This window comes from Mycetocola sp. Y171 (assembly GCF_056713165.1).
Window position 1 is genome coordinate 908,936 of sequence record NZ_JBWYGX010000001.1, and the last position, 111,099, is coordinate 1,020,034.

Below are 111,099 nucleotides of genomic sequence, written 5' to 3' on the forward strand. Positions count from 1 at the left end.
ATCCGAACCCCGCCTTCCTGTTCCAGGAGGGCGCCGGCCCGCTGTTCGACATCGGCCCGTACTATCTCACGGCACTCGTCCAGGCATTCGGATCGATCGCGCGCGTGGCGGCGTCGGGGTCGACGGCGCACCCGCGCCGCACGATCGGCTCAGGCCCGAAGGCGGGTGAAGAGTTCGACGTGACCGTGCCGTCCCACGTCGGCGCCTTGCTCCAGTTCGAGGCCGGTGGGTCCGGGCAGAGCATCTGGAGCTTCGACTCCGCGCTCCGGCGCCACGGCTTCGTCGAGATCTCCGGAACAGAAGGCACTCTCGTGCTCCCCGACCCGAACAACTTCGACGGAGACCTCGTCATCCATCGCCGCGGAGCCGAGAGCCCCGAGGTGCTCGCCTCCACCGTCGCCAGCTCCACCCGGGGCACCGGCGTGCTCGAACTCGCGCGGGCGATCCGTGAGGACCGACCCCACCGGGCGTCCGGCGAGCTCGCATTCCACGTCGTCGACACGATGGTCTCGATCGCCGAATCCGTCGAGTCGGGGGAGTTCGTCGAGGTCGGCAGCACTGCGCCAAGCGTGCCGCCGCTCCCGGCGGATTGGGATCCCCGCGCAACGACCCTGTAACCCTCGAACGACGCTCTCGATCACGCCAGGGGGCTGACAGCCTCGGATTCGTGAGAATTCCAGACAATGCACCGCTCGCGACGATAGACTGTGGCCGGTTCCTCAAGGAACCGGCCACTTTCTTCATGCACTTTATAAAGCAAAGTTAGTTAGTATGGTCGTCGTGACCGAAAAACCTCGACGCCGCGCCTCCTCCAAGGGGAAGACGCTCGACCTCATCCGCTCTGCCGGCCCGATCAGCCGGGTGGAACTCGCCGAGCTCACCGGCCTCACGCAGGCGACGATCTCGACGGTCGTCCGCGAACTCCTCGCAGACGGTGTCATCAGTGAGACCGGCCGCGGGGAGTCCACAGGCGGCAAGCCGAGGATGCGGCTCGAAATCAACCCTGCGTCGCGCCTGGCCATCGGCGTCCACGTCGGGCAGGACTACATCACCTACATCGTCGCCGACCTGGGCGGCACCGTCGTCGGCCGGAAGCGCGTCGGTGGGCCCGGTGACGCCTCACCTGTCGCGGTCGTCGCACGCATGGCGGAGGACATCGAGTCCCTCATCGCCGGCCTCGACCTCGACCGTTCGTCGATCGTCGGGATGGGCCTCGCCATCCCCGGCCCCGTCGACCGGGAGGACGGCACGGTCCGCGGAGTTCCGTCGCTCACCGGCTGGAGCGATTTCCCCATCCGCAAGGCCCTCGCCACCACGACCGGCCTGCAGTGCGAGTTCGACAACGACGCGACGGCGGCTGCGATCGGCGAGTACTGGCTCGGTGCGACCGCGGGCTACGAGAGCTACGCGTCCGTGTACATGGGTTCGGGCATCGGGTCCGGAATCGTCATCGACGGCACGATCTACCACGGAGTCTCGTCGAACGTCGGCGAGATCGGACATCTCAGTGTCGACGCCAGGGGGCTGACCTGCCCCTGCGGCAACATCGGCTGTCTCGAGCTGTACGCCGGACCCCGCGCGATCGTGGAGAAGGCGGCGGATGCCGTCGCTAAAGGCACCCTCGACCTGCAACTGACCGGCAACATCTCGGTCGACTTCGCCACCATCAGCAGTGCGGCAGCCAGGGGCGAGGCCGGGCCGCGCGCTCTCATCGAGGAGTCGGCCGACTACCTGGCGAGCGCCGTCGTCTCGATGGTCAACCTCCTCGACCTCCAGCTCATCGTCCTGGCCGGGAGCGCGTTCTCCACGGCCGGATCGATCTATGTGCAGACCATCGCGCGTGCGCTTGATGAACGTGCGCTGGCCCGGGGCATCCACGGTGTCGAAGTGCGGATGTCGGTGAACGGCAACGACGCAGCGGCATTGGGCGCGGCCACTCTCGTCCTGCAGGACCGCCTCTCCCCCCGCTCACTGCGTTCTGTCACGTTCGCCTGATCCACGGAACTCTCATGACTCTCCCCCTTCTCCGCCTGTCCATCGACGGCGGGCAGACCGGCGCGCGGCTGCGTCTCACCGACAACGGCCGTGTTGTGAGCGAGACGGACGGGCACGGCATCCTCACCGACCGCCCGGTCGTCGACCAGATCGCGGATCTGGCCATCGGCCTGTCCGCGAGCACCGGCCAGCGGATCGACGAACTCGCCGTCGGCACGTCAGGGCTCACGCCAGCAGCGGCCAACCCGGACGCGCTCCTCGCGGCCACCCGGCAGATCGGCGTGCAGCGGGTCGCCCTTGCCCACGACTCGATCACCGGTTACCTCGCGGCGAACGGGACCGCCCCCGGGGTGATGCTCGCCGTCGGCACCGGGGTCGTCGTGCTCGCACTGTCGGAATCGCGAGTGGCCAAGGTCGACGGCTGGGGCTTCCTTCTCGGTGACGCAGGCAGCGGCTACTGGATCGGACGGGCCGGACTCGACGCCGCGCTGCGCGCATTCGACGGCCGCGCGCCGCACACGAGCCTCGAGGCAACGGCGATCGAGCTCTTCGGGCCGCTCGATGAGGTGTACATGGTGGTGCAGGCCGACCCCAAGCGGGTGTCCCGTATCGCATCCTTCTGCCGACCGGTTGTCGACGCCGCAACCGCCGGCGACGCCGCCGCTCACGCCATCGTCACCGCAGCTGCCGGCGAGCTGGCCCACTCGGCGGCCAGCGCGCTGGCTCGAGTCGGCTGGCAGAGGGGGCAGCCCGCCAGGGTCGGTGCCGTCGGGGCGCTTCCCACCCACGCGGCCATCCTCAGGGAGGCCCTCTCGGTCGCTCTCGCCTCGCACGCGCCTGGTGCAACACTCGAGCAACCTCTCGGCAGGCCGCTCGACGGAGTGCAGGCCCTTCTCGACGTCACGCCGGGGCATCCCCTCAGCGAATTCATCCACACCGCCGGGTTGCTGCCCGCTGTCGCGGAGTAACTACACTTCCTACAGACACAAGGAGAACCATGAGCGCATCGGGCGGAACGAAGGCAATTCTCGCAGCGTTCCTCGCCAACACGGGAATCGCGATCACCAAGTTCATCGCGTTCGTGTTCTCGGGATCGTCGTCGATGCTGGCGGAGAGCGTCCACTCGCTCGCCGACGCCGGCAACCAGCTCCTGCTGATCTTCGGCGGCCGCCAGGCCAAGCGTGCGGCTGACAAGGAGCACCCGTTCGGTTACGGCCGTGAACGCTACGTGTATGCCTTCGTGGTCGCCATCATCCTGTTCTCGGTCGGTGGTGTGTTCTCGATCTACGAGGGCATCGAAAAGCTCAGGGAGCCGCATCCCATCGAGGTGCCGTGGCTGCCGCTCCTGGTGCTCGCCATCGCCATCGTTCTCGAGTCCCTCTCGCTGCGCACCGCCGTCCGCGAATCGAACCACGTCCGCGGAACGCAGACCTGGGTGCAGTTCGTCCGCAGGGCTAAGGCGCCCGAACTCCCCGTCGTCCTGCTGGAAGACGTCGCCGCCCTCCTCGGCCTCACCTTCGCCTTCATCGGCGTCTCGGTCAGCGTGCTCACCGGCGACGGGACCTGGGATGCCATCGGCACGCTCTTCATCGGCGCGCTGCTCATCGTCGTTGCCGTGCTACTCGGCATCGAGACGAAGAGTCTCCTGGTCGGAGAGGGCGCCACAGACGCCGACGCGGATGCCATCACGGCCGCGATCGAGAGCGGCGACGAGGTCGAGAAGCTCATCCACATGAAGACGCTCTACCTCGGCCCTGACGAACTGCTCGTGGCCGCCAAGCTCGGGTTTCCCACCGACCTTCCTCTCGCCCAGGTGGCGAAGCAGATCGACGTCGTCGAGGAGCGCATCCGGGCTGCGGTCCCGGCGGCGCGCGTCATCTACCTCGAACCGGATGTCTACCGCCGCCCAGCCGCCGAAACCCCGGCCACCGAGACCATCGTGCTCAAGAGCGAGGATTGAGCGGACGGCGCTCGCGTCGGCGCCCGGTCACGGGATCGCGCCGCGTGCTGCCGAGTGGTAAGCATGAGGCATGACGCCGCACCTGACGATCACCGGAGACCGCACAGCCGACGATCTGCTCGGGGCCGACCCGCTGGCGCTGTTGATCGGGATGCTCCTCGACCAGCAGGTCCCGATGGAGACGGCGTTCGCAGGCCCGGCGAAGATCCGGGACCGACTCGGCTCGTTGGACGCCGCGACGATCGCCGGCGTCGAACCGGAGGCATTCGTCGAACTCTGCCGCACTCCACCCGCCGTCCATCGCTATCCAGGCAACATGGCCGGACGGATCCAGGCACTCTGCCAGAGCCTCGTCGAGAACTGGGACGGGGACGCGTCGGCCCTGTGGACGCGCGGCGACCCGGACGGCGCTGAGGTGTACCGCAGGCTCGCCGCCCTCCCCGGTTTCGGCGACCAGAAAGCCAGGATCTTCGTTGCTCTCCTCGGCAAGCAGTACGGCTTCGACGGGGACGGCTGGCGTGATGCAGCCGGATCATACGGCGACGACGGCAGCCACCGCTCCGTCGCCGACATCGTCGACGCCGAGTCGCTCGCGAAAGTCCGCGAGACCAAGCGAGCAGCCAAAGCCGCCGCGAAGAAGGCCCCCTGAGAACCAAGCGAGAGTGAGGACCCCGTGTCGAATCGGATGCTTGTCGGTGTGAGGACCCTGGACACCAGCGCGGCGGCTGTGCGCTGGGCGGCCAGGCGCGCGGCCTCTCGTGGGCTCGGGCTGCACCTCGTCCATGTCGTCGACGAAGGGATCCGCCGGGCAGGAAACGCCGGTCTCCTCTCGGCAGCACGTTCGGAAGTGGACGCCATGCTTGCGTCCGCTTCCGATCTCGCCCGGGCCGGCTCACCCGGGCTCGACGTGACAACGAGCACGGGCGAAGGTGACCCGCTCGGGGAACTGGTCCGGCTGTCGCAGGACTCGGACATGGTCGTCGTCGGCAGCGATTCGACCGGCGACACGGCGTCGAGCGGGCACGGGAACCGGGGCTTCCGGATCGCGGCCGCCAGCACGACACCGGTCGCCGTCATCCCCACCCTCGACCTGAGCGGGCGTGACGGCGTCGTCGTCGGCGTCGACGGATCGCCGATCTCGGAACATGCGCTGGCCTTCGCCGTCGAGGAGGCCGACCGGCTGGGCGAACCGCTCATCGCTGTGAACGCCTGGCCGAACCCCGTCGTCTACGGCTATGACCTCGCGTTCCCGGTCGAATACGTGGAAGACCTCACGGAGATCGGCAAGGAGACGCTCACGCGCTCGCTCGACCGGGTGATGGGAGCGCATCCGAGCGTCAGCGTTCGCCGCGTCGTCGCCGAAGGGGACCCGACGACGGTGCTCCTCGAGGAGGCGTCGAACGCGTCACTCGTCGTCGTCGGAAGCCACGGCCGTGGGGCCGTCGCCCGGTTCCTTCTCGGGTCCGTCAGCCACGGTGTCCTCGCCAGGCTCGCGGCGCCGACGGTGATCGTGCGCTGAGCCGCCGCGCTCGGATCGGGTGGATGCCGCGTCAGCGGCCAGACCGGAAGAAGTCCGTGAGAAGCTCGCCGCAGGCATCCGCGTCGACGCCGGACACGACCTCCACGCGGTGGTTGAGCCGTCGGTCGCGCAGCACGTCGTAGACGCTGCCGGCTGCGCCGGCCTTCTCATCCCACGCCCCGAAGACGACCCGGGGAATGCGGGCGGCGAGGATGGCCCCTGCGCACATCACGCAGGGTTCGAGCGTGACGTACAGCGTGGCATCCGTGAGGTGCCAGTCGCCTGATGCTTCGGCAGCGGCGCGAATCGCCTCGACCTCGGCGTGCGCCGTCGGATCCTGCCTGGCCTCGCGGGCGTTGCGGCCGGTTCCGAGGAGACGACCTCCGGCCGTGACGACGACGGCACCGACCGGGACGTCATCCGTCGCGAGTGCGGCCCTGGCTTCGTCGAGGGCACGCCGCATCCACTCGTGGTCTGCTGGGTCGACGGGCAGTGGCATGATCCTCCATCATTGCTGCGTCGTCAGCCTATTCGAGCGAGGCCGCTCCTGATCGCTGCCTGTTACCTTCATCGATCTCCCTGCCGTCCGCCAGGGTTGCCCGCCTGATCGCCCGTCGAAGGAAGCCGTCGTTGTCTGCGAGCACCCGCAGCGCGTCAGCTGCATCGACCCCACCGAGGTGAACGAGAATGGCTGCCTTCACGGAGCCGCCCACGTCGGCCAGGGTCGCCACGGCTGTCGCCTCGTCGACGCCTGTCGCCAGCATGACCGTGCGCTCAGATCTGGCGCGAAGCTTCTCGTTGCTGGCTTGCAGGTCCACCATCAGGTTGCCGAAGGTTTTGCCGAGTCGGACCATCGTGATCGTCGAGATCATGTTGAGGACAAGCTTCTGGGCCGTCCCTGCTTTCAACCGCGTCGACCCGGCCAGGATCTCGGGCCCGACGACGACGTCGATCGCAACGTCGACCGCTTTGGCGAGGTCGGATGCCGCGTTGCAAGCGATGCTCGCCGTGAACGCACCTCGCCTCCTCGCCTCTCGCGCGGCAGCCACCACGTACGGGGACCGCCCAGAAGCAGAGATACAGATGACAGCGTCCAGCGCGGTGACGTTCAGCGCTGCGAGGCCGGCACGGCCGGCTGATTCGTCGTCCTCAGCGCCTTCGACCGCAGTGAGGAGGGCATCCCGTCCCCCGGCGATGACTCCCACGATGACGCCGGGATCGATTCCGAACGTCGGAGGAGCCTCACTTGCATCGAGCACGCCCAGTCGGCCGGGCGTTCCAGCGCCGACATAGATGATTCGTCCCCCCTGATGCATCCGGGCAACGACCTGGTCGACGGTTGCTGCGATCGCGTCGCCGGCAGCGGCGACGGCTATCGGAACCGTCGCATCCTCGGCGCCCATCGCACTGACCAGGTCCCTGGTCGACAGCAGGTCGAGCTCGCCGTAACGAACATCGACCTGTTCAGTGGCGAGCGACTCGAGGACCTCGTGTAAGGGGTTTCCCGGCCGTGCAGCAGTCGTGTCATCCACGAGTCATCCTCATTTCGTTGCGAAGCCCGGTCCGGGAAGCCACGGGCAACCGGGATGCTTCTGAGTGCACGTCTGTCACGCCTTGCTCCCTGTGCGAAGCATACGCGCGACGACGGTGGCACTTGCCAAGGAGTTGCCGAGCGTCTCGATGATCGGGCCGAGCACGCGCGCGCCTTCTGCGGTTGGCATGCCGACGTTGATGACGACGGCGTCCGGCCGGAGGCTGCGGATCATGGGGACCGCCTCCGCCTGCGGATCGGAAACGCCGATCCGATCGACGATCACGACGAGCCCATCGGGTGCAGATGAGACGGCGGAGCGGATGGTGTCGGGTGCCGCATCGTTCGACACCGGCCCCAGGCGGAGGCTCTCAGCTGAGGCGCCGTTGGCGGCGAGCGCCGTCGTGAAAACGTCGGTTTCGGTGGCAACGGCGATCGTCGCCCGATGGCGAAGATCGAGAACTCGAACAGCTCCGACGAGCCGGGGAATCCTGCCGCCGGTTCGTATCGCTGCGGCGACGATACTGTCGGTGCTGACCAGGGGAGATCGGGCGTCGCCTGCGGCACGGCGGAGACCACTGCAGTCGTCGGTCCACCGGCCCAGGTCGGCCACGTTCGCGGCGGCACGCTCGAGAACAGCAAGGGGCAGCGTGCCGTCGTCGATGGCGTCGCTGATCGCGCGTCTCACGTCGAAGTAGGCATCGGCGTCGGCGGCCGGTCCGCTGTTCCCGGGGTTCGCAGGGTTGCCGATGCAGAGAAGGTCCGAGCCGGCGATGAGCGCCTGTACAGCCCCCGGGCCAGAACCCACCGTGCCCCGAATCGCTGCCATGTCGAGGGCATCCGTCACGATGGTGCCGGTGAATCCGCGCTCGCGCAGCGAGCCCAGGATCGCCGGGTTCAGGGTCGCAGGGCGCGCGCCCTGTCCTGGCACGAGGATGTGTGCCGTCATGATGGCACGCACACCGGCGGCGATCGCGGCGTCGAACGGGGGCAGGTGCTCACGGAGCATCAGGTCCCAGTCGCTGTTCGAACGCGGCAGGTCCGTGTGCGAATCTGCACTCGTGTCTCCGTGCCCGGGGTAGTGCTTCGCGCAGGCGACGACTCCGCCGGCCTGGATACCCTCGACCATCGCGGCCACGTGTCGTGCGACGAGGATCGGGTCAGTCCCGAACGAGCGCACGCCGATCACCGGGTTGCGCGGTTCCGTGTTCACGTCGGCGTCAGGCGCAAGCGCAACGTTCACACCGGCTGCCCCGACTCGGCGGGCAAGCTCGCCACCGGTCGCCCGGGTCAACTCCTCGTCGTCGACGGCGCCGAGCTGGGCGTGGCCGGGCAGGGTCGACCCTCGAGCGGCTTCGAGCCTGGTGACGTTTCCGCCCTCCTCGTCTATACCGATGAGAGGGTGGTTCGCCACCGAACGCATGGCACTCGTGAGGCCTGGCAGCTGTTCGGGGTCGTGTTCGTCGATGTTCTGCGCGAAAAGTACCGCACCCGCGAGTCCCCCGGCGAGCTCATGACGGAGCCAGTCTGGGATGGCTCGGCCGAGGAAACCGGGCCAGAGGACGCCGCGGATGAGCGCGAGAACGGCGGGGTCGTTTTGCGCACTCATCGCGACGCGACCGCGCCTCGTTCGGCAGTCCACGCATCCCGCACGAGCACGATCGACACGGGCATGGCGATCATCGTCGATGCCGCCTTTCCGGGGACCCGTCGCCGGAACACCGTCGAGAGAGGTCGTCGGAACAGCTGCTGCGGCGTCGGCATGAAAATAGTATTCACTGGGGCGCGCTCGTTTGCAAAGGATTTTCATGCGCCTACGACACCAGGTGATGGTCCGGCCGGGGCGGTGGATCCGCCCTGCACCCGGTAGGTTTGACCCATGCGAGTGCACGTAGCGGACCACCCCCTGATCACCCACAAACTCACGGTGTTGCGTGACCGGACGACTCCGTCTCCGGTGTTCCGCGCGCTGACCGAAGAGCTGGTGACACTCCTGGCCTACGAGGCCACCCGCAACGTGCGCACCGAGAGCGTCGAGATCGAGACCCCGGTGACCACGACGACCGGTCTCGCGATCAGCCAGCCGCGCCCCCTCGTCGTCCCGATCCTGCGTGCAGGACTCGGCATGCTCGAGGGCATGGTCAAGCTGCTGCCGACCGCCGAGGTCGGCTTTCTCGGCATGGTGCGCAACGAGGAGACCCTCGAACCGACGACATACGCCGAACGTCTGCCGGATGATCTGTCCGACCGCCAGTGCTTCGTGCTCGACCCGATGCTCGCGACGGGCGGCTCGCTCGGCGCCGCCATCGAATTCCTCTTCAAGCGCGGTGCGGTCGATGTGACCGCGATCTGTCTCCTCGCCGCCCCCGAGGGGATCGCGGCCCTGGAGAAGGCGACAGAGGGACGCGATGTCACCATCGTCCTCGGCGCACTCGACGAACGTCTCAACGAGCAGGGCTACATCGTGCCGGGCCTCGGGGATGCGGGCGACCGCCTCTACGGCCTGGTCTAGACCCCTCCACTTCCACGCGGGCGGCGGCACCGTGCACCGGCGCCCATGGGCGCCCGACCACACCCTCGGCACACGATGCCGACGCCCGCTGCGCCAAAATTCACGACGCAGGTCCTTGCGACAGGTCGCGAACGGCTGGGTGCGCTTCGAAGGTTCTTTTTGCAAAGTCAAGTCTTTACGCAGAACCTTTCGATTTTCGAGTTTTTTCGTCATGCGGTGCAAAGATTTGACACACCGCGACACCGTGCTGTTAACTCAACGACATGACTGATAACGCGTATCCCCTGAGCTCCCTTGAGCCTCGTGGAACTGCGGGCATGATGATGGCCCGTAGCGCAGTCGTGTGTTGTCGAATGTGTCGCTAACCGCGTAAACCGTCGCCACGCTCTCGCCCGACCGATCTCGTCGCCGCATTGCGTCCCGGATGCCACACCTCGCATCCGTTCCGGCCGCCGCACAGGCCACATTCCGAACCGCCGTCAGCTGACGGCATCCGTCGCACCCGCTTCTTGCGGTGACCGCGGTTCGACGCATCACATCATCCAAAAGGATTCCCCCCTCATGTCTCTCGTTCACGCAACCTCTTTCGCACCGTCCACCACCGTCGCCGCCAACACGCCGGCAGCCGCTCCCCGCCTCCGCGCCGTCCCGGCCGGGACCGAAGCCCGCGGCTTCGTGCTCTACGTCGGGATCGATGACGCCAAGGCAGCGGCCGCCGGGACGAACCTCGGCGCGATCGTCCAGGCCCTCAAAGCCCTGGCGGCCGAGCTCGCTCCGACATCCGAAACGTACGCGGCTGTGGCACTCGCTCCCGAGGGAGCAGGCGGCCGTGACGTCGACGTCGTCCGGCTCGCGCTTCAGGACCCGTCTGCCCTCGCCCACCACCGCCAGGCCGAGGACGAAGAAGAACTCGACCGTGCTCACGCCGGCGTCGTGATCGACATCTCCCGCAAGCGTCTCGTCCTCGACAACGACTCGGTCGGCCTCACCTACAAAGAGTTCGAACTCCTGCAGTACCTGGTGCTCCGGGAGGGTCGTACGATCGACCGCGCGGAACTCATCTCGTCGCTCTGGAAGGCCGGCGACGAGGACGAGGTCCCCAACGAGCGCACCATCGACGTGCACGTGCGTCGCCTGCGCGCCAAACTCGGTCGCTACGAAGACATCGTGCGCACCGTCCGTGGCGTCGGCTACCGCTTCGACCGCCACGCCGACGTGTCGATCCGCCACTCCTCGACCCCGTCACCCGACCTTTTCTGACGGGCCCGTCGCGAGCGGATGCCCGTGACGGGCTGGGTTCGAGGGATGTTCCATCCCCTCGGCGATCTGGTACCGATCCCCGGGGGAACGATCACTCTGCGCGACGCGCGCACAGGGTCGGCCCGTGATGTCTCGCTGGTGCCGTTCGAGATCGCCACGACCCCGGTGACGGACGAGGACGGGACACCGAAGCATCCGGTGACCTGGTGGCAGGCCGTCGAGTGGTGCAACCGTGCGTCCCTCACAGCCGGGCTCGACCCGGCGTACGTCCTCACCGCGGGCTCGGTCGAGTGGAACGTGCACGCGGACGGGTATCGCCTGCCCACTGAAGCGGAATGGGAATGGGCGTGCCGCGCTGGGACGACCGCGCCGACGTACGGACCGATCGACGTCATCGCCTGGACGGCGGAAGATGCGGTGACCGGACCGCAGCCGGTGGCCCGAAAGCGCCCGAACGCCTTCGGCCTCTTCGACACCATCGGGAACGTGTGGGAGTGGTGCTGGGACCATGCGGATCCGGCTCGCTACGGCGATTACCGTACCCTTCGCGGCGGCGGCTGGGCCGACCGCGCGTGGAGCGCCAGGGCATCCATCCGCCGGGGCAGCGCACCGGACGCGGTGCTCGAGGACGTCGGCTTCCGGATGGCGCGTGGCTCGGTCGGGACACCTGGGGCGCGGGAGGCGCAGGGCTGGTCCGCCGACGCCGACGACCGCAGGGGGACCGTCTCCGGGCCGCTGCCGATCGGCTGGACACCTCTCGGGCGACGCAAGCAGGCGAGGCCGTGAATCAGCCCTCGGTCCCGCCTGAGCCGCCTGAGCCGCCTGAGCCGCCTGAGCCGCCTGCCGATCACACCTGAGGCGACGCTGAATACTCCGCGATCCGGTCGGCAAGGTACGGGGCAGTTCGACTCGAGGGATGCTCCGCAACGGTCTCGGGCACCCCGGCAACGACGACGCGGCCGCCTTCGTTGCCTCCCGCAGGGCCCATGTCGATGACCCAGTCCGAGCCCGCGACCACGTCCATGTCGTGTTCGACGAGAACGACGGTGTTGCCGGTGTCGACGAGACGGTTGAGCTGCGTCATCAGCAGCTGGACGTCGGCGGGGTGGAGGCCGGTGGTCGGCTCGTCCAGGAGGTAGAGCGTGTGACCGCGGCGGGCGCGCTGCAGCTCCGTGGCGAGCTTGATGCGCTGCGCTTCACCGCCGGAGAGCTCCGTGGCCGGCTGACCGAGTCGGAGGTAGCCCAGGCCCACCTCGCGCAGCGTCTCGAGACTGCGGGACGCCGGAGCGACGTCGACGAGAAAGCCGGCAGCGTCGTCGACGGTCATCCGGAGCACGTCTGCGACGTTCGTGCCGCGGTACTCGATCTCGAGGGTCTCCGCGTTGTAGCGTGACCCGCCGCAGCTGGGGCACGGTGCGTAACTTCCAGGCAGGAACAGCAGCTCGACTTCGACGAAACCCTCTCCGAGGCAGGTCTCGCAGCGACCGCCGGCCACGTTGAAGGAGAACCGGCCGGCGTCGTACCCGCGAGCGACGGCATCCGGAGTCGCCGCGAACGTCGCCCGGACGGCGTCGAACAGGCCGGTGTACGTGGCCAGGTTCGATCGGGGCGTCCGTCCGATAGGCCGCTGGTCGACGCGGACCATCCGATCGACCGTCTCGAGGCCGGTCACCTCGTCGAGCGCAGTCGCCCCGGTCGTGTCGTCTTCGCCGTCGGGATCGGCGGGCTCACCGGCGGGGTCAGCGGGCACGGCGCCGCGGCCGTGGGACCGGTGGAGCCCCTCCCGAGCGGCGTCAGCCAGGACGCGGCTGACGAGTGTCGACTTGCCCGATCCAGACACACCGGTCACGGCGGTCAGCACACCGAGAGGCACGTCGACGTCGAGGTCCAGCAGGTTGTGGCGGGTGATGCCGCGGAGCCCGAGCCAGCCCGACGGCGTCCGCACCGCAGGTCGGTCGGTCCCAACCTCGCCGTCGCGGTGGAGGAAACGCCTCGTCAGGGAGGCGTCGATCTCGGCGAGCCCGGCAACCGGGCCGCTGTACAGCACCGAACCGCCGCCGGAACCGGCGCCTGGGCCGACATCGACGAGCCAGTCGGCCCGACGGACGACGTCCATGTTGTGCTCGACCACGAACACGGAATTGCCTGCGGCGACGAGTTGCTCGAGGACGACGATCAGCGGCTCGGCGTCGGCGGGATGCAACCCCGCCGACGGCTCGTCGAGGACGTAGATCACGCCGAACAGTCCTGAGCGCAACTGGGTCGCGATGCGGAGGCGCTGCATCTCCCCCGGTGACAGTGTCGGCGTGCGCCGGCCGAGGCTGAGGTACCCGAGCCCGAGGCCGCTGAGCAGTTCGATCCGGCTGAGGAGATCCGACGCGATCGTGACGGCGACCTCGGTGACTTCGCCCGACGATGCGGATGACACGGCAGCGGTCGCCTCATCCAGTTCGGCCGTCGGACGGATGACCTCGGCGAGTTCAGACAGCGGCAGGGCGTTGAGGTCGGCGATCGTGAGACCGGCGAACGTCACCGCGAGCGCTGCCCGGGTGAGTCCGCTTCCGCCGCACAACTCACAGGGTCCCGATTCGACGAAGCGCGATGCCCGCGCACGCGACGTCTCGCTCTTCGAGTCGGCGAGCGTGTGCATGATGTGGCTTCGGGCGCTCCAGAAGCGCCCCTTGTACGGCTTCGCCACGCGGTCGCGCTGCGGCGTGATCTCGACGACCGGCTGCTCGTCGGTGAACAGCAACCAGTCGCGGTCGGCTCGCGGCAGGTCTCGCCACGGGAGCTCGATGTCGTAGCCGAGCTGGACGACGATGTCGCGAAGATTCTTGCCCTGCCACGCGCCCGGCCAGGCGGTGATTGCCCCTTCGCGGATGCTCAGCGAGGGGTCGTGGACCGCGGAAGATTCGGTGACCGAGTGCGCGATGCCCAACCCGTGGCAGCGCGGGCAGGCGCCCGTCGCGGTGTTGGGTGAGAAGGAATCCGACTCCAGCCGAGGGGCACCCGGCGGGTACGTTCCCGCACGCGAGAACAGCATCCGCGTCGAGTTCGACAGTGTCGTGAGTGTGCCGACGGTCGATCGGGAACTCGCGGCTCCGCGACGCTGCTGGAGTGCGACGGCCGGCGGAAGCCCGGTGATCTCGTCGACGTGGGGCGTGTGTCCCTGGGCGATCAGCCGCCTGGCATACGGGGCGACAGACTCGAGAAACCGGCGCTGGGCCTCGGCGAAGATGGTGCCGAATGCCAGTGAGGACTTTCCGGAACCCGACACCCCGGTGAACGCGACGATCGTTCCGCGTGGCACGTCGACGTCGACATCGCGGAGGTTGTTCTCGCGGGCGCCTCGGACGCGGACGAATCCCTCATCGTGGGCATCCTGCGCGGCGGGGTTGGGGTGTTGCTGAAGTATCGACACCGTCTCCACCATATGCGGGCACCGTGGCAGGCACCGGGGCATTGACATCTCACGGCCGACGGCGTGACTCGTCTCTCATCGCCCGGTGCAGCCCGCGTCAGCAGGGTCGGTCTCGAGTGGCTACGGCCAGAGCGTGTCGTAGATCGGCTGAGTCACGGCGTCGATCGAGCTCGCGGTCCCGGCGTACCAGGTCGTGACGACGAGACCGTCACGGAGGTACACGTCTTCGGCACTCGTCCAGATCGTCGTGTTGTTCGGGTCCGCCTCATCCTCCGGGAACGTCTCGCTGTGTCGGCAGAGGGTGATGTCGTCGCCGGCCCCTTCGCACGTGAATCCGCTCTCGGTGGCAGCGGCGATGAGTTCGATCTCCACGTCGGGCGTGATTGCGTTGACGGCACTGTAGATGCCGCCCTCGGTCGGTCCGCCCCACTGGCATTCGATGCCGGGGAGCGTCTCACGGATGGCTTCGATCGGCGCGAAGCGGGAAACCGGTGTCCCGACGACGCCTTCGTGGTTCAGATCCGCGTTCTTGTGCGCGTCAAGGAACTCCTCCGTGTAGATCTTCCGGCAGTCGGTCGGCAGCGCGACTGGCTCGGCCGTCGGCTCGGAGACCGGCGCCGGCTTGTCCGGCACGGCTGGCTGCTCGGTGGATGGCACCGGCGGTGCCTCAGGGTCGGGCTGAATCGCGAGTGCGTACGCCACCCCACCCCCCAGGATGAGCACCGCGATCACGGCGATGGAGACGCCCAGGATGACGCCCCTTTTGTCGGTCCTTTCGGGCGCGCTCGATTCGGTCATGCGGTATCCCCCCGGATAGCTGTTGGCGTGCGTGCGACGGTGTGACAGCAAGCCTGATTCGAACAGCGGCTCGCAGTCTTCGCTCATCCGCGAGGCTACTGGGCACCTGAGACATGCCGCGTCCTCCTGAAGGATGAGATCCACGAAAGTGGCCCGGACGGGGGATTTCATGGCAACCGACTGCGGGCTGCGCACGCGTCGGTTCTTGCCTCGCGGACAACTCCCAGAAAAATAACGTTTCGATAACTAGACGCTGTTACCTTTCCGTTATATATTCAGAGAGCGTTAGTTGTTTTGCTGTGGCAGCTACCGCGGAATGTGATTGCAGGACACTCTTGGTGCAAGGGGAGGGTCGGTCGTAAGCCTCTACGACCGGCCCTCAATCCTGTTAACGGGCACTCGTGATCCGGACGCTACCCTGAGAAGATGAGCCCCGAAAACGCGGATGCCGACACCCCACCGGTGGAGCATCCCCGCCTGCTGACATCCTCCGTCGCCATTGGCATCGTGTGCTTCGGCATCGGTCTGCTCATCCTCGCCGGCGGCGTGCTGCTGTGCCTGCTCTGGTTCCTCACCATGAACCCCATGTCGCTGTTCATCGGCATCCCGCTCGCCCTGATCGGCTTCGGCGTCAACGTTCTCGGACTCGTGCTGCTCTACCGCGGGGTCACCGGCCCCAGGCAAGGGGCTGGGAATGGCGCCCCAAACCCCTAGGCTAGGTCGTCAGGAGGGCGAGAATGACGGATCGAGAGCTGGCGGTATCCGCATGGGAGTCGCTGTTCCGCGCCCAGGTCGGGGTCATCCGGGTGCTCGCGTCTGAGTTTCCGACACGCACCATGTCGCTCAACGAGTACGACGTCCTGTTCAACCTTTCCCTGCAGCCGGAGCGGCGTGCCCGCCTGCGCGACATCAACCAGCTGGTCCTGCTGAGCCAGCCGAGCGTCAGCCGCCTCATCGACCGGCTGGTCTCTCGCGGATTCGTGTCGAAGCATCCGGATCCGACCGACAAGCGAGGAACGATCGTCGCCATCACGGATGCCGGCTTCGATAAGTACCGCGAGGTGGCCAGGCTGCACATGCAGACCATCACCGAACTGATGGGTTCCGCGCTCGACGACGACGAACTCACTCAGCTCGCGCGCCTCACCGGCAAGTTGCGCTGCCCGGAACCCGAGTCCGAGCCGACCCCCGAGTAGTCCGGGCGCTGCGGCCTCGGCGCTCGGCCGGCGTCGGGTTTGCAGGAGATCGCACGGTTATCAGGATGCTTCGGCCGATTCGCTCCTGCAAACCCTCCCATCTCCTGAAAACCGTGCGTGTGTTGCTGCCTGCTCGACTCAGGCGGGCGACGGCGATGTCCGATTTCCGCTAGCGACGTGACATCCGCTGTGACAGGCTGAAGCCATGGACTTCACCGAGCGGTACCGCGTCATCCAGGCGAAGGATTCCCGTTTCGACGGGCAATTCATCACCGCGGTGCGCTCGACCGGCATCTACTGCCGACCGTCCTGCCCGGCCCGCACACCGAAAGCCGAGAACGTCACCTTCTACGCCACCAGCGCCGCCGCGCACGAGGCGGGATTCCGTGCGTGCAAGCGCTGCCTCCCGGAGGCCGTGCCTGGCACCCCGGACTGGAATCTCCGCAACGACCTCGCCTCACGGGCCATGCGCCTGATCGGCGACGGCATCGTCGAGCGCGAGGGAGTCCCCGGGCTGGCCGGACGCCTCGGGTACTCGTCCAGGCACCTCACCCGGGTCCTCCACCAGGAGCTCGGCGCAGGACCGCTCGCCCTCTCTCGCGCCCACCGGGCCCAGACCGCCCGCACCCTGCTGACGTCCACGGACCTCCCCGTCGCCGACATCGCTTTCGCCGCCGGTTTCGCCAGCATCCGCCAGTTCAACGACACCATCACCGAGGTCTTCGAGCTGACGCCAGGGCAGATCCGGGCGAAACGCGGGCCGCACTCGTCGACGCCGGGCACGCTGTCGCTGTCGTTGCCGTTCCGTGCCCCGTTCGACGCGGCAGGGGTGTTCGGCTGGCTCATCCCGCGCGCCGTCACCGGCGTCGAGATCGCCACGGCGACGACGTACACGCGCACAATCCTGCTGCCGGGTGGACCGGCGCGGTTCGAGGTCCGCTTCGACGGCAAGGCACTCCGGCTCGACGCTCGACTCACCCAGCTCGGCGACCTGCCCGTGCTCGTGTCACGGGTGCGGCGACTCTTCGACCTCGACGCTGACCCGATCGCGGTCGACACGGCACTCAGCGCCGACCCGAACCTTGCTCCGCGCGTCGCGGCGATCCCCGGCATCCGCCTGCCGGGTGCCGTGGATGCCGATGAGATGCTGTTCCGCGCGATCATCGGCCAGCAGATCACCGTCGCCGCGGCGCGCACCCAACTGAACCGGCTGACGGCTGCCTGCGGCACCGTGCTCGAACCCGCCGAGAACGCCGACGGCCTCACCCATCTCTTCCCGTCCGCCGCGCAGATCGCCGCCAACGGACGGGATGCCCTCGTCGGGCCACGCGCGAAGATCGATACGGTGATGCGCATCGCGGATGCCCTTGCTTCCGGAGACCTCACGCTCAGCCTGGGCGACGACGCCACCGAACAGCACGCCAGGCTCACCGCGTTCGCCGGCATCGGCGACTGGACGGCCGGCTATGTCGGGATGCGCGTGCTCGGCAATCCGGACGTGTTCCTGTCTGGCGACGTCGCCGTCCGCTCCGGCGCCCGAAATCTCGGCCTGCCTGGCGACCCACGACCCCTCACCGCATACGCCGCCGGGCTCTCGCCCTGGCGATCCTACCTCTGCCTGCACCTCTGGCGCGCTGCCGGGCTGCCTTCCCCGATCCCCCAGGAGATCCCATGACCACCACCGGCACCGGCACCGCCATCTTCGAGACGGTCGCCACCCCTGACGGACCGTTCAGCATCGTCGCCCGCGCCGACGGCGCCGTCCTCGCCTCGGGCTGGACCGCATCGGTCGACGCACTCGTGGCGCGCATCGCCCCTGAGCTCCGGCCGTCAGCGGTCGAGCCCGGGAACACTTCTGCGGCCGACGCGGTTCTCGCGTACTACGCCGGAGACGTGTCCGCGATCGACGACGTCGTGGTCGCCCAGCGCGGCGGGGAGTTCCGGATGCGTGGTTGGGCGCAATTGCGTCGCATCCGGCCAGGACACCCGCAGAGCTACACCGAGTTCGCCGCGGCCATCGGCAACCCGCGCGCGGTCCGGGCTGCGGCGAGCGCCTGCGCGACGAACGCCCCTGCCCTCTTCGTGCCGTGCCATCGCGTCCTGCGCACCGATGGGTCGCTCGGCGGGTTCGCCTGGGGTCTCGACGTGAAGCGATCGCTGCTCGCGCGCGAGGCTGCTACAGCACGCTGACACCGGCCTCAGGAAAGCGGCTACATCAGCGAACGACGCACGATTTGCAGGAGATCGCACGAATTTCAGGACCCAATTCCGAGATCCATCCTGATAATCGGGTGATCTCCTGAAACACCGACGCCGCGAGGCGACGGCGCCGGCGTCAGCCCTCCTGGCGGAGTTTCTTCGCCTCGAGCACGGCTCGCGCCTCGGCCTCGATCGCCGCGTCGATGCGAGCCGTGCCCCTCAGCGGCAGCTGGACGGCGTACTCGGCCTTGATTCCCGCCCGCAGCTCACGCACACGTTCGGCTTCGGAGTCGACCTCGGCGCCGTACAGGATCGCCATGTTGCTGATGTAGAGCCACAACAGGAACACGATGATGCCACCGAGTGCTCCGTACACCTTGCCGTAGTTGCCGAAGTTCGAGACGTAGAAGAAGAAACCGAAGGTCGCAGCCGCCCACGCGAGCAGAGCTGTCACCGAACCGATCGTCAGCCAGCGGAACTTGTGCTGTTTCACGTTCGGGGTCGCGTAGTACAGCATGGCGAGGATCAGCACGGCCAGGAACGCGAGTACCGGCCACTTCGCGATGTCCCAGACCAGCACGACTTCGTCACCGATCCCGATGACGCTCCCGACTGCCTGGGCGATGTCACCGCTCACGACGATGATCAGCGCCATCGCGGCCAGGGTTACCAGCGAGATGATCGTGACCAGCAGGATCACCGGCTGGAACTTGAGGTACGTGCGGCCTTCCTGCACCGCGTAGATGCGGTTCATTCCACGCGAGAACGCGCCGACGAAACCGGATGCCGACCAGATCGCGCCCACGAGTCCGACGACGAAACCGAGACCCGCCGCCGGCGTCGCCGTGAGGTCGGTGATCGGACCTTCGAGGCTGTCGACAGTATCCTGCGGTGCGATCGATCGGAAGATCGCGAGCAGCTGCTCCGTGACGTTCGAGTCCTGGTTGACGAGGGAGAGCAACGAGACGATCGCCAGGATGGCCGGGAAGAGCGCGAGTACGGCGAAGTACGTCAGCCCGGCAGCGATGTCGGTGACCTGGTCCTTGCCGAACTGCTGGAAAGCCCGCTTGTAAACGACCGAGAAATCCCTGGGGCGCAGCTTGGGCGGCCTGACCCGGGCCTCAGACGGTGCTTCCTGGGCGAGCTCGGCGTCCGATGGCGCGCCGGCGATCGCCGTTTCGGGCTCCTCGCGCTCGCGCTCGTCGCGGTCGGCGTCCGCTTTACTCTGAGTCACGGTCACCGCTCACGATGGCGACGACCGCCGCAACGATGATGCCGACGAACGCCGCAGAGACCGCGATCACCATCCCGAGTGAGACCTTGCGCCGGATTTCGGCCATCGTCGAGGCCAGGTCTTCACGGATCTCCTCGAGATTGAGAATCCGTACCTGCTCGCCTACCGAACCGTCGCGCTCGCGACGATCGGTGGGGAGCGTCATCGTGACGCCATTCTGATCAGCCATGGTCTTCACCATAATCCTCGCCCGTAAATTCGGCATAGGGCTTGCCTCAGCTGCACCGAACTGGCAGCGCTGCGCAACCCCATGACGGTATCCATCAGTGGTCCGTATCGTGAGAGCCGTGACCCGCATCTCCGTGATCATCCCCGTCTACAACGACGCCGAGCTCCTCAGCGTCTGCCTCGACGCCCTCGCCAGGCAGACCCGCATCGCCGATGAGCTGATCGTCGTCGACAACGGCAGCACGGATGCCTCCGCGCGCGTCGCGCGCTCGTTCGGCGCGCGCGTCGTGGTCGAACCGCGTCGGGGAATCCCCGCGGCGACGAGCGCCGGGTTCGACGCCGCAGACGGTGAGATCCTGGCGCGCCTCGACGCTGACTGCGTTCCTGCGCCGGACTGGCTCGAACGCCTGGAGAGCTCACTCGAGTCACATCCGGACGTATCCGCCGTCACCGGCTCGGCAGAGTTCTACGGCGGGTCGGCATTCACCCGGTGGTTCGGGCGCTCCTGCTATCTGGCGAGCTATTTCTGGTCGATGGAGCTGCTTCTCGGGCATCCGCCGCTCTTCGGCTCCAATTTCGCCATCCGGGCCGACGCCTGGCGGATGGTGCGTGAGCGAACCCACCGAGGCAGGGCCGACCTGCACGACGACCTCGACCTGAGCTTCCAGTTCCGGCCAGGGATGACCGTGCATTTCGACCCGGACCTCACCATCGCCGTGTCTGCACGCCCGTTCGACAACTGGGCGGGGTTCGCTCGCCGGGTCTCATGGGGCTTCGGTACGGTCACCGTGAACGTTCTCGATGAGTCGCCCCGCAAACGACGGGCGGCCAGACGAAAGGTGGTCACCGCCGTTCGGCGGCGGTCAGCGCGAACAGCCTGAGCATGTCGCGGCTCAGCTGGTGGGGTGCCGTCTCGCACGGGCTGTGGCCTGTGCGATAGACGCAGAGCGTCGCCCCGATCCGTTCCGCGAATTCGCTGTGCAGCCGCAGCGGCCACAGGTCGTGCGAGCCGACGGCGATGAGCTTCGGAACGGATGCTTCGGCGAGCGCCTCAGACACATCCGGGACGTTCTTCAGCAGCCCCATCACCTGCACGCGGGAGGACGTCCGCGTGAGGGCGAACCGAGACCTGACGAACGCGAGCCGGCCAGGACCCACCCTCTGCACGTTCCAGACGATGCCCCACTTCATCAGCGCCGCATCGACCAGCGGGCTCGTCACCGCATCGAGCCAGCCGATCTTCCGGATGCCGCGATTCGGGCGACCCGCGAGCGGAGGAGTGCTGAGGAGGGTGAGGCTGGAGACCAGGTCGGGTCTCCGCTCGACGACGAGCTCGGCCACGACGCCAGCGAAGGAGTAGCCGAGCAGATGCACGGGTGTCTGCCCTCGCTCGATGAACGCGATGAGGTCGTCGACGAACAGGTCGTAGTCGTAGCGGTCCCTGGGCGGTGCGAGCTGCTCAGGTCCCGCGCCGGCGGACTCGTACTGGCCGGCCAGGTCGAAACTCTCCACGTGGTATCCGGATGCCGCGAGCTGGTCGAGGAGGAACCAGAAGTCCTCCTTCGACCCGGTGACGCCCGGCACGAGCACCACCCGCGCCGCGGAACGGTCCCCGATCTCGATCGCGGCGAGTGGCCCGCTCGGCGCAACGAACTGAAACCGGGTGACGCCGTGCGGCAGCGTCACCCAGTCGATGTCAGGGAGACTTTCATCGAGTGCGGTGGGCACATCAGCCGGCGACATGGCGCCCAATGTACTCCGCGCCCCAATGCGCGGATAGCCGCCTAGGCCGGTTGTGGGTAGCTGCCCGACTTGAGCAACCGCGCGAGGTGGACGGCGTTCGCGACGGCGGCGGATGTTGCGGATGCCGTTTCGTCCGGGGTACTGCCGAGTTCCATGTAGTCGGTGGTGTGCATCGCTTCACCGTTCCAGTAGGAAACCCCCTGGGCCGGGATCGTGTAGCCGTAGTCGTTGAGTGCCTGGAACAGGTCGGCGCTGATCTTGTGGGCGCCATCCTCGTTGCCGACGACGGCGACGAGGGCAACCTTGTCGTAGAGGATGGGCCGGCCGTCGGCATCCGTCTCCGAGAGTTCGGCATCCAGGCGCTCGACCACGCGTGATGCGACGCTCGACATGTGACCCGCCCAGGTCGGCGTGCTGACGAGGAGGATGTCTGCGGCGAGGACCTTCTCGCGGATGGCGGGCCAAGCGTCACCATCGCCCATGTCTGTCTTCACCCCGGGTTTGACGTCGTGATCGACGACACGGACCTTGTCCACGGCGACGCCGTGTCCGGCAAGTGCCTCAAGGAATTGGTCGGCGAGCAGGTCGCTGCTCGATGGTTCAGGCGAGGGGGTGAGGGTGCAGACGAGGGCGAAGGCGGAGAGAGTTGTTCGGGTCATCGGACCAGTGAAACGATGCGGGAATTTCCGGTCAAGGCCTTGCGCTCCCGGCGTGGATGCGCGACTTGACCCGGTCGACACCGCCGTGCAGAATGGGCCTCCGACCAGAGGAGATCCAATGAGCAACCCACTCGACGACAACGAGAACGCCCCGGATGACGCCCTGATCGGACCGGGCAGCACTGCGACCGGTGGCGGCACGGCTCAGGATGCCTCGGCTGGTCCGGAGACGGACGGTGACGACCGCATCCCGCCACTCGACCCCTCGAGCGATTCGACTCAACTCGCCGACGACCGGTTCCGTCACCCTGATCTCTAGCGACGGCGAGTGAGCTCGGCCGCGCGGGTTGTCAAGGCCTTGAGCGTGCTGCGACCCGCTCCGTAGCCTGAGTGAGTTCGGCCGCGGATTTCCGCGGGTCGCCACCACAGAAAGCGAGGGACCACATGGGACTCGGAGATAAAATCGGCAACGCCGCTGAAGAAGCTGCTGGGAAGGCGAAAGAAGGCGCCGGCAAAGCGACCGATAACGATCGACTTGAAGCCGAGGGTCAGTCCGACCAGGCCAAAGCCAACCTCAAGCAGGCCGGCGAGCATGTGAAGGATGCGTTCAAGTAACGCCCTCACCCCTGTGGCTCGGCTCCGCTGCCTTTGCGGAGACCGGGCCACTTCTCGTTAAGCGGACGATTTCGGGCTTCGGGCCTTCACGGCGTGTCAAGCCGCCGGGGACTCGTCAGCGTTCGTTCACCGACGTGACCACCATCGGCCCCTTGCGCAGGAACCTGGCGCGGGCGAACAGGTAGAGGCCGTACGCGATGAACCCGCTCGCGACCAGGACGAGCAGCAGAGGGCCACCGATGGGGAGGGTCCCCACCCATTTGAGAGCGCCATCGAGACCGCGGGCGGGTCCCGGGTCGGTGAAGGCTGCGGATGCCAAGAACAGGATGCCGGCGACGGCGAGTGCGAGGCCCTTCGCGACGTGACCGACGACCCCCAGTACGTCGATCCCGACGGAGAGGATGCCGTCGAGCGGTTTCAGCTCCTCCCGGAAGTTCCTCGTCACGCCGCGGAAAACGAGCGTGCCGCCGACCGTTCCCACGAGCACTCCGACCGCGGCAAGGACGAACACGCCCCCCGGGGTGCCGAGCAGGGTCGTGCTGAACCCCTGCCACGTCTCCGAGGCATCCGATCGTCCGCCGAGCGCGTAGAAGCCGACCACGACGCCGATGGCCGCATAGCCCACAGCCTTTGCGACGTTCGTTATCCGGCGCATGACGACGAGACGGCGCTTCTTCGACTCGACCTGCGCCGCCTCCGTCCATTGCAGCACGGCGAGGCCGAACAGGGCGATCGTTGCGGCCCACAGCAGGAAGACACCGCCGGGGGTGTCCGACACAGTGCGCAGTGCGCCTGATTGGTCGACGTCTCCCCTGCTTCCCCAGGCGACGCTGATTCCGATGCAGCCGATGAGCACGTGGATGACACCGTTGGCGATGAGGCCGGCACGGCCGAATCCGCGGACCTTGGGGTGGCGGTTCGCGCGCCGCGCCGCGTCCTTCACCTCATCGCGTTTGCGCCAGGACCGGTGCGCCTCGGTCTCAGTCGACTGCGCCACGGGTCACCGCCTGCGGAATGTCGCGGCGACGCGGTTCGGATGCTGGTGTCACGCCTTCATCCTAGAAAGGTTCCCGTGCCACCGCTTACCGCTCGGCCGCATCCGCCTCTCACTGGTACGTGCGGACGATCACCCATTCGGTCTCGGTGTGCACGGCGTCTACGACGACGGACTCTCCCGACTCGTCTGTGGCCTGGAACCGCCAGCCGATACGCACAAGCGGGGAGTGGGTCATCAGCGGATGCAGGTACTCGGGTTCTCCGAAGAGCCCGGTCGGGGTGTCTGAGACGCGCCAGCGCCGGTCACGCCAGTACATCCGCAACGGGCGGGTCCCGTCCGTCCAGATCGTTGCGGTTCGATCCGTCGATGTGTCCATGATGCCTCATTCGTAGGTATGTTCGAATGTTAAGGAAGCTTAGACGCATTATCACGACACGCCAAGAACGGAATTTCCGGATGCCTGCGGCGTTACTTCTCGTGAGCACGCGCGATTTCCTTGCGCCACCGGCACCGACCGTCAAGACTGTTTCCCGACACCCTGGAGGATCAATGGATCCCATTGCCGGCATCGCGTGGATCGTCTCGTTCGTCATCGTCACCGTGGCCGTCACCGGTCTGTCGCGCAAGATCGGGTGGTCTGCGCCTGTCGCCCTCGTCGGCGTCGGCGCGCTCGTCTCGTTCATCCCTGGCATCCCGGCGATCGAAATCGAACCCGACCTCGTGCTGTACGGGCTGCTGCCACCCCTGCTGTTCGCTGCGGCCATCCGCACGTCGCTGATCGACGTGCGAGCCCGTGGCGACAGCATCCTGCTGCTGTCCGTCGGCCTCGTCGCATTCACCGTCGTCGTGGTCGGACTGACCACCTGGTGGGTCGTGCCCGCAATCACCCTCGCGGCGGCCTTCGCGTTCGGCGCCGTCGTCGCGCCGACGGATGCCGTCGCCGTCACCGCCATCGCCGGACGGGTCGGCCTCCCGCGCCGGGCCGTCACCGTGCTCGAGGGGGAGAGCCTGCTCAACGACGCCACGGCCCTTGTCGCCCTCAACGCCTCGATCGCCGCGGTCGTGAGCGTCGTCACCCCGCTGGAGATCGCCACCGACTTCGTCGTCGCCGTGATCGGAGGCGTGGCCGTCGGGCTCGCCGTCGGCTTCGCCCTCGCGGCCGTCAGAAAGTACGTGCACGCGCCGGTTCTCGACACGAGCCTCTCGCTCATCACACCGTTCGTCGCCTTCCTCCTCGCGGAAAAGATCCACGGCTCCGGCGTCCTCGCCGTCGTCGTCGCCGGCCTCTACCTCGGCTACCGGTCGCCGGCGATCCAGTCGGCCGAAGCCCGGATCGCGGAGTCCGTCAACTGGAAGACGATCCAGTTCCTGCTCGAGAACGCCGTCTTCCTCTTCATCGGGCTGAACCTCGCAGGCATCCTCGACGGTGCGGTGAAGAGTGGCCCTGGCCTGTGGCAGACCGTCTTCATCAGCGTTGCCATCTTCCTCGCCCTCGGTTTCGCCCGGTTCGCCTGGATCGCGGTGGCCACGATCGTCTACCGAAACGGCCCGGCCCGGTTGAGGGAGCGCGGCTGGACCTGGTCGACGAGCATCGTCGTCGCCTTCGCCGGCATCCGCGGCGTCGTCACGCTCGCCGCCGTCTTCCTGCTGCCCGAGGAGATCCCGAACCGCGAGTTCCTCCAGTTCCTCGCCTTCGTGATCGTGGTCGGGTCGCTCGTCGCCGGACTCGCCCTCCCCTGGATCATCCGCAGGCTCGCGCTGCCCTCTCCCGACTTCGACCAGGAAGGGATTGAGACGCAACGGCTGATGGCCGAGGCGCAGACCGCAGGGGTGCTTCGACTGGACGAAGAGTTGGTGGAAACCGATGAGGAACGCGTGGTCGAGCGGCTCCGCACCAACGCCCGCTTCCTCGCGGACGCCCTCGACCGGCCGGCCGCTGACGGGTCGGAGCCGCTCCCTGCGACCTACCGGCGCCTGCGGAGGCTGATGCTCGCGGCCGAGCGGGATGCCGTGCTGACGGCACGCTCCGAGCGCAGGTACCAGGAGCACGCGGTCCGTGCCGCACTCGCCTCGATCGATGCCGAGGAGACCGCGCTCAAGGCCAGCGCCCCGAAGAAACCGGGTTCTGAACTGACCTGATCCGCCGAGACGGATGCCGCGTCACCGGCCGGCGTGCGTAGGCTTGGTGGTCTATGAGAATCCTGTTCATCCGTCACGGCCAGACGCCCGCCAATGTGCTCGGCCAGCTGGACACGGCTCACCCCGGCCCAGGCCTCACCGCCCTGGGCCAACGGCAGGCCGAGGCGGTTCCCGACGCCCTGCGCTCGGAGGCGATCGACGCCATCTTCGTTTCGACGCTGCTGCGCACGCAACTCACCGCTGCGCCCCTGGCGCGAGACCGTGCGCTGGAAAGCCGGGTGATCGACGGCATCCACGAGATCGAGGCCAGCGACCTCGAAGGCCTCAGCAGCCATAAGGCCGCCCTGCGGTACCTCGACACGGTGTTCTCGTGGGCAGCGGGCGACCTCGGTCTGGCGATGCCAGGCGGACCGAACGGACATGACTTCTTCGGTCGGTTCGACGCTGCAGTCGACGCGATCGGCACAGAGCACGACGGCACGGTCGCCGTTGTCAGCCACGGTGCGGCCATCCGCACCTGGGCCGGGGCTCGCGGCCGGAACGTCGATGTCGACTACGCCGCCTCGCGCGCTCTCTCGAACACCGGTGTCGTGATCATGCGTGGCAGTGTCGCCGACGGCTGGGTCGTCGAGGAATGGGACGGCGAACCGATCGGCGGCGTGGAGTTGCGCGACGCCACGGCAGACGACCCGACCGGTGAAGCCCTCGGCTGAGCCGCACCGGCCTCACACAGCCCGGAGAGACCTGCCTCCTGTGTCGATCTGACCATCAGCGATGAGCCACTCGAGGCCATCGGCGATCGCAGCGGCTGAGGTGTAGCGCGGCGCATAGCCGAGGTCGGAGACCGCGGCAGCGATGCTCATCGACGGGCTCCTGCTGATGTGCTCGTACGAGGCCTCTGCGTGCTCGGCCGGAAGACCGGCGAGGAACTGGTCGAGTGGCAGGTAGTCGAGGTCGGCCTCCTGACCGAACCAGGCGGCGGCCGTCTCAGCGATCCCGCGCAGGGTCATCGCACGTTCGGAGACGACGTGATAGCTCTTCCCGGCGGCGACGTCTGGTCGCTCGACCGCCAGCTGGAAACACTGGGCGACGTCGTCGGCGTGCACGTGGTGTACGGTCTCCAGTCCGAGGTTGGGCAGCGTCAGTGGCGAACCCGCGGCCAGCGTCTCCCAGACGCCGAGGTCGAAATTGCCTGCGGCGTTGACCATCGGCCAGCCCGGTCCGCTGATGTGGCCGGGGTGCAGGACGGTGGAACGGATTCCGCCCGGCCGCTCTGACTCGGCGGCGAGGAGCCTCTCGATCGCGGCTTTGCCGACGCCGTACTCCCCGAACGGTCGTCGCTCATCCGCTTCGGTCACCGGCACAGCGACCGCCGGGCCGTGAACCCAGATCGTCCCGGCACTCACGAGCTGGTCCACCCGGCCGCGGAGTGCGTCGACGAGCTGCCGTGCCGAGTCCTCGGTGAAGCACATCATGTCGATGACGACGTCTGCTCCGAGGTCGGCGATCGCGCCGGCGAACGACCCGTCGGCGTCGCCGGCTTCACGGTCGAGTTCCACCCGCGTCACCCGTGCCCACGCGGAATCCTCGCGGTACGGCGCACGCCGACCTCGACTCACAGCGACCACGTCGTGGCCTGCCCGGACGAGCCGGGGAACGAGGTATCCCCCGACGTGACCTGTCGCTCCGATGACGATGATCCGTGACATCCTGGGGTTCCTTCCGTTGGCGGGTGAGTTGGGCACGAGCCTACGTCAGCAGCGTTGTCTCCATCTGCCCGTCACCGCGAATCCGGCACGCTCAGGTGCTGCGCAGATCGCCGCGTACGATCGAGTCACCGGAGTGGGCGGGATCGCCGTCGTCAGGTTCCTCGGAGACGTCGATCACCGAATAACGCACAAGGTCGATGTCGGCCGGGATGAGGAACGTGCCGGTTTCGCCGCTGAGCAAGCCGAGGCTGATCAGTCCAGACGTCTCCGGATCCAGCAACCACACCTCCCGCAAACCGCCGCTCGGGGCGGACATGTCGACGACGATGCGCCGCTCCCCTGACGCGTCTTCTTCGACCCGGGCCGAACCGGAGGCCGGCCAATCGGGGAAGGGTTCGAGCTCGGCCTCGGCAAGGAGACGCGGTTCGTCTGGGCGCAAGAGCAGCAATGTTCCCGCAGTCCCAGCGAGAAGCCCGATCACGAGCGCCGCTGCGGCGATGAGCCCCGTAAGCGCCCGCCGCCTCACCGGGCGGCGCGCGCGTCCGACACGCTTCATCGATCTGCCGGAATGCTCAGGACGAGTCTGCCCGTCCACGGGCGGCCGCTCACGGTCCTGAGGCACGTCGCCGAGTTCAGGTGATAGTCCGAGTTCGGAGTGGATGCCCTCCCACACGGAAGAAGGCGCGGTGTCCAGCTCCACGTCGCGAAGCGTGCGACCGATCCCCGCCACCCTGGTCAAAGCGACCAGCTCAGCCTCGCATCGGGAACAGGTGAGGAGATGCTCGCGCGCAGCGGCATCAGGAGTTGCCTCGCCGAGGGAGAAAAGGACGAGATCCTCGTCATCGAGATGCATCATCGACCTCCTCCAATCGTCGTCGCAGCCTCACGAGGCTTCGCCGGATGTGACTCTTGACCGTTCCCAGCGGGATGCCCGTCGAGTCGGCGATCTCCGCCTGGGTCAGATCGCCGTAGAACTTGAGCGCCATGACCCTCCGGGCCTCGGGGTCCAGACGGTCCAGCTCATCGACCATCATCAACCGTTCGGCCACGACTGCGACGTCGGGCTGGACATCATCGGCGAATGCCTCGGCCCAACTCTCCTCTATCCGACGCACCCGGGTGCGCGCCTCGAGCGTGTCTGCTATCCGGCGTCGTGTGATCCCGACCAGCCAGGCACCGAATGGTCCCTTCGCTGCGTCGAACGTTCCACGCCCTCGCCAGGCAGAGATGAACACCTGCTGCGTGACGTCCTCGGCGTCCGCTTCGACCCCGAGCGTTCGTCGGGCAAGGGAAAACACGACACCTGACCAGCGCGCGTAGGCGTCCGCGATCGCCTTTTCATCACCCGCGCTGAATCGCGCGGCGATGTCCGCATCGTCGTGATCCGTCACGTCACTGTGCGACCTCTCGATCAGGGGCAGCGGGGCAGACCTCCGGGGCGACGGGCGTCGCATCGGCGTCATCTGCGGAGCAGCGCCGTCAAGCATACTCTCGACCATTCATCGGATCGTCGCCTTACTCCGACCCCTGGCGGATCTCGCACTGGCGTCATTCGAGGGCGGGATGCGCCGACGGGGCCCAGGACGGAGGCACCCAACCAGGACCCGGCGGACGCATCCGCGCTCTCACAGTCACTTCCGCCGTCAGGTCCTGTTTGGATGCACTTTCCCGAAAAAAAGTCGGGGATGGTGCCCGTGAGAACTTTCGTCGTAGACTCCCTCGCGGGAGGCACCCATTCGAAGGCATGCATATGCCATGACAAAGGAGTGCCGAACATGAAAAAGAAGAACACGTTCCTCGCCATCACCGCTGCGGCCGCAGCGTTGATCCTCGTGGGGCCGGTCACACCAGCGACCGCCCACGGCTCGACACCGGCGCCCGTCGGTTCGATCGTCGATGTCGCGGTCGCCGCGTCAGGCGGCGGAACACCCGACAGCAACCCGTACGACTACGACCTCCTCGTGCAGGCAGTCGTTGCCACCGGGTTGGCTCCGGTCCTCGCCGACACGTCCCGCCGGTTCACCGTGTTCGCCCCGAACGACCGTGCGTTCATGAGGCTCGTCACGGACCTCACGGGCGCGGCGCCGGCCAGCGAAGCGGCCGCGCTGACGACGATCACCTCGGCGCTCACGCTGGATCAGATCAGCAACGTGCTGCTCTACCACGTGGTGCCCGACCGGTCTCTCGGTGCGGTCAAGGTTCTCTTCTCACGATCGCTGACCATGGCGAACGGAGGAATCGTGAAGGTTCGGCTCACCACGCTTCGCGACGAGAACACACAGCTCCGTGACCCGCGGCTGGTGCTGCGTGGGCTCAACATCAGGGCGAGCAACGGCATCATTCACACAATCGATCGAGTGCTGGTTCCCGCCACCCTCTGACCGCAGACAGCGGGTGCCGGGTCGCCACTGCGGTCGACCGGCACCCGCTTCCGGTCACACCGGCGTCGGGTACTCCGGCGTGTAGCCGGCGAGCGCCGCCCTGAACTGCCGGTTTCCCACCCAGAAGTTCAGGCCGAAGAAGGCGGCGCCGACCGCGAGTCCGACGATGACGGCGATCGGCGTCGACGCGGTGAACACCATGGCGATCGCTGCGGCCAGGAGTCCGAGCAACGCCGCGTTGATGACGAGGATGAACATCATCGTGCTGCCGAAGAACTGGCTGAGGTTCCGCTTCGGGCTGAAGAAGTAGTAGGTCTGCTGCACCCCGGCCATGTCGTCATGCGGCGAGGCCAGGAGGATCCGTTCGACGGCCGGGTCGAGTTCGACGTACGCGCCCCTGAGACGGTTCATGGCGACGACGTACATGAGGTCCTCCATGCCGATGTTGGTCACGCGGATCTGGGTGAGCACGCCGACGATGGCGATGAAGGCCAGCACGCCGATCGCGAACGCGATGAAGGCATCCGAGAAGTCGGTCGCCTGGCCGACGAGGGCCAGACTGACCAGACCGGCGGAGACGAGGGTGAGGAGGATGGCGATCCGCGAAAGCACCTCACTCTGCGCCGTGCCGCGTGCAGCGAGCAGGCCCCAGTGCTCTGTCGCCAGCAGCTGCGCGCGAACAGAGAGGGATGGATCGGGGGGATCGGGTGCGCCCGACGATGCGCCCGCGCTGTGGCTGCCCATGCGGACATTCTCCGCCAGCGAGACGCCGGTGCAACAGGGGGTACTGCTGTGGGCTACTTCGAGAGGGATGCGTCGTGCTCCGCGTGCGCCCGCTGCAGCAGGGCCATGAGCTCCTCCTCGTCCCTGACCCACTGCCGGTACTTGGGCTGAAGCTTGCGGATCGCGTCTTCCTCAGCCTCGAGCCTGGCGAAGATCCGGTTGCGCTCGGCCTGGTCGGCCGTGTACTCGAGATCGACGTATTCCGTCGCGTGGCGGCGGGCACCGGAGATCGCAGAATGCGCCTTCCCCTTCGGGCTCACCATCGAGGCGATCACGGTGACGATGAGCACACCGAGGATGACCGTGAGCGACAGGCCGGTGCTGATCTCGACGACGGGGACGGGCTCGCCGCCGTTGATGAACGGGAGGTTGTTCTCGTGGAGCGCATGGAGTATGAGCTTGACCCCGATGAAGGCGAGGATGGCCGCGAGTCCGTAGGAGAGATAGACGAGGCGGTCGAGCAGTCCGTCGATGAGGAAGAAGAGCTGGCGCAGGCCGAGCAACGAGAAGGCTGTGGCCGTGAACACGATGAAGACATCCTGCGTGAGCCCGAAAATCGCCGGGATGGAGTCGAGGGCGAAGAGGATGTCGGTGCCGCCGATGGCGACCATGACGAGGAGCATCGGGGTGAGAACCCGCTTGCCGTTCTCAATGGTGAACAGCTTGTCGCCGTCATAGTGCTGGGACGTCGGCAGGAACTTCCTGGCCAGCCGGATGATGACGTTGTCCGCCTCATCCGCCTCGTCCTTCTTCGGCCTGAGCATGTTCCCGGCCGTGAGCAACAGGATGAGGCCGAAGAAGTAGAACACCCACGCGAACATGTTGATCAGCGCTGCGCCGAGGAAGATGAAACCGGTGCGGGCGATCAGCGAGAAGACGATGCCGAAGAGCAGCACCTTCTGCTGATCTTCGCGGGGCACGCGGAAGCTCGACATGATGATGAGGAAGACGAAGAGGTTGTCGACCGAGAGTGCCTTCTCGGTGATGTACCCGGCGAAGTACTCCGAGCCGGGACCAGGGCCGCCGATGATCAGGATCCCGAGCCCGAACAGCACGGCGATGCCGATGTAGATCGACGACCAGATGGCCGCCTCCTTGAGCGTCGGAACGTGCGCCTTGCGTACGTGGAAGAAGAAGTCGAAGGCGAGCAGCCCCACGATGAAGACGACGGTCAGGGTCCAGACCAGCGGTGAAACATCCATCGGCGATTCCCTTCGCAGCAACCGTCAGCGGGAGCGTGTGCCTCTGGGTCCCGCTGTCTTCGTCCGCCTAGCGTACCCGTCTGCCGGTTCAGGAGCGCTGTACCCCTGTCCATGGCAATCCCCTTGTCTCGATCGGATGCCATGTCTACGGTGGACGCGCCTGACAGAGGAGAAACGGAGGTCCTGATGAACACTCGAGGCGCACAGCCGTCAGGGCGGGGAGCGACCCTGACCCGTGACGTGGCCCCTGGCATCCACCGGATCGAGCACGCATACGTGAACTGTTACCTGATCGACGACGGTGGGTCTGTCACCATCGTCGATGCGGCTTTTCCGTCGACCTGGCGGCACCTGCTGACTGCGCTCAGCGAGATCGGACGATCCCTGATCGACGTCAAGGCTCTCGTTCTGACCCATGGCCATTTCGACCACCTCGGCTTCGCGGCACGGGCAGTCGCTGAGACCCGCGTGCCGGTGTGGGTGCACCCCGGTGATTCCCGGCTTGCCGCGCACCCCTACCGCTACCAACGGGAGAGGACGCCGTTCCTCTACCCGCTGAAGTATCCGCGTTCAGCTGGCGTGCTCGCTGCGATGACCGCTGCAGGCGCCCTCACCGTGAAAGGCGTCGACGACGTGATGACTCTGCCAGAGAGCGGAATCCTCGACGTTCCGGGCTCGCCGAACGTGATCTTCACGCCCGGGCACACCACAGGACACTGCGCACTGCACTTTCCCGACCGTGACGCTCTGCTCACCGGGGACGCGCTGGTCACCCTCGACCCGTACAAGGGAGCCCGCGGTGCCCAGATCATCGCCGGCGCCGCGACGGCGAACTCGGATCAGGCGCTGGCATCGCTGACATCTCTCGCGGAGACCGGCGCGATGATCGTCCTTCCGGGTCACGGCGAGCCGTGGATGGCCGGCATCCGCGCTGCGGTTCAGGCCGCGAAGGCGGTTGGGGCGTCCTGACCGCCTGGCGTTCAGATGTGTTTGCGGACCTCGGCCAGGAAGCCCTTCGGATCGTCGACCCAGAACCGCACCACGTCGACGGTCTCCGGACCGGACGGCAACCGGACCGGGACGGTGCGCTCCAACGCGACCTCGATGTTCGTCTCGTTCTGCATCCGCATCCACAGTGTGCGCCTGCCGTCGTCCACCGTGATCCTCGGCGCCTTCGCTTCGTCTGTCTGCCTGGCAAGACTGACCGATTCCACGTCGTCCCACGGCAGCGGGATGTCGGTCTCGGCTCCGCTACGGACACGGATGCCCTCCGGCCCGACGGCGTGTGGCCGGGTGATGAAGCCGAGAGCCAGGCCGATCATCCAGGTGAGGCCCCAGATGCCCAGGGCGAGGAAGGCGATCCTGACGGCGGGCCAGCGGTGGACGATGAGGTCGAGGATCGGGATCTCGAAGGCGGAGAGCCCGATGAAGATCATCAGGATCGTCCAGACCTGCTGGTGGTAGCTGAAGCCGACCGCCCCCTTCGGCACTCGCGGGCGCCGGAAGATGAAACGGTAGAGGCTCTGCCAGATCCCGATTTCCATGGTCCAGGCACGGCGGGCGATGTACACGACCCGGCCCAATGGTGATCGTCGGTTAGTCGTGACCGTGTCGGTGCTCATCGCACGCCCGCCTTCGCGGCATCGGCATCGGCCTGGGCCTGGATCAGGGCGCGCAGACGGACTGCGATCGCGTCGAGCCCGCGCACGAAGGCGTCGCGGTCGCCCGGGGAGACCGCCTCCAGTAGCTCGCTGGAGAGGTCAGCGTGTTCACGAGCCATGTCGCTCATCGTTGTCTCACCGGTCTGGGTGAGCGAAACGATGGTGGCCCGCCGGTCGGTGGGATGGGGCGTGCGCGCCACGAATCCGGCATCCTCGAGTGCGTCGACCAGTCCGGTGATGTTCCGGGCGCTGACCTGCATCGCATCGGCGAGTGACTGCTGGGTCGACGGCCCGAGGCCTGCGAGCACCCAGAGCAGGTGCGTCCTGGCCGTTGTCAGGGCGGTCCCATCGAAGGCACGCGCCATGTCGCTGCGGAACAGTTCCCCGATCTCGAGGAGAAGGTCAAGCGGGTTCGGTGCGGTCGATGCCATATCGATACCCTACTACATTGTTACCTTACTTCACTATTTTCGTCACTCCTCGGCTCGCTCGAGCGCGACAGCCTCCCGCACAGCCGGGGCGACCTCACCGGCGAAGCGGCGAAGCACGTCGGGGTCGTCCGTGGCCAGGATGACGGTACCGACCCCGTGCTCGAGAACATAGGGCAGGAGGTCGTCCACCCACTTCTCGCCGGGTCCGACGAGAAAGCCGCCGACGTCAGCCGTGAATCGGCCACCAACATTGGCGAGCCGACGGATGCTGCGCGGGTCGCGCCCCGCTTCGAGAGCCGCGTCATCGATGATCGCGTTCGCCGACGCGAACTCCCCCGGGGTCATGGTGCCGAGGGAGGGGAGCCAGCCGTCGGCCTTCCGCCCGGTGAGGCGCAGCATCCGCGGTTTGTATGCCCCCAGCCAGATCGGGATGTCGTGGGCGGGAACCGGACCCCTCTTGGCGCCGTCGAGCCGGTAGAACTCACCATCGGTACGGAGCACCGTGCGATCCGAGACGTCCCAGATCGCCCGGATGATGTCGATCGCTTCTTCGAGGGCGTCAACCGCCTGACCGGGGACCAGCCGGCGCCCGCCCATCGCCTCGATAGCGTCCCAGAATGCGCCGGCGCCGAGGCCGAGGTCGAACCGGCCGTGCGAAAGGAGATCGAGGCTGGCGGCCGCACGTGCGGCGACCGCCGGCTGACGCATCGGCAGGTTGAGTACGTTCGGTGCGAGGTGGATGCGCTCGGTCCGAGCAGCCACCCAGCTCAGCAGCGTCCAGGTGTCGAGAAAGCGCGGTTGGTACGGATGGTCCTGGTAGGTGACGAGATCGAAGCCGAGTTGCTCACTGAGGATGCCGAGATCCACGGCGACCTCCGGCGGATTGTTGCCCGGCGTGATGAACGTGCCGAAGTGCAGCTCGTGTCCGTAGTACATCGCGCTCCTCCCCAGAGCCGATCGAGACACCGCTGGGACTAACACGGCGATGGCTGCATTCGAGCACAGAACTCGCCCCGCCCGCCACCCGACGAGGACATATTCACCCCTGTTCCGGTTACCGCAACAGATCTAGAATCGTCGAAAAGGAGAAGCCATGGACTGGTTCACTCTCATCGCCCTCGGCGCCATCGCCTGGGTCACGATCGTCATCTCCCGCCGAGTCACCGAGTGGAGAGGCCCGCAGGACCCCGCCCGGCCTGACCCGGAAAGTGCAGAAGCTCGCATTGCGGTGCAGGACGACATCAATAAGGGAGCATCCTGGGAGAACATGGGTTTGTGACCCGACCCGCCCGACGTTCTACCGCTGAGACCCTCCGAGGCGCCTGAGCAGATCCGCGAGCTGCGAACGCTGCTGGGCGGTCAGCACCTCGAGTTCCTCCGCCTCGAGCGTGACCAGGGCGACCATGGCCGCGTCCACGCGCGCGAGCCCGGCAGGCGTCAACCGTGCAAGATTGCTTCGTCCGTCGTTCGGATTCGGCTTGCGGGCGATGAGGTCGCGGGCAGCCAGGTTCTCCAGCCGGTTCGTCATCGCCGCAGTGCCGATCATGGTCGCTCGCGACAGCTCCATCGGGCTCATCTCGTGCGGCGGCTCTGCACGACGGAGCGCGGCGAGGACGTCGAACTCCCAGCTGCTGAGCTCGGCACCACGGAAGGCGGACGCCCGGAGTTCGTTGAGCCGGAGCGCGACACGGCGCAGGCGCGACATGACATCCAGGGGCGTGAAGTCCACGCCGGGGATGCGGTCGGCCCTGGCGTCGACCAGCAGGTCCACTTCATCGTCGTCGCGCATGCTGTTCAGCGTACCGAGGGTGTTGCCGCTCGTGGTGCACGGTACTCGTCATCCACGGAGCAGGTCATCGCCTGGCGGACGCGTTGCTGCGGGGCAGCGGGGTCAACTGCTGACCTGCCGCATCGCCCAGCACTGCCGCGACACGGTCGAGGGCGCCCATCCGCAACGCCCACTGTTGCCAGTAGAGCGCCACGTCGACCGTGTCGCCCGCTGCGAGCTCGACCAGCTCGCCCGTCGAGACGAGGTCGTCGGACTGCTGGTCTGGGAGCATGGCCCAGCCGAAGCCGAGCCGCACGGCCGCGGCGAAGTCGGCCGAGACCGGGACGAAATGCTGCGGAGGCTTCAGCGGGGTTCGCGAGAACGCCCGAAGGTAGCGATGCTGGATGTCGTCCTTGTGATCGAAGACGACGACGGGCGCCTCGGCGAGAGAGCGGGCATCCACACCGTCCGGGAACCACCGGGAGATGAAGGCGGGGGATGCCATCGGCCGGTAATGCATGACGCCGAGAGGTATTGACGTGCAGCCTTGAACGGGCCGCGCCTGGGTCGTGATCGCGGCCATGACCGTGCCGTCCCTGAGCAACTCGGCGGAGTGGTCCTGATCCTCGCGATGGATGTCGAACGTCACCTCGTGGGCGAGCGAGGCGAGCGCGGGCATCACCCAGGTTGCAAGCGAATCCCCGTTGATGGCAAGCGACACGCTCGGCCGGCTGCCGATCGGACCGTGCGCGGTTTCTGCAGCTGCATCGGCCGTCAACGTTTCGATCTGTCGAGCGAGCCTGAGGTAGGTGAGTCCCACGGCGGTGGGCGCGATCGGCTTGCTGCGCTGAAGGAGCACACCCCCCACGGCGTTCTCAAGGGCGCGGATCCGCTGGCTGATCGCCGAGGGTGTCACGTGCAGCGCCCGAGCGGCCGCCTCGAACGTGCCACCATCCACCGCGGCGGCCATGGCCTGCAACTGGGAAAGATCCATGATTAGCGATTCTAATGCTCACAAAGAATCTATAGCTGGATTTATGGTTTTTCTGGCCTTAGCGTGAACTCATGCTCACCCCCCTGCTGGCCGGCCTTGGCCTGGGCCTCTCCCTCATCGTCGCGATCGGCGCCCAGAACGCGTTCGTCCTACGGCAGGGCTTGCGGCGGGAGCACGTCGCCTGGATCGTCGCCATCTGCGCCGTCTCGGACGCCGTCCTGATCGCGCTCGGCATCTGGGGGCTCGGAGCGCTCATCGAGCAGGCCGGCTGGTTGCTCACGGTCGTCCGGATCGCCGGAGCCGGGTTCCTCGTCTGGTACGGCGTCCGCTCCGCGATCCGCGCAGCCCGCCCCGGCAGCCTCGATACGGACCCGGCAGGCGCACCGGTGTCGCTGCGAACCGCGATCCTCACGGCGCTCGCACTCACCTGGCTGAACCCGCACGTGTATCTCGACACGGTCGTGCTCCTCGGGTCGATCGGCGCCACCTATGGGGATGGCCGGTGGTGGTTCGCGCTCGGCGCCGCGCTCGGCAGCGTGGCGTGGTTCACGGCGCTGGGCTTCGGCTCACGGTTGCTTCGGCCTCTCTTCTCCAAACCCCTGTCCTGGCGCATCCTCGACGCCCTGATCGCCGCCGTCATGATCGCGATCGCGGCGAGCCTGCTCCTGGGTCTGTAATCGGGCATCACCCAGAGCCATCTGAAAGAATGACGTGCTCCGGCCATCCGGAATCGCCCGCACTCCAGCCCGGAAGGACACCGGCCATGCCGACCACCCGTTTCACCGTGGCCGCTGCATCGTGGGTCACCCCGTCGCTCCGGCGGCTGCACCTTGTGACCGAGGATCTGTCCGCCTTCGCCGAGAGCCGCTTCACCGACCGCTACGTCAAACTCGTCTTCCCCAAAGCAGGAGTCGACTACCCGGATGACATCGACGTGCGCGCACTCCGCGCAACCCTCCCGCCAGAAGACCTGCCCGATGTCCGCACCTACACGGCGCTCCACCCTGACCTCGAAGCGGGCACGATCGACATCGACTTCGTCGTGCACGGCGACGAGGGCATCGCGGGGCCGTGGGCTGCCGGCGCCCAGGTCGGCGACATCCTGCTGGCGAACGGCCCGGGCGGAGCGTACCGACCGGACCCGACGGCCGACTGGCATCTCCTCATCGGCGACGAGTCGGCCATTCCTGCTGTCACCGCCGCCCTCGAGTCGCTCCATCCCGAGGCGGTCGTCCGGGTCGTCCTCCTGGTCGAGTCGGACGGGCACGAGCCGACCCTGGCGCTCCCCGCGGACGGTGCCGTCACTGTCGTGCACCGGAACGGCGGCACGGCGGATGGTCTTCTCGAGGCCGCCGTGCGCGCGGTGCCCTGGCTCAGCGGCCGCGTGCACGCGTTCGCCCACGGTGAGGCCGAGGAGATCATGCACGGAGTGCGTCCGTACCTGCGTACGGACCGCGGGCTGGCGCGCGACCAGCTCTCCGTCTCCGGGTACTGGCGTCGTGGCCGCACCGAGGAGGGATTCCGGGTGTGGAAGTCCGAACTCGCCCGTGCCGAGGGCTGACCAGGCCTAGGCGGCGACCTCGGTCTTCCGTTCGAGTCGTGGCACCGAGTCGAGGAGCTCGCGCGTGTATGCATCCTGAGGGTTCGAGAAGATCTCGTGGGAGCCTCCGCTCGCCACCACCGAGCCGTGCCTGAGCACCGTGACGGTGTCTGCGATTTGCCGGACGAGTCCGAGGTCGTGCGAGATGAACAGGTAGCTCAGGTTGTGGCGATCCCGAAGCTCGAGAAGGAGTTCGACGATCTGGGCCTGAACGGTGACATCGAGAGCGGATGTCGGCTCATCGAGCACGAGGACGTCTGGGGCCAGCACGAGCGTCCGCGCGAGAGCCACCCGCTGACGCTGTCCGCCCGAGACCTCCCGAGCGGTCCGCCCGAGCACTGTCGACGGCAGCGCGACCTGGTCGAGGACTTCAGCGACCCGTGCCCTGCGGCTGCGTACGTCGCCGATGCCGTGGATGCGGAGCGGCTCTTCGATGATGCGGCGCACGCTGTAGCGCGGATCAACGGCCGAGAGAGGGTTCTGGTACACGAGCTGGAGCGTGCGGGCGAACGGGTTCGCATAGGTTTCGTGGGACGGCAGTTCTCTGCCGTCGACGATGGTGCGACCCTCGTCGAAGCCGGTCAGCCCGGCGATGATCCGTGCCAGCGTCGTCTTGCCCGACCCTGACTCTCCGACGAGGGCGTGGATCGACCCCTGCCTGAGAGTCAGCGACACGTCGTCGAGGGCGACCGTGGCCGCGTCGGCCCTGGTCCGCCCCGCGAACGTCTTCGTGACGTTCGCGACCGAGACGATCTCCGCGGCCGATGCGTCCGGCTCGCGCACGCGGTCCCGGTATCGATCGGGAGAGGCGGCAGGCGCATCGGAGAGGAGGGTGATCGTGTACGGGTCCTGGGGAGACACCAGCACGACATCGGCAGGACCCTGCTCCCGCACGACCCCGTCCTTGAGCACGACGATCTCGTCACTGCGTTCCTGCGCGAGCGCGAGGTCGTGGGTGATGAACAGGACGCCGAGCCCGAGCTCCTCGCGGAGGCCGTCGATGAGGTCGAGGATGCGCTTCTGCACGGTCACGTCGAGCGCCGACGTCGGCTCGTCGGCGATGAGCAGGGCCGGATCCGCTGCGATGGCGATCGCGATCAGCACACGCTGCAGCTGCCCGCCGGACAGTTCGTGGGGGAACGCGCGGGCGCGCGCTTTGGCGTCTCGGATGCCGACGTGTTCGAGCAACCTGATGACGCGGGCCGGGACCTCTGAGCGCGGGATGGAGGCCTGGGCGAGGGCTCCGGCGATCTGCACGCCGATCCTCTGGAGGGGGTCGAGTGAGCTGAGCGGATCCTGCGGCACGAAGCCGACGGCCTTCCCCCGAAGCGGTCGCCACTGGGAAGCGCTGTACCTGGTGACGTCGCGGCCGACGACGGCAACGGATCCCGCGGTGAGGGCGCCGTTGTGCGGAAGCAGTCCGGCGACGGCGCGGGCGATCGTGCTCTTCCCCGATCCCGACTGACCGACGAGAGAGACGGTGGACCCGTGCGGGACGGCGAAGGAGACATCGTGGACGACATTTTCGACCTGCCCACGCCTGCGCCTGCGGTATCCGATGGAGAGGTTGTCGACGACGAGGGGCGCGGAGAACTCGGGCGCGAGCAGGGTCATGGTGTGTGGCCTTCCTTGAGAACGCGGCTGAGGCGGCTGATCGAAAGCACGGTTGCGGCGATGACCAGGCCGGGGATGACGACGAGCCAGGGCGATGAGACGACGTATTCGCGACCTTCGGACACGAGAAGGCCCCACTCGGGCTGCGGGGGCGGAGCACCGTAACCGAGGAAGCTCAGCGACGAGATCCAGATGATGGAGATGCCGAACTGCAGCCCGGTGAGGGCGAGCACGGACGAGTACGAGTTGGGGAAGATGTGCCTGGCGAGCACGTACAGTCGCTTCCCGCCCAGATGGTGGCTCGCTTCGACGAACGGCAGACCTTTGACCGTCAGGACTTCGGAGCGCATGATCCGGGTGAAGGCGGCGATGGAGGCGATTCCGACGGCGACCGCAGCGTTGAGCGCGCCGAAGCCCAGCGCGACGACGACCACCATGGAGAGCAGGAGACCGGGGATCGACAGCAGCACGTCGACGAGACGGCTGATGACGGAGTCGGCGAGGCCGCCGAAGTACGCTGCGATGAGTCCCAGGATCGTCCCGACTCCGAGACCGATCACCACGGCAACGGCTGAGCCGAGGAGGGTGCGCCCTGTGCCGTGGACGATCCGTGACAGCAGGTCTCTGCCGAGGTAGTCGGTGCCGAACCAGTGCGAGAGCGACGGGGCTGAGAGGATGTTCGCATCGTCGCCGACGAGCGGATCGTATGGCGTGAGGATGCCCGGTGCGACAAGGGCGAGAACCACGAGGGCGACGACACCGAGAGCGACGTAGTCGGTCGGGTCGAGCCGGGCGACGATGGCACGCCACGAACCGGCATCCGCATTCTGGAACGACGTGCGTGGCGCGTTGCGAGTGGAGGAACTCATGCTGCGGTCACCTTCTGTCTGGTGATCGTCCGGCTGGTCGGTGCGGTCGATCCGTGACGGAGGATCCGTGGATCCAGGGTCGGGTAGAGCAGGTCGGTGATCAGGTTGATCACGACGTAGACCGTCGACACGAGAATGACGACGATGAGGATCACCGGGGTGTCCTGGTCACGGACGCTCTCATAGGTGACGAATCCCAGGCCCCTTCGCGAGAAGACCGTCTCGACGACGACCGCTCCCGCGAGGAGCTCACCGACCACGAGGGCGAGGACCGTGATGGCCGGAACCGCACCGTTCTTCAGGATGTGACGGATCGCGATGGCGCCCTCACTCGTTCCCTTGGCACGCAGCACAGTGACGAAAGGCTCAGACCGAGCCTTTCGGAGGCCCTGGATGAGCACTTCGGAGAGCACGCCGTTCACGGCGATGGCGAGAGTCGCGGCGGGCAGGATGTACGACACCAGGCCCTGGTCACGGATCGAGGACACCCACCCCAGCTGGAACGAGAAGATCGTCAGCAGGATGAACCCGATCAGGAAGCTGGGCGTCGAAATCGAGATGATCGGGAGTGAAGCGGCGGCGTGCCTCGCGCCTGCCCACGGTGCGAAGACCGCTGTGAGCGCGATGGCGAGCGAGAGCACAATGGTGAAGACGAAAGCCATGGCCGCAAGGACGATGGTGTCCGAGACACCCTGTGCGATGAGTTCACTGACCGGCCGACCGCTCACGAGCGAATAGCCGAGGTCACCGGTGAACAACCGTCCCACGGTAATCGCGAACTGTTCGATCGCCGACCTGTCGAGCTGATAATAGGCGAGCAGCGCATCGGCGGATGCCGGTGGCAGGGGGTTCAGAGGGCTGGTCAGCTTGTTCTCGATCGGGTCGCCCGGGAGCACGAAGAGGGTGAAGAACACGATCGTGTAGACGAGGGCGACGACGAGCGCGGCCTGGGCGATTCGTCTGGCGACATAGGTTCGGGCTGCCACGGCAGTTCCAATCTGTGTGGTGTTGGTGCGACGCCGACCGGCGTCGCACCAACATCCGCGAGGTCGTTAGTCGGTCACGGAGACGTTGTAGAACTCGGGGAGGGCCCCGTCGGTGAGCTCGAACCCCTTGACCCGTTCCGCTGCCACGAAGACCTGGCTGTCGTTGAGGATCGGGATCACGTACGCCTGGTCGATCAGATAATCCTGGATCTCGGCCAGGAGCGCCTGACGGTCCGTGTCGTCCGTTGCCGCATTCTGGGCGTCCAGCAGGGACTGCAGTGTGGCATCCGAACCGGCAAGACCCAGCAGGTCGGATCCGTCAGCGCTGTAGTACTCGCTCAGCCCCTTCGACGGGTCCGGGTGCGGCCAGCCGACCCTGAGCGCCGCGACCTCGGGGTCGGCGAAGGCGGTCGCCCAGTAGGTCGAGTAGTCCAGTTCGTTGAGGGTGAGTTCGATGCCGGCCTCCAGGAACTGGTTCTGAATGGCCTGGAACAGGCTCTTCGCCGTGTTGTCGTACACGTCGATGTACGTCTTCACCACGAGGCGCTCGCCACCCTTTGTGCGGTATCCGTCCGAGTCGCGTTCGGTGAATCCGGCGGTGTCGAGCAGTGCGTTGGCCTCATCGAGGTCGAAGTCGAACTTCGCCGACTCGTCGACGTAGCCGAAGGTGCCGGGGGCGAGAACGGATGTCGCGGGCGACCAGCTCTCGGTGTACTGGTTCTCGACGATCGCGTCGCGGTCGATGACGTGCTGGAGTGCCTTACGAACGTTGATGTCATCCAGGAACGGTGCGGCCGTGCGGAGGAACCACTGGTTCGAGAGCCCGACACCGGTCCCGGCGACCACCTGGTAGCCGGCGTCGGCCAGGGCCTGCTCCTCGCTTGGCTGCACGTAACGGATGAGGTCGCCCTCGCCCGACTTGAGCGTGCCGAGACGGACGCTGTCCTCGAGAACGGGGATCACGGTCACCTGGGCAAGGTGCGCTTCGCCCTGGTTGGGCGAGCTCGGAGGCGCCCACGCGTATCCGTCGCGGCGCGTGAGCACGATCTCCTTGCCGTAGACCTCGGAGTTGACGACGAACGGGCCGCTGCCGATGAGGTTCACGAACTTCGACTGTTCCTCTTTGCTTGCATCGATGGTCGCGTCGGCGACGAGGCCGGCACCCCATCCGGTGAGCACGTTGAGGAACGGGGCGTACGGGGTGGGGAGGGTGACGACGACGGTGCGCGACTTATCGTCCGCCGTGGCGGTGAGGCCGGCCGGGAACTGGGCGTTGGGAGTCGTCCCCTTGGCGTCGTCTCCGCTCGACTGCCATTCGAGGTTCTTCTTCACGCTCGAGGCGTCCACTGGGGTGCCGTCACTGTACGTGACGCCCTCGCGGATCACGAAGGTGTAGGTGAGACCGTCCTGGCCTGCCTCCCAGCTCTCGGCGATCCACGGCTCGAGTTCCCCGGTTTCCGCGTTGCGGTAGACGAGCCGGTCGGTGATGTTCTGCTGGAGTGCCCTCGTCTGCCAGGTGCCGGATTCCTGAACCTGGGCGCTCGTCGCGATCTCCGCGTCGAGGTAGGTCAGTGTGCCGCCGTCCGCGGAACCGGCTTCGGTCTCCGCAGCGCAGCCGGCGGTCAAGAGGGTGACGGCGGTGAGGGCTGCGGCGAGCCAGATTCTTTTCTTCACGGATGCTCCTGAGTTCGATGATGTGCCGGATCGGCGACGGGGTCGAGTCGCGCTGTGACGGCTCGACGGTTCTCATGCTGTATTTCCACCTGGGTCCGTGTCGAGCTGTATTGCGGTCTGTGTCGACACAATCGGTCACAGAAAAATCCCTGTTGAGGGGGCGATTCAGGCGCGCGAGAAACCACAGGCACGGTGCGTTCCGTGCCTGTGGCTCCCTGTGGATCCCCGATCAGTCCGTGCGCGGCTCCTGCTCGTGCTTTCGTCCCCACGGGTACGGGTCCGCCTGGTTGAGGTACCAGTCGCCGACGAGTCTGGCCTTGTACCCTCGCGGGTTGTGGGAGACCAGCGTGCGCGCGTTGCGCCAGTGCCGGTCGAGGCCGGTGCCGCGTTCGACGGCGGATGAGCCCAGGGCGTCGTAGAGCTCGGTGGACGCACGGAGGGCGGCGTCTGCCGCTACCAGCTGTGCCTCCCAGGTGGCTACGGCGGCGTCACGCAACTGCTCGGCAGTGCCGGCCGACGCCTTCTCCCCTGGCGCAGTGGGGAGGACGGGTGTCGGGTGATCACCGCCGACACGCACCAGTTCTGCGAGACCGTCATCGAGCTCGGAGGCCGCACGCAGGACCACGGACTTCGCCGCCGCCGCAGCTGCTGCCACTCCCCCGATCGCCTCCTGGACGATGGCATCTTCCCGTGGTGCGGCGGCAAGGCCGTGCGGGTAGTTCCGCACGCGGGCCCTGACGGCTGCCGCGCCCTCGTCCCTGGCAGAGACGGCAACCCCTGCGAGCGAGGCGAGCAGGACGATCTGGTAGATGATCTCCTGGTGCGGAGCCCGCTCGTCGGCCCGAAGCAGCGCATCTTCTGCGACGGCGACCCGGTCGAGGACCGTGGTCCCGCTTCCGGTCAGGCGCTGGCCGATGCCGTCCCAGTCATCGAAGACTTCGACACCGTCGCCGCGGGCATCGACGATGACGAACACGTCGGTGTCATCAGCGGTCTTCGCGGCGACCGAGATCCAGTCCCCGTAGATGCTGCCCGTGCTGTAGTACTTGGTCCCGCTGACGGTCGGCGGTTGCGTGGTCTCATCGAAACGGGTGGAGCTCGGCGCTCCGGGCACGGTGGCGCGTTCCGACCAGGCGCCGCCGACGATGTCACCGGAGGCGATGCGTTCGAGCCAGCCGTCCGCCCCAGGAGCCGACCGGTGCCAGACGCGGTCTTCGACGAAGGCGATGTGGTTCCGCCACAGCTGAGGCTGGTTGGAGTCTGCGGTGCCCAGCTCGATAAGCAGGTCGGTGAACTCGGTGATCGTGAGTCCGGCCCCTCCGGCGTCGACGGGCAGCCGTAAGGCACCGAATCCCGCTTCGGCCAGCAGGCGCACCTCCTCTTCCGGAAGCGACCGCTCGTTGTCCCGTTCGGCCGCGCGGGCCGCGATGGTGGCGAATACCGGCCGGAGCCGGTCGCGGGCGGCCGCGATCCCGGCGGGAGCACCGGTGGCTCGGGTGGCGATGGAGGTCATCGGAGCGCTCCTTCCAGAACGGCATCCGACCCAGCGAGGAGACCATGGCCGCCCCGGTACGCTGCGGCAGGATGGGTGGACGGGAGACGATCCCCAGCGCCGGTGAGTCGGTCCCTGAGCGTCTCGCCCGGAACGTACGACTCGCGCAGCCGACCGCGCCTGCGGAGTTCGGGGACGACCAGGTCGACGAAATCCCGGACCGTGTCGAAGCTGTGGTACTGGCGCAGATTGATGCCGTCGATGCCGAGTTCGTCGAGCCAGCGCTCGATCTCGTCCGCGACGGCACCGGGGGTGCCTGCAGCGAAGAAGTCCCGTTCGAGTTCGGTCGCCGCCGATGCGGCGAAATCCTCGATGCTCAGGCCGAGCACGGCAGGGGGTACGGCGGTCTCAGCGACACCCTCCCGGCGCAGCGCCTCGGCGACCGTGATGTCCCCCGGGTGCGCCGTCGGGTCGAACGGCAGACTGGCGTGGACGTATCGACCGATCGTGCTCGCGTGTCGACGGTACTCGTCGAGTTTGCTTGCCACCTCTGCATCCGTGCGGCCGACGATGACCGCGGCCTGCACGATGACCTTGAGCGAGTCGCCCGGTCGCCCGTTGGCGCGGGCCGCGTCACGGAAGCGACCGACCAGCGGGGTGATCCCGGATTCGCCGCGAACGCCGGTGAACACCGCTTCGGCATGCTTGCCTGCCTGCTGGATCCCTGCCGGGGACGCGGTCGCCTGGAAGAGCACAGGAGTGCGCTGCCTGGACGGCTCGGAGAGGTGGGGTCCCGCGACCTGGAAGTGCTCGCCGACGTGGTCGATGTAGCGCACCTTGTCCGGGTCCGAGTAGATGCCGCGACGGGCGTCCCGGATCACCGCGTCGTCGTCCCATGACCCTTCCCACAGCTTGTAGAGCACATCGAGGTACTCCTCGGCGATGGCGAAACGGGTGTCATGCGGGATCTCTCCGGCGAGCCCGAAGTTGCGGGCGGCATTCGGCAGGTAGGAGGTGACGATGTTCCAGCCGATGCGCCCATCGGTGAGGTGATCCAGGGTGCTCATCCTGCGCGCGAAGGCGAACGGGGGCTCGTAGCTGGTGGAGAACGTGACGCCGAATCCCACGTTGTCGGCGACCGCCGCCATGGCGGGGACGACGAGCAGGGGGTCGTTGTTGGGGATCTGCAGCCCCTCACGAAGGGCATCGGCAGGACCCCCGCGGAACACGTCGTATGCGCCGATCACGTCTGCGATGAAGATGGCGTCGAAACCGCCGTCCTCTGTGATCCGCGCGAGCTCCGTCCAGTACCGGATGTCGGTGTATCGGTGCCGGTTGTTCTCGGGCAGCCGCCACAACCCATGGGTGATGTGGCTGACGCAGTTCATTTCGAAGAGGTTCAGGATGAGTCTCTTCTTGGTGGTCGATGACATGACACTGGCCTTTCTGGCTGGGACTGGCAGCCCCATGCTAGAAGCGCGCGGCACACCGCGATCCGGTTTGTAACGGCATATGTCGCGGGATGTCGTCACAAATCGGGCGCCTCGACAAAACGACGACGGCCCCTTCCGCCCGGGGAGGCAGAAAAGGCCGTCGTCAGTCGCGATTCACGTCGACAGGCTCAGATCATCCGGCGACGGTGTCACCTTCGACCGGCAGCCACACTCTCATCGTCGACGGGCCGCGGTTCGCCCACGAGTGGTACGGGAGCAGCTCGACGCTCTCCGCTTCGGGCGAGATGTCCGGGGCATCGACTCCGAAGGGCCAGGCGTGGTCCGGAACGGCCATCCGGCGGATGCCGACGGACACGACGCCATCGATGTCGTAGAGTTCCCCCGTGGCGCGCAGCTCGTCGACGCTGTCCGCGTCAGGGACATCCGTCGATTCGAGGCACATGACCAGGGGACCACGTTCGACAGCCAGCTGACCTCGGAGCGCGTCGATGCGCGGGTCGGGTGTGGTCCACCGCGCTTCGACGGGAAGCGTCAGCACGATCTCGTCGCCGACGCTGAACGTCTGGCGAACCGCGACCGTTCCCGGTGTCACCTCACGGGAGCTCCCGTTGACGTGGAGCAGTGCGCCGTTTCGAGCCCAGGCCGGAACACGGAGGGAGAGTTCCCATTCCGCATCCAGCGTCTCGGTCACGACCACCCGGATGTCTCCGTTCGACGGATAGTCGGTCTCGACACGCAGCGCGACCGGTCCTCCGTCGAGCGCCGCGGACACGTCTCCCTCCGCGTACTGGTGCAGCTGCAGGCCGTCAGCCGTCGACGTCGCGACGTATGAGCCGAGCGAGGCCAGGGTGCGTGCGACGTTCGTTGGGCAGCAGGAGACGTCGAACCACGGGGCCCTGAGGCTGGACGACGCGCGCGGGCTCGGCTCGTCCTCTGGCGGGGTCGACCCTGGCTCCCGCTGGTGGAGTGTGTTCGTGTAGTAGAAGGCGCGTCCGTCGGCTGCCGGTGAGGTGGCGACGACGTTGAACAGGGTGCGTTCGATCAGGTCGGCATACCGGGGCTCGCCCGTTGCGAGCAGCAGGCGGTAGTTGAGCATGATGGAGCCGATGCCTGCACAGGTTTCGGAGTACGCGCGGTCGCTCGGCAGCTCGAAGTCGGCGCCGAAGGACTCGCCCTCGTGGTGTGCTCCCATTCCGCCGGTCACGTAGGTCCGGCGGGCGACTGTCCGCTCGAGCTGTGATGAGATCGCGGCGATGAGGCCCTGCTCGTCATCCTCGATGCCCAGGTCGACGGCACCGGCGGCGAGGTAGACGGCGCGGACCGCGTGCCCACGGAGCACCTCGGCATCCCGCACAGGAACGTCGTCCTGGTAGTAGCTCCGCCCGAGCTCGATGTCGCCGAGCGTTCCCGTTCCGCGCCGGTCGATGAACAGCCGCGCCTGGTCGATGTACCGCTGTTCGCCGGTGTAGCGACCGAACTCCACGAGTGCCATCTCCACCTCCGGGTGGCCGCAGACGGATTTGATGCCGCCTTCGCCGAACACGTCGCAGACGTGGTCGGCAGCGCGGCGTGCGAGCTGCACGAAAGCGTCATCTCCCGTGGTCCGGCCGCGGGCGACGGCCGCCTGAAGCAGGTGGCCGTAGCAGTACAGCTCGTGTCCCCACTGGAGGTCTGAGTATCGCGGCTCCTGGCCGGGGCGCCCGAACTTCGTGTTGAGGTACCCGTCTGACTCCTGCACGGGTTCGATACGGGCGACGAGGGCGCGGAACCGTGCGTCGAGTTTCTCGTCGCCGGTGCGGCCGATCTCCCAGGCCATGGCTTCCATCAGCTTGTAGACGTCGGAGTCCGAGAACTCTCGGCCGGCCCGGTCGGCGGGAAGGCGCCCCTCGATGGCGGCGTCGAAATTGCCGATCCAGCCGACTTTCTCCATCCAGGCTTCGCAATGGGCGATGATCGCCGAGGCGTTCAGCTCCTGCTTGTCTGCCCAGAATCCGCCGCCGATCCGTACCTGTGACAGCGCAAGGGGTCGCAGCGCGCCCCTGGACGGGTCGACGGGAATCGAGGTGGTCGTGGTCGTGATCTCGGTGAGCGAAGTCATGGGGTCTCCAGTTCGGGAGGGTCGGTAAGAAGGGGTCTACTTCACGGCGCCGAGCGTGAGTCCCTCACGCAGCAGCCGGTAGGTGAAGGTGAAGAGGATGAGGATGGGCACGGATGTGATGACGCCGAGTGCCATGAGTCCCGGCCAGTTGATGCCGAAAGCGGACACCTGCTGGGCGAGGAGGGCACTGAGCGGGTAGTTGCCCGGCGAGAGGAAGAAGTTGACTGCGTAGAGGAACTCACCCCACGAGAGGAGGAACACGAGGGTCCCCGTCGTGGCGACGCCGTTGCGTGCGATGGGGAGCATGATCGACCAGAACGTGCGCATCACGCTCGCGCCGTCGATCGACGCGGCCTCCTCGAGCGCCTCAGGCACGGCCCGGAAGAACGGCCGGAGGAGCAGTGTGGCGAACGGGATGAGAAGTGCCGTGTCCGCGATGATCACGCCGATGTTCTGGTCGAGCAGGCCCCACGCCCCGAAGATCTGGTACAGCGGGATCACGTTCGCGGTCTGCGGGACCATTTGAAGCACGATCAGCAGACCGAGCCCGATGGTGGTGATGCGCGAGTCGACCCGTGCCAGTCCGTACCCGGCCGGGATGGCGACGAGGAGAGTCAGCACTGTCGTCCCCGCCGCGATGACGAGAGACTGCTGCATCGCGACGAAGAGTCCCGAGTTCGACAGCACAGAGGTGTACGCCTCGAGCGTCGGGGTGAACAGGAATGACGACTGCGACGAGATGACGTCGCTCGGGTCCTTGAGCGAGGTCAGGACGATGAACAGGATCGGGACGGCGTAGACGAGCAGGAGAACGACGCGCAGCGGACCGGCGACGGGTTCGAAGCGCCGTCTCTTCCGGCGTGGCTGGGGAGTGGCGGGAGCCGCGGACGCGGCATCCGTTGCGGGGATCACGATGCTCATGAGTGAGCCTCCTCTGAGCGGACGCTCCTGGCGTAGATCACGGCGAGCACGAGGACGAGCAGTACGGAGATGACTGCGGTCGCTGCACCCATGCCGAAGTCGAAGCGGACGAACGCCTGCAGGTAACTGAGGAACGGCAGCGTGTTGGTCGCGACGCCCGGCCCTCCGTAGGTCATGACGAAGATGAAGTCGAATGATCGGAAGGCGTAGACGATGGTCAGGACGGCGAGCACGAGGGTCGTCGGCCGGACGGCCGGGATGATCATGTGCCAGATCTCCTGCCAGCGGTTGGCCCCGTCGATGCGAGCCGCTTCGAAGGTCTCGCCCGGGATGCCGAGGATCGCGGCCCTGAACACCAGGGCGTTGAACGGGATGACGGCCCACGAGTTGACGATCGCGACCGAGAGCAGGGCGAATCGTTCGTCGTAGAGGAACGGAACGGCATCCGCTGAGAGGCCGGCCCCGACGATCAGTGAATTGATCAGTCCAGCGTCCCCGAGCAGGAACTTCCAGACACTCCCGTTGACCACGGGGGGCAGCGCCCAGATGAACACCATGAGACCGAGGACGGAGGCCGACAGCCAGGTGCTCGTGCTCAGGAGGATGGCGGCGCCGAGCCCACCGATCAGGCCGATCCCTGTGACGATCAGCACGAAGACGACGGTGTTGCCGAATGCGGGGAACAGGGATCCCTGGGTGGCGCTTCCCACGAAGTTGTCGAAGCCGACGAACTCCCACGGCTGGTTGAGCGTGCGTGCGGACACATCGCTGACGCTCATCCTCGCCAGTTGGGCGAGCGGGAAGAAGGAGAAGATGAGGAGGAAGACCCCTGCCGGCAGAGCGAAGGCGAGCTTCCTGCGTCGGTTGCCGTTCCTGCGGCGTGATGACCGGGGTGGCCGCCCGACGGACGCGAGCGTCCGCCGGGTCGGCCGTTGGGCCGTCAGATCTGCTGACATGAGGTCTTCCTCGTCTCGGGTGTTGCCGGCTACTTCGCGAGCAGGGGCTCGAGGTCGGCGATCAGTTTCGCCGCCGCCTCCGACGGAGTCATCTGGCCGCCGATGACGGCGCTCCAGACCTGTCCGACGACGAGCTGCTGGTCGGCGACGGCCTCAGCGGGCACCGCGGGGGCCGGGTAGTTCGCGCCGTTGTCCGCGAGGGACTGGGCGAATGCGGCGAGGATGGGGTCTTCGGTGATCTCGGGAGCGGATGCCGCGTCGCCGCGACTCGGGATGCTTCCGACATCCTTCAGCGCGATGGCCTGGCCCTCTTCGCTGAAGTACGTCTGCTCGAGGTACTTCCAGGCGAGCTCGGGGTTCTTGCTGAACGCACCGATGCCCTCGCCTTCACCACCGAGGTAGACCTGGCCGTCCTCGCCGACGGGAAGCGGTACGACACCGTAGTTGAACTTCGCATCGCTGCGCGCGGTGCCGATCTGCCAGTTGCCGTTCTCGGCGAAGGCGACGTCGCCTGCGGCCCAGGTCTGGAACGGAACCGTCTGGTCCCAGGTCACGGCCTCACGGGTGAGGGCGCCGGACTCGGTCCACGACTGGATGGCCGTGAAGGCCTCCTCGAGCGGGGCGGCCTGCGGGTCGTCGTAGTTGAAGCCGAAGCTCGACAGCCACGGGTAGGCCTGCCATTCCCCCTGCGACTGCGGGAGACCGGAGAGTGTGATGCCACCCTTTCCAGCGGCGGCGACGGTGTCGAGTGCCGAGGTCAGTTCGTCCATCGTGGTGGGCGGCTCGACGCCGACCTCGTCGAGGATGTCCTGGTTGTACCAGAGCCCGAGCAGGTTCACGTAGCCCTGCGCGGCGTAGACCTCGTCCTCGAGTGAGTGCACGACGGACTCGGGGAACTCGCTCTTCTCGTCGAAACCGTCCCACTGCTCGGTGATCGGGGCGAGGGCGCCGCCGAGTGCGAGGGTCGAGGTGTCAGCGCCGTTGAACACGACGACATCCGGTCCCGTCTTCGAACCGACGGCCGAGATGAGCTTCGAGTTCATCTGGTCGTACGGCACGAAGACGTTGTCGACGGTCACGCCGTCGTTGTTCTTCTCGAAGAGTTCCTTGTAATCGGTCATGACCTTGACCTGGTTCTCGTCGCTGAAGTAGTGCCACACCGTGATGGTGTCGCTGTCGCCGGATGAGCCGCCCGATGAGGTCGGGGTGCAACCGGTGAGCGCAAGCGCTGCCGTCGCCGCAAGTGCCATCCCGACGAACGGGATCGAGCGGTTGCGGCTGGAGCGCGGGAATTTCACTGCCATGTGACTTCCTTGTCTGGAATCGTCGTTGATTGGGGTACATCCGGTGGAGAGCAAACCTCGACGAAACATTCCGAAAAGGTTTTCGGTGAATCTAGCATTGCCTTCTCACTTACGTCAACCGGTGTATTGTCGAGTCAGCCGAAAGACCTCATCAACCGCTTCACTTCGCGGGGATCACCGAGGCCACCGGCGCAGTCAGAGCAGACCACCGAGGCACGAGCCGCGAGCGAAACACAGGGGCGCACCATGACGATCGCAAACACGCCGTCGCCGCGGTCGACCTTGCGCGATGTCGCGAAGCTGGCCGGGGTGTCGGTGGCGACCGCATCGAAGGCCCTGAACGGCCGGGATCAGGTGCACCCAGAGACCCGGGCGCGCGTTCTCGTCGCCGCCGAGAAGATCTCGTTCACCCCGAACGCCCTCGCCCGTGGGCTACTCGCCGGGCAGACCGGAACGGTCGGGCTCATCACCGGCGACCTGGACGGCCGCTTCTCCCTCCCGATCCTGATGGGGGCAGAGGATGCCTTCGGCAAGGGCAAGATGTCGGTGTTCCTCTGCGATGCCCGGGGTGACTCGATTCGCGAGCAGTACCATCTGGACGCACTGTTGAGCCGACGCGTCGACGGCCTCATCGTCGTGGGTTCCCGCACCGATCCACGGCCGTCGATCGGGCGGAGCCTGCCCGTTCCCGTCGTGTACGCCTACGGCCCGTCGACCGACGAGAACGACCTGTCGCTCGTCGTCGACAACGTCGGCGGCGGTGCGGACTCGGCAGAGTTCCTGATTTCACGCGGTCGTCGGAGAATCGCGCATATCACCGGCGAATCGGATTACGCCGCGGCGCAGGACCGCGTGGTCGGGATCGAACGCGCCCTCAGCGGGCATGGGCTGTCGCTCGTGGGCGGCGCCCAGTTCGGCTCATGGACCGAGCAGTGGGGACGCAACGCCACGGCGCGACTGATCGAACAGCATCCCGATGTCGACGGGATTCTCTGCGGGAACGACCAGATCGCGCGCGGCGCTCTCGACACCCTGCACGAAGCGGGCTGGGATGTTCCGTCGCGCGTCTCCGTGATGGGCTACGACAACTGGGAAGTGTTCACCACAGGCGCCAGCCCGCATCTCACGAGCGTCGACATGAACCTTGAGGCACTCGGCGCCCAGGCTGCACGCCGGCTGTTCGACGCGATCAACGGCGAGGCCAGCTCGGGAATCGAGTCTCTGCCGTGCCGGGTCGTACCTCGCGAGAGCACCTGACATCTACAGGGTGGCCAGGACCTGCGCGAGGCCGTCTTCGTCCACGGCGCCGGTGATCTCACTGGCGACAACCCGGAGTTCCGCGGGCGAGTTGCCCATGGCGACCCCTCGGCCGTGTTCGCCCGCCCAGGTGAGAAGGTCGATGTCATTGTGACCGTCACCGACGGCCATCACGTGAGAGCGATCGATCCCGAGAACGGCTCGCACCCGCTCGATCGCCACGGCTTTGGTGACCCCTTTGGCCGCGATGTCGAGCCAGGCCGTCCAACCGACGGCGTAACTGACCTCATGCAGAGGCAGCTGTGCGACCGCGGTCCGGAAGTCGATCACGTCGTGACCGGGCGAGATCGCGACCACGCGGGTCGCTGGCCGATCGAGGAGTTCGTCGAAGGCGACGCGGATCTGCCGGCTGCCCAGTCCGGTCGTCGCTGCGGGAAACGGAGCGGTGTATCGATACGTCCCCTCACCGTCCTCGACGGCGAATCGGACGTCAGGCAGGCGGGTGCGGATCGCTGGCAGGATCTCGCCAGGTTCGAAGGTCATGACCTGTTCCCTGCTGTAACCGTCCGGTGCATCCGGGTCGCGGTGGAGGGTGACGGCGCCGTTGGAGCAGACCAGGTAGTACGGGGCGATACCGAGAGTCTCGAGGACCGGAAGAGTGGTGGCCGCTGAGCGGCCGGTGGTGAGCACGACGTGGTGCCCGGCCGCGTCCAGCCTGCGGATCTGATCGATCACTCTGTCGCTGATCGACCCGTCCTCACGGAGGGTCGTCCCGTCGAGGTCGAGCGCCACCAGCCAGACCGCATCCTGTCTGTGACGAATGGGGGGCTCGTCGGTAGCGAGGAGAACCACGCTCGATTCGGTGTATGGCGGTGGGATGGACACGAGAGCTCCTTGGACCGGCACGCGAGGTGCGAGAACGGACGAGATGACGGGGATCCTGGACGGGTCGCTCCCTGCGCCGGCCGGGCTGGTGGCGCAGGGAGCGGCAGGGCTGTGTCAGTCGGTGATGACGACGACACCGGTCGGGGCGTCGAGGAGTTCGACCGTGCGCTCGGCGGCGCGGTCGATCTGGACGCGAGGTTCGGCGGGAACGGCTCCTTCGTTGTAGGTGCCCGGCCCGTAGAACTGCCCGTAACTGAGCACGACACCGCCCTCCGCGAGCACTGCGGCCTCCAGCTGAGCGACGGCGCGGGCATCCGGACCGTCTGGCAGCTGCCACGCCACCGTCTGGGCGAGGATCTTCGGGGAGCCGACGGCGCGCGCCGCGTCGATGATGTTCTGGTTGCCCTCGGTGCGGATGCGCGCGTTCAGCTCGGCGTGGTCGCCGATCTTCGTCACGTCGTCAGGAAGGTCGGTGAGTTCGTTCAGGATGACCTCCGGCTTGAAATCGCTGACCGCCTTGATCAGCCTTTCGCGGTCGAAGACGTCGACGACGATCGGTTCGGCTCCGAGCCGATCGAGGAGATCGGCCTTGCCTGCAGACCGGGTCATACCGCCGACCACGTGGCCGGCCTGGACGAGCAGCGGGATGAGACGCTGACCGAGGACTCCGGACGCACCGGCGAGGAAGATTCTGGACATGGGTTACCTGCTTTCTGTTGGGGTATCTGGATTCCTACGCGAGACGCTTGATGCGTGCCTGGGCGATGAGGCTGATGACGGCGAGAAGGATGGCGACGGCCGTGTAACCGAGGACCGCCGGGATCTCACCGAGCGGTTCGACGAGCTGGCCTTCGATGACGATCGGGAGCCCGAAGGCCAGGTAGGAGACGACGTATATCGCGGCGACGACACCTGCGCGCTGGGAGACCGGGGCGACCGGGAAGACCAGGCGGAGCGCCGCAGTGAACGAGGCACCGAAGGCGACTCCGGCGATGGCCTGCCCGACGATCATGATCGCGAGGCTCCCGGCGAACACTCCGCCGATGATGGCGACAGCACCGATGATCGACGCGTGGATGCCGATGGTCATGGCGAGGCGGGATGCGACGCGGGCGAACGACAATCCGACGACCGCGGACACCGCGGGGGCGACGAAGCCGGTGACGCCGTTGAGAAGACCGCTGTCGAGGTGGAAGACACTCCGTACCATGTTCGGCGCCAGGCCCCCTGACAGCCCCGCGAGCATCCACACCGCTGCGACGACAGGGGCCGCGGCGAAAAATTCCGCACGGGCGGCATGCGGGATCGAGACGCGGGGGATCATCGAGCGGAGCGCCCCTGGCGTGCGAACTCCCGTCTCTGCGGAGAAGATCACGACGGCGACGCCGATGACGGTGAGGACGATCAGGGTGATGAAGATGATCGAGGTCGCGTCAGGGCTGAGCTGGACCGCGAGTCCGGCAAGGAGAGATCCCACTGCGAGTCCGCCGGTGAGACTGACACTGCCGAGGATGGTGCCGAGCCGTTTTCTGTTCGCCGGTGCGAGTTCGACGAGGGCAGCAGTGAAGGCGGCCGTCGCCGCGCCGCTCGCGATTCCCTGAATGATTCGTCCGGAGATCACCCAGGCGATGTCCGGTGCGATGAGGAACACGATGTTCGAGCCCAGTTGCACGATCAGGGCGCCGATCAGAACAGGGCGGCGGCCGATGTGATCCGACAGCGAGCCAAGCGTGAGCACGGCGCCGAGGAATCCGATCGCGTAGGCGGCGAATGCGACGTTGAGCAGCGAGGGAGCGAACTGCCACTCGTCCTTGTAGGTGACCAGCAGCGGCGTCAGCGCACCTGCCGCCAGGTACAGGCTCGCAAACGCGACGGAGCCACCTGTCAGCGCCAGCCCAGGAGGAAGGGTCCATCTCCTGAAGGAAGCGTCCGAAGTTGCCGAAAGCTGGGTCGAAAGCACTGGCGCTCCTTGATTGCGGTGAGTTGTCGTGAGCAACAGACCTCGTCGGTCGTCGCACTATCGACACTAGGCAGCAATCGGATTGGAAGCTGAGTCCATTTCTCCCGCTATTTCTCAGACCAATTTCGTTAGGGCATCACACTGCACAAGGCGTCCAGTGCCCCGGGCCAGGCGCTGTCCGATACCGCCGAGTAGTTGACGACGAGCGCGTCCCTCGAGGGCGGCCGTGCGTCATCCGTTTCGTGGCGGAACTCAGTCAAACCGCTCACCATCAGTCCCCGACTTGCCGCATCGCGCAGGATTCTGTCTTCCGTTCCCTGCGGGAGTTCGAGAACGGCCTGCAAGCCTGCGGCCATCCCGGTCACCCTGACGCCTGGTGCGCTCAGCGCCAGGGCTTCGATCAGCTGGTCACGTCGGCGGCGGTAGTTCTGGCGGCGTGAGCGTACGTGACGGTCGAAGGCGCCGGAGGTGATGAAATCCGCAAGGGTCAGTTGTTCGAGAACGCTCACCGTCTCGACGCGCCCCTTGGCTGCCGCGACCTCCGGGAGGATGCTCTCAGGCACGACCATCCAGGCGACGCGCAGAGCCGGCGCCAACGATTTGCTCGCGGTACCGAAATAAAGGACCCGGTCAGGATCGAGCCCTTGCAGCGCTCCGACCGGTTTGCGGTCGTATCTGAACTCGCCGTCGTAGTCGTCCTCCAGGATCAGTCCCCCTGTTGTTCGGGCCCAGTCGAGCGCAGCCGCCCTCCGCGCGGGCGACAAGGCGACTCCTGTGGGGAACTGGTGGGCAGGGGTCAGCAGCACGGCACCAACACCGTTCAGGTCCGCGAGGTTCTCGGTGCGCGCCCCCTGGTCGTCGACGGCCAGCGCCGGGATGCCGAGGCCGGCGTCGGTGAGCAGCTCGCGATACAGCCCGAGGCCGTAGGACTCGACGGCAATCGCCCGAGCGCCCCGCGCCTTCAGCGCCTGCGCGACCAGCGTCAGGCCCTGGTAGAAGCCGGGAATGATGACGATCCGCTCGGGGTCGGCGTCCACACCGCGCACCCGGGAGAGATAGTCGGCGAGAGCACGGCGGAGTTCAGGCCTCCCCAGCGGATCCCCATATCCGAAGGCGTTGTGCGGTGCCACAGCGAGGGCACGGCGGGCTGCGGCGAGCCATTGCGCACGGGGAAATTCCGCGAAATCGGCCGCCCCTGGCAGGAGCCCCAGCGCCTGACGGGTTCGCTTCGTACCCGCAGTCGCGAGGCCCGCGACCGCGAGGCGCGGTGTGGCCCGCGCCGCGACGCGCGTGCCTGATCCCTGCTGGGCGGTGAGCCAGCCCTCGGCGACCAATTCGGCGTAGCACTCCGTCACCGTGCTTCTGGCGATGCCGAGGTCGGCAGCGAGAGTGCGGGATGCCGGGAGTGGGCTGCCCGGCGCCAACCGACCCGAGCGGACCGCCTCCCTCAGGGCGTCCGTCAGGCCAGCCCGCAGCCGCGGGCCTCTCACCTCCAGGTGAAGATCGACGCCCGCTCCCGCGAGCAGTTCGTCCGCCACATTGGTCTGAGTTTCCGCCATGGGATTGGACTATACGCCCAGTCCTTTCGGTCCGTAGGTTTCAGGCATGACGACGCTGGATGCAGGAAAGAAAGTGAATCTGGGCGCGACCGGGATCTGGAGCATGGAGCTGAGGTCCATCGACCCTTCAGCGGCTCGTGACGTCGCCGCGGAACTCCACACCCAGGGGTGGGGCGCGATCTGGCTCGTCGGCAGCGGCGGCCCTGGAATATGGGCGGACGCCGAGAATGTGCTGTCAGCGGGCACCGGATCCGCGGTCGCGTTGGGGGTGATGAGCATCTGGGGGTCCGACGCCCAGGTGGCGGCTGACGAACACGCGCGGCTCGTCCGGTCGTACGGTCCACGGCTGATGACAGGGCTCGGGGTCAGCAATGCGCAATCTGCTGCGGCACACGGTCGGCCGTTCAGCACCCCGATAGCCGAGATGTCGAGATACCTCGACGACCTCGACTCGTCCTCAACACCTATCCCGATGAGCCAGCGCCTGCTGGGCGCCCTCGGCCCGCGAATGGTGGACCTCGCAGGCCACCGCACCGCCGGCATCCACCCGTTCCTGGTCACCACGGAATCCAACATCATCAACCGGGAACGGCTCGGCCCCCTGGGCGTCATCGCCCCTCATCAGGCCGTCGTCATCGAGAGCGACCCGGCGAAGGCTCGGACAATCGCGCGAAACGGCATCGGCATGTTCTTCGGCTTCCCGAGTTACCAGGCAAACCTCAGACGGCTGGGTTTCGGGGACGACGACCTCGTGCCGGGCGGAAGCGACCGTCTCATCGACTCCGTCGTGGCGTGGGGTTCCGTCGACGACATCGCGCGACGCGTCAGAGCACACCGCGATGCCGGCGCCGACCACGTCGCGCTCCACGTCCTCACCGGTGAGCGTCGAGTGCCGATGGACGAGTGGCGCCGACTCGCCCCACTACTGGAGGCCTATGAACCCGTCGCTGACGAGATTGGCGCGGAGGTGCCGGTGAACCGATTCGACCGGTGACTCAAAGGGCGCTCTTCCGACGGTCGACCTCTGGCTGCCCGGGGCTCTTGCGGCATCGGCGACCGTGACCGAAAATATCGTTATGCCTCGGCTTCCGGGGCAGAAGGATGGTCATGATGGGGTTGCGACGCGCAGCTCTCGCTCGAATCGTGGCTGCCGGGCTCGCGGCCGCAGCGCTCGTCGCGCCGACCGTGTCATCGGTGACCCAGCCAGAGCAGTCGGCCCAGGTGGCCGCCAACATCCCTGCCCCCGGCAGCTACACCGGGGCCGGATTCGATGCGTGCACGGCACCGACTCAGAACCTGATGACCACCTGGCTCTCCGACTCTCCGTATCGCGCTGTCGGCATCTACACGAGCGGCGTCAACCGCTTCTGCACCCAACCGGAGTTGACCGCATCCTGGGTCAGCGCTCAGCAGGCGGCGGGCTGGCACCTGCTGCCGATCCACATGGGGCTGCAGCCATACTGCACGACCTCGACCAAGGAGTTCCGGTTCACCGCAGCGAACGCAGCCACCTCAGGGCTCGCGGCCGCCGACGAAGCCGTCGCCGCGGCACGAGCCATCGGGCTCGCGGCCGAGACTGCAATCTTCCTCGACGTCGAGGCGTACAGCACGACGGATCCGACGTGCCGCACCGCCGTGCTCACGTACCAGAGCGCCTGGACCGCGCGCCTGCACGACCTCGGATTCCTTTCCGGCTTCTACTCGAGCCTCGCTTCTGGCGTCGCCGACCAGGTCGCCGCGTACCCGTCGCCGACATGGGTGCGCCCTGACTACCTCTGGTTCGCGCGATACGACGGCGTGGCGACCGTCTCGAACGCGGCGATTCCCGAGAGCTACTGGCTGCACCGCCGCATCAAGCAGTACCAGTCGCCCACCCAGACGGGCGGCCAGGAGACGTGGGGCGGCCTGTCCCTCTCGGTCGACCGCAACCAACTCGACGTGACACCGGTGCCGAAGACGCCGTTCGGCGATTTCACCCGCAACGGCTGGTCGGACCTCATCGCCCGACAGGCCTCGACGGGCTTCCTCTATCTCTACACCGGGAACGGTGCACAGTTCGGCACTGCTACCCGCATCGGAAACGGATGGAACGGCATGAGCACCATCACGCGGTTCGGCGATTTCGATGGCGACAGCTTCGAGGACATCATTGCGAGCGATACCGCGACGGCGGCGCTCTGGCTCTACCGCGGAACCGGCACCGGCTTCAGTGGGCGGGTCAAAATCGGTGCCGGGTGGAACGGCATGCGCGAGATCACCCCGATCGGGGATATCGATCTGGACGGCCGTCCAGACGTTCTTGCCGTACAGGCCTCGTCCGGATGCCTGTACCTCTACCGCGGGCGCGGCATCAGCCTGGCCAGCGGGTCCAGGCTCGGCTGCGGGTGGAACGCGATGAGCGAGTTGATGGGGGCAGGCGACTTCAACCGTGACGGACGAGTCGACCTGATGGCGCGAACGACAGCGACCGGGGAACTGTGGCTCTACCCAGGAACGACCGGCGGCCTCGGGGCGCGCGCCAAAGTGGGGACCGGATGGCAGAGCATGCGCAACCTCACCGGGATCGGCGACGTCGACCGGGACGGCTTCACCGACCTCATCGCGGTGCAAGCCACGACAGGCGACCTTTACCGCTATCCCGGCCGCGGGAACTCGTTCGGCGCACGACTCAAGGTCGATAGCGGATGGAGCGGGCTGCAGCCCCTGCTCTGAGCAGCGGCTCAACGCATCATCTGCGGGTCAAGCGGAAGTTCCCGTCCGCATCGGTCAGTCCTTCCGCCAGTTCCTTCCGCTGTACGGGTCGGCGCCCTTCCCGATGTTCAGCACCCGCGTTCCCGTCAGCAGTTCGATCCATCCCCGCTTGTTCGGCCCCCAGGTGATCGACAGGTAAATCAGACCCGGGACGACGAGCAACGCCGCCACCAATAACACCCAGGTCAGGCCGACGAGGGACGAGAGCGACTCGGTGCTCGGCTGGAACGTCAGCAGGAACGTCGTCCCGCCGAGCACGAGGAGTATCAGTGCAGGAACGAGGAGCGGAATGATCTTCCGGGAGACGGCACGGCCGAGACCCGGGCGTCGCATCCTGGCGTTGGTGACGACCCGGAGCCCCAGCAGACGCTTCCCCGGAGTCTGCCCGAACACTGCCGTCGACAGGATGAGCCCCATCGGCATGAGCAACGAGATGAGGGCACCGATGATGATGGCCGGCGTTCCGGCGAGGAGCTCCGCTGGAACTCCGAGACGCGCAGCGAGTTTTGCGACGACGAAGGCGTTCTGATTGTCGAACCGAGCGCTGAGAGGTCGGACGATGCCGAACGTCACGACGCTGAATGTCGTGCTCACGAGCAGGCCGTCGATCAGCCCTGACAGCACGCGGATGCGCAGACCGGCCGCGATCACACCGCTCATCCGTGTTCCACGGTATCCGGCAGCACCGGACACGTTCGTTCGCCAGTCATCGGGCTCTGTCTCCTCCGGGGCCGCCTTCGCAGCATCCCGCTGATCAGTATTGCGGGTCAGACGCCAGAGACGTTACAGCGCGCCTCCGAGCTTGAAACCGTGATCGACGTCGTCCTTGCGGGTGTACGAGAATCCGTCCGCCCCGACCGTGACGGCCAGCTCACTCGCGTCTGTGCGTTTCTCGACCGGCTGCGGCTCGCCGTCGAGGTCGAGCACCAGAGAGGCGTCGGTGTACCAGCTCGGGACGACCGGGTTGCCCCACCAGTCGCGACGCTGGTTGTCGTGCACATCCCAGGTGACGACGGGGTTGTCCGGATCACCGGTGTAGTAGTCCTGGGTGTAGATCTCGACGCGGTGACCGTCGGGGTCGAGGATGTACAGGTAGAACGCGTTCGAGACGCCGTGCCTGCCAGGTCCGCGCTCGATCACATCCGACTTCCGGAGCGCGCCGAGCTTGTCGCAGATGTAGAGGATGTTGTGCTTTTCGTGCGTCGCGAACGCGATGTGATGCATCCTCGGCCCGTCCCCGCCGGTGAGGGCGGTGTCGTGAACGGTGTCCTTCCGACGGAGCCAGGCGGCGTAGGTGACCCCGTTCTCGTCCTGGATGTCCTCGGTCACCCTGAAGCCCAGGTCCTCAAGGTAGGTGCGACCCCTGGGCACGTCCGGCGTCACCTGGTTGAAGTGGTCGAGCCGCACCAGCGCGCCAGGGCCGTAGAGCTCGTACCGCCAGGCGAGGCGTTCGACGTGCTCGACCTCGTAGAAGAACTCGTACGGGAACCCGAGTGGATCGGTGACGCGGACGGCGTCTCCGATGCCCTTCACGAATCCGTCGCGGCGGCGCTCGGTGCGGCAGCCGAGTTCCCGGTAATAGGCCTCGGCAAGGTCGACGTCCTCTGGGGAACGCACCCGGAAGCCGAAGGCGGCCGCAGCGGCGACAGGTCCCCTCCGCAGGACGAGATTGTGGTGGATGAACTCCTCGAAGGTGCGCAGGTAGATCGCGTTCTCGTCTTCCTCGGTGACCACGAGCCCGAGGATGTCGACGTAGAACTCGCGGGATGCCGCCAGGTCGGTGACCACGATCTCCATGTAGGCGCATCGCAGGATGTCTGGCGGGGTGGCGGTCGGGGTGGCAATCGCGTCGTTCGTCATTGAACTGTCTTTCTGTGCAGAGAGTCGGTGGGGCCGGATCAGTCGTCGGTGGCAGGTGTCGCGCCGAACCGGGGAGTGTGCACCTCTCCGAGGGTGATGTGCACCGCCTGCTGGTCGGAGTAGAAGTCGAGCGAGCGGTATCCGCCCTCGTGGCCGAGCCCCGAGGCCTTCACCCCGCCGAACGGCGTGCGAAGGTCGCGCACATTGTGCGAGTTCAGCCAGACCATGCCCGAGTCGACGGCCTGGGCGAACGTGTGCGCGCGTTCGAGGTTCGAGGTCCAGATGTACGCCGCGAGGCCGTATTTGACGCCGTTCGCGAGTTCGAGGGCTTCGTCGTCCGTGTCGAACGGTGTGATCGCGACCACGGGACCGAAAATCTCTTCCTGGAAGATCCGGGCATCCGGTTTCACGTCGACGAAGACCGTCGGGGCAACATAGTTGCCGGTGGGAAGGCTCTCGGGGCGGCCTCCCCCTGCGACGAGCCGGCCTTCGCTCTTGCCAATCTCGACGTAGCTCATCACCTTTGCGAAGTGCTCAGGATGCACGAGCGCGCCGACCTCGGTTCTGGGATCGTGCGGGTCGCCCACCACGATGTTCTTCGCGCGGGCGGCGAACCGCTCGACGACCTCGTCGTAGATCGGGCGCTCGACGAGGATGCGGGATCCGGCAGTGCAACGTTCGCCGTTCAGCGAGAAGACACCGAACAGGGTGGAGTCGATGGCGGCGTCGAGGTCCGCGTCGGCGAAGATGACGGCGGGCGACTTGCCGCCGAGTTCCATCGACATGCCCTTCAGCGTCTGTGCGCAGTTCGCGAAGATGGTCTGCCCGGTCGAGCTTTCACCGGTGAACGAGATCAACTGCACATCGGGGTGCTTGACGAGCGCGTCGCCCGCCTCCTCGCCGAGGCCGTTGACAAGGTTGAAGACGCCGTCAGGCACACCCGCCTCACGGAAGATATCGGCCCAGAGGCTCGCCGAGAGCGGTGTGAACTCGGCCGGCTTGAGCACGACCGTGCAGCCGGATGCCAGCGCAGGGGCGAGCTTCCAGCTCTCCAGCATGAATGGAGTGTTCCACGGCGTGATGAGCCCGGCGACACCCTTCGGCTTGCGGTTGACGTAGTTCAACTGGCGTCCTGGCACCTTGTAGGTGTCGTCGGCCTGGGCCACGATCAGGTCGGCGAAGAACCGAAAGTTCTCGGCGGCCCGCTGGGCCTGGCCAAGCGCCTGCGTGATCGGGAGCCCTGAATCGAACGACTCCAGTTCGGCCAGCCGGGCGTCGCGCGATTCCACGATGTCGGCGATCCTGTTGAGGATGCGAGACCGGGCGCGAGGGAGCATCCGGGGCCACGGCCCCTCATCGAACGCCCTGCGGGCCGCGGCGACCGCGCGATCGATGTCAGCCTGCTGTCCGGCGGCAGCGTGCACGTAGGTCTCGTTCGAAACGGGAGCGAGCACGCCGAACGTCGCACCCGAGAGGCTGTCGACGAACGCTCCGTCGATGTAGTGCTGGATCTTCTCCGGCAGGTTTTCCGGAACGTGCTGGGTGTGCCTCATGGTCGCTGTCCCCCGATGCTGAAATCGCCGACGGGTGTGAGGTAGTCGGCGCCCTGTTCGAGATAGGCCCGGATCTTCGTCAGACCTGCATCTGTGGGCGTGATGAGCGGGGGCCGGACGAAGCCCGAGCGGATGAGCCCGCGCTGTTCGAGCACCCATTTGCCCGGCGCCGGGTTCGTCTCGACGAAGAGCAGGTCGACGAGGGGATGCAGCCCGTAGTGGATCTCCCTGGCCGCCTCGATGTCGCCGGACTCCCACAGTTCGAACATCCGCGCGTGGGCAGCGGGGGCGATGTTCGCGGTTGCGCTGAGGAAGCCGATTCCCCCGAGTGCGAGGAGTGGCAGGCAGAGCAGTTCGATTCCCGACCAGACGATGAGCTCCCTGCCGCAGAGCTGGAGGACGCGGGAGAAGTGCTCGAAGTCCTTCGTGGTCTCCTTGACGCCGACGAAGTTGTCGACGTCGCGGTAGAGCCTCGCGATGGTCTCCGGTGCGATGTCGACGGCGGTGCGAACCGGGACGTTGTATGCGAGGATCGGCAGGTCGGGGAACTCGGCCGCGATCGTCTTGTACCAGACGTACAGCGCCTCCTGGGTGGGCCTGGCGTAGTACGGAGTGATGATGAGCGAGGCGTCGATGCCCGCGTCGACCGCCTGGCCGGTGAGTTCGATGGTCTCGTCGAGCCTGGCACTCCCTGTCCCGGCCACGACGGGCACCCGGCCGGCACCCGCGTCGATCACTGTCGTGATGGCGGCGAGGCGTTCGGCAGTGCTCTGCGCGCCGGGCTCACCGGTGGATCCGCCGATCGACAGTCCGTGGGTGCCGTTGGCGAGTTGCCAGTTGACGAGGTTGGCGAGACTCTCATGGTCGACGGCGCCGTCGGTCGTGAACGGCGTCATGAGCGGAGCGATGGATCCGCGGATGGTGTGGGGATCTGTGCGGAAGGTCATCGTCGACTGCTTTCAGTGTGGTGTTCTGCCTGGTAGGTGAGGAGCGCATCGAGGGTGCCCGTGCGGTGGGCGCGCGCGGCGAGTTCGATCTCCAACGAAGGGGCGCCCGACTCGATCAGTTGCAGGAGTCGTTCGTGTTCCTCGACCGACTCACGGGCGCGACCGGGCACGAAACTGAAGGTCGAGTCGCGGAGCACCGTCAACCGCTTCCAGCCCCGGTGGACGAGGTCGAGGATGTGCGGGTTGGGGCAGTGCTCGAAGAGAACGGCATGGAATGCGAGGTTCAGTTCGGTGAACCGGTGAGGCTCGAAGTGGTCGAGGCAGGTCACCATCTCGGCGTTGATCTCCCGTGCCCTGAGCAGGTCAAGCGGTGTGACGAACGGGGCGGAGAGCGCAGTGGCTGCGCCTTCCACCAGGCTGAGCGTCTCCATCGTGTAGAAGTACTCACGCTCGTCGACCATGGCCACCTGCGCGCCGACGTTGCGTTCGAAGGTCACGAGTCCTTCGGCTTCGAGCCTCCGGATGGCCTCGCGGACGGGCACGACGCTGACGTCGAGCTGCTTGCCGAGCTGCCCGAGGACGAGCCGGAAGCCCGGCGTATAGCTGCCGTTCTCGATGCGTTCCTTGATGAAGGCGTACGCGCGCTCCGATTTGCTGCCTCCGTCGGCATGCGTCACGGAACCGTTCGTCTTCTGAACGTTCCCCGCGGTCATCGGCTCTCCTCCTCGAAGCGTTTCTTCCACGCGGCGTTCATCGGATACAGCCCGTTCACGCTCTCGCCTTCAGCCACCCGGTCGGCGATGAACCGTTCCTGGCGCTCCTGCTCGATCGCCGCGTCGACGACCTCGTGGACATAGCGGGGTGGGATCACGAGTACCCCGTCGCCGTCCCCCACGATGACGTCGCCTGGCTGCACAGCCGCACCTCCGCAGGCGATCGTGAGGTCGACGTCCCAGGGGACGTGCCTGCGGCCGAGAACCGCGGGGTGTCCTCCCTGCGAGTAGGCGGGTATCCCGAGCGCGGTGACCGCATCGAGGTCACGGATGCCGCCGTCTGTGACGATCCCTGCTGCACCGAGCACCTGGGCGCGCAGGGCGAGGATGTCGCCCACCGTGCCGGTGCCCGCCTCTCCTCGAGCCTCGATCACCAGCACGTCGCCAGGGCGGAGGGAGTCGAAGGCGCGTTTCTGGGCGTTGAAGCCTCCGCCGTGGCTCTCGAAGAGATCTTCCCGGGAGGGGATGAACCGAAGGGTTCGCGCCCGGCCGATCATCCGCACTCCCGGATGTGTGGGGTGCACTCCGTCGATCGTCACGTTGTTGAGGCCGCGTTTGCGCAGCTGCGCGCTCAGTGTCGCCGTCCCGACGGAGGCGATCCTGGCTCTGAGGCCGTCGGTGAGTTCGAAGGTCTCAGGCAGCCCCGCCTCAGCACGGCTTCCCCATGCCTCTGCGCGCTGCGTGTCGTCGACCTTCGGGCCGGCTCCGTGCGCACCGAGCGGTGTCTCACCCTCTACGACGGTGGTGACGAGGCGACCACTCGAGGGCGAGCCCTCAGCGTTCGGGGCGTCGACCTCCACCTCGACGACCTGGCCGGGAGTGACAACGCTCGACCCGGCCGGTGTGCCGGTGAGGATGACGTCGCCTTCCTCGAGCCTGACGAGTTGCGACAGGTCGGCGACGAGCTGGTCGAAGGGGAAGACCAGTTCCGCTGTCGTGTCGTCCTGCACGAGGGCGCCGTCGACCCAGGTGCGGACCCGCAGGCCGCGTGGATCGACCGTGCGCGCATCGATGAGGCGGGGGCCGAGCGGGGTGAACCCGTCGCCACCTTTCGACCGGAGGTTCGAGCCTTTGTCGGCCCAGCGCAGGTCGTAGACGCCGAAGTCGTTCGCGGCGGTCACGGCCGCGATGTGCGACCAGGCATCCTCGCGCGTCACATTCTTCGCCGCTGCACCCATGACGAGGGCGATCTCGCCCTCGAATGCGAGCAACTCGGTACCGAGGGGCCGTTCAATCACTCCGCCGCTCGACGCGACCGACGTGGAGGGCTTGAGGAAGTACGAGGGCTGCGAGGGGACGCGGCCCCGCTGCGCGATGCGACTGGGGTAGTTGAGATGAACGGCGATGATCTTGCCGGGGCGACGGATGCCGCTGCCCTCTCCATCGAGGCGCGTCGTCGGGGACTCGGAATCAGTCATGCTGCGAACGTATATCATTTGATACATTTCGCCAAGCACCGTCCTCGAATCCGATGTTCTCGTCCTGGCGGCGCACCCGAACCGAGCAGTCAGGCACGCAGGGAGTCGACGGGCACCGGTCGCGGTGCAAGCATGTTGCCGGCAAAGAAGCCGGCCAGCTCGGCGGTCGCCGCGAGCGGGAGCACATGCGCGACGTACTGGTCCGGCCGGACCACCACGACGCATCCGCTGGAACGGTTCAGCTCCCTCCGGTCGAAGATGTCGTCGACCGGATCTGCGGCATAGACCTTCTCGTAGTCGATCAGCGCGAACGGACCGACCCGGGGAAGGAAGATCGCAGGCACCGCCATGATGTCGACGTCCACGTGCGGTCGCTGGTACACCACCTTGACGTCGAAGACACTGTCGATGTCTGCCCCGGCGGGGGTGTACAGGACGATCGGCGAATCGGGCGAGGTCGCGAGCCAGTCTGCCCACTCGGCGAGCGCCGCATCGCCTCCGGATGCCTCCCCGGGGAACGCGTACAGCCGCCAGCGCCCGTCGGCGCGGTGGTGGTGGCCGAGGTGCTTCGGGTTGCCGTCGGCGACCCGGACGACGGGCGAGGACTTGAAGCGTTTGCCGATCGAGAATCCGGTCGCGAGGTCCTGGTGCTCGTCTCCTCCGATGAGCATGGACGGCGGGTATTGCGTCATGAAGCCGGCCGGGAACTCGGCCGTCCGCACGTAGAACTCTCCGAGCTCCTTCGGATCGTCGAACTCCTCCGGCTTCTTCGCCATGAGCGTCGACCACACCCTGTCGAATTCGATGAGGTCCCTGGCGATCACCTGCCGCTCGTCGGAGTACGTCTCGAGCAGCCGCTCTGGACTGAGGCCGGTGAGCACGTGGGCGAGTTTCCAGCCCAGGTTGAAACCGTCCTGCATCGACACGTTCATCCCCTGCCCGGCCTTCGCGCTGTGCGTGTGGCAGGCGTCCCCGGTGATGAACACCCGCGGCGACCTGTCGCTCTCGTGGGCGACATCGTCGAACTTGTCTGTGAGCCGGTGTCCGACCTCGTAGACGCTGTACCAGGCGACGTTCTTCACGTCGAGCGTGTACGGGTGCAGGATTTCGTTGGCCTTGACGATCGCCGACTCGACCGTGGTGGCCCGGATCGCACCCTTGTCTTCCAGGGTGACGGCGCCGAGGTCGACGTACATCCGGAAGAGGTGTCCGCCCTCGCGAGGGATGAGCAGGATGCTGCCTGCGCGCGACTGGATGGCGCACTTGGTGCGGATGTCGGGGAAGTCGGTGACCGCGAGGGTATCCATCACCGCCCACGCATGACGGGCCTGGTCGCCGACGAGCGAGCGGCCGATCGACTCACGAACGGCGCTCCTGGCGCCGTCGCAGCCGACAACGTACTTCGCCCGCACCCGACGCTCATGCCCGATCCGCTCCCCCGCCGTCTCTCGCAGCGTGACGTCGACCGGGTGATCACCGGCATCCGAGATCTCGAGCCCCACGAACTCGAGTCCGTAGTCCGGTGTCATTCGCGACGGGCTGTTCCGCATGACCTCGGCGAAGTAGTCGAGGACCCTGGCCTGGTTGACGATGAGGTGCGGGAACTCACTGATCCCGGTGACGTCGTCGACGGCCCGGTCGGTGCGGACGATCCTCGTCGGATCATCCGCGTCCGGTCCCCAGAAGCACATCTCGGTGATCCGATAGGCCTCGGTGGTGATGCGCTCAGCGAACCCGAATGCCTGGAACGTTTCCACGCTTCGCGCCTGGATGCCATCGGCCTGGCCGATCGCGAGACGGCCGGCTCTCCGTTCGACGAGCCGGACCGTGAGGCTCGGGAACTGGGAGAGCTGGGCGGCGAGGATCATGCCGGCGGGCCCGGCGCCGACGATGAGGACGTCGACCTCGTCGGGCAGTTCGTCCGGGCGGTTCAGCCCCGTGCCTGCGGCAGGGCTCACCCGCGGGTCACCGGAGACGTAGCCGTGGTGGTGGAACTGCATGGGGTCCTCACGAGTCTTCATTGACTGATGCGATGCAGGACAGTCGTTCTATTATCGAACGAAGCGTTCTACTATTGATCAGATCGTATCCCGAGCCGTTTCCCGACGCAATGGAGTGCCCATGCCCCTGACCGACGCCACAGCGAATGCAGCGTCACAGACGCTGAGCCGGGGCATCCGCGTGCTGGAAGTACTCGCGGGCGCGGGGCATCCGCTGACCATCGAGGAGATCACCGCCGAGCTCGGCGCCCACCGGTCGGTCGCCTACCGGCTCATCCGGACGCTGGAACTGCACGGGCTGGTCGGTCGGGATGCCGCCGGGCGGGTCCAGCTGGGTGCCGGGCTCGCCGCGCTGGCCGCCGGTGTCGCTCGCGATCTGCAGGCCGAGGCCCTGCCAGAGTTGACCGCAGCAGCGAACGACCTGGGCATGACCTGCTTCCTCGTCGTCCTCGACCGCGACGAGTGCGTGACCCTCGCCAGCGTGGAGCCGCGCCACGCTGTCGCGGCCGTCGCGCAACGGCCGGGGACGCGGCATCCGGTCACGGCGGGAGCGCCGGGCAAGGCGATCCTGTCGCAGCTTCCCCCGGATGCCTGGCCGAAGAACACAAGTGCTGCTCTCGCTGAGCAGGTGCGTACTGCCTCCGTGCGCGGGTGGGCCGAGAGCCAGAACGAAGTGATTCCGAGCCTGCACGCGGTCGCCGTGCCGCTCGTCGTGCGCGGCCGGCCACCCGCGGCCATCGCGGCGGTCCATCTGCCTGGCGGAGGGGAGGCGCCCACGGTCGCCGAGCGCCTCAGCCGGTCGGCCGCGGTCATCCGGGATGCCCTCGGCGGCTGACCGCGCTCTCAGGTGCCGACGAGATGGCAGTTGCGCACCCAATCCCGCTCGAACGAGCCTCTGTGGGTGCGCGACTGCGATCTCGCCGCGGTGCGGGTCCACCAAAGGGTGGACTATCCGGGCATCGCCCACGCGGATAGGGTCAGAACGCGGGAACTCTCCGAGGGAGTCGGGTTCCGAAGTCGCGAAATTCCCCAGCTGTGCCCCCAGCTGAAAGACCCCCTCTGAACCGACGTAGGGACGGTTCACAGGGGGTCTTCTCCTGCATACCCTCGCGGGAACGCACCGGTGCATCCTGCTCGGGCTTCCGGCCAATGCCCCTTGGCCAGAGACTCCGAGCCTAATTCGGCCCGGGTTCGCAGCCCATGGGTATCTCTACCCATCCCAAAGTGGTATTGCGGTGCGCCCGCCGCGTCGAACCCGCGCCATGCGGGTGCGGCCCGGGAGGATAGGCTCGGAATTCGACCGGTTAAGTGACCGATCACATCCAGACCCGAAGGAGTCCCACCATGGGTGACCGCATCGACACCGCCGTCGGTCAGGACGGCGCAGCAACGAACGCCGCCGAAGGCCACGCCAGCATCAGGGACGCGATCCTGGGCCGACGGACGTCACTGGGAATCGAACTGGGTTCGACCCGGATCAAGATCTGCCTCATCGGCGACGATCCGTCGACTGTGCTCGCCGTCGGCTCGTTCGAGTGGGAAAACGCCTTCGTCGACCGGGTCTGGACCTACTCGCTCGATGACGTCTGGTCGGGCATCCAGGCCGCCCACGCCGACCTCGTCGCCGACGTCGAGAAGAACTTCGGCGTACGCCCGGAGAGCTATGGCGCCATCGGCGTCTCGGCGATGATGCACGGCTACCTCGCGTTCGACAAAGCCGGCGACCTTCTCGTACCGTTCCGGACCTGGCGCAACACGACGACCGGTGTGGCAGCGACCGAGCTGACCGAGCTGTTCGGCGTCAACATCCCGCTCCGCTGGTCGATCGCTCACCTGCACCAGGCTGTTGTCGATAACGAACCCCACGTTCCGCAGATCGATTTCGTCACCACCCTCGCCGGGTACGTCCACTGGCGGCTCACCGGACGCAAAGTTCTCGGTGTCGGCGACGCATCCGGAATGTTCCCCATCGATTCGGCGACCAGGGACTACGACGCGAGACTCCTGGCGAAGTACGACGACCTGGTCTCCACACAGCGGCCGGAGCTGAAGCTCGCCTCGATCCTTCCCGAGGTTCTGGTAGCCGGACAGCCGGCCGGGGAACTCTCGCCGGAGGGAGCGCAACTCCTCGATCCCACCGGCGCGCTTCAACCGGGCGCCGTGCTCTGCCCGCCGGAGGGCGACGCTGGCACCGGGATGGTAGCGACGCGCTCGGTCGCCCCGCGCACCGGCAACGTGAGTGCAGGGACGAGCATCTTCGCGATGGTCGTTCTCGAGCGCCCGCTTCAGAGCGTGCACCACGAGCTCGACCTGGTCACCACACCCGCAGGCGACCCGGTCGCCATGGTGCACTGCAACAACGGGGCGAGCGAGCTCGCCGCCTGGGCGGGCCTGTTCGGCCGTTTCGCCACGGTCGCCGGCACCCCTGTCGACAACGACGGCGTCTTCGATGCACTCTTCCGTGAGGCACTCGATGGCGACGCGGATGCCGGCGGGCTGTTGGCATACAACCACCTGGCCGGTGAGCCCATCGCCGGGCTCAGCGAGGGCAGGCCGCTGGTCGTCCGCGCCCCTGACAGCCGATTCACCCTCGCCAACTTCATGCGGGCACAGCTCTACGGTGTGTTCGGTACGCTCAGCCTCGGCATGCGTGTACTGGCCGACGAGGGCGTCGAACTCGATCAGATGTTCGCGCACGGGGGCATGTTCCGCACCGCCGGGGTGGCCCAGCGGTTCCTCGCCGGTGCTCTGGATGCTCCGGTTTCGATCGCAGCGACGGCGTCCGAGGGCGGCGCGTGGGGCATCGCGGTTCTGGCGTCCTACGTCTCGGCCACGTCATCCGGTTCGAAGCTCGACCTCGACGGTTACCTCAGCGAGCGGGTGTTCGGCGATGCGCTGTTCGAGACGACCGACCCTGACCCCGACGACGTAGGCGGCTTCGCCTCCTACCTCGACCGGTATCGCGCCGGCCTCGCCATCGAGCGCACAGCCGTCGAGGCCCTGCCTCTGACCGGGCCCACCGACTGACACCCCGTCCGGCTCGGGCTCAGATCCCCAGCGCGGCCTGGATCTCGCGGGCGGCCCGCGCCGCCCTCTCCCGGACGACGTCAAGTCCCGACCCGCTGTAGCTGGTCGCGATGTACGGAATGGTGAGCGCGGCAACCGCCTCTCGACCATTCGAGCGGAGGATCGGCACGACGACATCAGTGATTCCCGGCTGTGCCTGGTCGGGGAGCACGAGTCCACCGTCTGTCCTGATGGCATCCAGCCGGTCGTCATCCACGGTGGAAGCCGGCCCGATGAATGCCGCGAGGACCATGCCGGTCGCCGTCTGTCTGAGGTCGAAGAGGGCACCGACGCGGACGCGGAATCCGAAATCTGCCGGGCTTTCGGCCTGGGCGACGATCCGCACGCGGTCGGCGTCGAGGATGCCGAGATTGCAGGACTGGCCGATCTCGGCGGCCAGCTCCTGCATGACGGGAACGGCGACGGTCAGCAGGGACCGCAACGGCTCCTGACGGTGCGCGAGATCGAAGAGGCGCATCGAGAGTTGATAGAGGCCTGACTGCTTGTCGCGGAAGATGTAGCCGCGTTTCTCGAGTCGCATCAGTGGCCTGAAGATCTGACCGGGGGAAAGGCCGACGGCTTTCGCGATGTCGAGCTGGCTCATCGTCCCCGGGCTGCCGGCAAGAAGCTCGAGGATGTCGAGCGCTTTGTCGATCGCCGGTGCCGAGTACTCGGGAGTGTCAGTCATCGGGCACGCGCTCCAGTCACGACGAGGCCTGGAGCGACGCCATGAGCCGGCGAGCGATCTGCCGGTCGATGTCGTCCGGCACCGGCTGGGCACCGGGACGCAACGTCGCTGCTCCAGTCGCTATGCGTTCGAGTGCCAGCGACTGGAGGAGGAAGCCGATGTCCATCGATTCGATCGAGTTGCCCTTCGGCTCGCGGCCGGCGAGGTTGTACATGCGACCGTTGGCGATGAGCACCACATGCTTGCCGGTTGGCAGATCGATCCGCTCCAGCGAGTCCACGATCTCGGTACTGGCCGTCTGGTGGGCACGGAGCACTGGAACGTCGATCTCCCACGGGAAGTGCCCGATGTTGCCGAGAATCACCCCGTCGTGCATCCGCTCGATCACGTCGTAGGTGAGAACGTCGGGTCGGCCCGTCGCGGTGAGAAAGACGTCACCCCACTCGGCGAAGTCGTGCGCGGCTCCCACCCGGAAACCGTCGAGAGTGGCCTCGAATGCCTTCAGCTCATCGGTGTCGACCACGGCCACCTTGGCACCCATTGCGCGCAGGTACTGCGCGACACCGCGGCCGCACCAGCCATAGCCGAAGACGACGAAACGGCGGCCGGGGATCATCAGGTTGGTGATCCGCATGAAGCTCTCGACCGCAGACTGGCCCACCGCGTGCTTGTTCTCTCCGATGGCCTTGAGCAGGCTGTCGTTGATGACGATCACCGGGCACGGCACCTGTCCGGCGAGCTCGGCGCGCAGCCGGTCGCCGCCGCTGGTCGTCTCCTCGGTTCCGCCGATGACGCTGCCGAATGTGCCGCGCTCCGCGAGGCCGGCAGCGAGGTCCGCGCCGTTGTCGAGCAGCATGTCCGGCTGCGCGTCGAGGACCCGGGTGATGTTCGAGTGGTGCTGATCGAGGGAATCCTCACGGGTTCCGTAGATGGTGATGTTCGGCAGGGAGTTCAGGTAGGCGACGACGTCGTTCTGCGTCGAACCGAAGTTGCCGGTCCCGACGATCTCGGCGCCGCCGGCGGCGAGGGTCTCGACGAGAGCCGCCGTCTTGGGCTCGACGTGGAGCGACATCCCGATCCGGTGGCCCGCGAAGGGCTGAGATGCCTGGAAGTCCTCCCGCGTCGCGGCCAGCATCGTCATCCGGGATCGGATCCAGGCGACCCGCGCGCCACCCTGCTCGACAAGGGATTCAGTGTTCATGTCTGAACTTTACACATGCAAATCTGAAATTCATATACGCAGCACGCTCGGAGAAGCATCGCCCTGTTGGAACCCTCAGACCGCCGATCCGCCCAGAATGAATCCATGGGCGCGGCCGGCCGCAATCGCGTCCTCGCGGTTCGAAACGCCGAGCTTGCGATACAACGCCTTCAACTGCGACTTCACGGTATTCGGCGACACGAAAAGTTCGGCCGCGATTTCAGCGACGGAACCATCGCGGGACAGGGCCTGGAGCACAATCATTTCGCGGTCGGTGAGCGTAGCCGTACTGTCCGCCTCGGGGATGCGACCAACGGCGTCCCCGAGCACATCGAGCATCTGCGGCCGGTCGATGACGATGGCGCGCATGGAACGAACGTCCCGATCGGGCAGGAGCGACAAGGCAAGGCGCAACCCGCTCGCCTTCAGCAGCCCGACGAGGTTATCCATCGAACGCACCGCCTCAGCTCGCCGGTCCAGTCGCAGCAATGCAGCGGCCTCGATGGTTCCGGCCTCAGCCCGGAGCCGAGTGGTCAATCCGGACCGGGTCGTGTATGCCGGTTCAAGTCGGCGCAGCGCGGCACTGGGTTCTCCTCGGACGAGCGCGATGCGCGCATACATCACAGCGGCGGCCGGGTACCTGACGGCGAGCGGGGCAACGCGCTTCTCTGCTGCAGTGACCGAGCCGCTCGCGAGCTCGAGCATTGCGCGGGTCATGGCGATACGACGGGCAATGGGCGCGGCTGAGGCTGCACGGTTCGAGTGTCGCCGCACGTTCGCCTCGAGCACCGCCAGGCCATCGGCCGGCGTACCGCGAAGGATTGCGACCGTCGCTTCGGCGTCGACGAGAAGCGCCCAGTGCTCGATCGTGTCCCGATGCCTCTCGAGCAGACCGATGCGCTGGGACGCCTCGTCGACATCGCCCACCTCGAGGGCGATCAACGCCTCGGCGAGCTGGTAGAAACTCGCAAGGTAACTGGTGAGCCAACCGTCCGGCCAAACCCGGCTGCGAGCGTCAGCGCATATCCGCCGCGCATCGTCGATCTCACCGACCAGGGCAAGCGCGCCAGCCGTGTTGCTCAATCCGCTCAGACCCGAGACGGTGCTCAGCGAGTCGCCGATCGACACGGATGCCCGGAAGGCAGCGAGCGCTTCGTCACTAAAGCCAGCGTAGAAGAGCGAGATTCCCGCGTGTGAGTAGAGCGCGGGCACGAGGGTACCGAGCGCTTCACGGCCATCGACATCCAACGCATTCAGTGACACGACAGCATCCCGCGCCGCGCTGAGTGCCTGATCGAACTGACCGATCACCCGGAACGCGGCGCTCTCGATTCCACTGAGCAGTGCCCGATCGGTCGGGGATGCCTTACGGCGCTGCACGCGTGACGCCATGATGGAGAGCGCGAAAAGCTCGACCGCCTTCACACGGTGGATGCTGGCTGCGTTGTAACTGAGTGCAAGCATCATCGTGATGATCGGGTACCGACGCAGGGCGGAAAGTGGAACCCCCGCGAAGAGTGGCCGCATCTTCCCGCCATGGGCCAGAAGCAGAGACGCCCACGACCCGCGAATCACGTCACTGGCGAGCGCGAAATCGCCGATCTCGACGGCGATCGCGACGGCACTCAGCGGTCGGTGATTGCGCGCCGACCACAGGGCGATTTCTCGTTGCAGCCCCGGGCGATCCTGGGGAGTCGTACGGTCGAGAGTTCGCCGCAACAGTTCGCGGACGATCGTCGTGTACGTGAACGCCCGAGTCGGCCCGGCGCCGCTCCACATGCCGAGTCCATCCAGTTCGGCCTGGTGGAACAAGTCTGCGACAGCCGCTTCGCCGGTCAGCTCGACGGCAAGGTCCTCCGTCAGCGTTTCGGCGAGCGACGTGCGAGCGAGGAAACGAGCGTATCTGGGGTTCATTGTGTCCGCGTCCTGACGAGCCGAGAGGTAACGCTCGATCGCGTCAACCGCACGGTCCACACCGAAGCCGGAGGGCCCCACGGTGAGGGCATCCGCGTGAAGGCTCAGGGCTCGCACAGCGAGAGCTGATCCGCCGGCCGCACGAACGAACGGTGCGGGGTCGGCATCGACACCGGCGACGCGGAGTGCCGCCGCCACTTCGCCATCCGTCATTCGAAGGTCGGATGCCCCGATCACCGCGGTATCGAGCATCATGACCGCCGAAGACAGAGGTGTCGTCCGTCTGGTGGCTATCCTGGCTCGCACGCGGGGTGACGCCTGCAGCAGCTCGAGCACACGATGGAGCACGTCATCGGCGAGCCTGTCGCCGTTGTCGATGACGACGACGACATCCCTCTCGAGCTGAGCGAGTCCGCGGCGCACGATCGCCCAGGGGTCCTGGTCGCTCTCGAACGCCAACTCTGCCGTCTCGAGGACGGTGCCCGGGCGTACGAACCCTGCGTCGTTCAGGGTTCTCACGAGGAGGGAAGCGAAGGCCACGTCGTCGGCTTCCCCGGTCTCGATGGTAAGCCAGACGCCGGTCATCCGAGTCTTCTGCGACCACTGGGCCAGGAGCGCCGTCTTGCCGTAACCGGCGGGCCCCTGGACGACGACGAGCGCTTCGTCGCCGTCGAGGAGATCCAGCAGGCGGTGGCGCTCCAGCAACGCCGACGGCGTGCGGGGCGCGCCGAAGATGCGGTCTGGTGACCGGGGCATGTCGTCCATTGCAACCAAGACTAGTGATGCCCTCAGGCTCGGGCGCCTGTGGGCCCCATCGGTCCGGAGCGGGGTGCCTTGCACCCCGCTCCGGGATGACATGGAGTGGCTAGGCGCGCTCGGTCCGCCCGGCGATCCTTCTCACTCCGAACCCGACGGCGAGCAACGCGAGAGCTGTGAGCAGCAGGAACGTCGTCACACCGGCGAACCCTGTCTCGGCCAGAGGACCGGGCACCTCGACCACGACCGCGTCGGAGTCGGAAACCGGGTCACCGGTCGGGGGCGTTCCGGTCGCCGCAGCACTGTTCGTCACACTGCCTGCGTCGATGTCAGCACTGGTGAGTGCATAACTCGCGGTCGCAGTGACGCCTTCACCTGGGAGCAACACGCCGGGAGCCGCCGGCCACGAGGCGAAACTCAGTGCGCTGAGCCCTGCCATCGAGTCGAGGATCGTGACACCGGTGAGCGTCGTGTTACCGGTGTTCGACACGACGAAAGTGAATTCCACGTCGTCGCCGACTGCGGCTCCACCGCCGAGGGTTCCGGTCTTCACCAGGCTGAGCGCCGGCGAGGCCGGAACGAGGACCGTGGCGATGTCGCTGTCGCTCACCTCTGCGCCGCTTGGAGGAGTACCTCGTGTCGACGCCGTGTTGTCCACGAATCCGCGGTCGACGTCTGCCTGGGACAGCGCGTAGGTCGCGCTCGCTGTCACCGATTCACCGGGAGCGAGCACACCGGGCACACTCGGCCACGCGTCGAACTCGAGTTCGGTGAGCCCGGGGAGCGGGTCGGTCACGTCGACGCCTGAGAGCGTCACGTTTCCGATGTTCGAGACCTCGAATGAGTACTCGACGTTGTCTCCTGCTGCCCCTGCGGCGTTCTCGGCGAGGTCACCCGTCTTGACGATCTGGATCGCCGGACCCTCCGGAATATCGAGCGTGGAGGAATCCGGGTCATCCACCGTCTCTCCACCCGGTGTCGCGCCGGTGGCGATCGCCGCATTCGCGATCTCGCCCGCATCGACATCGGCCTGGGTCAGCGAATAGGTCGCGGTGGCGAGAGCACGCTCCCCCGGAGCAAGCACTCCGGCTGTTCCCGGCCACGTGTAGGTCAGAGCGCTGAGCCCGGGCATCGGGTCGGCGATCGTGACACCGGTGAGAGTGACGTTCCCGGTGTTGACGACCTGAAAATCGTAGCTGACGCCGTCGCCGGCTGCCGCGCTGAATCCGGTGTCGAATGCACCGAGCTTGATCAGATCGATTCCGGGCGCAGACGGGACCTCCACGCGGACGTCGTCCTCATCGGTCACCGGCTCGCCGGTCGGCGGGGTGCCGGACACCGAGGCGGTGTTGTCGACGAAGCCAGCGTCGACGTTCGCCTGGCTGAGGGCGTATGTCGCGGTTGCGATGACCTGCTCCCCCGGTGCGAGGGTGCTGGCAGCGCCGGGCCAGGCGCCGTAGGTCAGCGCGCTGAGTCCGGGGAGGGCGTCGGTGACGTCGACTCCGGTGAGCGTGACCGTTCCCGAGTTGATGGCCGTGAAGGTGTAGTTAACGATGTCGCCGGCAATGCCCGTCGCGGTGTCGGCGAGCGACCCGGTTTTCTCCAGGGTGATGTCAGGCGACGAGATCGTGATGATGCGCTCGTCGTCGTCATCACTCACGGGTGCGCCGGTCGGCGGGGTGCCGGTGACGGTCGCAGAGTTGTCGACGAATCCAGTGTTGATGTTGGCCTGGGTCAGCGTGTACGTTGCCGTTGCGGTGACGACCTCGCCGGGAAGCAGGGTTCCTGCCGCCGCCGGCCAGTCATAGCTCAGCGCGCCGAGCCCGGCGAGTTCATCGGTGACGCCGACGCCGGTGAGGGTGACGTTTCCGGTGTTGGTCGCCGTGAACTCGTAGGTGACGGTGTCGCCGAGCACGCCGGTACCCGAGGTGACGCTGCCGGTCTTCACGAGGTCGATGCGCGGCGTCTGCGGCACGACGACGGTGGTGCCGTCCTCGTCCGATACCGGTGTGCCCGTGGAAGGAGTGCCCGCGGCGGTTGCGGTGTTCTCCACCATTCCTGCGTCGACATCCGCCTGCGTGAGGGCGTAGGTCGCTGTTGCTGTGACCGACTGGCCCGGAGCAAGCGTGCCGGCAGCGGCAGGCCATGAACCGTACGTGATCTCACTGAGCCCCTGAAGAGCATCCGTCAGTGTCACGTCCGACAGGGTGAGCGATCCGGTGTTGGTGAGCACGAAGCTGTAGTCGATGAGGTCGCCAACCGCTCCCGTGCTGCCGTTCGGCAGTGCGCCCGTCTTGACCAGGGAGATCCCCGGCTGTCCTGCGGTCGGCACCGTGGCGTCATCGGTGTCGGTGATCGGTGAACCGGCGGGCGTGATGCCCGTCGTGGTCGCCATGTTGTCGACCCGCCCGGCATCAACATCGGCTTGCGTGAGTGTGTACGTCGCCGTGGCCGAGACCGTCTGGCCGGGGAGGAGCACACCGGTCGCTGCCGGCCACGTGCCGAAGGTCAGCGCGCTGAGGCCGTCGAGCGGGTCGGTGATACCGACGCCGGTGAGCGTCGTGTTACCGGTGTTCGTCACGTCGAAGGTGTAATCGACGGTGTCGCCGGCGAGTCCGGTCGCCCCGTTGGCGAGAGCGGCCGACTTGATCAGTTCGATCGATGACGCGGATGCCACGGGCACCGTTTCGCTGTCGGCATCGGTCGGTGTCTGACCAGCAGGGTCGGTACCTGTCGCGGTGACGGTGTTGTCGACCTTGCCCGAGTTCACGTCGGCCTGGGTCAGCACGTAGCTGGCCGTCGCGGTGACGGACTGGCCGACCGCGAGCGTTCCTGCGGCGGCGGGCCAGGTGTAGGTCAGCGCGCTGAGGCCGGGAAGACGGTCATCGAGGCTGACGTTTGTGAGAGGAACCGAACCGGTGTTCGTGGCCACAAAGGTGTAGTCGACGGTCTCGCCGACGGCGCTGGCACCGGCGAGGGCACCGGTCTTCACGACGTCGATGCTGGAGACCTCGACCCGTGAGGTGTCGGTGTCGCTGATGTCGCCGTCGTAGCCGGGGACGGCTGCGGTGACGGTTGCGGTATTCGTGTATGCGGCGACGGTGGCCGTGGTCTCGCAGGTGTACTCGTAGAAGTCACCGGATGCGATGGGGCCGGGGATCGTGACGGCACAGTCGGGTGCGAGCGGGTCGCTGACGTCGAGGTCACTCAGCGGAACCTGGCCGACGTTGGTCACGCGGATGGTGAACGCTGCCGGGGTTCCGGCGACGCGGGTCTGGATGTCATCGGTGCCGTTGGCGCTCTTGTCGATCACGACACGAGCGACCGGTACCGACAGGATGGCGTTCTGGATCAGGAAGGAGTCTCCCGCGGTCTCGAGCTGCAGCGTCAGCGACTCTGCGCCGGTACCGCCGAGGTTGACCGAGTCCTGTGTGAACACGTCGACGTTCGCGTTGGTGAACGCGGCTGAGCCGTTTCCGGCGTACCGTGCGGAGCCGTTCGCGTGGGACACGCCGATGTTGTTGGCGGCCTGGGTGACGGTGTTCTTCAATGCGGTGGCCTGGCCGGTCAGCGAGGTGGTGTACTTCGCGGTGTCGCCCGAGATGTTGAGGTCGCCCTCGTACATGGTCATACCGATCGATGCGGTGTCGGCGAGCGCGGTGAAGCCGTCGAAGCGCATCGTGTCCGCAGCGGCATCTGAAGCGAACTTGCGTACGTGTCCGTCGTACAGGGTGACCTCACGGGCGCCGGTGAGTGCGTTGTCGGGGTCAAAGGTTCCGAAGTCGTAGACGACGGCGAGCGACCAACCGGCGTAGCAGTTGGGACCCTGGGCTGCCCAGAGGTCACCGACGGAGATTGTCTGTGCTGACCCGGTTTCGATGCCCGCGAATGCTGCAGTGACGTCGGCGCCGGTGCTGTAGTACCCGACGTCGGTCGCCGAGAGTTGGGCGAGAGGCTCGGTGTACACGGTGCCGGGAGCGACCCGGGTGACCTGTCCGGTTGCGCCGACCTGCAGCATCGGCTGCTGGGTGAGGTATCCACCGCGTGTGTTGTCTGGGAGGGTTGCCTGCCTGGCGTTGGATCCGCAGCGGTTCTCGTTGGCCCCGTCGGTGCGGCGGACGCCCGTACTTCCGCTCCAGTACAGCTGGGCCTTGACGACCTTGGCGCCGCTCGGGACCGTCACGGTCGCTCGGCTCGAGTTCGCGGCGCCAGCGGTGGCCAGAGCCGGTGCGTCGTTGACGTTACTCATGAGGAACGAGTCGTTGACGATCTGAGGGTTCGAGGACGAAACGCCGTTGTGCAGTTGATCGCAGGTGCCGCTGTTGCTGGCGACTGACGTCTCACACTCGAGCACGCCGTTGCCGACGAGGACGAAATCGCCGTTGACGACCTCGTTGTAGCGGATCTCCATGTCCTTGACAGTGAGCGCGTGCGCCGGAAACGGACTGAGCGTGAATCCTGCGGTCGCCAGAAGGGATGCGACGATGATCGCGATGATTCGGGAGAGTGAATGTCGGCCAGGAGCGGATGGCGCGCGAACGCCTTCGGCGGAATGCATGCGGAATAACCTCGAGAGTGGTGCGGGTGTTGGGGGCAGGCACCGCGAGATGTTGACAGGTCGCGGGCCTTATTACCCTCTTGCCTGGAGGCCTCCCAGATCAGGACTGTCACCCGAATTCACCCGGGGCTTCACCCGCGGTTGCCCCGGAAGGGGGGCATCAGCGACGAGGGCTCGGCCTGTGATGAGTCAGAACCCGACGCGTTCCCGCACGAACGAGCGCGGCCTCGAACCAGAGCGAGAGCCAGCCTGCGCCACTGTACGACAACAGCCGTCCCACGAGTGTTCCCCAGACCACAAACGGTGTGAGGGCCGCCTCGTCGATGATCGGCAACGAGAGACCGAAGATCGTCGCGCCCGCCGTCGCAGCCCCGAGGTACCACAGGCTCGTGCTCTCGAAGCGATGCCGGCCGAGCATGAGCACGAGTTCGAGAGCGGCAGCCGGCGCGACGAGCGCAACGGTCAGAAGCAGACCGAGTCCGTTGAACGGCGCGGCAAGCAGTCCGGCGAATGCAGCGGTGAGGATCGCCGCTCCCGGAGCACGAGTCCACCGGAGTGCCAGCATGGGTCCGACAGCATGCACCCCTGCGACGAGTGCATAGAGAACCGGGGATGCCAGCGCGAGCGTTCCCGAGAGTGGCGCAAGCCCGGCGATGAATATGCCTGCTACGGCGCCGAAAGCCGCACACTGCAACAGGGCGGCGCTGGTCCAACGGCGTCGTGGGGGCGGCGTTAACGTCACGCCGTGATCCTATCTATTGCAGGGGGCTAAGAGATCCGGTGCGCAGGCTGCGGGGACTGTTTGCGGAGCGGAACTAACACCATCGCGAGCCGCATTCATTCGAAAATTGGGGCTACGCCGACACGGTCGACGGGCAGTCGCAGGAGCGCACCTTCGGCGCGACAGGTCGCCGCGGCGATGCCCATCGCGTCGACGAGGGCCTCCTGCCACCGTCGGTCGGTGGTCGGGATGCCGTCGAGCGCGATCGTCGCCGCAAAAGCCGAGAGGGTCGCGTCACCGGCCCCCATGGTGTCGATGACGGGGCCAGGCAGCGGCACGATCGATGAGCGCACGCGGGTGCCCGATCCGGTCGCGACTTCTGCGCCCTCCGCGCCGGCAGTCGCGAGGATGGATGACGCGCCGGATCGCAGAAGCCTGTCCCGTAGGGCCGACAGCGTCACGCCGTACAGCAGCTCCGCGTCCTCTTCTCCGACCTTGGTGAGAAGCGCCCGTGCCGCGGCCCTCTCGAAGTTGCGGGCGAAACGTTCCCGGTCATGGAGCATGCCCGCCCGCGGGTTGGGATCGAGCAGAAGGCGCCTCTCCGGCGTGCTGACCGAATCTGCCAGCGCAGCAGCCTGCTCGTCGTCGTCGAAGGGGAAGCAACTCACCACGACGAGGGCGGCGGAATCTATCGCGGCCTTCTCTCGCGCGCCGAACACGATCCGTCGTGCTTGCGCTGCCTCGTTGAAGCGGTAGGTCGGTTCACCGTCTGTTCGGTCGGATATCGCGCGAGATGAGCCACGGGGGCCCGTCGTCGCGAGGAGACCCACGTCGTGTCCGGCGAGGTGGTCGCGAATGTCCTGGCCGTCACTGTCGTCGCCGACCATGGCAATGAGAGTTGTCGGAACGCCCAGGACAGAGAGCCCGACGGCGACGTTGAGAGCTGCCCCGCCCACGAAGCTCGCGGTCTCTCGTCCGAATCGGAGCTCATCGATGAGGGCGTCGCCGATGACGACGACACGGGAGTTCTCAGCCATGCGGTCGAATCTCCCCCGAGCCGCGCACGATCAGTTCGGTCGGAACGACCCAGGTGCGGGCCGGGTCGGCGTTCCCATCCAGCTTGGCGAACAAGCGCTCGGCGGCCAGGGCACCGATGCGTTGGGGGTTCTGGGCGACCACCGTGATTGCGGGTTCGAGAAGATCGGCGAGCTCGATGTCGTCGAAGCCGACAAGCGCGATCTGCCGGCTGAGTCCGTGCTCGCGAAGCGCGCGCACAGCGCCGATCGTCACGAGGTTCTGGCTGCTGAAGATTGCTGTCGGCGGGGTGTCGCTCTCCAGCAACCCGGCAACGGCGACCCGAGCGGTCTCTTCGTCGTGGAGGTCATCGAGGAGGCGCACGTCGCTGGTGGGAATGCCGGCCTTCCCGACCTCGCTCAGAAACCCGCGTTTGCGCAGGGCCGCCGTCTGGATGTCTGTCCGGTCACCGAGGTATGCGATCCGGCGATGACCATGATCGATGAGATGGCTGGTCGCTGCCGCGGCACCGTCGACATTGTCTGCGACGACTGCGTCAGCATCCACGCCGACGGGCTCCCGGTCGACAAAGACGATCGGGGTTCCCTGGTCGAGTTCATGCTGCAGGTACCCCTGGCTTCTGTTCACCGTGGTCAGGATGAGACCGTCGACCCGCCGCCGCAGGAAGGCATCGACGATCCCTCGCTCGCGATCGGGATCGTCGTCGAGACTCGAGGCGAACACGGCGACCCCGCGTTCAGCTGCAGCATCTTCGACGGCACGATGAATCGCGCCGGAGAACGGGTTGGCAACACTACCCACCAGAAGTCCGACGGTCTGCGTTCTCCGATCCGTCCGCCTGAGATTCCCGGCATGAAGGTCAGGCTGGTAATTCAGCTGTTCGGCCGCCGACCGCACGCGGGCGATCGTGGCGTCAGACACGTTCGGCTCACCGTTGATCACGCGCGAAACTGTCTTGATCCCGACGCCGGCCAGTGCCGCCACATGCCGCATGGTCGCGCGCTGCCTCGGCGGGTTGCTGTCAGAAGCGGATGTTGACAACGGTGTCACCATTTAGTCTCCAAAATACGATTTGACTTGACTATATCGGCGTTAATGGCATAGACCTACTCATGACATCGTTGTCGGGATTCCGAAATCCCCCAAACCAAGAGGAAGTTCAATGTTGAATCGATCGATGCTCGGAAAGCGGCTCTTCGTGGCCGGCTCCGTCACGGCACTCGCCCTGCTCGGTACAAGCGCCTGTTCTGCCGCCGGCGGATCCGGCACGACGGGAGGGGACAGCGAAGAGGTCGGGGTCACCCTGATCGTCAAGACCACCTCGAACCCTTTCTTCGTCGCGATGCAGGAGGGCGCAAAGGCCGCTGCGGAGGACGCCGGCGTCACGCTCACCCTCGCGGCGGGCAAGGAGGACGGCGACGAGGACACACAGATCCAGGCGATCGAAAATGCCATTTCCAAAGGCGACAAAGGCATCCTGATCACGCCGAACGGTCCCGCCGTTGTCGATGCCATCCAGAAGGCGCGGGATGCCGGTCTTTACGTGATCGCGCTCGACACACCGCCGGATCCCGCCGACGCCGTCGACATCACGTTCGCGACCGATAACCGTGCCGCGGGCACTGCTATCGGAGAGTGGACGGCTGCGCAGCTCGACGGCGACAAGGCCACCATCGCGATGCTTGACCTCTTCGACGACAAGGTGGTGTCCGTCGACTACAACCGTGACCAGGGGTTCCTCGAGGGCATGGGCATCGACGTGGCAGACGGAAACGCCAACGGCGATGAATCGCCGACCGGCACATATTCGGGCGGTGACTACGAGATCGTGGGCAACGAGGCCACCCAGGGCGCCGAGGACGGTGGCCGCACAGCCATGGAAACCCTGCTGTCGAAGAACCCCGACATCAACGTCGTCTACACGATCAACGAACCGGCGGCGTACGGCGCCTACCAGGCCCTTGAAGCGGCGGGTCGCGAGAAGGATGTCCTTCTCGTCTCCGTCGACGGTGGCTGCGCCGGGGTGAAGAACGTCACGGATGGCGTCATCGGCGCAACGTCGCAGCAGTACCCGGTGAAGATGGCTGAACTGGGCGTCGAGGCGATCGCGAAGCTCGCCGAAGACGGAACCAAGCCCAGCACCACCGAGGGACTGGACTTCTTCGACACCGGTGTCGCACTGGTGACCGACACGCCTGCGGACGGCGTCGAGAGCATCGACTCCGGCGAGGCAGCGGATATCTGCTGGGGATGATCCCCGCTCCCGGGTGCGGCCGGCCAGCGGCCGCACCCCTTCCCCCCGCCGGGCGACCGGCAGATCACCAGACATAGGAGTCCCAGTGAGTTCCCAGACCACCGAGCCCGCGTCGACAACCGGTCAGCACGATCTCGCGACCGAGTTCCTCGACCGGCGAACACCCATCGACCGCATCCGCAACACACTGCACCGATACCCGGCACTGAGCCCGGCCGTGGTGCTCGTCATCGCCATCATCGTTTTCGGACTACTCAACGACCGGTTCCTCAATCCCGCGAACCTCTCCCTCATCACCCAGCAGGTCGCCGTCGTCGGCACGCTCGCCATAGCTCAGACGCTGGTGATCCTCACCGCAGGCATCGACCTCTCCGTCGGCGCTGTCATGGTGCTCTCCTCAATGGTGATCGCCCAGACCGCGACCCAGAACGGCCTACCGGCCATCGTCGCTCTCCTTCTGGGGCTCGTCGTAGGGCTCGCCGCAGGAGCGTTCAACGGGCTCCTCGTCACGCGCTTGAAACTGCCACCGTTCATCGTGACGTTGGGCACCCTGAACATCTTTGTGGCACTCACGCTCCTGTATTCAGCAGGCGCCACCGTCCGGGGTAGCGACATGCCCGACCTCCTGACCTGGACCGGCTCGACCTTCGACGTCATCGGCGTGCGAATCAGCGTCGGAGTCCTGATGATGCTCCTCCTCTACGTCGCAGTTGCCTTCATCCTGCACAAGACCGCGTGGGGTCGTCACGTCTACGCAGTCGGAGACGACAAGGAGTCCGCCCGGCTCGCCGGCATCCGTGTCGACCGTGTGCTGATGAGCGTCTACCTGGCCGCAGGAGCCATCCTCGCGATCGGCGCCTGGATCCAGATCGGCCGGTCGAACGCGGCCAGCCCGAACGCCGGGGCAGACCTGAACCTCGATTCGATCACCGCCGTGGTGATCGGCGGGACGAGCCTCTTCGGCGGGCGCGGGACGGTGTGGGGCACACTGCTCGGCGCGCTCATCGTCGGCGTGTTCCGCAACGGCCTCTCCCTCGCCGGCCTGGACGTGCTCTACCAGACCCTCGCCGTCGGCGTCCTGATCATCGTCGCCGTCTCGCTCGACCAGTGGATCCGAAAGGTACGCAAATGACCCTCACCAACGCACTGCCTGATTCCGCGCCGGCCGTTCCGCGCGCGCCGATCCTCCAGGCGAAGAACCTGGTCAAGACGTTCGGCCGTGTCGTCGGACTGGACGGGGTGAGCCTGGAGCTGTATCCGGGCGAAGTTCTCGCCATCATCGGTGACAACGGCGCCGGGAAATCCACGCTGATCAAGTGCCTCACCGGGGCCGAGGTTCCCGACCAGGGCGAGATCCTGCTCGACGGGAAGCCGGTGGCCTTCAAACGCCCGCAGGACGCTCGCCTTGCCGGAATCGAAACCGTCTACCAGAACCTCGCGGTCTCACCAGCGCTCGACGTGGCATCCAACCTGTTCCTCGGTCGGGAAGAACGCAAAAAGGGAATCCTCGGATCCGTCTTCCGAATCATCGACACAGCGGGGATGCGCAAAAAGGCCCGCGCCGAACTCACCGAGCTGGGCATCTCAACGCTGCAGGATGTCACGGTTCCCGTCGAGAACCTCTCCGGCGGTCAGCGTCAGGCAGTCGCTGTTGCTCGCGCAGCGGCATTCGGGTCGAAGGTCGTCGTCCTCGATGAACCGACTGCCGCACTCGGGGTCCGCGAGTCGAACCAGGTGTTGCAGCTCGTCAGGAACCTGCGCGACCGGGGAATCCCGGTGATCCTGATCAGTCACAACATGCCGCACGTATTCGAGGTGGCGGACAGGATCCACATTCAGCGCCTCGGCAAACGGGCGGCGACCATCACGCCGACCTCGCACACGATGACCGAAGCCGTGGCGATCATGACGGGCGCAGCAACGGCCTGAGAGTGCGGCGAGGACACCTGGCTTCCTCCCTGGCATTCGGCTCGTGGGAAAACACGGGAATCGATGCACACGGAGGGAGCGGGTGGCCGACGGAAGCGGCCCCGGAGAGACGGCCAGAACCGGCGTCTGTCCGGGGCACCCAGTTCGCCCGACGATGGTCAGGTCAGTCCGTAAATGAACAGCTACTCCGCGAGAGCCTCAATGACGGCTTCGGCCACCGCTTCGCTCGACTGGGGATTCTGACCCGTGATGAGGTTGCGGTCGCGGACGACGTGGCTCGACCACGGCGCTCCGTTGTCAACGATCGCGCCGCGCGCAGCAAGAGTTTCGGCGACGAACCAGGGCGCGTTGGCGCCCAGCCCACCGGACCGTTCCTCCTCGTCGCTGAAGACCGCCAGGCGCCGGCCAGCGAAGACGAACGACCCATCCGAGCTGACGGCAGCAAGCAGGCCCGCCGGACCGTGGCAGAACGGGGCGATGATGATCCCTGCTTCGTCCGCCGCTGTGAGGATCTGACCAAGCTGCTCGTCGGTTGCCAAGTCCACCATGGGGCCGTGTCCTCCAGGCATGACTACTGCGTCAAAGTCTCGCGGTTCTACGGTCCGAAGGTCTTGCGGCGTCGAGAGGAGTGCGCCGATCTTTTTGAGATACGCACGGAACTGCTCGACTCGGTCGGCGTCGCCGACGACCTCTGCCGAAAGCGAACCAGGATCGATCTGTGGCGCGACACCCCTTGGCGATGCGATGACGACCTCGTGTCCGGCAGCAAGGAGCGACTGATGTGCCACGACTATCTCTTCGGCCCAGACACCCGTCGCGTGGGTGGAGCCGTCGGCCAGGGTGATGGAGGTGGCCGCTGAGACCACCATCAGAATCTTCGACATGGAGTTCCTTTCGTCGAGTCGAGTGTCGCCTTAGTTGGGCCGACAATCGATCGGGAAATTTCACGACGTCATAGATTGATGCCCATTGGAGTCGCTTTGGCGGCTCGAAGACGATGATTCGTCCGCAAAGAATCCCCGAAGCGCTTCGAGGAGCGAACGTACTGGACCACCCCGCGTCGCCTCGCCCATCCGTGTTGCGAGGTGCACGGTGTTGAGCGGCAACACGTCCGGCCGATGCAACTCGACCAGCCGACCGGCGAGGATGTCATCGGCCACGAGGTATCGAGGAAGAACTGACATCCCCTGGCCTCCCCGGAGCGCGGCGGCGATCATGCGCAGGTCGGGGATCACGGCAGCAATGTGCAGCGCATCAGGTCGACGGTCGAACACCGTTCGCCAATAGCGGCGCACGATCGGCAGGTTCGCCGCGTACGCGATCACCGGGATCGCGGCGAGCTCTGGCTCGCCGAGCCGGCCCGCGTCGTCACCCGCCCATTCGGGCGCGGCCACGAGCAGGAATTCCTCGTCATAAAGGGGGACGCTGTCGACTCCTCTGAGCCGAGGCTGGGTGGCGCTGACCACAACATCGAGTCCGCCGGCGCGGAGGTCGTCGAGGAGCGGTTCGGCGAGTCCGAATGACACGTGCACAGGGACGCGCACGGCCTCGCGGAGTCGTCCCAGCCGGGGCAGAATAAATTCCCCGAAGAGCTCAGCCGGGCCCCCGAGGTGCAGTGCTCTGGGTGACATCGCCGCCGCCGCTGAGAGCGAAGTTATGTCATCCAGGGCGTCTACGTGCGCGGCAACATCGCGGGCAAGGTCCGCTCCTTTCCGAGTGAGGGTGGCGCCAGACCGGTTGCGGACGAGCACAGCGAAGCCCAGAGCCGCCTCGAGTGAACGAAGGTGGGCGGTGACCGTGGGCTGCGAGATGCCGAGCAGCGCAGCCGCTTCGGTAAGTGATCCCGTCCGCGAGACAACGAGGAAGGTGCGCAGGTGGTCCAGGTCATGGCGTGACATCAGACTCGATTCTCGCACCCTCCGCACACCCTCACGCTGCAGGAACAGGAAGGCCCGGAGAGACAGCCAGAATCGGCGTCTGCACACCCTGCAACGAGAGGAACACGATGTGCCGGATGCCCACCCGGCGGGCGGCATCAATGAAGGGGAATAGATGGGTCTGCACATCAGCGATCGCCGGAGGCCGCATCAGAAACAGGCGATCGCATCCGACAATCCCGCTGGCGCCGGTCACGAACACGGCTGGGTCACGTTTCTTCCGCGATCCGGGCGAGCGCGAGCGAGAGCGCGATGAGCTCATCGTCTCCGAACGAGTCGAATCGTGGCAGCAAACGCTCGACGATCGCGCCCTCGAATCGTTGGACTTCCTCGGCAGCGTCCGCGGTAAGCCGGATGACCCTGGAACGGGCGTCGTCGAGATTGGGCGTGGTCTCGACGAGCCGCTGGTCCCGTAGCCCGTCAATGAGCTGGGTGACGGCTCCGGCCGTGACGCCCAACCCGGTCGCTAGCTGTCCAGGTGTCACCGGCGTGGGCGTATGCGCCAACGTGAACAGTGCTTGCATTTGTGTTCGGGTCAGGTCCCGCCCGTGGAACAGGACCCGAGGACCGGCCGCGATCGAACTGCCGAGACGCGTCACGGACTCCAGCACCGCGGCGACGTGTGCCGCTCGGTGGGGGCTGTCCGCCATCAGTTGCTCACGAATGGCATCTGATGGAGGAACGTGCCATCGTCTATTTGAGTCAGGATGAAGTCGGCAAGGTCATCGCGGCTGATCTGCGTACTGGAGTCCTCTCCCACCCACCCCACGCGGTACGACCCAACTCCGGGCGTCTCCGTGAGCCGGGGGCCGCGAACGACCGTCCAGTCGAGGCCGCTCGCTTTCAAGACCACGAGGTGCTGCTCGGCATCGGCGAGCACGTGACCCGATAACGTCTTGAGCAGGAACCGGATGATCCTGTCGGGAGCTTTCGGCTGATCCTTGCCCTCTGCACGAAGGCCCCCGCCCGACAGCGTCACGATGCGGCGCACGCCAGACCGAGACATCGCCGACACGATGTTGGCGGTGCCGTCGGCCTGCAAGGTCTTCGAGGAACCCTTGACCTGGCCGAACAATGCGAGGACCACGTCCGAGCCGCCGACAACGCGATCGACAACGGCGCCGTCCAGGACGTCCCCCTGGACGATGGTCAACGACGGGTGAACGCGGGTGGCTTGCGGCAGCTTGTCTGGATCACGGACGAGGACGCGGACGTCATGACCGGCTGCAAGGGCGCGGTCGAGAACACGTCGGCCGGTCTTGCCCGTCGCACCGAGAATAGCGATTGTGCTCATCTAATTACTTTAGCGGCTAAAGTAGATTTCTTGTCACAGGGTCCGCCTGAGTTCAGCGTGCTCATTCGAGCGCGCGGTGCTTTGATCCGAGACGGGAGGCCGCGCGGGAGTATATGTTTATGCATGGTCGTCGTACCACCCCCGGACGGCCGGCCAGCCCCAGTCAGCCTGTGCCCCCAGATGATTGGGTTGCCCTCTCGGCCAGTGATCGGCCGAGAGGGCATTCCTCCTCGCCCTTCCAGCTGACCGGGAAGCTCGCACCTCGACGGAACTTCACGCCGATCACAATCCGAAGAACCACACGTTGGGCGACGCTTGGCCCACCGTCCCTCGAGCCGGCCACATTCCCAGCGTGGCAACGTCGAGTCCGCGACCCCGGATTGGGGTTGCACACGGGGACGGGTGACGCCTTACGGTGGACAGACCCGGGAGTGCCCCCGATCGGGCCTGGTCCTCTCGCACTGCATTCGGAGTAGCGCGAGAGGACCATTGCTTGCTCCTGAGCAATGCCCCTTGCTCAGGCCGTCAGCCTATGCCGCCCCTCGCGCGATGATCAGTCCCCTATGTGGGGGACCCACTTTCAGTTCGGCTCGATTTCCTCAGGGGCCAAGCAGGCCGCCGCTGGCAGCGGAGACACAAGCTTTGACCGAGACCACCCTGGCGGGCCAGCAACCCCGGCGAGGTAGCCGCGAAGCACTTCGCCGAGGAGCTGGCACGGTTCAGCAGCCCTCCCGAATGGTGGAGGATCGCCACTCTCGCTGACGGGCAACCGGTCGGCTTCGTGATTCCCGCCCGGAACTCCTACCACCCGATCATCGCGAACCTCGCCGTGCTCCCCCAGCATCGCGGCAACAGGTACATCGACGGCATCCTCAGCGAGGGAACACGAGTACTCGCCGACGCCGGCGTCGACCACATCCGAGCGTCGACGGATCTCGGCAACACGTCCGGCTCTTCGACGGATACGCGGGCGTCGTCGGAGGGAGAGGGTGAGGTGTCGGCTGTGCTCCCTGACATAGTGATGAGATGACGTCACGTGTTGCCTGCATCACCGGAGTAGGGCGAAAGAACGGAATCGGTCGCGCTCTTGCCCTCCGTCTCGCTGAGGACGGCTGGGACATCGCGTTCAGCTACTGGTCACCATACGAGGAACGGATGTCGCTCGGAGGTACCCCCAGCGATCCGAGCGATATCGCGAAAGAGGTCGCCGCAACCGGCCGACGGGTGCTCGCGGTCGAGGCGGACCTCGAAGACCCCGCTGGGGCGACACTCCTAGTCGAACGCGCCAGCGCCGAACTCGGCGCCGTGTCAGCGTTGGTGCTTTCCCATTCGGAATCGGTGGATTCGAGCATCCTCACCACCTCGATCGAGAGCTTTGACCGACACTTCGCGGTGAATACTCGAGCGGCCTGGCTTCTCATCGCCGCCTTCGCCCGACAGGTTCCGAGCGACGGAGGATCGATCGTTGCCCTGACGAGTGATCACGTCGTCGACAACGTGCCATACGGCGCGAGCAAGGGTGCGCTCGATCGGATCGTGATCGCCGCCGCCCGCGAACTCGGGCACCTGGGCGTTTCGTCGAACGCCCTCAATCCAGGCCCCGTCGACACCGGGTGGATGACGGACGAGATCCGGGCGGCGGGAAGCGCCAGACAACCGACTGGGCGGCTGGGCACTCCGGCGGACGTCGCGCGGATCGTGAGTTTCCTGGTATCGCCGGAAGGCCGCTGGGTCTCGGGACAACTCATCACGAGTGACGGCGGCTTCTCCGTATGACGAGTGTCACACATCAGGAGTCGCGCCCGCGAAGCGCGAAAAGCTGTCGACCGCCGCTTCAGACCCCGATCTACTTCCACTGTCGGGGTCCACTCGCCCGGAGTGCCGCGGTGAGGCCCGAAGCGGTGAAGACGAGAGTGGAAATGAGGAGGACGCCGATGGGGAGGGTCCACGTCCCTGTGGCGTCATGGACTGCTCCGACGAGGAACGCGGCAGTGGCCCCGAGGGCGTAGCCCACTCCCTGAACCATCGCCGAGAGCCGTCTGGCGTGCGCGCCACTCAGGGCGAGCTGCACGACGAGCATGAAAACGATCGTGATCCCGCCGCCCTGGGCGACACCACCCAAGAAACCCCAGATGAGCCATCCGGCCGGAGCGAGCATCATGCCGAGCGGCAGACTGATCCAGAGTACGGATACGAGCGAGAACGTCTTCGGGATGCCGATGCGCCGGGAAAGCAGGGGCACTCCGAGCGCCCCCACCACAGCGGCGATCTGGAAGATCGACGAACTCGCGCCGGCCTCGCCCGGCGAGTAGTCCAGCTCCTGTTCGAGAATGGTCGGGAACCACGCGGTGAGGCCGTAGTAGGAGAAGGCCTGCGCGCCGAACGCGAGCGAGAGGAAGATCGCGGACAGGCTGCGCCACGTTCGGGGTTCCTGCGCGGCGAGCGGGATGCCGCGGGTGTCGACGGCGACGGTGTCGACGGCATCCGTCTCGACCAGTGGCTTGAGAGGGCCCCAATGGAAAGCCTGCCGGGGTCCCACGGCGACCAACCAGGCCACCGCGGCCAGCACGACGAAACCGAGCCACGCGAGCAGCGCGCCGCGCCAGCCCAGGGCATTGGCTAGCGGCACCGTCGCGAGCGTGGTGATCATCGAGCCCACGTTCAACGCCGAGGTGTATGCACCGGTGACGATTCCGACGCGGCCGGCCGAGATGTCGCGACGGATGATAACGGGGATCACCACGTTGCCGATCGTGATGAACGCCCCCATGAGAACCGTCCCGACGAGAAGGGCTCCGACGTCCCCTGCCGAGCGCACGATCGAGCCGACCCCGACACCGATGATGGCGATCGTGGTCGCGACGTTCGCGCCTGCCTTGCCGATGAGGAGCGACGCAAGAGGCGTCATCAGCGCGAAGCACAGCACTGGCACGCTGGTGAGCAGGCCGACCTGAGCCGCGTTCAGCGACAGGTCAGCACTGATCTCGCCGGCGATGGGCGCCACAGCGACGATGGGCCCGCGGAGAATGAGGCCAATGGCAATGATGCCCACAACGAGAAGGAGGGGGCGCACTGGGCCTGCGGCTCGATTCATGGGCTTCGTCCTTCGTTTCGTAGGGGATGGAGCGATGCACCAACGAAAAAGCCCCGGAGAGACAGCCAGAACTGGCGTCTTTCCGAGGCATACCGTGCGCCCGAAGGGATTCGAACCCCCAACCTTCTGATCCGTAGTCAGATGCTCTATCCGTTGAGCTACGGGCGCATGGGCTTGGCCTGACAAAACAAAGCTGCTCGCAGGCCGTATTAGAGACTACATGACCATTCGTCCGGGCGCCAATTGACGGCGGTCCCTGCCGACGAACGAAGCGTGTGACCTAGCCTGTACGTACAGGCGCACTCATGTCCGCCTGTTCCACCATTGAGGAGATCACCGTGCCCGACGACGTGCGCTTCGACGCATCCGTTCCCGACATCCACGCGCCGTATCAAGCGGCATCCGACCGCTACACCCATCTCGGCTATCGCCGTGTGGGTGAGAGCGGGCTGCTGCTGCCCCCGATCTCGCTGGGGCTCTGGTACAACTTCGGCGACAACCGGCCGTTCGACACGCAGCGCGAAATCCTGCGCCACGCATTCGATCGCGGCATCACGCACTTCGACCTGGCGAACAATTATGGCCCACCGAACGGCAGCGCCGAGGAGAACTTCGGTCGGATGCTGGCGAAGGACTTTAAGCCGTACCGCAGCGAGCTGATCGTGTCGACAAAGGCGGGCTGGCCCCACTGGCCGGGCCCGCACGGCCGGCTCGGCTCGCGCAAGTACCTGCTCAACAGCCTCGAGGAGTCGCTCGAACGACTGCGCAGCGACTACGTCGACATCTTCTACTCGCACCGTTTCGACCCCGACACCCCGCTCGAGGAGACGATCGGCGCCCTAGACACCGCCGTCCGTCAAGGCAAAGCCCTCTACGCCGGAATCTCGTCGTACTCGGCCGAACGCGCGGCGCGTGCCATCGAGATCGCCAGGGGCCTCGGCACTCCCCTCGTCATCCACCAGCCGTCGTACTCCCTCGTGAACCGCTGGGTCGAGGATGGCCTGCTCGACACCCTCCGCGATGGCGGTATGGGGTCGATCGCGTTCACACCCCTGGCGCAGGGATTGCTCACCAGCAAATTCCTCGATGACCCGGACGCCACGCACGCCACCGAGCGCGGATCGTTCAACGACAGCTTCCTGTCTGAGGACAACCTCGCTCGCCTGCGCGGTCTCAACGACATTGCGGCATCCCGCGGCCAGACGCTTGCCCAGCTCGCCATCGCATGGGTGCTCCGCGAGGGTGGCGCAACGAGCGCGCTCATCGGCGTCTCCCGGATCGAGCAACTCGACGAGAACCTCGCCGCACTCGACAACCTGGACTTCACCGACGACGAACTCGCGCGGATCGACGAGTTCGCCGGCGATGCCGGAGTCAACCTCTGGGCGCAGTCGAGCGACCTCTAACCGGTGGCGCGGGTGGATCGGCTCCGCGCGGGTGTTTTTTCACCCGCGCGGAGCCGAAAGACCTGCGCGAGCCGATCCGCGAGCCGGTCAACGCAGGTGGCGCTCCTCGAGCGCGACGAGTTGCCGCTTCAGCGCGACCTGGCGGTACGAGGTGTCGATGAGTTCGGCGACGAAGGTCCAGTCGCTCGTACTCTCATCGAGGTCCATGCCGAGCCAGCCGGCAGGGCCGAAGTACGGCGGCACGAAGAACCGGTCGTCCTCGAGCAGGGCTGGGCGCTCGTCCGGGTCTGGCTTGAACACCATCGTGTGCGGGCGGTCCATCGACGAGCCCATCACGACGAAGAGTTTCTTGCCTGCGCGAAAGGTGGGGCGACCCCACGCTTCCGCCTCGGCGAACTCGGGATAGTCCGCGCAGATCACTCGAACGCGCTGGACGACCCGATCACCGGATTCGAAGACCTGCGGATGCTCCATGGCCGCGATTGTACGCCCGGCGGCGAGCAGGGGGCAGCGTCAGCTCGTCGGCGTCGGGCAGTGCAGCTGGGTCTTCACTCCGGTGCGGTCGACCTCGTGCGCCGACATCGCCTGGCCGCACAGCGGACACCCGGACTCGGACGACGGCGGCAACGGCTCCTCGTTGTACGGTCCGAGCGGCGGAGGCCCGATGTACGGACGCAGCCGGTTGTTCAGCCAGTTGGTGAAGCCACCGGCATCCGAAACGCTCTCGCGTGGCTTTTTACTTCGTGCCATAATCATTAGTGTATAGGATAATTCGAGAACAAGGAGCGTGATGACCGAGACCAACACCGACGACCTGCTCGCCCTCGAGAACCAGGTCTGCTTCGCCCTGGCCGTCGCGTCGAGGAGCGTCCTCGCCCTGTACCGACCGATCCTCGAACCCCTCGGACTCACCCACCCGCAATACCTCGTGATGCTCGCCCTGTGGGAACACAGCCCCCGATCGGTCAAGGAGATCGGGGCGGCGCTCCAGCTCGAGCCAGCCACGCTGTCTCCCCTGCTCAAACGACTCGAGGCGACGGACTACGTCACGCGCCAGCGCAGCACGGTCGATGAGCGTGTGCTCGACATCACGCTGACGGATGCCGGCCGTCGCCTCCGCGACCAGGCCGAAGGCATCCCTCCGAAGATCGTCTCGGAACTCGGCATGTCGATCGAAGACCTCACCAGGATGCGCGAGACCCTCCACGCGGTCATCGCGGCCGCAAACTCCCGCTGACCCCTCGATTTCCCGACCGGGCGGCGAGTAGCGTTCCGGGCATGGATGCGGAAACCCAGAAGAGAGTCGACGGGCTGCCGGCGAGCACAGGCAAGTCGCTGCCGGAGTGGTTCACGATCCTCGAGGCGTCCGGCCTCGAGAAGCACGGTGAGATGATGGCCCTGCTCAAGACCGAGCACGGGGTCTCCCATGGCTTCGCCAACTTCATCGCCCTGATGTACCGAAACCAGGGCGGCCCTGAGGGTGAGGACCTCATCGACAAGCAGTACGCGACCAGACCGAACCTCCGCCCGATCTACGACGCCATCGTCGGCGCGGTCGCCGACTTCGGGCCCGACGTGGAAATCGCACCCAAGCAGGCGACCGTGTCTCTCCGCCGGAAGAAGCAGTTCGCGCTCGTGAATCCGGCGACGAAGACCCGCGTCGACGTGGGCATCAACCTCAAGGGCGAGCCGGGTGGGGAACGACTCAGGGCGACGGGAGGCATGTGCACCCACTCGGTCGGCGTGACGAGCATCGAAGACGTGGACGGCGAGCTGCTCGGCTGGCTCCGAGAAGCCTACGACCGCGCCTGACCGGTCCGCCGGCGCCTGGGGTAGAATCGATCCCAGCGAAGGGGAGTAGTTCCCACCGCCGCTTTCACTCCAGAAACGGCGACGCGGTCTGTCGACATACTGGTTTCCCAACCCGGCAGCCCACCCGCAACTGCTGCGGGCGAGCGAGACCTTCGGCCATACGTTCGACGATGGCCGAAGAGGAGTCTCCGGCCACCTGCATCAGGAGAATGCCGTGACCGAATCCCCCGTCCGCCACGCACCGACCGCCGCTGAGATCAAGCGATGGCGCAGGTACCTCGCCGATGAACGCGCAGAAGCATCCGTGTACGGAGAACTCGCCAGCCGCAGAACCGGTGAGGAACGCGCCATCCTGCGCGGGCTCGTCGAGGCGGAACGCCGCCACGAAGCGCACTGGATCAAGCTCCTCGGCGAGCACGCCGACGTCCCGACCCGCACGGCACTCCGCACCCGGCTGCTCGCCTTCTTCGCTCGGCGCTTCGGCTCAGTCTTCGTCCTGGCGCTGATGCAGCGCACCGAATCGCGATCGCCGTACGAGTCGGATGCCGACGCCACAGACGCGATGGCCGCGGACGAACGACTGCACGAGGAGATCGTGCGCGGGCTGGCGGCCCGTGGCCGCAACAGCATCTCCGGCACGTTCCGGGCCGCGGTCTTCGGCGCCAACGACGGACTCGTCTCCAACCTCGCGCTCGTCCTCGGCATGAGCGCAACGGGTGTCGGCACCGGGATCGTTCTCGCGGCAGGCGTCGCGGGGCTTCTCGCGGGAGCCCTGTCGATGGCTGCAGGCGAGTACGTCTCGGTCCGGTCCCAGCGCGAGCTGCTCGAGTCGACGACGCCGGACCCGTCCGCGCGCCGGGTCCTGCCCCAGCTCGATGTCAATGCCAACGAGCTCGAACTCGTCTACCGTGTGCGCGGGATGGCCCCGAAGCAGGCGGCCGAGCACGCGCACGAAGTCCTCAACGACCTCGACTGCGTGCACGTGGGGCTCGACACCGGAAGCGTCTCGGCCCAGAACACCGGCCATGAGGAGATCGGCTCCGCCAGGGGCGCGGCACTCTCGAGCTTCTTCTTCTTCGCGTCCGGCGCCATCGTGCCCGTGCTCCCCTACCTGTTCGGCCTGACCGGTCTCGCTGCCGTCGCCGTGGCATCCGTCCTCGTGGGCATCGCCCTGCTCATCACCGGCGCGATCGTCGGCGTGCTGTCCGGTGCTTCGCCGCTCAAGCGGGCACTCCGGCAGCTGCTCATCGGCTACGGGGCCGCGGCCGTCACCTACCTGCTCGGCTTGCTGTTCGGCACCACGATCGCGTAGTCAGGTCAGCGGTCCCGACCGCGGTTGCGGCCCTTGCCGAGCTTCTTCGGGGCACGGCCCTGCCGCGGGGTGAACGGTTTCGCCTTCGGCTTCTGCTGCGGCTTGCGAGCCTTCGGCGGCGCCTTCTCCGGCTCTTCCTGCGGTGCACGTGAACTGCGCGCGGTGCGACCACGGACCACGCCGATGAACTCTTCGACGTCTGGCGTGGTGTTCTCCTCGAGCCAGGCGAGGGCGATCTGCGACTCGGCCACGTCCGTCACCGGGCGGGCGACGACATCCTTGCGACTGTGCAGTCGCGCCACCGACTGCGGAACGATCACGACACCGACACCGGCGGCGACGAGCTCGGCGGCGTCATCACCGTCACGGATGCTCGGCAGCGGCCTGCGAGTCCCGTCGCGGATCTCGTCGGCGACGTCGCGCCACTCCGGCACGACGTCAGGGTCCTGCAGAAGGTGCTCAGCCGCGAGGTCGGCGACGGTGACCGATTCCGCGTCGGCGAGCGCATGTTCCTTGGGAAGCACGACGACCGGAACCTCACGGTAGAGCGGAATCACGCTGAGGTCGGAGCCGTCCACAGGGAGTCGTACGAAGCTGACGTCGGCCACTCGATCGTGCAGCACCTGCACCTGATCCTGCTCGGCGGTGGGGAGGAATCCCAGCGGCAGGTCCGGCCGGCGTTCACTCCAGACCTTCGACCACTTCGCGAGAGTCACCCCGGGTACGAAGGCGACAGAGAAGAGAGGGTCGGGCGTCGATTCGGCAGCCATGGTGTCCCCGTCATCCTCCGCTCGGGTGAACGGTCGTGTCACAGGCTAATACGGATGCCGCCGGCGTGGCGGCCAGCCGGCGCCAGTGGGCCGCCGCTCCGGTCAGGCGATCAGCCCGGCGAGACCGAATAGGGTGAGCGCCAGACCGAGGACGATGAACGTGACCCCGGTGATCAGGGCGACGTGGGTGAGGAGCCATTCCCTCAGGAGGACGAGGCTGCGCCGCACCACGGTGGTCCCGAACGCATAGGCGAGGACCGGGGCGATCATCGTGCTCGACGCCACGACGGTGAAGATGACGAGGGAGATGACGACACTGACCGGCTCGGGGTTGTTCCGCCAGATGATCACGCTGGCGGCGGCGGCAAGGATGAGATTCTTCGGCCGCAGCGCCGCGTATCCGAAACCGATCCCGGCCGCCCGCCACGGGCCGAGCCGGTCGAGCACCCCCATCCACGTCGGCAACGTCACAGTGGCTTCTCCCGCTGGACGGGATCGGATCTGCACGATCCCGATGCCGGCGAGCGCCACCCCGACGACAAGCGAACCGACGGCCACGAATGGCCTGGCTGCCTCGGGGTCGTGCTCGGGGAGCAGCGTCGACAGGACGGACAGCCCGCTGACAGCGGCCCCCACCCCGAGGAACCAGCCGGAGGCGAGGCCGATCGTGGCGCGGAAGCCGTCGGGGGACATCAGTTTCAGCAGCAGCCCGGCGAGCGGGATCGGGCTGATCGCGATCGCCAGCGCCAGCGGAATCAGCTCGGGGATGTTCGTCAGCATTCTCCGACGCCTCCCGGTGTCACTGGAATGCCGATGTCAGTCGGGCCAGGTTGTCGCTGACCTTCTGACCGACGGGGCGCGAGATCCAGTCGGCGAGTTCCAGCCGGTCGCTGTTCGCGCGGTATCCGTCCTCGACCCGTCGCATCCGCTGGACGACATCCGCCCCATGGACGAGGACGGAGACTTCCATGTTGAGGCTGAACGAACGGATGTCCATGTTGCTCGAGCCCACGACAGCGACGTCGTCGTCGATGGTGAAGTGTTTGGAATGCAGCACGATCGGCGCGCGGTACAGGTAGATGGCCACCCCGGCGCGGAGAAGGGCTTCGTAGTACGACCGCTGGGCGTGGTAGACCAGCGCCTGGTCGCCGATGGCGGAGACGAAGAGTTCGACGACGACGCCGCGGGACGCAGCCGTGAGTATGGCCAGCATCGTCGACTCCTCCGGCACGAAGTACGGACTCGTGATGCTCACCCTCTCCTTCGCGTTGTGGATGAGCATGGCGTAGAGCTTGAGGTTGTTGTCGTTCTCGAAGCTGGGGCCGCTCGGCAGCACCTGCGCATCGAGAAGCGCAGCCTCGTCCGCGAGCACCACAGGGGAGGTGTCGAGCGGTAACTGTTCGTCGGTCTCGCTGTACCAGTCGGTGACGAACACCGCGTTGAGCTCGCGGACCACAGGACCCTGGAGCCTCACCATCAGTTCATGCCAGAGCAGTCCCCTCGCGACGTTCTTCGGCTTGAGGTAGCTCGCGTCGATCAGGTTCTGCGAACCGGTGAAGCCGACGCGGCCGTCGATGACGAGGAGTTTGCGGTGGTTGCGCAGGTCCGGGCGCTGCCATTGTCCGCGGAACGGGCGGAGTGGGAGCATCGCGTGCCACTCAGCGCCCATCCCGGCGAGCGCGGAGAGCGTCTCCCGCCGCCGCGGGTTCATCAGCCCGGACAGGTGATCGGAGAGGACCCGGACGGTGACGCCGCGGGCGGTCGCCCGCCTGAGCGCGTCGAAGAACGGTTGGGTGGTGTCGTCGAGCACGAGGATGTAGAACTCCACGTGCACGTAATCCGTCGCGGTGTCGATGTCGTCGGCCATGGCTGTGATGGAGCCGGAGTAGTCGTCGAGCAGGTCAGCCCGGTTGCCGCCCACCATCGGCAGGGCACCGAGGGTGCGATTCAACTGCACCGCTGAGGCCAGCCAGGCCGGCCACTCGTCGCGATGCGACACCTGGGAGAGCCCCTCCGTCCTTTCGAGGACGCGCGCGTTGATCTCCCGTTGTTTCTCCCGTCGCGCTGAGGGCAGGCGCCCCACCCCGACGAGGAAGAAGGCCAGAGCCCCGAGGAAGGGAATGAAGATGATCGTCAGGATCCAGGCGATGGCGGCCGACGGCCGCCGGTTGGCGGCGATGAGCACAGCGGCGATGAAACCGACTACCGCGTGGATCGCGACCAGCAGGAGGGTGACTGTCTCGGCGTCCATCACGCTCCCGTCATCGGAGGTTCTGGGTCGGCACGACGACTTTCTTCAGGATCAGGAGAACGGATGCCGTGACCGGGCACGCGATGAGCGCACCGAGCAAACCGAGCAGGGTTCCTCCGATCAGCGCGCCGATCAGCACGAGAGATCCAGGGATGTTGATGGCCTTGCCCACGATCCTCGGCGTGAGCACATACGACTCGACCTGGACGTAGGCGAGCATGACGAGGAGAACGATCAGTCCGGTCATCGGCGATGTGAACAGCGCGACCGTCGTGATGATGATCATGTTGATGACGCTGCCCACGAGCGGGATCAGGGTGATCGGGAAGGCGAGGGCTGCGAGGACGGGGGCGAACTGCACCCCGCATGCGGTGAGCAGGAGAAAGGTGAACACGGAGTTCATGGCGGCGAGGATCACCATGCCACCGAGATACTTGCCGACGGATGCCGTGATGGTCTCAGACAAGTCGATGAACGACTCTCGCTTCGACGCGGGGACGAGAGCATAGCCCGCGTGTTTGATGCTCTCCAGCCCGGCGACGAAGTACAGCGTCAGCACGATCACGAAGACGGTCCCGGCCACACCGTTGAGGAAGCCCGCGCCGACCCTGAGGGCTCCCCCGCCGACGGCGAGCCAGACGTTCGGGTCGGACGCCGCCTGCCCGAGCCACTCGACGCCCGGCGTCAACGCGCCGCCGAGCGCCTCGTTGATGGAGGTGAACCAGTCCTGGTCTTCGATCTGGTCGATGCCTGACGGCAGGTATTTCGCCAGTTCCGCTGACTGAGTGACGATGATCGGAACGATCAGCCAGGCCAGGAGCGCGACGACGAGGAGAAACGCCGCGAGGACACTCAGCACGGCGCCGCTGCGGGAGAATCCGCGGGATTCGAGTCGCTGCACGGTGGGATAGAGCCCAAGGCAGACGAAGAATGCGACAAAGATCAGTGTCAGCGCCGTGCTCAGTGACACGATCGCCGAACCGAGCAGAAGCGCGAGGAGGACGCCGAGTGTGGTGACGAAACCGAAGCGGAACGGCCCGCCCGACAGGATGTGGGTCCTGCGTGCGGCCGGGGTCGGCGGTGTGCTCTCGCTGCCCGCTGCGTGGGCTTCTGCTGGCATGACCGCGCTCCCGGATTCGACGCACCGTGTGTGCAGTCACCCTATGGCTGGCCCTGTGGCCGAAGTCCTCCGCTGGCGCGTCATTCCACTCCCCGATGCGCAGAATCGCGCCTCGTCGACATCAGGCGAATTCGTGCTGCGCCACGACCCGCGCGACACATAGTCTGAACCCGACGCCCCCCAGAGGAAAGAGCACCGATGACCGACCTCCTGATCGATGTGCCGGCGACGAGCGCCGCGCTCGCAGACGTGTACCGCGATCTTCACCGGCATCCTGAGCTCTCGTTCTCCGAGCACCGCACCAGCGGGATCATCGCCGAGCACCTCACCCGGCTGGGGATCGAGGTCCTCACCGGCATTGGCGGGACGGGAGTGGTCGGCATCGTGCGGAACGGTCAGGGCCCGACCGTGATGCTTCGCGCCGACATGGATGCCCTCCCTGTGCGCGAAGACACCGGACTGGACTACGCGAGCACAGACCGTGGCATCGACCCCGACGGCCGCGACGTGCCGGTCATGCACGCGTGCGGACATGACGTCCACGTCACCTGCCTGCTCGGAGCCACAAGCATCCTCGTCGGTCATCCGGATGCCTGGACGGGCACGCTCGTCGTCGTGTTCCAGCCGGGCGAGGAACTCGGCCGCGGTGCGACGGCCATGATCGAGGACGGCCTCTTCGACCGCGTACCGACGCCGGATGTGGTGCTCGGCCAGCACGTCGCTCCTGCGCCTGCAGGGGCGGTCGGCGCCCACCCGGGAGCGGCTTTCGCCGGGACGGACGCAATGAGCGTTCGCCTGTTCGGGCGTGGGGGTCACGGCTCCCGCCCCGAAACGACGGTCGATCCCGTCGTCATGGCGGCTTCGACCGTGATGCGTCTCCAGACCATCGTCTCGAGGGAGGTCGCCGCAAGCGACACGGCCGTGGTCACCGTCGGCCAGATCCAGGCCGGCTCGAAGAGCAACATCATCCCCGAAGAGGCGACGCTCGGGATCAGCGTCCGGACGACGGATGCCACGATTCGCGAGCGGGTCCTCGGCTCGATCACGCGCATCATCCGGGCGGAGTCGGCGGCTGCCGGTGCTCCACGTGACCCCGAGATCGTTCCCCAGGAATCCTTCCCTCCTCTGATCAACGACGCGGATGCCACGCGGCGGGTGATCGACGCGTTCCGTGCGGCATTCGGCCCCGGGTCGATTTTCGAACCGGGGCCGGTCACCGGTAGCGAGGACGTCAGCTTTCTCGCCACCGCAAGCGGCGCACCGCTGGTCTTCTGGCTGCTCGGCGGAACCGACCCGGGCGAGATCGCCGCCGCTGTGGCGAAGGGAACGATGGACAGCGACATCCCGTCGAATCACTCGTCGCGTTTCGCGCCGGTCATCCACCCCACCCTCGACAGGGGAATCGCCGCTCTTCTCGTCGCCGCAGGCCAGTGGCTCGTCACCGACGCGGACCACAGCACGCTCTCCGACTGACGGAGTCTGTGTTCCGGCGTGCTGCCAGCGGTTACTCTGGGGACATGGCTTCCAACAAGACCCCCCAAACGATGAAGCCGGAGACGGCCGCGAAAAAGCTGAACGTCTACCTCCCGGCGACTCCAGACGATTTCAAGGGCGGACCGGTCACCCGCGAACAGCTCAACGAGCTTCTCGCCAACCCGCCCCAGTGGCTCGTCGACCTCCGCAAGAACGGACCCCACCCGCGTCTCGAAGTCGCCCGCAAACTCGGCGTCTCCGTGTCAGGCCTCGCCCGCGCCGAGATCACCGAGGCGCTCACGACCGCCGAGATCACGGCACTGCTCGAAGCGCCGCCGGCCTGGCTCGTCACCGAGAGGGCCACACAAGCGGAGGTGCGTGCCGAGAACACCCGCATCAACGAGCGGGATGCGCAACGCGAAGCGTTGCGCAAGGCGGCAGCCTCGAATCAGGAATCCTCGGGAACCTGACGGCGGCCCCCAGCGATCTCCCTCGGTTGCAGAGAGAACGGCCCGCAGAGCGCAAGCTCTGCGGGCCGTTCTCGTTGTCAATTCCTAGGCGCGACGCGTCCGGCGAACCAGCACCAGTGCGGCACCCGCTGCCAGGAGCGCTCCGGCGACGCCGAGCAGCCAGCCGCTGTCAGCTCCGGTAGACGGAAGCTCCGTCGCAGCCGACTTCACACCGACGGGCGTCGGGCAGTCCTGCTGGGCAGCGTCCCGATCCGCGGTGGTGACGGTGGTGACAGGCTTGGTCGCCAGCCACGAGTTCGAGTCGGAGTCGTAGGCCCATCCGGTCGAGATCGTCGTGGTGGTCGTCGTGATGGTGTCCGTGTCGCAGTTCGCGTCGTCGACGGAGGTCGACGTCACGACGGGCTCAGGCTTCGACGGAACGGTGCCCGGTGACGTGGCGCAACCGGCCTCGACGGAATCGAGCTGACCGTCGAGACGTCCGGTGAAGGTCGCCGTCGTCTCCCCGTCCGCGAACACATGGCCGGCGTCGGCGGTGGCGACCACCGAGTAGTCGGCCGGTCCGGTGACCGCGGTCGGCGTGGACCAGGTGGCGTTCACTGCTTCGCCCAGCTCGAGGCGGGCGGGCACGTCACACGTGGGAGTGGTGACGTGCACAGCCGCCGTGGCATCAGCGAGGACCGGCGGTGCGGTGCAGGCGTCGGTCGTTCCTTCGAAGAACCTGTCGTATCCATTGTCGAGCGCATCGACGGTCACGGTGTACTCGTGACCGATCGTGGTGTCGGCGAAGTCATACCGGCCGGCGAAGGCAGCGCCGAACTCGTCGTTCGCAACCTCCACGCCGTCGATGGTCACGACCACGGCGTTCGGTGTCGAGTCGCCGGCGGTTTCCGAGTAGTTCTCCAGTGTCACTGTCACGCCTGTGCACGTCGGGTCGACTTCGGGCGTGTGGGCGCTGGCGGGTGCAGTTCCGGCCAGGAGCACGAGTGCGGCTCCGAGGAGGATGCTTGCATTGAATCCGGCCAGCAGTTTTGTACGAGTCTTCAAGATGTCCATTTCCGGACGCGAACCGAGGTCTAGGGGCCGCGAAAAGCGTCGTTTCGGCCCGGCACGAGAAGCGGGACCAGAACGCGTCGGGGACACGGAAGTTGCCCGCAATCGGGCAGGGCGTACGCCGGTCGCGAAGACCGGCGTCAACACGGAAGGAAGATTCCCCCCGCCGTTTCATCCTGTCGAGTTCCCGTCAGGTTCACCCACCGAAATCACACAATTCCGCTGGCCAACCGCAGTTTTGGTGCAGTATTGCCGCAGGATGGCCACCCCACGACGGGGGCCAGGTCCATTCTGCCGGTGGACCCTCAGACGGGGGGCCAGCGTTTCGGTCTGGTCCGCCCACCTCGAACGGGCGGACCAGACCGCCGATCAGGCCGCCGACCAGCCGCCGTCACTGGCGAGGATGACGCCATTCACGTTGACACCGTCATCGCTGAGCAGGAAGGTGATCGACGCCGCGAGCGCATCGCCTTCGACGGCCTCGGGCATCACGGCCATGCCGGCGCGCACGCGCTCCGCGCCCAGCGCGGAGGCGAAGGTCGCTTCGATGTTGGTGATCGTGGGGCCGGGGGCGACGGCATTGACGCGGATGCCACTCGGCCCGTACATGAAGGCGCTGCTCTTCGTGAGACCGGCGACCGCGTGTTTCGACGCGGTGTACGCGGCTCCGGCCGCCGACCCACGCAGCGCTGCCTCTGAGGCCACGTTGACGATCGAACCGTACTGGCGGGCGAGCATCGACGGGACGACGGCGCGCATGAGCTTCATCGTGCCCTCGACGTTGATGGCGAAGACGCGCTTCCAGACGGCATCCGACACCTCGTGCACCGGGGTCATGTCGTCCATGATGCCTGCGACGTTCGCCAGGGCATCGATGCGGTCACCGGCAGCGGCGACGATGGAGGCGATCGCGGCGTCATCGGTGATGTCTGCGGCGACGGTCACGACATCGGCCTCGGGCAGCTCGGCGGCGAAGTCGTCGAGGCGTTCGCGTGAGATGTCGACGGCGATGACGCGGCCGCCTTCACGGGCGACCCGCGAGGCCGTCGCCCGGCCGATGCCCGATCCAGCACCGGTCACGATGACGGTCTTGCCGGTGAAGCGCCCGGCGCTCACCTTTTCGACCCACTCAGGACGTTCGACAGCAGCGACGCCCGTGTCCACGCTCGCCGTTGCGACCGGAGCATCTGCCGATGCGGATGCCGGGACCTCGCCTGCTTCGGCCTTGCGGACGAGTTCGTCGATCAGTTCGGGCGGGAATGAGCCCTTGCTGAGCTTCACGAGCCGCCTGATGGCGAGGCGGCGGACCGGACGGAGTGTGTCGGCGCTCTGGCCGGCCTGTGTGAGGAGGTCGCGGAGGATCGGACCGCCGACCGGGTGGTCGAGCCAGGTGCCGACCGAGGAGTCGCCGGAGAGTGTGGTGGTGGGGGCCATAGGGGTTCCTACTTTCGTTTCGGGTTGTGCGTGGGCGCGGTTTCGGCCGGTCAGGGTTTTCCGGCCGGCCACTGCGCTGTCGTACCGGACAACACTGTCCGGTTGTAGGCTACACGGGTGGAAGCGCAGCCGAAAGCAAATCGAGGACCGAGCGCTGGGCCCGAGAATCGCCGGGCTCTGATCTCGGCAGCACGCGACGTCTTCGCCGCCGACGGCCTCGCTGCCCCACTCAGCGCCGTCGCTCGTCGGGCCGGTGTCGGCCAGGGCAGCCTGTATCGGCATTTCCCCGACCGCATCGCCCTCGCGGTCGCGGTGTTCGAGGAGAACATCGGCGATCTGGAGGAATTCGTAGCTGATGAGGGAAGCACCCTCGACGGCTTGCTCGATCGGGTCATCGAGCAGGCGCTCGTGTCCACGGCCTTCATCGACATGATCACGACCCATCCGCACGACCCGAGGGTGACCCACCTCGGCGACCGGCTGCGGAGCGTGGTGGAACGGATCGTCTCCCGGGAGAAGGATGCCGGCCGCCTGGGCGACCGCGTCGCCGTCGAGGACGTCGTGCTCGCCATTTCGATGCTGGCCAGCGTGCTCGCGCGAAGCGAGCCGGACGAGCGACGCGACATCGGGCGTCGGGCGTGGGCGCTGTTCCACGTGGCCTTCGCGGCCGGCTGAACCGAAGCCCACTGGGCACCAGAAATCTTCTCAGGGTGGGAATAACCCGCCCGGGGATGTGCTTGATGACAAGTACGCAGCAACTAGACGACCGGTCTATTGTACCGGGACATCACCATCGAGGAGATTGACATGGGTTCAGACACCAGAAACGTGATCGTCGACACGGCGGTCAGGCTGTTCCACACGAAGGGCTATACGGCGACGGGCGTTCTCGACATCACCAAGGCGGCTGGGGTCCCGAAGGGCTCGTTCTACCACTTCTTCGACAGCAAGGAATCACTCGCCCTCGAGGCGGTATCGCAGTACGCGGCGAACACGCGATGGGACCTCCTGGAGGGCCCGAGTGAGTCGCCGATCCAGCGAATCCGGGACCACGTCAACCACGTCGTCGAGATGGCTGCCACAGACGACTTCTCCAGAGGATGCCTTCTCGGCAACTTCTCGACGGAGATGCCGTCCCAGAGCGAAGCGGTCACGGAGGCCGTCGGGCAATCGCTCGCGGTCTGGAAACAGCGACTCGCGGCCACGATCGCCCAGGCGCAGTCGGCAGGGGAGATCTCCAGCCAGACGGATTCCGAGCGCCTTGCTCAGGTCATCATCGCCGGGCTCGAAGGTTCGATCGCCCACGCCAAGGTCCTCCGCTCCCAGGCACCCCTCGACGACTTCGTCGACGCGGTCTTCTCGAACATCCTGACCTGATCCCACGTCCCGCGACCGGCCTTTCGCCACCGCAACGGGAGCAGCACCACGAGGCGAAACCCATCGAACAACCATCAACAGGAGAAACACCCATCATGGATATGAAACTCGAAGTACTGGTCCTCCCGGTGTCTGACGTCAACCGCGCCAAGGCGTTCTACGAGAAAGCCGGCTTCCGCCTCGACGCCGACTTCGACATCAGCGAGGAGCTCCGCATCGTTCAGCTCACCCCTCCGGGGTCCGAGATGTCGATCATCTTCGGAACCGGGCTGACTGAATCGGCCCCCGGGTCCGTGCAGAACCTGCACCTCACCGTCACAGATATCATCGCCGCCCACGACGAACTCGCCGGCCGTGGCATCCCGGTCAGCGAGGTCTGGCACGACGCCGATGGTCTCTTCCACCGCCCGGGCGGACGGAACCGCATCAGTGGACCCGACCCGAAGCGCGCCGACTACAACTCGTTCGTCTCCTTCGAAGACCCGGACGGCAACGGCTGGTTCCTCCAGGAAATCGTCAACCGTGCTCCCGGTCGCTAGACCTGGCTCGCCGACAACAAAAAGGATTGACACGATGAACACGCACGAGATCGACGACACGACAACCGAGCTGGTTCTGGAAGCGCTGAAGAGCGCGGCAGAAGCCCACGGAAAGTTCGAAGCAGAAGTGCTTCACGGTGAGTACGACGTCGAATGGCCGGAGTGGTACGCCTCACACATAACCGGGTGGCTGCGCGAGCACGACCTGGTGCTCACGCAACGCACCGCCTGATCGCATCGGGGGCGCGGGAGCGCCCCCGATCGGCACCCCACCCACCTCGAAAACAGCCCCCGGAAAGGAACACACCATGGCTCTCCTGGATCGAATCCTCGGCCGCAACATCACCATCACCACCCCCGAACCGCCCACGGACGACGAGCAGGCCGTCGAGCGCTACGAGTACCTGCTTCGCACCGCGAAGCCTGACACCATCGAACAGGCCCACGTCGAGGCGTTCGAAAAGCTCACACCGGAGCAGCGCGACCTCGTGTTCGACCGGTTCGCCGCAGACCTCCCGGGTGGCGAGAGCCCCGCAGATGCAGCGCTGGCGAAGACCGCCACGCGTGCCGAGGCACGCGAACCCGGCATCCTCACCCGCACCTTCAGCGAAGACCGCACCCGCAACGGGAACAACGATGCCTTCGGCAGCTCGTTCCTGGGGAGCTTCGCCACCTACGCGATCGCTTCGACCGCGATCGACGCGATTTTCTGGGCCGGCCTCATCGGCACCACCGTCGTCGCGAACACGGCCGCCTCCCCTGACACTTCCGACTCGACCGACGCCGGTGGAGACAGCGGTGGCGGGATGGACTTCTTCGGCGCGTTCGACTTCTGATTGTCCCGCCGCCGCGAGCGGCTCCCCCAGCACACAACACCCCACGAAACGGATCACTCATGCACAGCACCGAATTCGACCTCATCGTCCTGGGTGGAGGTGCGGTCGGCGAGAATGTCGCAGACCGCGCAGTCCAGGGTGGCCTCTCCGTCGTCCTCGTCGAGAACGAGCTGGTCGGAGGCGAATGCTCGTACTGGGCATGCATGCCATCCAAGGCCCTGCTCCGCTCCGGACAGGTCCTCCGCACCGCGCAGCGCGTGCCTGGTGCTGCACAGGCGGTGACCGGAGAACTCGACGTCGATGCCGTGCTCGCCAGGCGGAACTCCTTCACCAGCAACTGGTCAGACGCAGGGCAGGCCAAGTGGCTCACGAAAGCCGGCATCGACCTCGTCCGCGGTCACGGCCGGATCACCGCACCCAGGGAAGTCACCGTCACCGCCGCGGACGGGACGATCACCGTCCTCACGGCGAGGCACGCCGTCTCGGTGACCACGGGCTCCAGTGCACTCATCCCCGACATCGACGGCCTTCGCGAGTCAACACCGTGGACGAGCAGAGAAGCCACCAGCACACAAACGGTGCCGCGCAGCCTGGCGATCATCGGTGGAGGCGTGGTCGCGGCCGAGATGGCAACGGCCTTCGCGAGTTTCGGCACCGCCGTCACCCTCATCGCCCGCAGCGGCATGCTCACCGAGTTGGAGCCATTCGCCGGTGAACTCGTCGTGAAGGCCCTCCGCAAGCAGGGTGCGACCGTCCTCCTCAACACCTCGACAATCCGGGTGAAACGAACCGGCACCGGCGTCGAGGTCAGGACCGGGGACGGCCAGACCATCCGCGCTGAGGAGGTCCTCGTCGCCGCCGGTCGCACTCCTCAGACTGGTGACATCGGTCTCGATGCCATCGGACTCACACCGGGCCAGTGGCTCGACACGGACGACACCATGCTGGTGCGCGGATACGACTGGCTTTACGCCGCCGGTGACGTCACCCGTCGAGCGCTCCTCACCCACCAGGGCAAGTACCAGGCGAGGGCATCCGGAGATGTGATCGCAGCGCGCGCTACCGGCAAGCCGGTTTCGGATGCAGCGTGGGGCACCCACGTGGCGACCGCAGACCATGAAGCCGTTCCTCAGGTGACGTTCACTGACCCTGAGGTCGCGTCAGTCGGGCTCACGGCGGAGGGCGCGCAGGCTGCCGGGTACAACGTCCGAGCCGTCGACTACAAGATCGGCCACGTCGCCGGGGCCAGCCTTCGAGAGGATGGCTACGCAGGAATGGCGAGGATGGTCGTCGACGAGGACCGGAAGGTCGTTCTCGGCGTCACATTCGTCGGCCCGGATGTGAGCGAGCTGCTCCAGGCCGCGACAGTGGCGATCGTCGGCGAGGTTCCGCTTGACCGTCTCTGGCACGCCGTCCCCGCCTACCCGACCGTGAACGAGATCTGGCTGCGGCTGCTCGAAACCTACGGTCGCCCCGCCGCGTGAGTGCGCGATCCACACTCGAAGCACGGATCGGTTCGCTTGCCGATCCGAGTGCCGTGCGCACTGCGGGCGGCTCGTTCGATTTCCGGCTCCGCGTTGATTTCGTGCTGACGGATGGCCACTCGGAGCGAGGCTCCGAGAAAGGCGGCAGCCAACCCCAAGGAAATCTCGACAACGGGACGGCGACCCCCAGCCATAGGAACACGCAAAAACCCCCACTTTTCAGTGAGGGTTTCGGTGGCGGAGACGGCGGGATTTGAACCCGCGGTCCCCTTACGAGGACTCCACCTTAGCAGGGTGGTGCACTAGGCCGAACTATGCGACGTCTCCATGCGCGACCGTCTGGCGGACGCACGGGGTTAATCATAACGGGCAAACCGCCGCCCGCCGAATTGACGTCACGCGACCGGCACCCGATTACCGGTTCGCGACTGAGCAGGTCTGCTGAAGCGCAG

109 protein-coding genes, 2 tRNA genes and 1 pseudogene (2 of these 112 only partly in view) are annotated in these 111,099 nt (G+C 66.7%); 45 read left to right on the plus strand and 67 right to left on the minus strand.

The window, feature by feature from the left end:
- From AC1M2K_RS04265 to AC1M2K_RS04290, 6 genes are all read left to right on the plus strand, one after another.
- Window positions 1-617 carry the 3' portion of a Gfo/Idh/MocA family protein gene (locus AC1M2K_RS04265; protein WP_480239960.1) on the plus strand. It extends 490 nt beyond the left edge of the window, so 617 of the gene's 1,107 nt are visible here — the last part of the coding sequence; the start codon falls outside the window, past its left edge; its stop codon occupies window positions 615-617.
- A 163-nt stretch (window positions 618-780) separates the two neighbouring features.
- Entirely contained in the window at window positions 781-1,995 is a 1,215-nt protein-coding gene (locus AC1M2K_RS04270) for an ROK family transcriptional regulator (protein WP_480239961.1), read from the plus strand.
- A 14-nt stretch (window positions 1,996-2,009) separates the two neighbouring features.
- A complete protein-coding gene (locus AC1M2K_RS04275; RefSeq protein WP_480239962.1) occupies window positions 2,010-2,963 on the plus strand; it encodes an N-acetylglucosamine kinase in 954 nt (317 codons plus the stop codon).
- A gap of 29 nt (window positions 2,964-2,992) precedes the next feature.
- Entirely contained in the window at window positions 2,993-3,955 is a 963-nt protein-coding gene (locus tag AC1M2K_RS04280) for a cation diffusion facilitator family transporter (RefSeq protein ID WP_480238170.1), read from the plus strand.
- A gap of 70 nt (window positions 3,956-4,025) precedes the next feature.
- Window positions 4,026-4,604 carry an HhH-GPD-type base excision DNA repair protein gene (locus tag AC1M2K_RS04285; RefSeq protein ID WP_480239963.1) on the plus strand — a complete coding sequence of 193 codons (579 nt, stop codon included), beginning with the start codon at window positions 4,026-4,028 and terminating at the stop codon, window positions 4,602-4,604.
- 36 nt (window positions 4,605-4,640) lie between these two features.
- The gene (locus AC1M2K_RS04290) at window positions 4,641-5,474 is read left to right on the plus strand and encodes a universal stress protein (RefSeq protein ID WP_480240804.1); all 834 of its coding nucleotides are present in this window, start codon (window positions 4,641-4,643) and stop codon (window positions 5,472-5,474) included.
- 31 nt (window positions 5,475-5,505) lie between these two features.
- Here the strand turns inward: AC1M2K_RS04290 and tadA are convergent, their stop codons facing one another.
- The 4 genes from tadA to AC1M2K_RS04310 form a co-directional block, all read right to left on the minus strand.
- Entirely contained in the window at window positions 5,506-5,973 is a 468-nt protein-coding gene (gene tadA, locus AC1M2K_RS04295; RefSeq protein ID WP_480238172.1) for a tRNA adenosine(34) deaminase TadA, read from the minus strand.
- A gap of 28 nt (window positions 5,974-6,001) precedes the next feature.
- Entirely contained in the window at window positions 6,002-7,006 is a 1,005-nt protein-coding gene (gene murQ / locus AC1M2K_RS04300) for an N-acetylmuramic acid 6-phosphate etherase (RefSeq protein ID WP_480239964.1), read from the minus strand.
- Between the two features lie 75 nt (window positions 7,007-7,081).
- A complete protein-coding gene (locus AC1M2K_RS04305; RefSeq protein ID WP_480239965.1) occupies window positions 7,082-8,614 on the minus strand; it encodes a glycoside hydrolase family 3 protein in 1,533 nt (510 codons plus the stop codon).
- On the minus strand, window positions 8,611-8,769 hold the full coding sequence (locus AC1M2K_RS04310) for a hypothetical protein (protein ID WP_480239966.1): 159 nt from the start codon (window positions 8,767-8,769) through the stop codon (window positions 8,611-8,613). The genes AC1M2K_RS04305 and AC1M2K_RS04310 overlap by 4 nt, the downstream gene beginning before the upstream one ends.
- A gap of 115 nt (window positions 8,770-8,884) precedes the next feature.
- Between AC1M2K_RS04310 and upp the strand changes: the two genes are divergently transcribed.
- The 3 genes from upp to AC1M2K_RS04325 all read left to right on the plus strand — a co-directional run bounded on the left by upp (window position 8,885) and on the right by AC1M2K_RS04325 (window position 11,563).
- Window positions 8,885-9,517 (plus strand): uracil phosphoribosyltransferase, encoded by a 633-nt coding sequence (gene upp / locus AC1M2K_RS04315; RefSeq protein WP_480238176.1) that lies wholly within the window; start codon window positions 8,885-8,887, stop codon window positions 9,515-9,517.
- A 561-nt stretch (window positions 9,518-10,078) separates the two neighbouring features.
- Window positions 10,079-10,777, plus strand: a complete 699-nt coding sequence (locus AC1M2K_RS04320; RefSeq protein ID WP_480239967.1) for a winged helix-turn-helix domain-containing protein — start codon at window positions 10,079-10,081, stop codon at window positions 10,775-10,777.
- A gap of 45 nt (window positions 10,778-10,822) precedes the next feature.
- Window positions 10,823-11,563: a formylglycine-generating enzyme family protein gene (locus AC1M2K_RS04325; RefSeq protein WP_480239968.1), complete on the plus strand. Its 741-nt coding sequence runs from the start codon at window positions 10,823-10,825 to the stop codon at window positions 11,561-11,563.
- Window positions 11,564-11,624: 61 nt separating this feature from the next.
- Here AC1M2K_RS04325 and AC1M2K_RS04330 read toward each other — a convergent pair whose 3' ends face one another.
- Window positions 11,625-14,210, minus strand: coding sequence for an excinuclease ABC subunit UvrA (locus tag AC1M2K_RS04330; protein WP_480239969.1), 2,586 nt, complete (start codon window positions 14,208-14,210; stop codon window positions 11,625-11,627).
- Window positions 14,211-14,318: 108 nt separating this feature from the next.
- Entirely contained in the window at window positions 14,319-14,996 is a 678-nt protein-coding gene (locus tag AC1M2K_RS04335) for a hypothetical protein (protein ID WP_480239970.1), read from the minus strand.
- Window positions 14,997-15,422: 426 nt separating this feature from the next.
- Between AC1M2K_RS04335 and AC1M2K_RS04340 the strand changes: the two genes are divergently transcribed.
- The 4 genes from AC1M2K_RS04340 to AC1M2K_RS04355 all read left to right on the plus strand — a co-directional run bounded on the left by AC1M2K_RS04340 (window position 15,423) and on the right by AC1M2K_RS04355 (window position 18,382).
- Window positions 15,423-15,710: a hypothetical protein gene (locus AC1M2K_RS04340; RefSeq protein WP_480238181.1), complete on the plus strand. Its 288-nt coding sequence runs from the start codon at window positions 15,423-15,425 to the stop codon at window positions 15,708-15,710.
- Window positions 15,711-15,733: 23 nt separating this feature from the next.
- Window positions 15,734-16,192 carry a MarR family winged helix-turn-helix transcriptional regulator gene (locus tag AC1M2K_RS04345; protein WP_480238182.1) on the plus strand — a complete coding sequence of 153 codons (459 nt, stop codon included), beginning with the start codon at window positions 15,734-15,736 and terminating at the stop codon, window positions 16,190-16,192.
- Window positions 16,193-16,397: 205 nt separating this feature from the next.
- Complete coding sequence (locus AC1M2K_RS04350) at window positions 16,398-17,867, plus strand: AlkA N-terminal domain-containing protein (RefSeq protein ID WP_480239971.1); 1,470 nt, start codon at window positions 16,398-16,400, stop codon at window positions 17,865-17,867.
- Complete coding sequence (locus tag AC1M2K_RS04355) at window positions 17,864-18,382, plus strand: methylated-DNA--[protein]-cysteine S-methyltransferase (RefSeq protein WP_480239972.1); 519 nt, start codon at window positions 17,864-17,866, stop codon at window positions 18,380-18,382. Before AC1M2K_RS04350 ends, AC1M2K_RS04355 begins: the two co-directional genes overlap by 4 nt.
- A 145-nt stretch (window positions 18,383-18,527) precedes the next feature.
- Here AC1M2K_RS04355 and AC1M2K_RS04360 read toward each other — a convergent pair whose 3' ends face one another.
- Complete coding sequence (locus AC1M2K_RS04360) at window positions 18,528-19,625, minus strand: YihY/virulence factor BrkB family protein (protein ID WP_480239973.1); 1,098 nt, start codon at window positions 19,623-19,625, stop codon at window positions 18,528-18,530.
- On the minus strand, window positions 19,612-19,854 hold the full coding sequence (locus AC1M2K_RS04365; RefSeq protein ID WP_480239974.1) for a hypothetical protein: 243 nt from the start codon (window positions 19,852-19,854) through the stop codon (window positions 19,612-19,614). Before AC1M2K_RS04365 ends, AC1M2K_RS04360 begins: the two co-directional genes overlap by 14 nt.
- A gap of 118 nt (window positions 19,855-19,972) precedes the next feature.
- Here AC1M2K_RS04365 and AC1M2K_RS04370 point away from each other — a divergent pair, with 118 nt between their 5' ends.
- On the plus strand, window positions 19,973-20,734 hold the full coding sequence (locus AC1M2K_RS04370) for a glycosyltransferase family 2 protein (RefSeq protein WP_480239975.1): 762 nt from the start codon (window positions 19,973-19,975) through the stop codon (window positions 20,732-20,734).
- Here the strand turns inward: AC1M2K_RS04370 and AC1M2K_RS04375 are convergent.
- Complete coding sequence (locus AC1M2K_RS04375; RefSeq protein WP_480239976.1) at window positions 20,697-21,596, minus strand: alpha/beta fold hydrolase; 900 nt, start codon at window positions 21,594-21,596, stop codon at window positions 20,697-20,699. The two genes, AC1M2K_RS04370 and AC1M2K_RS04375, sit on opposite strands and share 38 nt — an antisense overlap.
- Before the next feature lie 41 nt (window positions 21,597-21,637).
- The gene (locus AC1M2K_RS04380) at window positions 21,638-22,255 is read right to left on the minus strand and encodes a flavodoxin family protein (RefSeq protein WP_480239977.1); all 618 of its coding nucleotides are present in this window, start codon (window positions 22,253-22,255) and stop codon (window positions 21,638-21,640) included.
- A 118-nt stretch (window positions 22,256-22,373) separates the two neighbouring features.
- Between AC1M2K_RS04380 and AC1M2K_RS04385 the strand changes: the two genes are divergently transcribed.
- Both AC1M2K_RS04385 and AC1M2K_RS04390 read left to right on the plus strand, forming a co-directional pair.
- Complete coding sequence (locus AC1M2K_RS04385) at window positions 22,374-22,574, plus strand: hypothetical protein (RefSeq protein WP_480239978.1); 201 nt, start codon at window positions 22,374-22,376, stop codon at window positions 22,572-22,574.
- A 125-nt stretch (window positions 22,575-22,699) separates the two neighbouring features.
- A complete protein-coding gene (locus AC1M2K_RS04390; RefSeq protein ID WP_480238191.1) occupies window positions 22,700-22,870 on the plus strand; it encodes a CsbD family protein in 171 nt (56 codons plus the stop codon).
- A gap of 115 nt (window positions 22,871-22,985) precedes the next feature.
- Here the strand turns inward: AC1M2K_RS04390 and AC1M2K_RS04395 are convergent, their stop codons facing one another.
- Both AC1M2K_RS04395 and AC1M2K_RS04400 read right to left on the minus strand, forming a co-directional pair.
- Window positions 22,986-23,867, minus strand: coding sequence for a DUF1206 domain-containing protein (locus AC1M2K_RS04395; protein WP_480239979.1), 882 nt, complete (start codon window positions 23,865-23,867; stop codon window positions 22,986-22,988).
- A gap of 109 nt (window positions 23,868-23,976) precedes the next feature.
- Entirely contained in the window at window positions 23,977-24,243 is a 267-nt protein-coding gene (locus AC1M2K_RS04400) for a hypothetical protein (protein ID WP_480238193.1), read from the minus strand.
- Window positions 24,244-24,416: 173 nt separating this feature from the next.
- Here AC1M2K_RS04400 and AC1M2K_RS04405 point away from each other — a divergent pair, with 173 nt between their 5' ends.
- Window positions 24,417-26,006 carry a Na+/H+ antiporter gene (locus AC1M2K_RS04405; RefSeq protein WP_480239980.1) on the plus strand — a complete coding sequence of 530 codons (1,590 nt, stop codon included), beginning with the start codon at window positions 24,417-24,419 and terminating at the stop codon, window positions 26,004-26,006.
- A 53-nt stretch (window positions 26,007-26,059) separates the two neighbouring features.
- Window positions 26,060-26,719, plus strand: coding sequence for a histidine phosphatase family protein (locus tag AC1M2K_RS04410; protein WP_480239981.1), 660 nt, complete (start codon window positions 26,060-26,062; stop codon window positions 26,717-26,719).
- A 12-nt stretch (window positions 26,720-26,731) separates the two neighbouring features.
- Here AC1M2K_RS04410 and AC1M2K_RS04415 read toward each other — a convergent pair whose 3' ends face one another.
- From AC1M2K_RS04415 to AC1M2K_RS04425, 3 genes are all read right to left on the minus strand, one after another.
- Window positions 26,732-27,715, minus strand: a complete 984-nt coding sequence (locus AC1M2K_RS04415) for an NAD-dependent epimerase/dehydratase family protein (protein WP_480239982.1) — start codon at window positions 27,713-27,715, stop codon at window positions 26,732-26,734.
- 91 nt (window positions 27,716-27,806) lie between these two features.
- Window positions 27,807-28,571 (minus strand): anti-sigma factor domain-containing protein, encoded by a 765-nt coding sequence (locus AC1M2K_RS04420; RefSeq protein ID WP_480239983.1) that lies wholly within the window; start codon window positions 28,569-28,571, stop codon window positions 27,807-27,809.
- Window positions 28,555-29,106 carry an RNA polymerase sigma factor gene (locus AC1M2K_RS04425; protein WP_480239984.1) on the minus strand — a complete coding sequence of 184 codons (552 nt, stop codon included), beginning with the start codon at window positions 29,104-29,106 and terminating at the stop codon, window positions 28,555-28,557. Before AC1M2K_RS04425 ends, AC1M2K_RS04420 begins: the two co-directional genes overlap by 17 nt.
- Before the next feature lie 384 nt (window positions 29,107-29,490).
- Between AC1M2K_RS04425 and AC1M2K_RS04430 the strand changes: the two genes are divergently transcribed.
- On the plus strand, window positions 29,491-30,096 hold the full coding sequence (locus AC1M2K_RS04430; protein ID WP_480238199.1) for a fasciclin domain-containing protein: 606 nt from the start codon (window positions 29,491-29,493) through the stop codon (window positions 30,094-30,096).
- 54 nt (window positions 30,097-30,150) lie between these two features.
- On the opposite strand, the gene AC1M2K_RS04435 is transcribed toward AC1M2K_RS04430, so the two are convergent.
- Window positions 30,151-30,840 (minus strand): hypothetical protein, encoded by a 690-nt coding sequence (locus tag AC1M2K_RS04435; protein WP_480239985.1) that lies wholly within the window; start codon window positions 30,838-30,840, stop codon window positions 30,151-30,153.
- 53 nt (window positions 30,841-30,893) lie between these two features.
- Entirely contained in the window at window positions 30,894-32,081 is a 1,188-nt protein-coding gene (locus AC1M2K_RS04440; RefSeq protein WP_480239986.1) for a TerC family protein, read from the minus strand.
- A 186-nt stretch (window positions 32,082-32,267) separates the two neighbouring features.
- Between AC1M2K_RS04440 and AC1M2K_RS04445 the strand changes: the two genes are divergently transcribed.
- Window positions 32,268-33,050 (plus strand): MBL fold metallo-hydrolase, encoded by a 783-nt coding sequence (locus tag AC1M2K_RS04445; protein WP_480239987.1) that lies wholly within the window; start codon window positions 32,268-32,270, stop codon window positions 33,048-33,050.
- Between the two features lie 11 nt (window positions 33,051-33,061).
- Here the strand turns inward: AC1M2K_RS04445 and AC1M2K_RS04450 are convergent, their stop codons facing one another.
- From AC1M2K_RS04450 to AC1M2K_RS04460, 3 genes and pseudogenes are all read right to left on the minus strand, one after another.
- Window positions 33,062-33,703 (minus strand): hypothetical protein, encoded by a 642-nt coding sequence (locus tag AC1M2K_RS04450; RefSeq protein ID WP_480239988.1) that lies wholly within the window; start codon window positions 33,701-33,703, stop codon window positions 33,062-33,064.
- Complete coding sequence (locus AC1M2K_RS04455; RefSeq protein WP_480239989.1) at window positions 33,700-34,173, minus strand: MarR family winged helix-turn-helix transcriptional regulator; 474 nt, start codon at window positions 34,171-34,173, stop codon at window positions 33,700-33,702. Before AC1M2K_RS04455 ends, AC1M2K_RS04450 begins: the two co-directional genes overlap by 4 nt.
- A 51-nt stretch (window positions 34,174-34,224) precedes the next feature.
- Window positions 34,225-35,109 (minus strand): annotated as a pseudogene (locus tag AC1M2K_RS04460) (LLM class flavin-dependent oxidoreductase); the annotation flags it as partial.
- Between the two features lie 157 nt (window positions 35,110-35,266).
- Here AC1M2K_RS04460 and AC1M2K_RS04465 point away from each other — a divergent pair.
- The gene (locus tag AC1M2K_RS04465; protein WP_480239990.1) at window positions 35,267-35,452 is read left to right on the plus strand and encodes a hypothetical protein; all 186 of its coding nucleotides are present in this window, start codon (window positions 35,267-35,269) and stop codon (window positions 35,450-35,452) included.
- An 18-nt stretch (window positions 35,453-35,470) separates the two neighbouring features.
- Here AC1M2K_RS04465 and AC1M2K_RS04470 read toward each other — a convergent pair whose 3' ends face one another.
- Both AC1M2K_RS04470 and AC1M2K_RS04475 read right to left on the minus strand, forming a co-directional pair.
- Complete coding sequence (locus tag AC1M2K_RS04470; protein ID WP_480239991.1) at window positions 35,471-35,962, minus strand: MarR family winged helix-turn-helix transcriptional regulator; 492 nt, start codon at window positions 35,960-35,962, stop codon at window positions 35,471-35,473.
- 64 nt (window positions 35,963-36,026) lie between these two features.
- Complete coding sequence (locus tag AC1M2K_RS04475) at window positions 36,027-36,935, minus strand: LysR family transcriptional regulator ArgP (protein ID WP_480239992.1); 909 nt, start codon at window positions 36,933-36,935, stop codon at window positions 36,027-36,029.
- A 71-nt stretch (window positions 36,936-37,006) separates the two neighbouring features.
- Between AC1M2K_RS04475 and AC1M2K_RS04480 the strand changes: the two genes are divergently transcribed.
- Window positions 37,007-37,612 carry a LysE/ArgO family amino acid transporter gene (locus tag AC1M2K_RS04480; protein ID WP_480239993.1) on the plus strand — a complete coding sequence of 202 codons (606 nt, stop codon included), beginning with the start codon at window positions 37,007-37,009 and terminating at the stop codon, window positions 37,610-37,612.
- 86 nt (window positions 37,613-37,698) lie between these two features.
- Window positions 37,699-38,496: a siderophore-interacting protein gene (locus AC1M2K_RS04485; protein WP_480239994.1), complete on the plus strand. Its 798-nt coding sequence runs from the start codon at window positions 37,699-37,701 to the stop codon at window positions 38,494-38,496.
- A 6-nt stretch (window positions 38,497-38,502) separates the two neighbouring features.
- Here AC1M2K_RS04485 and AC1M2K_RS04490 read toward each other — a convergent pair whose 3' ends face one another.
- The 10 genes from AC1M2K_RS04490 to AC1M2K_RS04535 all read right to left on the minus strand — a co-directional run bounded on the left by AC1M2K_RS04490 (window position 38,503) and on the right by AC1M2K_RS04535 (window position 51,903).
- Window positions 38,503-40,149: a dipeptide ABC transporter ATP-binding protein gene (locus tag AC1M2K_RS04490; protein ID WP_480239995.1), complete on the minus strand. Its 1,647-nt coding sequence runs from the start codon at window positions 40,147-40,149 to the stop codon at window positions 38,503-38,505.
- On the minus strand, window positions 40,146-41,018 hold the full coding sequence (locus AC1M2K_RS04495; RefSeq protein ID WP_480239996.1) for an ABC transporter permease: 873 nt from the start codon (window positions 41,016-41,018) through the stop codon (window positions 40,146-40,148). Before AC1M2K_RS04495 ends, AC1M2K_RS04490 begins: the two co-directional genes overlap by 4 nt.
- Entirely contained in the window at window positions 41,015-42,004 is a 990-nt protein-coding gene (locus AC1M2K_RS04500; RefSeq protein WP_480239997.1) for an ABC transporter permease, read from the minus strand. The genes AC1M2K_RS04495 and AC1M2K_RS04500 overlap by 4 nt, the downstream gene beginning before the upstream one ends.
- Window positions 42,005-42,070: 66 nt before the next feature.
- The gene (locus AC1M2K_RS04505) at window positions 42,071-43,678 is read right to left on the minus strand and encodes an ABC transporter substrate-binding protein (RefSeq protein WP_480239998.1); all 1,608 of its coding nucleotides are present in this window, start codon (window positions 43,676-43,678) and stop codon (window positions 42,071-42,073) included.
- Between the two features lie 229 nt (window positions 43,679-43,907).
- Window positions 43,908-45,191 (minus strand): acyl-CoA dehydrogenase family protein, encoded by a 1,284-nt coding sequence (locus AC1M2K_RS04510; protein WP_480239999.1) that lies wholly within the window; start codon window positions 45,189-45,191, stop codon window positions 43,908-43,910.
- Window positions 45,188-46,603, minus strand: a complete 1,416-nt coding sequence (locus AC1M2K_RS04515) for an NtaA/DmoA family FMN-dependent monooxygenase (protein ID WP_480238215.1) — start codon at window positions 46,601-46,603, stop codon at window positions 45,188-45,190. The genes AC1M2K_RS04510 and AC1M2K_RS04515 overlap by 4 nt, the downstream gene beginning before the upstream one ends.
- 193 nt (window positions 46,604-46,796) lie before the next feature.
- The gene (locus AC1M2K_RS04520; protein ID WP_480240000.1) at window positions 46,797-48,722 is read right to left on the minus strand and encodes a glycoside hydrolase family 127 protein; all 1,926 of its coding nucleotides are present in this window, start codon (window positions 48,720-48,722) and stop codon (window positions 46,797-46,799) included.
- A 36-nt stretch (window positions 48,723-48,758) separates the two neighbouring features.
- Window positions 48,759-49,643, minus strand: coding sequence for a carbohydrate ABC transporter permease (locus AC1M2K_RS04525; RefSeq protein ID WP_480240001.1), 885 nt, complete (start codon window positions 49,641-49,643; stop codon window positions 48,759-48,761).
- Window positions 49,640-50,599, minus strand: a complete 960-nt coding sequence (locus AC1M2K_RS04530) for a carbohydrate ABC transporter permease (RefSeq protein ID WP_480240002.1) — start codon at window positions 50,597-50,599, stop codon at window positions 49,640-49,642. The genes AC1M2K_RS04525 and AC1M2K_RS04530 overlap by 4 nt, the downstream gene beginning before the upstream one ends.
- A 29-nt stretch (window positions 50,600-50,628) precedes the next feature.
- Complete coding sequence (locus AC1M2K_RS04535; RefSeq protein ID WP_480240003.1) at window positions 50,629-51,903, minus strand: sugar ABC transporter substrate-binding protein; 1,275 nt, start codon at window positions 51,901-51,903, stop codon at window positions 50,629-50,631.
- A 246-nt stretch (window positions 51,904-52,149) separates the two neighbouring features.
- Here AC1M2K_RS04535 and AC1M2K_RS04540 point away from each other — a divergent pair, with 246 nt between their 5' ends.
- Complete coding sequence (locus AC1M2K_RS04540; RefSeq protein ID WP_480240004.1) at window positions 52,150-53,160, plus strand: LacI family DNA-binding transcriptional regulator; 1,011 nt, start codon at window positions 52,150-52,152, stop codon at window positions 53,158-53,160.
- A 3-nt stretch (window positions 53,161-53,163) separates the two neighbouring features.
- Here the strand turns inward: AC1M2K_RS04540 and AC1M2K_RS04545 are convergent, their stop codons facing one another.
- The 4 genes from AC1M2K_RS04545 to pdxR form a co-directional block, all read right to left on the minus strand.
- The gene (locus tag AC1M2K_RS04545; protein ID WP_480240005.1) at window positions 53,164-54,045 is read right to left on the minus strand and encodes an HAD family hydrolase; all 882 of its coding nucleotides are present in this window, start codon (window positions 54,043-54,045) and stop codon (window positions 53,164-53,166) included.
- Between the two features lie 114 nt (window positions 54,046-54,159).
- A complete protein-coding gene (locus AC1M2K_RS04550; RefSeq protein WP_480240006.1) occupies window positions 54,160-54,744 on the minus strand; it encodes an SDR family oxidoreductase in 585 nt (194 codons plus the stop codon).
- Between the two features lie 34 nt (window positions 54,745-54,778).
- The gene (locus AC1M2K_RS04555) at window positions 54,779-56,005 is read right to left on the minus strand and encodes an MFS transporter (RefSeq protein WP_480240007.1); all 1,227 of its coding nucleotides are present in this window, start codon (window positions 56,003-56,005) and stop codon (window positions 54,779-54,781) included.
- 128 nt (window positions 56,006-56,133) lie between these two features.
- The gene (pdxR, locus tag AC1M2K_RS04560) at window positions 56,134-57,564 is read right to left on the minus strand and encodes a MocR-like pyridoxine biosynthesis transcription factor PdxR (RefSeq protein ID WP_480240008.1); all 1,431 of its coding nucleotides are present in this window, start codon (window positions 57,562-57,564) and stop codon (window positions 56,134-56,136) included.
- Window positions 57,565-57,610: 46 nt separating this feature from the next.
- Between pdxR and AC1M2K_RS04565 the strand changes: the two genes are divergently transcribed.
- Together AC1M2K_RS04565 and AC1M2K_RS04570 are read left to right on the plus strand one after the other, a co-directional pair.
- Window positions 57,611-58,558: a TIGR03620 family F420-dependent LLM class oxidoreductase gene (locus tag AC1M2K_RS04565; RefSeq protein WP_480240009.1), complete on the plus strand. Its 948-nt coding sequence runs from the start codon at window positions 57,611-57,613 to the stop codon at window positions 58,556-58,558.
- A gap of 113 nt (window positions 58,559-58,671) precedes the next feature.
- Complete coding sequence (locus AC1M2K_RS04570) at window positions 58,672-60,276, plus strand: glycoside hydrolase domain-containing protein (RefSeq protein ID WP_480240010.1); 1,605 nt, start codon at window positions 58,672-58,674, stop codon at window positions 60,274-60,276.
- A gap of 54 nt (window positions 60,277-60,330) precedes the next feature.
- Here the strand turns inward: AC1M2K_RS04570 and AC1M2K_RS04575 are convergent, their stop codons facing one another.
- The 7 genes from AC1M2K_RS04575 to AC1M2K_RS04605 all read right to left on the minus strand — a co-directional run bounded on the left by AC1M2K_RS04575 (window position 60,331) and on the right by AC1M2K_RS04605 (window position 68,866).
- Window positions 60,331-60,975 (minus strand): RDD family protein, encoded by a 645-nt coding sequence (locus tag AC1M2K_RS04575; RefSeq protein ID WP_480240011.1) that lies wholly within the window; start codon window positions 60,973-60,975, stop codon window positions 60,331-60,333.
- Window positions 60,976-61,098: 123 nt separating this feature from the next.
- Window positions 61,099-62,175, minus strand: a complete 1,077-nt coding sequence (gene hpaD / locus AC1M2K_RS04580) for a 3,4-dihydroxyphenylacetate 2,3-dioxygenase (protein ID WP_480240012.1) — start codon at window positions 62,173-62,175, stop codon at window positions 61,099-61,101.
- A 38-nt stretch (window positions 62,176-62,213) separates the two neighbouring features.
- Window positions 62,214-63,728, minus strand: a complete 1,515-nt coding sequence (gene hpaE, locus AC1M2K_RS04585; RefSeq protein WP_480240013.1) for a 5-carboxymethyl-2-hydroxymuconate semialdehyde dehydrogenase — start codon at window positions 63,726-63,728, stop codon at window positions 62,214-62,216.
- Window positions 63,725-64,675: a 4-hydroxy-tetrahydrodipicolinate synthase gene (gene dapA, locus AC1M2K_RS04590; protein WP_480240014.1), complete on the minus strand. Its 951-nt coding sequence runs from the start codon at window positions 64,673-64,675 to the stop codon at window positions 63,725-63,727. The genes hpaE and dapA overlap by 4 nt, the downstream gene beginning before the upstream one ends.
- Window positions 64,672-65,388: a GntR family transcriptional regulator gene (locus AC1M2K_RS04595; RefSeq protein ID WP_480240015.1), complete on the minus strand. Its 717-nt coding sequence runs from the start codon at window positions 65,386-65,388 to the stop codon at window positions 64,672-64,674. Before AC1M2K_RS04595 ends, dapA begins: the two co-directional genes overlap by 4 nt.
- Window positions 65,385-66,866, minus strand: a complete 1,482-nt coding sequence (locus AC1M2K_RS04600) for a fumarylacetoacetate hydrolase family protein (RefSeq protein WP_480240016.1) — start codon at window positions 66,864-66,866, stop codon at window positions 65,385-65,387. The genes AC1M2K_RS04595 and AC1M2K_RS04600 overlap by 4 nt, the downstream gene beginning before the upstream one ends.
- A gap of 89 nt (window positions 66,867-66,955) precedes the next feature.
- A complete protein-coding gene (locus AC1M2K_RS04605) occupies window positions 66,956-68,866 on the minus strand; it encodes an FAD-binding monooxygenase (protein WP_480240805.1) in 1,911 nt (636 codons plus the stop codon).
- 121 nt (window positions 68,867-68,987) lie between these two features.
- Here AC1M2K_RS04605 and AC1M2K_RS04610 point away from each other — a divergent pair, with 121 nt between their 5' ends.
- Window positions 68,988-69,701 carry an IclR family transcriptional regulator gene (locus tag AC1M2K_RS04610; RefSeq protein ID WP_480240017.1) on the plus strand — a complete coding sequence of 238 codons (714 nt, stop codon included), beginning with the start codon at window positions 68,988-68,990 and terminating at the stop codon, window positions 69,699-69,701.
- 509 nt (window positions 69,702-70,210) lie between these two features.
- Entirely contained in the window at window positions 70,211-71,893 is a 1,683-nt protein-coding gene (locus AC1M2K_RS04615; RefSeq protein ID WP_480240018.1) for a xylulokinase, read from the plus strand.
- Between the two features lie 19 nt (window positions 71,894-71,912).
- On the opposite strand, the gene AC1M2K_RS04620 is transcribed toward AC1M2K_RS04615, so the two are convergent.
- The 7 genes from AC1M2K_RS04620 to AC1M2K_RS04650 all read right to left on the minus strand — a co-directional run bounded on the left by AC1M2K_RS04620 (window position 71,913) and on the right by AC1M2K_RS04650 (window position 83,858).
- Window positions 71,913-72,620 (minus strand): IclR family transcriptional regulator, encoded by a 708-nt coding sequence (locus AC1M2K_RS04620; protein ID WP_480240019.1) that lies wholly within the window; start codon window positions 72,618-72,620, stop codon window positions 71,913-71,915.
- Window positions 72,621-72,636: 16 nt separating this feature from the next.
- Complete coding sequence (locus AC1M2K_RS04625) at window positions 72,637-73,821, minus strand: adenosylhomocysteinase (RefSeq protein WP_480240020.1); 1,185 nt, start codon at window positions 73,819-73,821, stop codon at window positions 72,637-72,639.
- Window positions 73,822-73,896: 75 nt separating this feature from the next.
- Window positions 73,897-76,500 (minus strand): LuxR C-terminal-related transcriptional regulator, encoded by a 2,604-nt coding sequence (locus AC1M2K_RS04630; RefSeq protein ID WP_480240021.1) that lies wholly within the window; start codon window positions 76,498-76,500, stop codon window positions 73,897-73,899.
- Window positions 76,501-76,600: 100 nt separating this feature from the next.
- The gene (locus AC1M2K_RS04635) at window positions 76,601-81,049 is read right to left on the minus strand and encodes a beta strand repeat-containing protein (protein WP_480240022.1); all 4,449 of its coding nucleotides are present in this window, start codon (window positions 81,047-81,049) and stop codon (window positions 76,601-76,603) included.
- Window positions 81,050-81,209: 160 nt separating this feature from the next.
- Complete coding sequence (locus AC1M2K_RS04640) at window positions 81,210-81,791, minus strand: hypothetical protein (protein ID WP_480240023.1); 582 nt, start codon at window positions 81,789-81,791, stop codon at window positions 81,210-81,212.
- A gap of 95 nt (window positions 81,792-81,886) precedes the next feature.
- Window positions 81,887-82,807, minus strand: coding sequence for a PfkB family carbohydrate kinase (locus AC1M2K_RS04645; protein WP_480240024.1), 921 nt, complete (start codon window positions 82,805-82,807; stop codon window positions 81,887-81,889).
- Window positions 82,800-83,858, minus strand: coding sequence for a LacI family DNA-binding transcriptional regulator (locus AC1M2K_RS04650; RefSeq protein ID WP_480240025.1), 1,059 nt, complete (start codon window positions 83,856-83,858; stop codon window positions 82,800-82,802). The genes AC1M2K_RS04645 and AC1M2K_RS04650 overlap by 8 nt, the downstream gene beginning before the upstream one ends.
- 109 nt (window positions 83,859-83,967) lie before the next feature.
- Between AC1M2K_RS04650 and AC1M2K_RS04655 the strand changes: the two genes are divergently transcribed.
- The 3 genes from AC1M2K_RS04655 to AC1M2K_RS04665 all read left to right on the plus strand — a co-directional run bounded on the left by AC1M2K_RS04655 (window position 83,968) and on the right by AC1M2K_RS04665 (window position 86,988).
- Window positions 83,968-85,059, plus strand: a complete 1,092-nt coding sequence (locus AC1M2K_RS04655) for a substrate-binding domain-containing protein (protein ID WP_480240026.1) — start codon at window positions 83,968-83,970, stop codon at window positions 85,057-85,059.
- Between the two features lie 85 nt (window positions 85,060-85,144).
- Window positions 85,145-86,191: an ABC transporter permease gene (locus AC1M2K_RS04660; RefSeq protein WP_480240027.1), complete on the plus strand. Its 1,047-nt coding sequence runs from the start codon at window positions 85,145-85,147 to the stop codon at window positions 86,189-86,191.
- Window positions 86,188-86,988: an ATP-binding cassette domain-containing protein gene (locus AC1M2K_RS04665; RefSeq protein ID WP_480240028.1), complete on the plus strand. Its 801-nt coding sequence runs from the start codon at window positions 86,188-86,190 to the stop codon at window positions 86,986-86,988. Before AC1M2K_RS04660 ends, AC1M2K_RS04665 begins: the two co-directional genes overlap by 4 nt.
- A 182-nt stretch (window positions 86,989-87,170) precedes the next feature.
- Here AC1M2K_RS04665 and AC1M2K_RS04670 read toward each other — a convergent pair whose 3' ends face one another.
- The 5 genes from AC1M2K_RS04670 to AC1M2K_RS04690 are packed head-to-tail and all read right to left on the minus strand — an operon-like array spanning window position 87,171 to window position 90,219.
- Window positions 87,171-87,872, minus strand: coding sequence for a type 1 glutamine amidotransferase domain-containing protein (locus tag AC1M2K_RS04670; protein ID WP_480240029.1), 702 nt, complete (start codon window positions 87,870-87,872; stop codon window positions 87,171-87,173).
- Window positions 87,873-87,932: 60 nt separating this feature from the next.
- Complete coding sequence (locus AC1M2K_RS04675) at window positions 87,933-88,886, minus strand: LysR family transcriptional regulator (protein ID WP_480240030.1); 954 nt, start codon at window positions 88,884-88,886, stop codon at window positions 87,933-87,935.
- A gap of 31 nt (window positions 88,887-88,917) precedes the next feature.
- Window positions 88,918-89,121 carry a hypothetical protein gene (locus AC1M2K_RS04680; protein ID WP_480240031.1) on the minus strand — a complete coding sequence of 68 codons (204 nt, stop codon included), beginning with the start codon at window positions 89,119-89,121 and terminating at the stop codon, window positions 88,918-88,920.
- Window positions 89,122-89,134: 13 nt separating this feature from the next.
- Window positions 89,135-89,575 (minus strand): MarR family winged helix-turn-helix transcriptional regulator, encoded by a 441-nt coding sequence (locus AC1M2K_RS04685; protein ID WP_480240032.1) that lies wholly within the window; start codon window positions 89,573-89,575, stop codon window positions 89,135-89,137.
- Window positions 89,575-90,219, minus strand: coding sequence for an NAD(P)-dependent oxidoreductase (locus tag AC1M2K_RS04690; RefSeq protein ID WP_480240033.1), 645 nt, complete (start codon window positions 90,217-90,219; stop codon window positions 89,575-89,577). Before AC1M2K_RS04690 ends, AC1M2K_RS04685 begins: the two co-directional genes overlap by 1 nt.
- 781 nt (window positions 90,220-91,000) lie before the next feature.
- Here AC1M2K_RS04690 and AC1M2K_RS04695 point away from each other — a divergent pair.
- Both AC1M2K_RS04695 and AC1M2K_RS04700 read left to right on the plus strand, forming a co-directional pair.
- Entirely contained in the window at window positions 91,001-91,249 is a 249-nt protein-coding gene (locus tag AC1M2K_RS04695) for a hypothetical protein (RefSeq protein WP_480240034.1), read from the plus strand.
- On the plus strand, window positions 91,246-91,995 hold the full coding sequence (locus tag AC1M2K_RS04700) for an SDR family oxidoreductase (RefSeq protein WP_480240035.1): 750 nt from the start codon (window positions 91,246-91,248) through the stop codon (window positions 91,993-91,995). Before AC1M2K_RS04695 ends, AC1M2K_RS04700 begins: the two co-directional genes overlap by 4 nt.
- 70 nt (window positions 91,996-92,065) lie before the next feature.
- Here AC1M2K_RS04700 and AC1M2K_RS04705 read toward each other — a convergent pair whose 3' ends face one another.
- Both AC1M2K_RS04705 and AC1M2K_RS04710 read right to left on the minus strand, forming a co-directional pair.
- On the minus strand, window positions 92,066-93,313 hold the full coding sequence (locus AC1M2K_RS04705; protein ID WP_480240036.1) for an MFS transporter: 1,248 nt from the start codon (window positions 93,311-93,313) through the stop codon (window positions 92,066-92,068).
- Window positions 93,314-93,408: 95 nt separating this feature from the next.
- A tRNA-Arg gene (locus tag AC1M2K_RS04710) sits at window positions 93,409-93,481 on the minus strand.
- A gap of 170 nt (window positions 93,482-93,651) precedes the next feature.
- Between AC1M2K_RS04710 and AC1M2K_RS04715 the strand changes: the two genes are divergently transcribed.
- Complete coding sequence (locus AC1M2K_RS04715) at window positions 93,652-94,719, plus strand: aldo/keto reductase (RefSeq protein WP_480240037.1); 1,068 nt, start codon at window positions 93,652-93,654, stop codon at window positions 94,717-94,719.
- A gap of 87 nt (window positions 94,720-94,806) precedes the next feature.
- Here AC1M2K_RS04715 and AC1M2K_RS04720 read toward each other — a convergent pair whose 3' ends face one another.
- Window positions 94,807-95,193: an MmcQ/YjbR family DNA-binding protein gene (locus tag AC1M2K_RS04720; RefSeq protein ID WP_480240038.1), complete on the minus strand. Its 387-nt coding sequence runs from the start codon at window positions 95,191-95,193 to the stop codon at window positions 94,807-94,809.
- Between the two features lie 39 nt (window positions 95,194-95,232).
- Window positions 95,233-95,469 carry a hypothetical protein gene (locus tag AC1M2K_RS04725; RefSeq protein WP_480238241.1) on the minus strand — a complete coding sequence of 79 codons (237 nt, stop codon included), beginning with the start codon at window positions 95,467-95,469 and terminating at the stop codon, window positions 95,233-95,235.
- Between the two features lie 40 nt (window positions 95,470-95,509).
- Here AC1M2K_RS04725 and AC1M2K_RS04730 point away from each other — a divergent pair, with 40 nt between their 5' ends.
- From AC1M2K_RS04730 to AC1M2K_RS04740, 3 genes are all read left to right on the plus strand, one after another.
- Entirely contained in the window at window positions 95,510-95,956 is a 447-nt protein-coding gene (locus tag AC1M2K_RS04730; protein ID WP_480240039.1) for a MarR family winged helix-turn-helix transcriptional regulator, read from the plus strand.
- A 41-nt stretch (window positions 95,957-95,997) separates the two neighbouring features.
- Window positions 95,998-96,531: a DUF5655 domain-containing protein gene (locus AC1M2K_RS04735; protein ID WP_480238243.1), complete on the plus strand. Its 534-nt coding sequence runs from the start codon at window positions 95,998-96,000 to the stop codon at window positions 96,529-96,531.
- 214 nt (window positions 96,532-96,745) lie between these two features.
- Window positions 96,746-97,843, plus strand: a complete 1,098-nt coding sequence (locus AC1M2K_RS04740; protein ID WP_480240040.1) for a VIT1/CCC1 transporter family protein — start codon at window positions 96,746-96,748, stop codon at window positions 97,841-97,843.
- 5 nt (window positions 97,844-97,848) lie between these two features.
- On the opposite strand, the gene AC1M2K_RS04745 is transcribed toward AC1M2K_RS04740, so the two are convergent.
- From AC1M2K_RS04745 to AC1M2K_RS04760, 4 genes are all read right to left on the minus strand, one after another.
- The gene (locus tag AC1M2K_RS04745) at window positions 97,849-98,613 is read right to left on the minus strand and encodes a LysR substrate-binding domain-containing protein (RefSeq protein WP_480240041.1); all 765 of its coding nucleotides are present in this window, start codon (window positions 98,611-98,613) and stop codon (window positions 97,849-97,851) included.
- Between the two features lie 102 nt (window positions 98,614-98,715).
- On the minus strand, window positions 98,716-99,393 hold the full coding sequence (locus AC1M2K_RS04750) for a GAP family protein (protein WP_480240042.1): 678 nt from the start codon (window positions 99,391-99,393) through the stop codon (window positions 98,716-98,718).
- A 19-nt stretch (window positions 99,394-99,412) separates the two neighbouring features.
- Window positions 99,413-100,864 (minus strand): cardiolipin synthase, encoded by a 1,452-nt coding sequence (gene cls, locus AC1M2K_RS04755; protein ID WP_480240043.1) that lies wholly within the window; start codon window positions 100,862-100,864, stop codon window positions 99,413-99,415.
- A gap of 10 nt (window positions 100,865-100,874) precedes the next feature.
- Complete coding sequence (locus tag AC1M2K_RS04760; RefSeq protein ID WP_480238248.1) at window positions 100,875-101,984, minus strand: AI-2E family transporter; 1,110 nt, start codon at window positions 101,982-101,984, stop codon at window positions 100,875-100,877.
- Between the two features lie 198 nt (window positions 101,985-102,182).
- Here AC1M2K_RS04760 and AC1M2K_RS04765 point away from each other — a divergent pair, with 198 nt between their 5' ends.
- Window positions 102,183-103,457, plus strand: a complete 1,275-nt coding sequence (locus AC1M2K_RS04765) for an amidohydrolase (RefSeq protein WP_480240044.1) — start codon at window positions 102,183-102,185, stop codon at window positions 103,455-103,457.
- A 44-nt stretch (window positions 103,458-103,501) separates the two neighbouring features.
- A complete protein-coding gene (locus tag AC1M2K_RS04770) occupies window positions 103,502-103,927 on the plus strand; it encodes a DUF5997 family protein (RefSeq protein WP_480238250.1) in 426 nt (141 codons plus the stop codon).
- An 84-nt stretch (window positions 103,928-104,011) separates the two neighbouring features.
- Here the strand turns inward: AC1M2K_RS04770 and AC1M2K_RS04775 are convergent, their stop codons facing one another.
- Together AC1M2K_RS04775 and AC1M2K_RS04780 are read right to left on the minus strand one after the other, a co-directional pair.
- The gene (locus tag AC1M2K_RS04775) at window positions 104,012-104,980 is read right to left on the minus strand and encodes an LPXTG cell wall anchor domain-containing protein (protein ID WP_480240045.1); all 969 of its coding nucleotides are present in this window, start codon (window positions 104,978-104,980) and stop codon (window positions 104,012-104,014) included.
- A gap of 366 nt (window positions 104,981-105,346) precedes the next feature.
- Window positions 105,347-106,411 carry an SDR family NAD(P)-dependent oxidoreductase gene (locus AC1M2K_RS04780; RefSeq protein WP_480240046.1) on the minus strand — a complete coding sequence of 355 codons (1,065 nt, stop codon included), beginning with the start codon at window positions 106,409-106,411 and terminating at the stop codon, window positions 105,347-105,349.
- A 117-nt stretch (window positions 106,412-106,528) separates the two neighbouring features.
- Here AC1M2K_RS04780 and AC1M2K_RS04785 point away from each other — a divergent pair, with 117 nt between their 5' ends.
- The 6 genes from AC1M2K_RS04785 to AC1M2K_RS04810 all read left to right on the plus strand — a co-directional run bounded on the left by AC1M2K_RS04785 (window position 106,529) and on the right by AC1M2K_RS04810 (window position 110,647).
- Window positions 106,529-107,086, plus strand: a complete 558-nt coding sequence (locus AC1M2K_RS04785) for a TetR/AcrR family transcriptional regulator (protein ID WP_480240047.1) — start codon at window positions 106,529-106,531, stop codon at window positions 107,084-107,086.
- A gap of 132 nt (window positions 107,087-107,218) precedes the next feature.
- Window positions 107,219-107,788 (plus strand): TetR/AcrR family transcriptional regulator, encoded by a 570-nt coding sequence (locus AC1M2K_RS04790; protein ID WP_480240048.1) that lies wholly within the window; start codon window positions 107,219-107,221, stop codon window positions 107,786-107,788.
- A gap of 95 nt (window positions 107,789-107,883) precedes the next feature.
- The gene (locus AC1M2K_RS04795) at window positions 107,884-108,327 is read left to right on the plus strand and encodes a VOC family protein (protein WP_480240049.1); all 444 of its coding nucleotides are present in this window, start codon (window positions 107,884-107,886) and stop codon (window positions 108,325-108,327) included.
- Between the two features lie 34 nt (window positions 108,328-108,361).
- On the plus strand, window positions 108,362-108,559 hold the full coding sequence (locus tag AC1M2K_RS04800) for a hypothetical protein (protein ID WP_480240050.1): 198 nt from the start codon (window positions 108,362-108,364) through the stop codon (window positions 108,557-108,559).
- Window positions 108,560-108,635: 76 nt separating this feature from the next.
- Window positions 108,636-109,163, plus strand: a complete 528-nt coding sequence (locus AC1M2K_RS04805; RefSeq protein WP_480240051.1) for a hypothetical protein — start codon at window positions 108,636-108,638, stop codon at window positions 109,161-109,163.
- Window positions 109,164-109,222: 59 nt separating this feature from the next.
- Complete coding sequence (locus tag AC1M2K_RS04810) at window positions 109,223-110,647, plus strand: dihydrolipoyl dehydrogenase family protein (RefSeq protein ID WP_480240052.1); 1,425 nt, start codon at window positions 109,223-109,225, stop codon at window positions 110,645-110,647.
- A gap of 235 nt (window positions 110,648-110,882) precedes the next feature.
- Here the strand turns inward: AC1M2K_RS04810 and AC1M2K_RS04815 are convergent.
- Both AC1M2K_RS04815 and AC1M2K_RS04820 read right to left on the minus strand, forming a co-directional pair.
- A tRNA-Ser gene (locus AC1M2K_RS04815) sits at window positions 110,883-110,974 on the minus strand.
- 87 nt (window positions 110,975-111,061) lie between these two features.
- Window positions 111,062-111,099: the end of an LCP family protein gene (locus AC1M2K_RS04820; protein ID WP_480238259.1), read on the minus strand. 1,195 nt of this gene lie beyond the right edge of the window; 38 of the gene's 1,233 nt are visible here — the last part of the coding sequence; its start codon lies beyond the right edge, outside the window; the stop codon is at window positions 111,062-111,064.

What these genes read in the sequence shown, in the direction of transcription:
- AC1M2K_RS04410 (WP_480239981.1), top strand. Translation starts at nt 26,060, where the DNA reads ATGAGAATCCTGTTCATCCGTCACGGCCAGACGCCCGCCAATGTGCTC.
- AC1M2K_RS04415 (WP_480239982.1), bottom strand. Translation starts at nt 27,715, where the DNA reads ATGTCACGGATCATCGTCATCGGAGCGACAGGTCACGTCGGGGGATAC.
- AC1M2K_RS04275 (WP_480239962.1), top strand. Translation starts at nt 2,010, where the DNA reads ATGACTCTCCCCCTTCTCCGCCTGTCCATCGACGGCGGGCAGACCGGC.
- AC1M2K_RS04650 (WP_480240025.1), bottom strand. Translation starts at nt 83,858, where the DNA reads ATGGTGACACCGTTGTCAACATCCGCTTCTGACAGCAACCCGCCGAGG.
- AC1M2K_RS04735 (WP_480238243.1), top strand. Translation starts at nt 95,998, where the DNA reads ATGGATGCGGAAACCCAGAAGAGAGTCGACGGGCTGCCGGCGAGCACA.
- AC1M2K_RS04620 (WP_480240019.1), bottom strand. Translation starts at nt 72,620, where the DNA reads ATGACTGACACTCCCGAGTACTCGGCACCGGCGATCGACAAAGCGCTC.
- AC1M2K_RS04450 (WP_480239988.1), bottom strand. Translation starts at nt 33,703, where the DNA reads ATGAGCACCGACACGGTCACGACTAACCGACGATCACCATTGGGCCGG.
- AC1M2K_RS04365 (WP_480239974.1), bottom strand. Translation starts at nt 19,854, where the DNA reads ATGGCTGATCAGAATGGCGTCACGATGACGCTCCCCACCGATCGTCGC.
- AC1M2K_RS04770 (WP_480238250.1), top strand. Translation starts at nt 103,502, where the DNA reads ATGGCTTCCAACAAGACCCCCCAAACGATGAAGCCGGAGACGGCCGCG.
- AC1M2K_RS04470 (WP_480239991.1), bottom strand. Translation starts at nt 35,962, where the DNA reads ATGCGCGACGACGATGAAGTGGACCTGCTGGTCGACGCCAGGGCCGAC.
- AC1M2K_RS04550 (WP_480240006.1), bottom strand. Translation starts at nt 54,744, where the DNA reads ATGTCCAGAATCTTCCTCGCCGGTGCGTCCGGAGTCCTCGGTCAGCGT.
- hpaE (WP_480240013.1), bottom strand. Translation starts at nt 63,728, where the DNA reads ATGAGGCACACCCAGCACGTTCCGGAAAACCTGCCGGAGAAGATCCAG.
- AC1M2K_RS04705 (WP_480240036.1), bottom strand. Translation starts at nt 93,313, where the DNA reads ATGAATCGAGCCGCAGGCCCAGTGCGCCCCCTCCTTCTCGTTGTGGGC.
- AC1M2K_RS04540 (WP_480240004.1), top strand. Translation starts at nt 52,150, where the DNA reads ATGACGATCGCAAACACGCCGTCGCCGCGGTCGACCTTGCGCGATGTC.
- AC1M2K_RS04625 (WP_480240020.1), bottom strand. Translation starts at nt 73,821, where the DNA reads ATGAACACTGAATCCCTTGTCGAGCAGGGTGGCGCGCGGGTCGCCTGG.
- AC1M2K_RS04600 (WP_480240016.1), bottom strand. Translation starts at nt 66,866, where the DNA reads ATGACTGATTCCGAGTCCCCGACGACGCGCCTCGATGGAGAGGGCAGC.
- AC1M2K_RS04485 (WP_480239994.1), top strand. Translation starts at nt 37,699, where the DNA reads ATGCCGACCACCCGTTTCACCGTGGCCGCTGCATCGTGGGTCACCCCG.
- AC1M2K_RS04510 (WP_480239999.1), bottom strand. Translation starts at nt 45,191, where the DNA reads ATGACCTCCATCGCCACCCGAGCCACCGGTGCTCCCGCCGGGATCGCG.
- AC1M2K_RS04290 (WP_480240804.1), top strand. Translation starts at nt 4,641, where the DNA reads ATGCTTGTCGGTGTGAGGACCCTGGACACCAGCGCGGCGGCTGTGCGC.
- AC1M2K_RS04655 (WP_480240026.1), top strand. Translation starts at nt 83,968, where the DNA reads ATGTTGAATCGATCGATGCTCGGAAAGCGGCTCTTCGTGGCCGGCTCC.
- AC1M2K_RS04810 (WP_480240052.1), top strand. Translation starts at nt 109,223, where the DNA reads ATGCACAGCACCGAATTCGACCTCATCGTCCTGGGTGGAGGTGCGGTC.
- AC1M2K_RS04675 (WP_480240030.1), bottom strand. Translation starts at nt 88,886, where the DNA reads ATGTCACGCCATGACCTGGACCACCTGCGCACCTTCCTCGTTGTCTCG.
- AC1M2K_RS04375 (WP_480239976.1), bottom strand. Translation starts at nt 21,596, where the DNA reads ATGTCGCCGGCTGATGTGCCCACCGCACTCGATGAAAGTCTCCCTGAC.
- AC1M2K_RS04320 (WP_480239967.1), top strand. Translation starts at nt 10,079, where the DNA reads ATGTCTCTCGTTCACGCAACCTCTTTCGCACCGTCCACCACCGTCGCC.
- AC1M2K_RS04380 (WP_480239977.1), bottom strand. Translation starts at nt 22,255, where the DNA reads ATGACCCGAACAACTCTCTCCGCCTTCGCCCTCGTCTGCACCCTCACC.
- AC1M2K_RS04575 (WP_480240011.1), bottom strand. Translation starts at nt 60,975, where the DNA reads ATGAGCGGTGTGATCGCGGCCGGTCTGCGCATCCGCGTGCTGTCAGGG.
- AC1M2K_RS04455 (WP_480239989.1), bottom strand. Translation starts at nt 34,173, where the DNA reads ATGGCATCGACCGCACCGAACCCGCTTGACCTTCTCCTCGAGATCGGG.
- AC1M2K_RS04800 (WP_480240050.1), top strand. Translation starts at nt 108,362, where the DNA reads ATGAACACGCACGAGATCGACGACACGACAACCGAGCTGGTTCTGGAA.
- AC1M2K_RS04780 (WP_480240046.1), bottom strand. Translation starts at nt 106,411, where the DNA reads ATGGCCCCCACCACCACACTCTCCGGCGACTCCTCGGTCGGCACCTGG.
- AC1M2K_RS04745 (WP_480240041.1), bottom strand. Translation starts at nt 98,613, where the DNA reads ATGGCTGCCGAATCGACGCCCGACCCTCTCTTCTCTGTCGCCTTCGTA.
- AC1M2K_RS04630 (WP_480240021.1), bottom strand. Translation starts at nt 76,500, where the DNA reads ATGGACGACATGCCCCGGTCACCAGACCGCATCTTCGGCGCGCCCCGC.
- AC1M2K_RS04530 (WP_480240002.1), bottom strand. Translation starts at nt 50,599, where the DNA reads ATGTCAGCAGATCTGACGGCCCAACGGCCGACCCGGCGGACGCTCGCG.
- AC1M2K_RS04330 (WP_480239969.1), bottom strand. Translation starts at nt 14,210, where the DNA reads ATGGTGGAGACGGTGTCGATACTTCAGCAACACCCCAACCCCGCCGCG.
- AC1M2K_RS04430 (WP_480238199.1), top strand. Translation starts at nt 29,491, where the DNA reads ATGAAAAAGAAGAACACGTTCCTCGCCATCACCGCTGCGGCCGCAGCG.
- AC1M2K_RS04645 (WP_480240024.1), bottom strand. Translation starts at nt 82,807, where the DNA reads ATGGCTGAGAACTCCCGTGTCGTCGTCATCGGCGACGCCCTCATCGAT.
- dapA (WP_480240014.1), bottom strand. Translation starts at nt 64,675, where the DNA reads ATGACCTTCCGCACAGATCCCCACACCATCCGCGGATCCATCGCTCCG.
- AC1M2K_RS04760 (WP_480238248.1), bottom strand. Translation starts at nt 101,984, where the DNA reads ATGCCAGCAGAAGCCCACGCAGCGGGCAGCGAGAGCACACCGCCGACC.
- AC1M2K_RS04385 (WP_480239978.1), top strand. Translation starts at nt 22,374, where the DNA reads ATGAGCAACCCACTCGACGACAACGAGAACGCCCCGGATGACGCCCTG.
- AC1M2K_RS04765 (WP_480240044.1), top strand. Translation starts at nt 102,183, where the DNA reads ATGACCGACCTCCTGATCGATGTGCCGGCGACGAGCGCCGCGCTCGCA.
- AC1M2K_RS04390 (WP_480238191.1), top strand. Translation starts at nt 22,700, where the DNA reads ATGGGACTCGGAGATAAAATCGGCAACGCCGCTGAAGAAGCTGCTGGG.
- cls (WP_480240043.1), bottom strand. Translation starts at nt 100,864, where the DNA reads ATGGACGCCGAGACAGTCACCCTCCTGCTGGTCGCGATCCACGCGGTA.
- pdxR (WP_480240008.1), bottom strand. Translation starts at nt 57,564, where the DNA reads ATGGCGGAAACTCAGACCAATGTGGCGGACGAACTGCTCGCGGGAGCG.
- AC1M2K_RS04525 (WP_480240001.1), bottom strand. Translation starts at nt 49,643, where the DNA reads ATGAGCATCGTGATCCCCGCAACGGATGCCGCGTCCGCGGCTCCCGCC.
- AC1M2K_RS04635 (WP_480240022.1), bottom strand. Translation starts at nt 81,049, where the DNA reads ATGCATTCCGCCGAAGGCGTTCGCGCGCCATCCGCTCCTGGCCGACAT.
- AC1M2K_RS04700 (WP_480240035.1), top strand. Translation starts at nt 91,246, where the DNA reads ATGACGTCACGTGTTGCCTGCATCACCGGAGTAGGGCGAAAGAACGGA.
- AC1M2K_RS04435 (WP_480239985.1), bottom strand. Translation starts at nt 30,840, where the DNA reads ATGGGCAGCCACAGCGCGGGCGCATCGTCGGGCGCACCCGATCCCCCC.
- AC1M2K_RS04565 (WP_480240009.1), top strand. Translation starts at nt 57,611, where the DNA reads ATGACGACGCTGGATGCAGGAAAGAAAGTGAATCTGGGCGCGACCGGG.
- AC1M2K_RS04570 (WP_480240010.1), top strand. Translation starts at nt 58,672, where the DNA reads ATGATGGGGTTGCGACGCGCAGCTCTCGCTCGAATCGTGGCTGCCGGG.
- AC1M2K_RS04345 (WP_480238182.1), top strand. Translation starts at nt 15,734, where the DNA reads ATGACGGATCGAGAGCTGGCGGTATCCGCATGGGAGTCGCTGTTCCGC.
- AC1M2K_RS04795 (WP_480240049.1), top strand. Translation starts at nt 107,884, where the DNA reads ATGGATATGAAACTCGAAGTACTGGTCCTCCCGGTGTCTGACGTCAAC.
- AC1M2K_RS04305 (WP_480239965.1), bottom strand. Translation starts at nt 8,614, where the DNA reads ATGAGTGCGCAAAACGACCCCGCCGTTCTCGCGCTCATCCGCGGCGTC.
- AC1M2K_RS04730 (WP_480240039.1), top strand. Translation starts at nt 95,510, where the DNA reads ATGACCGAGACCAACACCGACGACCTGCTCGCCCTCGAGAACCAGGTC.
- AC1M2K_RS04335 (WP_480239970.1), bottom strand. Translation starts at nt 14,996, where the DNA reads ATGACCGAATCGAGCGCGCCCGAAAGGACCGACAAAAGGGGCGTCATC.
- AC1M2K_RS04400 (WP_480238193.1), bottom strand. Translation starts at nt 24,243, where the DNA reads ATGGACACATCGACGGATCGAACCGCAACGATCTGGACGGACGGGACC.
- AC1M2K_RS04520 (WP_480240000.1), bottom strand. Translation starts at nt 48,722, where the DNA reads ATGACTTCGCTCACCGAGATCACGACCACGACCACCTCGATTCCCGTC.
- AC1M2K_RS04355 (WP_480239972.1), top strand. Translation starts at nt 17,864, where the DNA reads ATGACCACCACCGGCACCGGCACCGCCATCTTCGAGACGGTCGCCACC.
- AC1M2K_RS04515 (WP_480238215.1), bottom strand. Translation starts at nt 46,603, where the DNA reads ATGTCATCGACCACCAAGAAGAGACTCATCCTGAACCTCTTCGAAATG.
- AC1M2K_RS04280 (WP_480238170.1), top strand. Translation starts at nt 2,993, where the DNA reads ATGAGCGCATCGGGCGGAACGAAGGCAATTCTCGCAGCGTTCCTCGCC.
- AC1M2K_RS04465 (WP_480239990.1), top strand. Translation starts at nt 35,267, where the DNA reads ATGGACTGGTTCACTCTCATCGCCCTCGGCGCCATCGCCTGGGTCACG.
- AC1M2K_RS04605 (WP_480240805.1), bottom strand. Translation starts at nt 68,866, where the DNA reads ATGCAGTTCCACCACCACGGCTACGTCTCCGGTGACCCGCGGGTGAGC.
- AC1M2K_RS04420 (WP_480239983.1), bottom strand. Translation starts at nt 28,571, where the DNA reads ATGATGCATCTCGATGACGAGGATCTCGTCCTTTTCTCCCTCGGCGAG.
- AC1M2K_RS04535 (WP_480240003.1), bottom strand. Translation starts at nt 51,903, where the DNA reads ATGGCAGTGAAATTCCCGCGCTCCAGCCGCAACCGCTCGATCCCGTTC.
- upp (WP_480238176.1), top strand. Translation starts at nt 8,885, where the DNA reads ATGCGAGTGCACGTAGCGGACCACCCCCTGATCACCCACAAACTCACG.
- AC1M2K_RS04670 (WP_480240029.1), bottom strand. Translation starts at nt 87,872, where the DNA reads ATGTCGAAGATTCTGATGGTGGTCTCAGCGGCCACCTCCATCACCCTG.
- AC1M2K_RS04310 (WP_480239966.1), bottom strand. Translation starts at nt 8,769, where the DNA reads ATGCCGACGCCGCAGCAGCTGTTCCGACGACCTCTCTCGACGGTGTTC.
- AC1M2K_RS04775 (WP_480240045.1), bottom strand. Translation starts at nt 104,980, where the DNA reads ATGGACATCTTGAAGACTCGTACAAAACTGCTGGCCGGATTCAATGCA.
- AC1M2K_RS04325 (WP_480239968.1), top strand. Translation starts at nt 10,823, where the DNA reads ATGTTCCATCCCCTCGGCGATCTGGTACCGATCCCCGGGGGAACGATC.
- AC1M2K_RS04665 (WP_480240028.1), top strand. Translation starts at nt 86,188, where the DNA reads ATGACCCTCACCAACGCACTGCCTGATTCCGCGCCGGCCGTTCCGCGC.
- AC1M2K_RS04340 (WP_480238181.1), top strand. Translation starts at nt 15,423, where the DNA reads ATGAGCCCCGAAAACGCGGATGCCGACACCCCACCGGTGGAGCATCCC.
- AC1M2K_RS04595 (WP_480240015.1), bottom strand. Translation starts at nt 65,388, where the DNA reads ATGACCGCGGGGAACGTTCAGAAGACGAACGGTTCCGTGACGCATGCC.
- AC1M2K_RS04725 (WP_480238241.1), bottom strand. Translation starts at nt 95,469, where the DNA reads ATGGCACGAAGTAAAAAGCCACGCGAGAGCGTTTCGGATGCCGGTGGC.
- AC1M2K_RS04615 (WP_480240018.1), top strand. Translation starts at nt 70,211, where the DNA reads ATGGGTGACCGCATCGACACCGCCGTCGGTCAGGACGGCGCAGCAACG.
- AC1M2K_RS04285 (WP_480239963.1), top strand. Translation starts at nt 4,026, where the DNA reads ATGACGCCGCACCTGACGATCACCGGAGACCGCACAGCCGACGATCTG.
- AC1M2K_RS04610 (WP_480240017.1), top strand. Translation starts at nt 68,988, where the DNA reads ATGCCCCTGACCGACGCCACAGCGAATGCAGCGTCACAGACGCTGAGC.
- AC1M2K_RS04475 (WP_480239992.1), bottom strand. Translation starts at nt 36,935, where the DNA reads ATGGATCTTTCCCAGTTGCAGGCCATGGCCGCCGCGGTGGATGGTGGC.
- AC1M2K_RS04445 (WP_480239987.1), top strand. Translation starts at nt 32,268, where the DNA reads ATGAACACTCGAGGCGCACAGCCGTCAGGGCGGGGAGCGACCCTGACC.
- AC1M2K_RS04480 (WP_480239993.1), top strand. Translation starts at nt 37,007, where the DNA reads ATGCTCACCCCCCTGCTGGCCGGCCTTGGCCTGGGCCTCTCCCTCATC.
- AC1M2K_RS04490 (WP_480239995.1), bottom strand. Translation starts at nt 40,149, where the DNA reads ATGACCCTGCTCGCGCCCGAGTTCTCCGCGCCCCTCGTCGTCGACAAC.
- AC1M2K_RS04750 (WP_480240042.1), bottom strand. Translation starts at nt 99,393, where the DNA reads ATGCTGACGAACATCCCCGAGCTGATTCCGCTGGCGCTGGCGATCGCG.
- AC1M2K_RS04350 (WP_480239971.1), top strand. Translation starts at nt 16,398, where the DNA reads ATGGACTTCACCGAGCGGTACCGCGTCATCCAGGCGAAGGATTCCCGT.
- AC1M2K_RS04690 (WP_480240033.1), bottom strand. Translation starts at nt 90,219, where the DNA reads ATGAGCACAATCGCTATTCTCGGTGCGACGGGCAAGACCGGCCGACGT.
- hpaD (WP_480240012.1), bottom strand. Translation starts at nt 62,175, where the DNA reads ATGACGAACGACGCGATTGCCACCCCGACCGCCACCCCGCCAGACATC.
- AC1M2K_RS04440 (WP_480239986.1), bottom strand. Translation starts at nt 32,081, where the DNA reads ATGGATGTTTCACCGCTGGTCTGGACCCTGACCGTCGTCTTCATCGTG.
- AC1M2K_RS04685 (WP_480240032.1), bottom strand. Translation starts at nt 89,575, where the DNA reads ATGGCGGACAGCCCCCACCGAGCGGCACACGTCGCCGCGGTGCTGGAG.
- AC1M2K_RS04405 (WP_480239980.1), top strand. Translation starts at nt 24,417, where the DNA reads ATGGATCCCATTGCCGGCATCGCGTGGATCGTCTCGTTCGTCATCGTC.
- AC1M2K_RS04790 (WP_480240048.1), top strand. Translation starts at nt 107,219, where the DNA reads ATGGGTTCAGACACCAGAAACGTGATCGTCGACACGGCGGTCAGGCTG.
- AC1M2K_RS04495 (WP_480239996.1), bottom strand. Translation starts at nt 41,018, where the DNA reads ATGAGTTCCTCCACTCGCAACGCGCCACGCACGTCGTTCCAGAATGCG.
- tadA (WP_480238172.1), bottom strand. Translation starts at nt 5,973, where the DNA reads ATGCCACTGCCCGTCGACCCAGCAGACCACGAGTGGATGCGGCGTGCC.
- AC1M2K_RS04720 (WP_480240038.1), bottom strand. Translation starts at nt 95,193, where the DNA reads ATGGAGCATCCGCAGGTCTTCGAATCCGGTGATCGGGTCGTCCAGCGC.
- AC1M2K_RS04805 (WP_480240051.1), top strand. Translation starts at nt 108,636, where the DNA reads ATGGCTCTCCTGGATCGAATCCTCGGCCGCAACATCACCATCACCACC.